Raw genomic sequence first — 115,343 nt, 5'->3', positions numbered from 1 at the left:
ACCTTGCTGACGCAAAACATGCCGGTTTTTCTGCTGCCATGCGATGTCGCTGAGCGCCTGCTGTGCAATAGTTTGCGCAGGACCACTGACGGCCCACGGCCCCAGCCAGGCACTGAGCTGCGCCAGCAAATTTGCAGATGCGCCGGCAAAACCAAGCCGCAATCCCGCCAGTCCGAAAAATTTACCCACCGAGCGCAACACCCATAAACCGGGCAAGTCACTGTGGGAGGAGATACTGAGTTCCGGTACGGTGTCGCCGAATGCTTCGTCCACGATCAGCCAGCCGCCGCGTGCAGCCAGTTGTTCACGCCAGGCTAACAGCGTAGCGGGCGCAATGGTTTCGCCTGTCGGATTATTCGGATTGACCACCACCATTACATCGACGTGCGGCAGATGCTGCTCCAGTTCCGTATAGCTTGCGCGTATCACATCATGTCCCGCCTGCTGCCATTGCCATGCGTGCTCCGCATAGGAAGGGCCGCACACACAAACCCGGCTGTGCGGGCGCAAGCGTGGCAGAGCCTGAATCGCGGCCTGAGTGCCGGCAACCGCTACGCAGGCCGGAAAGCCGTAATACGCGGCTGCAGCCTGTTCCAGTTCTTTCGATATTTCCGGCAAACGATGCCAGGCCATATCCGGCAAAGCCGGTACCGGATAATGCGCAGGATTGATGCCGGTAGATAAATCCACCCACTGTTCACGCGGACGGCCGTAATAAGCCACCGCATCATTCAGATTGCCGCCATGTTCAGGCATTTCCTATTCCCTTCCAGATCAGCGAAATACTCAGTAACACGGCAATCCACAGCCATGTCGTGCGCCAGACCAGTTGCCAGGCGCGCTGAATATCTGACGGTATCGCAGCCCGCCCCTCACCCAGCGGCGGACGGACTTCATCCACACCGTCGTAGCGTGCGCTGCGGCCAAGCGCAATTGCCAGCGCACCGGCACCGCTGGACATGACCGGCCCGGCATTCGGGCTCGGCCAGCCCGGCGCCTGCGTGCGCCAGCACTGCCATGCGAGTTTGCTGTTACCCAGCAAGGCATAACTGATTGCCGTTAAACGAGCGGGAACAAAATTCAGGACATCATCGATCCGCGCGGCAGCCCAGCCAAACTGCAGAAACCGGGTATTTTTATAACCCCACATCGCATCAAGGGTATTGGACAAGCGATACAGCACCGCACCGGGGCCACCGGCGAGTGCAAACCAGAACAGCGTGCCGAACACCGCATCACAACCATTTTCCAGCACCGATTCCACACTGGCTTTGGCCAGATACGACGCATCGCCGTGTTCCGTATCGCGGCTGACGATGTATGAGGTTAAGCGTCTCGCCTGCGGCAAATCACCCTGTTCTAACGCAGTCTGGATCGGCAAATTGTGTTCGCGCAGACTGCGCAAACCGATGCAGGCGTACAACAACACACAATGCAGTGCTGCTGCCAGCCAGACGCTGAAATATGCCGCCAGCACAATCAGTGCCTGACTCAGCATCACCAGCGGCAATACCGCCAGCATCCATGCCAGTACGCCTTCAGCTTTACCGGCAACTGCATGATTACTTTTCTGCTCTATCCATCCGGCAAGACGCCCAAAGCCAACCAGCGGATGCCAGCGCCGTGGTTCGCCCAGCGCCAGATCCAGCAGAACGCCTCCCAGCACCAAAGTACCGGTACTGATCAGCCAGATCATTGGCTCACTCCCGGTTTCAGTGACAAGGGCAAACCGGCAACCACCAGTGTGACTTGTTGCGCGACTTTTGCGACGGCCTGATTCAGACGTCCGGCTTCATCCGCATACCAGCGCGTCACCGCACCCATAGGAATAATGCCCAGCCCGACTTCATTCGACACCAGTGTGACATCGGCGCTGCTGACAGCAAGTTGCTGCAGTAAGGCAGCACGCTGTTCGGCCACCATTGCCGGCGGCGTGATCAGTCCGGTTTCCGGAAAATCCTGATCACCGGAAAACAGTAAGTTCGACAACCATACCGTCAGGCAATCGACCAGTATCCAGTACTGCGCCTGATCCCATTGCTGCAATGCTGCAGCAAGTTGCAAAGGACTTTCCACTGTCACCCAGTGCGCAGGACGCTGTTGCCGGTGTAATGCCACACGGCGCTGCATTTCTGCATCATTACCGGCACTGGTGGCGATATAAATAATCTGCTGACCGGCTGCCTCGGCCTGCGCAGCCAGTTGCTCGGCATACGCACTTTTTCCGGAACGAGCACCACCTGTGATCAGATGGACTGTCACAGTGCTTCCCCGAGAAACAAAGCTGCAGCAGCGCGCGGACAGGACGGAAAGTACGCATGGAAATAACTGGCGCGCAGAGAAGCTTGCTGATATACCGCCTCGCCGGTTTTCTGGTCGCGGTGACGCACGGTATGCAACACAGCATCCATTGCCGTTTCTAAACGGGAATAATGAAAACTGTGCCCGCGTAATTCACCAAACGCCGTCGTCAGAAAATGCGGCCCCAGCGCGGCAAGCTTTTCCTGCATCACGGCAGTGCCTTGCAATACAGCAGCCATGTGATGCGTCACGCCAGCCTGATCCTGCAAGGCATCCGTCAGGGCCATCATGCCGCCACATTCCGCCCACACAGGTTTTCCGGCTGCCACGGCATCACTTACCGAAGCCAGCCAGACTGCATTTTCGGCAAGCACCGCAGCATGCAGTTCCGGATATCCGCCGGGCAAATACACCGCATCCGCACTGGCTGGCACCGCCTCATTTGCCAGCGGCGAAAAATAGCTCAATTGCGCCCCGAGTTGCTGCAGGCAATTCAGATTGGCCGGATACAGGAATGCAAACGCATCATCACGCGCCACTGCAATCGTCTTACCCTGCAGCAATGGCGGAACAGGTTCGGTTGCGACATCTGCAAATTCTGCTTCCGGCATGGCATCCATCACCGCCAGATCAAGCGCTAATGCATCCGCCATCTGATCTAACAGCGCATCCAGATGTTCGACTTCATCCGGCAACACCAGGCCCAGATGGCGTTCCGGCAGACTGAGTTTCTGGCGAATCAGGTAGCCAGCCAGCGGAATATCACGCATGGCTTCTTTTGCCATCGCAGCATGTCCTTCCGATGCAACCCGGTTCGCGATGACGCCAGCCAGACGTACGGGACCAAAATCGCGTAAGCCCATCGCGACTGCACCGACTGTTTGCGCCATCGCCGATGCATCCAGCACGGCCAGTACCGGTACGTCAAAAAAACGTGCCAGATCAGCAGAGGAAGGATTGCCGTCGTACAAGCCCATCACGCCTTCAATCAGAATAAAATCTGCTTCCTGCGCGGCCTGAGCCAGTTGCTGACGGCAAGCCTGCTCACCGGTCATCCACAAATCCAGCGAATACACAGCATGTCCGCTGGCGGCCTGCAGAATACGCGGATCAATAAAATCAGGACCTGTTTTAAAGACCCGCACAGTGCGTCCGCTCTGACGCAGTTTACGCGCCAGTGCCGCAGTCACGGTGGTTTTACCCTGACCGGATGCGACTGCAGACACCATCAGCACACGGGCGCGGCTTACCATTCCACACCTGCCTGCGCTGCAATGCCTTCTTTAAATGCATGTTTAATGACCTGCATTTCCGTCACCGTGTCTGCAATCTCGATCAGTTCCGGTGGTGCTCCACGCCCAGTCACCGCCACATGCTGCATTTCCGGACGGCCATCCAGATCCGCAATCACTTGCTGCAAATCCAGATACTGGTACTTCAGAGCGATATTCAGTTCATCCAGCACGACCAGACCGATCTCAGGATCCGTCAGAAAACGCTTTGCCTGCTCCCATGCCAGTGCCGCTTTCTCCATGTCGCGCTCGCGATTCTGGGTTTCCCAGGTATAGCCTTCTCCCATCGCATGGAACTGCACTTCATCCGGAAAGCGGCGCAGGAATTTTTCTTCGCCGGTCGACATTGCACCTTTAATGAATTGCACCACACCGACTTTCATACCATGCCCCAGCGCACGCATGACCATGCCAAACGCGCTGGAGCTTTTGCCTTTACCGTTTCCGGTATGCACTAACAACACGCCGGTCAGTCGTTGCGCCTGCTGAATTTTTTCATCGACGATTGCTTTTTTGCGTGCCATACGGCGCTGATGACGGGTCTGAATATCGTCTGCTGCCACTTCCGGTGTCGCTGCCGCGTTTTGTTCTTGCATCATTATTCTCTTCAGAAAATCAGGCAGGCAAAGCCTGCGGGATGAAAACGGTTAATCCTTCATGCGGAATCGCGCTGACAGGATGTCCGAGACAAGTGCTGAGCAAATCAGCGCGTAATACTTCATCAGCCGGGCCGGCAATCCAGCTGCCATCGCCCATCAGCAGCAATGCGTGAGTTGCCACACGGGCAGCCAGATTCAGATCATGGCTGACCATCAGCACACCCTTCTGCTGCTCTTTACATAAACGGGCCAGCAAAGACATCGCGCTGACCTGATGCGCCAGATCCAGTGCATTGGCCGGTTCATCCAGCAGCAACCAGCGCGCATCCTGCGCCAGCAAGGCCGCAATCGCCACACGCTGTCGCTCGCCGCCGGACAAACTGCGCACATCACGTTCCGCCAGCGCAGCGACATCCATTGCGGCCAGCGCCTGCATGGCCTGTTGAACATCGCTGTCCTGATCCCAGTAATGCGCATCGTGATACGGATGACGTGCACTGAGTACTGTATCCAGCGTGGTGTAACCGAATGCATCGGTGCGGCTCTGTGCCAGATACGCACGACGCGATGCCAGCTCGCGTAAAGACCAGTCCTGTAAGCGCTTGCCTTCCAGCAAAACATCACCGGTTTTAATGTCACGGATGCCGGCAAGCGTTTTCAGCAGCGTCGATTTACCTGCACCATTGCGTCCGATCAGGCACCAGCATTCGCCGGGATGCATTTCGAGATTTAAATTGCGTATTAATTCACGCTTCGGCGTGTGTACGCTTAAATGGCGGATCTGCATCAGCGTTTCCTTAACTGGTGTAACTGGATCAGGAATACCGGCACACCAATCAGCGCGGTAATCACACCAACCGGCAACTGCTGAGGCGCGACGACGGTACGCGCAATGGTATCCGCCATCACAATGAAACTGCCGCCAGCCAGCATAGATGCAGGAATCAATAAACGGTGATCCGGCCCCAGGGCAAAACGGCAGGCATGCGGCATGATCAGACCGACAAAGCCCACGCTGCCAGCATTCGATACAGCACTGGCAGTCAGCAGGGCTGCGCCTAAAAACAATAATTGACGCAGACGCCCGATATTCACGCCCAGCGTTGCCGCATGGTCAGCATGCATGGCGGCCAGATTAATAGCGCGCGCATTTTTCATGACCAGCACCGCAATGCTGATCAGAATCAGCCAGCTGCTGATGCCGGGTTTGACGTTGGATAAATCGCCTATCATCCAGAACACCATGCTGCGCAGGCGGCTGTCAGGTGCAATCGATAAGATCAGGGTAATGATGGCGCCGCAACCGGAGGCAATAATCACGCCGGTCAGCAACAGTAATTGCGCACTGCCATCGCTGCTGCCGTGACCTTTGAAATCACGGTAAGCGAGGCCAAACAAAATCAGGGCAACGGCGACTGCACCACCAAACGCGGCAACATCCACCATCCACATACTGCCGTATAACAAAATCATGCTCAGTGCGCCTACCGAGGCACCGCCGGAAATCCCCAGTACATAAGGATCGGCGAGCGGGTTACGCAATAAGGCTTGCATTAAGACGCCCGACAGAGCGAGCGTAGCACCGGTCAGAAAACCACCTGCGGCGCGCTGTATACGCAATTCCAGCAGTGTTCCGGCCAGTGTAGAAGGCTGCCCTTGCCATAATTCCGGCAAGGCATGCCATAAATCCTGCACCGGCAAGGGAACCGAGCCGGTGACGCAGGCGAACAGCAGACTCAGTATCGTCAGCAAAGCCAGCGCAGGTAAAGCAATACCTCCGCGCCAGCTGCGCATGGTGGCGGGTTGCGCCAGTCGTTGTTTGATGAATCCGGACATCTGCTCTTCCTGCGATTTTTATGACGTTCAGGCCCCGCAACGCAGAGCCTGAAATTAACGATTAATACCCGTACTGCACGCCAATAAACAGGCTGGAACCGGTTACGTTGTAGTTCTTCGCTGTTTCATAATCCTTGTTCAGGGCATTGTTCCAGCGCGCCAGAACACGGGTGTCCTTGTTAAGCTGAACGCTGGTGTACAGATTCAGCAAACTGTAACCACCGAGGGCATTTTTATTCGCCACGTCATCGTAACGACGACCGGAGAATACAGTTTCAACACCGGCTTTCCAGTTACCTTCGGTCCAGTCTGCAGACAGCGTACCGTGACGTTTTGCACGACGTGCCAGTTGCAGGCCGGTGGTATCGTCTTTCGGATCCTGGAAATCTGCGCTGGCTTTAATACCCAGTTGACCAAATTTCGTTGCGCCGGACAAAGTCAGACCCGAAATCGTGGCCTGATTAACGTTATATGCACAACCATATTTATTGGTTACAGGATCAACCGGACAGACTTTTGCCGTTACCAGCAAATCAGTCGCGCGGTTACGGAAATACACTGCGCTCAGTTCCAGATCGCCTCGCTGATACACAGCGCCAATCTCGGCATTTTTTGATTTTTCCGGACGGTTAGTCGCGATGCCATAACCCGGGTAATACAGTTCGTTAAAGGTCGGTGCGCGGAAGCTGGTGCCGTAACTGGCGTTCAGACGCAGCCCCTCGGCGAAACGGTAACCGTAAGCCAGATTACCGGTCGTGTTATTGCCATATACCGAGCTGCGGTCGTAACGGACTGCTGCGCTGGCCAGATGTGCATCCTGTTTCCACAGATAAGAACCAGCCAGCGAGTCGGTACGGCGTTTGCCGTTAATCGCTTTTGTCGTAGTCAGTACATTTTCTTCGCGACGCTCTGCGATCAGTTGCGCACTGTCTTTACCAAGCTGGAACTGGTTTTGCAAAGTGATGAAGTCCTGACGAGTATCGATCTGGCTCTTGCCATACGATGCGTCGGTATAGGTCTGATCACGCGATTGCGACAGCTGCAAATGCGTATTCCAGATGTCATTGACACGCATTTTTCCGAACACAGAAATCATTTCCTGATTCTGCACATTGCGGTCATCGTAAGACGGGCCGGAATCAAACTGCGCATTCAGGCGGCTGGTCATAAACTGCGCGCCGACTTCTGCCTGCTTGCCAAATTCGTAATTGGCACTGGCGCTGAAGCTATCCAGTTTGTAGCCATCTTTATCTGCGTTGTAGCTGTACGGACCTGCGCCCGGACGGGTAACAGAAAAACCTTCAGCTTCCTGATGCCCGGCTTTGATCGAAAAGCTCAGTTCTTTGTTGACTGAACCTGATACGCCGCCGTTCAGTTCGCGCGTGCCGTAACTGCCGATACCTGCAGACACCACAGAGCGTACCGCGCCTTTTTGTTTTTTCGTGAAAATCTGAATCACGCCGCCCACTGCATCGGCACCATACATACTGGACAACGGGCCATAGACAATTTCAATATGATCGATCTGATCCAGCGGCAGCGTTGCCCAGCTGGCACCACCGGTTGTTGACGACCCGACGCGTACACCATCCACCAGCACGACGTTTTGTACACTGTTGCTGCCACGGATAAAGACCGAAGTATTCGAGCCGGCACCGCCGTTACGGGCGATTTCGATACCGTGTTGTTGTTGCAGTAAATCGGCAACCGATACCGCGCCGGAGTTAGCAATATCTTCCGCGCTGATCACATTGATATCTGCCAGCACATCAGCAGGTGCCTGTGCCTGACGGGCAGCAGTCACAACAACAGCAGCGGCTTCCGGAACAGGATTAGCGGCAGCAAAGGCGGAAGAAACAGGAAATGCAGCAGCGAGCGCCGCGGCCAGAGCGATAGGTGTGAATTGAAATGTCATGATAACTGGAAAGTAAACCTCGGCCTGCAGCATCCCCGCTGCGTGCCTGAAACACTGATACGCTGGACGGGAAGACTGACTGAACCGGGTTCAGGGCGTGACCGCACCGGAGACGATGCGCACCGCAGTCTACGAAATCCCCCGTTCGTATCACTTCTGGGTTGTCTGGCCGGTATCCGGGCTGACAGATATCACCGGTGAGCCTTCCCATGTTGAAACAACACAGTGGCATGTGACCGGCTGGCAGCAATTGCTGCAATCTGTACACCGTTGCGGGGGCAGCACAGTTTTGCCTTAGCGGCATCCTGTTTCCCGTTTAACCGCGTTGACGAAAGTCTCCGCGAGCACCAAAACCCCGCCATTGTATAGACAGTGACGGTGTGCAGCAACCGATTATAAGTTTGATAAATAAGCTTACCCGGGTTTTCTTGCCGGGCGACAAGAATCAGGCAATTTGCTTATCAGCTTTGGCCATCCAGGCCCGCACCAGTTCAGCGTGTAATTCAGACATAGCACTGAGCTGAATACCGGCACGGTAAGCACCTTCACTGAGAATCACGTGACGAATTTCCCCGGTGCAGCTGACGCGGTGAATGGAGCGGGGATCGTTAATGCCGGGGATCTCTATCATCATCGGATAGCTGCGTCCCTTATGCAGCATTTCATCACTGACCAGCGCCAGCCCTTCAATCGAAATATTCTGAGCACGGCACAAAAGCAAACGTCCGTCAGGCAGGCGGATGCCACAACGCCAGCTGACCCAGATACGCGGGTTGCGCCTTTGTTCGACCATGAATACCTCCGGAACGAGGATTATTGTTGTTGACCCGGGAACGCTCAGGACAGGCTGATGCAAAACGATGAGACTGAACCGTAGGCCGGTGCAACGCTGGTTTGCGCGGCAATTGCGGTGGCTTCCGGCGCATCATGCTGCCATACCGACAACAAGCGTATCACACCTGCATGCGTGATCAGCAAAACCGGTTCGCCGGACGGCGGTAATTCAGTTAAAAATGTTTTCAGGCGTTGCACAATCATCATCAGGCTTTCTTTCCCACCCGGACGATAGTGCACAGGATCGGCGGCCCAGGCATCCAGCCCCGCGCGCGGAACCGTATCCCAGGCGCACATTTCCCAGTCACCGAAATCCCATTCTCTGAGGCGCGGATCAGTCTGAAAACCGGGGTTGATCTGCACCGCCAGCGAAGCGCAGCGCCGTAAAGGGCTGCTGAACACCGGCCAGTTTTCTTCCCTCGCCTGCGCCAGCAAAGCAGCGTGCTGCGTCAGTACTGCATCGTTAGCACCGGGCACCAGCGCCAGATCGGTATTGCCGTAACACAAGCCGGCAGCTACATCCGGCACACCGTGGCGGATTGCAAATACATGCCGTTGCTGTTGTGATGCAGCTACTGTCATGCGCCCGCGACAACCGGACTGGCCAGCAGGCCGAGGTAAAACGCGACTTCAGTGACTTGCTGTACCGCACCAAGGCAATCACCGGTGAAACCGCCAATCTTACGCATAAACATTCTGGCCATGATGAAGGTGGCAAACACCATCAGCAACACTGCAGGCAACAGACGATCCAGCAATAAGGGTTGCCACAGTATCAGCAATCCGGCAGGAGCAATCACGGTTAAGCAGGCAATGCCGAATTCATTCGAACTCATACGTTCTGCCAGCGGCTTGGCCTTGCCTTCCTCCCGCGCATAGCGCATCAGAAAAATCAGACTGCAGGACATCAGTCGCGACAAAGGATGAGCCAGCAGTAAAGCAGGAACCGCCAGCACCAGCGGCGTGCTGAACAACAGTGCAAACTTCGTGGTCAGCATCAGGAAAATACCGATCGCACCGTAAGCACCGATGCGGGAATCTTTCATGATTTCCAGCACCCGCTGTGGCGTATAGCCACCACCGAAGCCATCGCAGACATCGGCAAAACCATCTTCATGGAAAGCGCCGGTCAGCAGAATGGTGGCAATCATGGACAGCAGAATCGCAATCACATTCACCCACCATTGCGCGGCAAAGCTGTACACGCCGGCAGCCACTGCGCCGACCAGCCAGCCAACCGCCGGAAAATAACGTGAACTTTGCTGCAGCCAGGCCGGTTGAAATCCTACCCATGCCGGTACCGGCACACGGGTAAAAAATTGCATCGCAATCAGAAACAAACGCAGCTGATGCAGCAGGTAACCGGCCATCTGACTCATACAGAACTCTTTTCGCTGACTTGTGCAGAACTGAATGTCGCCATCTCATTCAGGAAAGCGACAGCAGACTGCACCAGTGGCAATACCAGCGCTGCGCCCGTACCTTCGCCCAGACGCAACCCAAGCGACAACACAGGCTTCACGCCCAGCGCCTGCAACATGCGGGCATGTCCGCTTTCATCGGAGCAATGCGCAAATACGCAGTAATCCAGAATTGCCGGTGCCATACGCGCAGCCACCAGCAGTGCCGATGTCACGATGAAACCATCGATCAGTAATATGCGGCGCTGTGCCGCTGCTTCCAGCATCGCACCGACCATGGTGGCAATTTCAAAACCACCGTAGGTTGCCAGCACCGCAGCCGGATCATGCTGCGGGCCGTGTAAAGCCACGGCGCGGCGAATCACTTCTGCTTTATGTGCAATACCATCCGGCAGCAAGCCAGTACCGGCACCGACACATTGCTCCACCGGAATACCGGTCAGTACATGCATCAGCGCTGCCGCAGCGGTCGTATTGCCGATACCCATTTCGCCGAAACCGACAATATTGCCCGCGGTGGCACGCAAGGCTGCGCGGCCATTGTCAATTGCCTGCGCACAGGTCTCCGCAGTCATTGCCGCTTGCTGCGCAAAATTCGCAGTACCGTTTCCGGCTTTCATCGACAACAAACCTTCACGCGGGCCGAAATCATGGTTCACACCGGCGTCGATAATGTGCAATCCAATCTGATGCAGACGTGCAAACACATTAATGGCTGCACCACCGGCCAGAAAATTTTCCACCATTTGCCAGGTCACATCCTGCGGATAGGCAGAAACACCTTCAGCCACTACGCCGTGATCACCGGCAAAAATCAGAATCGCCGGTTGCGTCAGGCGTGGCGTGACACTTTCCTGTATCAGACCAATCTGCAGCGCCAGCGCCTCCAGTTGACCAAGACTACCGATAGGCTTGGTTTTGTCATTGATAGCGGCCTGCAGTTTGCCTGCCAGTGATTTGTTTTGCGTGGAAGCGATCATTGCATTCTCTTTACGATGTCGTTTAACCGGAAAAACCGGTCATGGATTCTGTATGTTGCTCAGTAATCTCAGTAATAAAACCGGTTAACCAGAATCACAGCCCAGGTTCCGATGGCGATCAGCAGGGTCAGCAGCACTGCTGCACTGCCATAATCTTTGGCGTTTTTGGATAAAGGATTGCGCTCCAGCGATACGCGGTCGACCACGGCTTCAATCGCGGAATTCAGCAATTCGACCACCAGCACTTGCAGCAATACCGCAATCATCAGCAATTTCTGATATGAAGACAACGGCAGCGCCAGCGCGATGATGATACCGACGACGACCAGCACCAGTTCCTGCCGGAATGCGTGTTCGGTGCGGCAAGCGGTGCGAATGCCGTCTATCGAGTAAAAAAAAGCTGAAAATATACGGCGTAAGCCGCTTTTACTCTTAAATTCGCTGACAGGTTGTTGCTGTTCACTCATAAAATTTCCTATCGTTATCCGGATCACGGTGTTGCTTCAAAGGCAGCACACAGCGTGCGCATTCTAAACCACATCTGCAGCACAGTTTGCAGTTTGCTGCAAAACAGGCGACCGAATCTGAAGCCGTGCTCGGGCAGATTTTGCAACAAAACGCGGAGAAACCCGCACGAACTTTTCACATTGTGATATAAAACAATTATTGCACTGCATCAGAGTTCCCATGAATAACGACGCTACACCCCAGGAAAAAACCTCGATTCAGGTGATCGAGCGTATGGTCTCGCTGCTGGATGTTCTGGCACGCCACCACGATCCGGTCAGTCTGAAACAACTGGCACAGGAAACCAGCCTGCATCCGTCCACCGCCCACCGCATTCTGAATGATCTGGTCGCCACCCGTTTTGTTGACCGCGCCGAAGCCGGTTATTACCAGTTGGGTATGCGTTTGCTGGAACTGGGCAATATCGTCAAAAGCCGTCTGGATGTGCGTGAAGTGGCACTGGAATTCATGCGTACCCTGCACCGCCAGACCAATCAGACTGTGAATTTGTCGGTACGTCAGGGCGATGAAATTGTGTATATCGACCGCGCTTACTCTGAGCGTTCCGGCATGCAGGTGGTACGCGCCATCGGTGGCCGCGCCCCCTTGCATCTGACTTCCACCGGCAAACTGTTTTTATCGGTCGATGAGCCACGTGCGATTCGCGCATATGCAACCCGCACCGGACTGGCTGGTCACAACAAAAATTCGATCACCGATCTGAATAAGCTGGAGCGCGAACTGTCCGAAGTGCGCAGCAAAGGCATCGCCCGCGACAATGAAGAGCTGGAACTGGGTGTGCGCTGTATGGCGGCCGGTATTTATGATGATTCCGGCAAGCTGATTGCCGGTTTATCGATTTCCGCACCGGCAGACCGTCTGCAGGAAGACTGGCTGGCCAATCTGACGGAAACCGCACGTCAGATCTCTTTATCGCTCGGTCATCAGCCAAAAGAAGCAAGCTGATTATCCTCAGGCACTGGTACGTCCGGTGCCTCACAAGGCGGCGTGTGAGATGCACTCCGCTCTGATCTCCCCCCTCATTTTCTGATTCAACGCCGGTCTGATCCGGCTGAACGGATGACACATTGTGCAGAAAACCGCATTTGCTTATCTGCAAGCGCCAGACTTTCTGCCGACGACCGTGATGGTGCTGTGCTCAACACCGCATTTCGCCCTTTTTTGGTGCATTTCTCTGTCCCCTAATGCCATTTGCACGAAGTGCAGTGTGTGTATCCGGCCACACCACCTTGCGCAACATCACCCCAGCATCACGGAATTTGTTATTTAATGAAAAACGCAGTTTCCCGGTTCTGATCTTTTGCTATAACGAAAGCACAAAAACGCGATCTTTCCGGATTACAACATTGATGGAGGGCGCACAAAACCATCGGAGACTTTCATCATGCGCCAGAACCTGCCGGTTACCCACCGGGAATACATCCTTGCCGACCACGAAACCATCGTGTCGAAAACCGATCTGCAAGGCAATATCACTTACGTCAACGACGAATTTATCCGCATCAGCGGCTTTGCCGAGGAGGAACTGATCGGTGCACCACAAAATATTGTGCGCCATCCGGACATGCCGCGCGAAGCTTTCGAAGATTTGTGGGCGACCATCAAAGCCGGTAAAGCCTGGACTGGCCTCGTCAAAAACCGCTGTAAAAATGGTGACCATTACTGGGTGGAAGCCACCGCCGCACCATTGATCGAAAACGGCCAGATTACCGGCTATACCTCCATCAGGGTGAAACCGGAACGGCAGGCGGTGGATGCCGCCGAACGTATTTACCGCGAAATCCGTGAGCAGAAATCTGCCTTTCTGATTTGTGAAGGACGCGCAATCCAGCGCTCCGGAAGCCTGCTCCGGCGCTGCCGCGAAGTCCCCTATCAGACCCGGCTGATGGTATTCACGGTGCTTGCGGCGCTGTGCCTGCTGATGCCGCTGCTCAGCAGCAACACCATGCTGACGGCATTCAGCGCACTGAGCGGCTGCCTGCTATTAATGATTGCCGTTGCTGACACTTACCGCTCCGTGATTCGTCCGCTGGACAACATTCGTCATTCGCTGACTCAGATGGCAAGCGGCGATTTATCAGAAAACGTTCACGCACAAGGCGTGCCTGAAATCCGTGATGTCCTGCACTCGCTGAAGGTGTTTCAAACCAATGTCCGCCTGATTATCGGTCAGATTAAGCAAAGCACGCTGACCGTGGCAAGCAATGCCTGCATCATGAAAGCGGGCAATACTGAACTGTCGTCCCGCACCGAATCACAGGCGAGTTTTCTCGAAGAGACCGCCGCTTCCATGGAGGAACTGACATCAACCGTGCGTTCAACTGCAGAAAATTCGACTGAAGCCAATCAGATTGTGCGCATTGCTTCTGATGCGGCGCGTCAGGGCGGCGACACCTTTGAACGCTTTATTGGCGTGATGGGTCAGATTAAGGCCAGTTCCGCCAAAATAGAAGATATTATTTCTGTGATTGACGGCATTGCTTTTCAGACCAATATTCTGGCGCTGAATGCAGCGGTGGAAGCGGCGCGTGCCGGAGAACAAGGCCGCGGCTTTGCCGTCGTCGCCAGTGAAGTCCGTACACTCGCCCAGCGCAGTGCAACGGCAGCAAAAGAGATCAAATCCCTGATCGAGGAATCTGTGCGACAGGTTGACAGCGGCGGCAAAGTGGTCACGGAGGCGACTGCTGCGATGCATAAAATCGGTGACGCAGTCCACCGCGCTGCCGAGATCATGGATGACATTTCCCGTGCCAGCCACGAACAGACATCCGGTATCGCACAGGTTGGTCAGGCAATTACCGAAATGGATAATGTCACGCAGCAAAATGCCGCCATGGTGGAAGAAGCCACTGCCTGCGCTGACAGTCTGCAGCAGCAAGTCGGTGCACTGACCGGTCTGGTGAACGCCTTCCGTCTGGTTCCGGGCAACAGTGTCCACCTCGTATCGCAACCGGCGCCACGCGCACAGCATGTACCGAAAAAACGCCCCGCTCCCCGACTGGTCAGCAACAGGAAGTAATCAGACACTTTTGCGTTAACACCATCAGCGAATGCCATTGAAGGATAGCGAATCAGCACCGGTTCGCTGGCATTCGCTTGATTCACCATGCAGAAATCGTCATTCGTGATAAACGGAAGTCCGGACTTTATGCCGACGACAAGCCGGTCGCTATGCTGAACTGCGCATTTCGCACCAATATTGTGCAATTCAGCGCATCAGTTTTAGTATCAGCCCTTCACCGGCATGTCAGTGGTCGCAAGGAACCCGTGGCATCGGCAGAATCAGCAGGGTCAGAAAATTCAGACAGACACAGCGCCCGTAAAAAAGCGCCCCGGAGAGCGCAAAGAGAGAACCGGCTGAATGCGGCGTCGCGCCGCATCCGGTGTAATCAGGATTTATCTTTCAGGCTGGCACCGAAACGGTCCATGCGCGGCATCCAGTTATTATCGGCGTTCAGCGAGAACATTACCCGTTCGACACGGCCGGTGATGTTTTCACGCGGAACAAAGCCGATAAAGCGCGAATCTTTACTGTTATCGCGGTTATCGCCCAGCATCATGTACTGGCCTTCCGGTACTTTTACCGGCCCGAAGCTGCGCAGCGCTTCGCGTTCCGGCATCACGATCATCAGATGGCTGTGGTCGCCGATTTTTTCGCGGTAAACCTGTTGCTTGCCCGGATATTCGCGCTGCGGTGTCAGCTGATCCGGATTATTCAGGTTCAGCGCTTCATACTGCGCCGGTTTGCCGTTGATCAAGAGTTCTTCACCGCGCATTTCCACGGTATCACCCGGCAAGGCAATCAGGCGCTTGATCAAACGCGTACCATCTTCCGGCGAACTGAAGGTAACGATGTCGCCGCGCTGCGGGTCATTCAGTTGTTTCAGGATGATGTCGGTCAGCGGCACTTTCAGGTCATATGCGGTGCGCTGGCAGATAATGCGGTCGCCTTCACGCAGGGTCGGATACATCGATGCTGACGGCACCAGATAGTAATCCGCGTAGCCCAGACGGAATACCGCCATACCCAGCATCAGTGCGATAAAACCTTTGTTTTCACGTACCAGCTGACGTAAAGAAAAACCTGCCATGTGTATCTCCTGCGATTCGTTTGCATTGAAATCTGCGTGCTGCACCGGACTCACTTCAGGCTGAAAGAATCCGGCCTGTGCAACCCGTGTGCACATCTTAAGACCAGTCAGCTTACCATGAGTTCCGGTATGCGACAGAGGTGCAGACCACGCCACCGGCGGTAGTCTGCGCTGCAACCTTGCATGACTGATCACAGATAACAGGCGAAAAAAATCCCCCGTCGTAACGGGGGATTTTTCTGACTTGCTTCAGCCGATGAAATTACTTCGCGTTCATCAGTGCAACAGTGGTGTCGAGCATACGGTTGGAGAAGCCCCATTCGTTGTCGTACCAGCTGGAAACTTTGACCAGACGACCGGAAACTTTGGTCAGTGTGGAATCGAAAGTCGAAGAAGCCGGGTTGTGGTTGAAGTCAACAGATACCAGTGGTGCGCTGTTGAATTCCAGAACGCCTTTCAGCGGGCCTTCAGCAGCTGCTTTCATGATCTGGTTAACTTCGTCAACTGTCGTGTCACGTGCAGCAACGAAAGACAGGTCAACGATAGAAACGTTGATGGTCGGAACGCGGATTGCGTAGCCGTCCAGTTTACCGTTCAGTTCTGGCAGAACCAGACCAACCGCTGCAGCTGCACCGGTTTTAGTCGGGATCATAGACTGCGTTGCGGAACGTGCGCGGCGCAGGTCTTCGTGCATTACGTCAGTCAGAACCTGATCGTTAGTGTATGCGTGAACAGTCGTCATCAGACCGTTCAGGATACCGATTGCATCGTTCAGTGGCTTAGCGATTGGTGCCAGGCAGTTGGTAGTGCAGGATGCGTTAGAGATCACTGTGTCAGTGGATTTCAGAACGTCATGGTTGACACCGTACACAACAGTTGCGTCCACATCTTTACCGCCAGGTGCGGAGATGATGACTTTTTTCGCGCCGCCAGCGATGTGTGCGGATGCTTTTTCTTTCGTTGTGAAGAAGCCTGTGCATTCCAGAACAACGTCAACATTCAGCTCACCCCAAGGGATGTTGGCCGGGTTGCGTTCTGCGAATACGCGGATTTTGTCGCCGTTGACGATCATGAAATCGCCTTCAACTGCTACTGTGCCAGGGAACTTGCCGTGCGCAGTGTCGTAACGTGTCAGATGCGCGTTAGATTCTGCATTGCCCAGATCATTGATCGCAACGATCTGGATCTGATCTTTGTATTTGCCGCCTTCGTAATGGGCGCGCAGGATGTTGCGACCGATACGGCCATAGCCGTTAATTGCGACGCGAATCGTCATAGTGAATCTCCAAAGGATGATTACAAATAAAAAAACAACAAAAAACCTGCCTGTCTCTGCCGTCTTGTTTTAATGGACTGCGGCAGAGCCAGCAACTGCATTCACGGAAGCCAGTAAGACATTCAGGTCTTTCCAGCCGTATCCCACTTCTTTCAGATCCATGTCGTCCCAGCTGAATTCCTGTTCGAGCACGAATTCACCATTCAGCTCTTCATAGAAATTGCGCGCCAGACGGTTATCCGACAAGACCCAGACCACCAGATCAGCGCAATTCCAGCTTTGCAGCGTACGCGCGACCTTATGCATCATGCGGCGGCCGATGCCGGCACGCTGCCATTGCGGACGGATATACAGAGCACCGAGTTCGGCATGATAACCGTGCTTAGGTTCTGCCAGCAAAGTGGCGGACACAAAACCGATCACATGACCTTCACTTTCGGCGACATACACACAGGCTTTGTCGGCTGCTGCCGGTAAAGCCTGCAGAATGCGCTTCCAGTACAACACATGATCGTCGACCAGCATCTCGTCGAGATACTGATCCGGAATCATGCCACGGTAAGCGGTTTGCCAGCCTTCCACACGGACGGCGGCGATGGCTTCCGCGTCGGCTACAGTAGCACGACGCAGACTGACTTCTTTGATACTGCTCATTCGTAATTACTCAATCTCAGGCCAGTACAGCTTTCACTTTGGCAACGACATTCTCAGTCGTGAAACCAAAATGTTTAAACAGGACGCCAGCCGGTGCAGATTCACCGAAGCTGTCGATACCCACGACTGCGCCTTCCAGACCCACATATTTGTACCAGAAGTCGGTCACACCGGCTTCGATCGCCACACGTGGCAGACCTTTGCCGAGTACGGCAGCTTTGTAAGCAGCGTCCTGACGGTCGAATACATCGGTGGATGGCATGGAAACCACGCGCACTGCGATACCCTGCTGTTCCAGCTCCACCGCTGCTTTGACTGCCAGTTCGATTTCCGAACCGGTTGCGATCAGCACGGCTTTGGCATCGGCTGCATCACGCAGTACATAACCACCGCGTGCGATGTCAGCGATCTGCGCTTCAGTACGTTCCTGATACGGCAGATTCTGACGCGAGAAAATCAGTGTGCTCGGACCATCTTTACGGGTCACAGCTGCACCCCATGCCACGGCGGATTCCACCGTGTCGCAAGGACGCCAGTTGTCCAGATTCGGGATCAGACGCAGGCTGGAAACGTGTTCCACAGACTGATGCGTAGGACCGTCTTCACCCAGACCGATAGAGTCATGGGTAAATACGAACAGGCTGCGTACTTTCATCAGTGCAGCCATACGCAGTGCATTGCGGCTGTAGTCAGAGAAAGTCAGGAAAGTTGCGCCGAATGGCAGGTAGCCACCGTGCAGCGCGATACCGTTCATGATCGCGCTCATACCGAATTCACGCACACCGTAGTTCACATGGTTACCGGCCTGATTAGCGCGTACTGCAACGCATTCTTTCCAGTTGGTCAGGTTAGAACCGGTCAGGTCAGCAGAGCCGCCGAGGAATTCAGGCAGCGCTGGTGCAAAGGCCTGAATCGCGTTCTGGCTGGCTTTACGGGTCGCGATGTTTTCTTTTTTCTCTACGCAGGCAGCAACTGCTTTAGCGATCACAGCATCAAAATCTGCTGGCAGTTCACCTTTCATGCGGCGTGTCAGTTCTGCCGCTTTAGCAGGGAATTTTTCTGCGTAAGCTGCGAACAGGCTGTTCCATGTGCCTTCCACTGTTGCACCGGCTGCTTTCGCATCCCATGCTTCATATACGTCAGCCGGCATTTCGAATGGTGGCAGTGTCCAGCCCAGATATTCACGAACGGCAGCCACTTCTTTATCACCCAGCGCTGCGCCGTGTACATCGTGCGTGCCTTGTTTGTTCGGCGAACCTTTACCGATCACGGTACGGCAGCAGATCAGGGTTGGTTTGTCAGCGGATTTTGCAGCCTGAATTGCTGCATCCACAGCCAGCGCATCATGACCATCCACACCACGGATCACGTTCCAGCCATAAGACTCAAAACGTTTCGGTGTGTCATCGGTAAACCAGCCTTCAACGTGACCGTCGATGGAAATACCGTTATCATCCCAGAAAGCGATCAGTTTGTTCAGCTGCCATGTACCGGCCAGCGAGCAGGCTTCGTGGGAAATACCTTCCATCAGGCAACCGTCACCCATAAATACATAAGTGTGGTGATCGACCACCGGGAAACCGTCTTCATTAAATTCTGCTGCCAGCAGTTTTTCTGCCAGTGCCATACCCACCGCATTGGTAATACCCTGACCCAGCGGACCTGTCGTGGTTTCCACGCCCGGTGTGATATGCACTTCAGGGTGACCTGCCGTTTTGGAATGCAGCTGACGGAAGTTACGGATTTCATTCATATCCAGATCGTAACCGCTCAGGTGCAGCAGGGAATAATGCAGCATGGAGCCATGGCCGTTGGACAGCACAAAGCGGTCACGGTTGATCCAGCCCGGATTCGACGGGTTGTGACGGTAATGACCTTTCCACAATGCCACGGCGATGTCTGCCATGCCCATTGGCGCACCCGGGTGACCGGAATTAGCTTTCTGTACGGCATCCATCGACAAAACGCGGATTGCGTTTGCCATTTTGCTGAGTGTGGCAGGCTGAAGTGTAGAAATCATGATATTTGATGATGAATTGAGGAAACAGATCCGGTACGGCGGCGCACGGCGAAAAGGCTGGCGCAAAATAAACCGGCGTATTTTACCAGACCACTGCACCATCGAATACAATTGCCCGCTTTCTGTGTTTGATAGCAAAAAGTTAGTGAAATGGAAGGTTTACATCTGACAGCGGACTGCTTCGAATGCGAAGGCAGCACTGCTTTATTTCTTGATGCGCAATTGCTGCGCGACCGTGTGACTGCCATCACACAGGCATCCGGCCTGACCATCGTCGGCGAAAAGTTCTTTCCGTTCAGCAATCCGGACGGCAGTCCGGCGGGCGTGACCGGTACTTTATTGCTGGCAGAATCGCATGTCGCGATTCACACCTGGCCGGAACGGCGTGCAGTCACGCTGGATGTGTATGTCTGTAATTTCCAGAACGACAACAGCAGTAAAGCACGCCGTATCGTGGATGATCTGATTCAGGCCTTCGCACCGGCGCGTGTGATCCGACAGGAATTGCAGCGTGGCACGCCGGAAAGCGTTCACTGGCATGAAAGCCTGAGTGCGCACACCGGCTATCAGACCGAAGTCAGTGGTATTCAGAGTTTTCAGAGTCCTTTGCAGCGCATCGAATTTGCGCAGACGCAGGATTTCGGCAAAGTCATGCGCATCGACGGTGCGATGATGACCTCCGAAAAAGATGAATTCTGCTATCACGAAAATCTGGTGCATCCTGCAGCACTGAGCCACCCTGCCCCGCGCCGTGCACTGGTGATCGGCGGCGGCGATGGCGGCTCTTGCGAGGAATTGCTGAAGCATCCGTCCATCGACAGCATCACGCTGTGTGAAATTGATGAAACCGTCATTCGTTTATCCCGGGAACATTTGCCTGCTATTCACCGTGGCGCGCTGGATGATCAACGGGTCAGCATCACATGCACCGATGGCTTTGCCTTTATCCGCGAAACGCAGCAAAGCTGGGATCTGATTCTGCTCGATCTCACCGATCCGGTCGCACCGGATGGCAGCAGTCTGGCCGCCACTTGCATGACGCCGGATTTTTTCCGCGCCTGTAATGAGCGATTGACGGATCAGGGCATGCTGGTCATGCATCTGGGCAGCCCGTATTACCACCCTGAGCGTTTCCGCAGCACGCTGCAAAAGCTGCAACAGGCATTTGCGGTGGTACGGCCTTATACCGTATTTGTACCTTTGTACGGTGCGCAATGGGGCATGGCGATTGCTTCGCGCAACACCGATCCCTGCGCACTCAGTCACACTGAAATTGCACAACGCATGCAACAGCGTGAAATCAGCGGCCTGCAGTATTACCATGCCGGTTTGCATCAGGCTCTGTTTGCACTGCCACAGTTTGCACAGGATCTGATCCCGGATTAACAGCACGTAACGCCGCTGTGCCCCGCACAGGCAGCGGCGTATAATGAATTTTTCTGCATCAACGCCCGACAGGCTGCCTCATGCCACGATTTTATATTTCACCGGAATCCGCCACGCTGGACGTTGGCGTTGCACTGGATTTACCCGCCACCATCGCCCACCATGTTGCTGTGATTCGCCTGAAAGCCGGTGACACTATCCAGTTATTCAATGGTCTCGGCGGCGCCTATATCGCAACGCTGACCGAGATCGGCAAAAAGCATGCTAGTGCCGAAGTGAAATTATTCATACCGGAAGAAACCGAGCTGCCGTATGCATTGAATCTGGTGCAGGGCTTGCCGGAAGGCAGCAAAATGGACTGGATTATCGAGAAAGCGATGGAACTCGGCGTAACCTCGATTCAACCGGTCGCCGCCCAGCGCAGTGTGGTGAAACTGAGCGCAGACCGTGCGGATAAAAAAATGGCGCACTGGCAAGGTATCATTACAGCGGCAGCGGAACAATGCGGACGCAATCGTCTGGCGCAATTGCATGCACCGGTCAGCCTGAATTCCTGGCTGGCGCAACAGGATATGCACAAACGCATCATGCTGTCGCCACGTGCTGAAACTTCGCTGGCCGACTGGGCGCGTCATCACCCGCCACAAGCCATCAGCCTGCTGATCGGCCCCGAAGGCGGCCTGAGTCCGGATGAAGAACAAGCCGCCGTACGCCACGGTGTACTCTGTCTTTCAATCGGCCCGCGCGTACTACGCACCGAAACCGCCGGACTGGCCAGCATTGCCCTGCTGAACGGCATCTGGGGCGGCATGTAAGCCTTGCTTAAGGCAAACCGTTGCGGCCGTGTTTCAGAAAAGCCATGCTGCAGGCGTTGTATCAATTCACATTCTGGCGCGAGATCTTCTGCCCGACTGAATAGCTGCAAAGCGATCCGGCGACTGGCTGGCACATCACAATAACGACCGCACGCATCGGGGAAAAATGTGCTGTGGCCGGACGCCCATGCAAGCACTTATTGACGGGAAAGCGCTCTGACAAGATAACATCACAACGCTGAACATAACTGAACTTGACCTGACAACTGCATACGTCAAACCGGAAGGCTTCAGATCAGATCGCGACTACCACACGTAAAGAAGCATAGAAATCAAAAACGGAGTCACGAAAGCAACGCCAGAGGACCCAATGAATTCCACGAAATATTTCTGATTAACGAGAGCTACGATTAAAAATAAACCAGAAACAATTTAGTTAATTTTAACTTTTCACAAAAAAGAGCCATGGGATATATGGTCTGAAATTTTCATTTTTCCCTCTCAAGAAACCCTGCATTCATAAAAAGTGTCATTGCCACAGCAAAAATATTAATACCAATGGCTGTTGGACCTTCTACCATTAAATCAAATTGAAATTGACTTGCAATACCAAAACCAAGTCCAATATCAAGTTCATCCAATCGTATCCAGAATGCACAAAAGGCTCCCGTTACGGCATGAAACGAAAGATAGCTAGAGTTGAGCACAGGGATCTGACTGGACCAAAACCAAATAAATAACCTTCGGGATTTTTCTATATTAAATATTAGGTTAGCTGCAATGATGGTACCAGAGAGAAAATAAAAAAATGGTATAGATAAAAACACATATCCAAGAATCCCAGCTTCATTATTGTAAATTTTCACGCCTGCGCCAACCAAACCTACTAGACAACCGAGAAATGTAAGAATCTCTGCAACGAAAGCAAGTTTTTTATTTACACTTATCATAATTATTTTTAATTAATACTTAACAACAAATTCAATAATAAATGATGGAAAACTCCATCCCAGAACTTTACTATCAACTTTAGTTTGGACACCGCCTGAACCGTTCCGGTTATTTGAGAGACACTTTTGTGTGAGTCAGGCTGGCATAGATTGAACAGAAAGTTGTTGATAATAATTCATTTCCGCTTCCGCCGGTGGAATGTGACCGATAGTCTCCATCAATCGTCGATGATTGAACCACGACACTCATTCCAGCGTAGCCAGCCAACAGAGCTACTCTTGTCTGCGTGCATCGCCGGAACCAGATTTCTCAAACTGCTTCAGTTTTATTTTTATCAAAAATCGTTTTTAAGAAATTAAAGCCGCATCCGCAGCAGCTGTCGCATGTAACGCCGTCGTATCAAACAAAGGCAAATCCAGATCAGCTTGCTGCACCAGCAGGGAAATTTCGGTACAACCCAGTATCACTGCCTGCGCGCCGCGTGCCTGCAGCTGGCGGATGATGTCCAGATAGGCCGCCTTCGATTCCGGTTTAATCTGTCCCAGACACAATTCTTCATAAATAATGCGGTGTACTGTATCGCGCTCGTTTTGCTCCGGCACAATCACTTGCAATCCATGCTGTTGTTCCAGACGGGCGCGGTAAAAATCCTGTTCCATCGTGAAACGTGTTCCCAGCAAAGCAACGCGCTGATAACCGGCTGCGCGAATCGCGTGCGCGGTCGGGTCTGCAATGTGCAGCAAGGGAATGCTGACCGCCGCCTGCACCTGCTGCGCTACCTTGTGCATGGTATTGGTACAAATCACCACCATGTCTGCACCGGCGGCCTGCAACGATTGTGCAGCCTGCGCCAGCAACACGCCAGCCGCCTGCCAGTCACCCTGACGCTGCAAAACCTCAATATCGTGAAAATCCACGCTGTACAACACTAGTCGTGCGGAATGTAATCCACCCAGTTTTTCTCTGATCGCTTGATTGATCAGACGATAGTAAGTCTGGGTCGATTCCCAGCTCATACCGCCGATTAAACCTATGGTTTTCATGCTGAATGTCCTTGTTCTGTTGTTGCTGGCAAACGCTGCAAAACACTTTCGATAAAGCTGCTTTTCGCGGCGCGGTAAGCCTCCGCTGGTAAATGACTGGCAGCCTGTTTGACCGCATTGTATTGCTGCACCAGCGCAGGATCTGCCAGCAAAGCATCGCGAAAACGCATGAAATCTTCAAATTCCGAACCCGCTGCAACGATCTGCAACGCATGTTCCGGCATCTCTGCACCGGCATTCAACATGCACAGTGCTTCGGTCCGCAAGGTATCTTCCTGCTCGGTATATCCCTGTTCCAGCAGCGTTTGCACCGTCGCTGCGTGTTGTGCCAGCGGCACTACCACTGCCATATCCAGATCCCCTTTAGATATGGCGCCCGGCACCGCGGATGAACCCACATGTTCGATTCTTGCATACGGCAGCAAACGAAGCAGGCTGTCTCGCAGCGTGATAAATCGCTGCTGCAAATCCGGCTGATACTGCTCTGCGCTGAATAACTGCATCATGCTTCCTTTTCAGGTTAGTGAAAAATGACAGATTGCTTGAATCCGTTACAGAACACAATGAAAAACGCCACCGCAAGGGTGGCGTGTTAACACGGGCAGAAAACCGTATCAGTTGGTTGTCAGTGTCACGTCATCGACAAGGAACGATGTCGCGACGGTACTGCCTTCCACACCGACAAAGTAAATACGAATGGTCTGGCCTTTGTAAGCACTCAGATCAAAGGTTTTTTGCAGATAGCTGCTGCCTTTGTTCAGATTCGAGTAGGTTGCCAGCGTCGCCAGCACCGTACCGCTGCTGTTTTGTACTTGTACTTTCAGCGTATCGTAAGCTTGTGTGGTAGTGGTTTCATCCGACACCACTTTCAGCCAGAAACTCAGCGTTGCACTGCTGATACCGGATGGAATGCTGACTTGCTGATACAGCGTATCGGTATGCGCACTACCGTAGCCATTCATCCATGCTTTGTACGTACCTGTACGTGCAGCCTGCGTGCTGTCGTTGCTGATCACACCGGAACTGGCTGTCCAGCTGCTGGCACCGCTTTCAAAACTGCCATTGGTGATCAGCTGCGTCGATACCGTATTGCTGACACTGAAACTGACGCTGGACGATGTGCCGACATTGCCTGCCGCATCGTAAGCTTTGGCAACCAGCGTGTGGCTGCCATTGCTCAGCGTGGTCGAATTCAGACTCAGGCTGTACGGTGCTGCAGTGCTACTGCCTTTCAGCGTGCCGTCAACATAGAACTCCACTTTCGTTACACCTACGTTGTCCGTTGCATTCGCTGACAGCGTGATCGTGCCGCTGCTGCCGGATTCGCTGGCAGTGACGGTTGGCGCTGTGGTATCCGCAGTGACATTGCTGACACTGAAGCTGACACTGGACGAAGTACCGACATTGCCCGCTGCATCGTAAGCTTTCGCTACCAGCGTATGGCTGCCGTTGCTCAGCGTGGTCGAATTCAGACTCAGGCTGTACGGTGCTGCTGTGCTGCTGCCTTTCAGTGCGCCATCGACATAGAATTCAACTTTAGTCACGCCTACATTATCCGATGCATTCGCGGATAAGGTAATCGTGCCGCTGCTGCCGGATTCTGTCGCAGACACTGTCGGTGCTGTGGTATCCGCGCTGCTATTGGATTGCGTCACCCAGATTGGCGCAGACCACAGCATATTGCCGTCATCCTGCGTGATTTTGGCGTAGTAGAAATGTTCACCGATCGCTGGTGTGACCGATGCTGTCGCGCTGGAAGTCAGCAAACTCACCGTGCCGTTACGGCCCGGCACACCTTCATAAATTTCCACAGTTGCTGCAGTGCGTCCGGCGCTGTTTGCAAACAGAATATTCAGATTCAGTGCACCGCTGTTGGTGAAACGCTCACCCATTACATGACCGTTTGCCGTCAGAACGATTTGCGAGTTTTTATCCATGGTCGCAAACACACGGCGTGCTTTGATCGCATCGATGAAGTTCGCATTATTCAGCGGCAGACCGCTCGGAATCAGCACGCCGGTACGGTTGGTGTAGGACACACCCCAGTTGGCGCAATGGTTATCCTGATTAGTGGAAAACGCGACGTGGTAGCCCGCTTCCAGTGCTTTTTTACATGCGCCTTCATAGCTGGAACGGCTGGACTCTGTTTCCGTGGTATTGGTCGAGAACGCCGATGTATTCATCACTTCACACAGCGCCATCGCCTGATCACCATCTGCAGTGTAGCCAAGCGCAGTGCCATTCACGATGAACTGACCGCTGGTGGATGGATGGTTGAACTGACCGATCCAGCCGCGCTGTTTCATCAGCGTGTACAGCGATGCGTAATCATTTTTTGCGATGAAGGTATCTGCCAGTAACTGGTTGCTGCTGTTATATTCCCAGCCCACCAGTTCATTCGCATTCAGAATATTCAGATGGCCACCGTTGCTGATGACGCCCCACTCCATACCGTAAATACCGAGAAAGTTTGCATGGCCGGCGTTGAAACTGGCTGCAGCACTCAGACCGGACTGGTACAGATTCTTTGCTGTCGCCGGGCTGGCGGATGCATTGGTGGAATCAGAACCATCGTACATATGGTTATGTTCCGATGTCAGCAGAAAATCCAGACCACGGTTCATAGCATACTGATATGCATCGGTCGGGCCATAGGCAGCAGACTGCGGATTTTGTGCACCGGTGCAGCTGGTCAGTGCGCCGCCGCCGTCACTGTGATTGGTCTGGCTGTGCAGGTTACCGTAATACACGGTGTAAGGCAGTGAACCAGTGGCGGCAACGGAAGAACGGGTTACTAAACCTTTAGCATTTGAGCTCGCTGCAGCCAGCTTGCTGGCGCGGGTTGGCAAACCCGCGAATGCAGGCATAGACGGCGCAGCGACTTTACCGATCTGCATTGGCCAGCTTTGCACTTCCGCTTCTTTGCGTAAAGCATTCAGTGTTTTTTCTGCGAACTGATTCAGCGTCACACCGGACATCACCGGCACACCGGCTGCATCCACAGTCACTGCCGTCAGACGTACCTGATAATTACCATCGGCCAGCACTTCACCGGACTGGGTTTTACCATTCCAGAAAATTTTCTGGCTGACTGGTTTGCCACTGATTTTTTCGATACCGTACCAGCGGTCAGCGACGCGCCCTTGCGGTGTCAGCAATTCCACACGCCATGCCACCGCACGGGTGGTTTTCAGATGCTGATAATCGAATTCCAGTGTGAAGTAACGGGCATTCGCACCGGCACGCAGATTCGCATCGCCTTTGAACGGCACATGCAGTGTCGCTTCAAATTCATGGTGATCTTCGATACTGGCTTGTGCCAGTCCGGCTGTACCAAACAGACATGCCAGGCTGACGCCGGCCGCAATGCGGCGCAAACGTGGCAATTCGAATAAGTGATTCATAAGACTCCCTGCAGAGTGTTATCCGGCACCAGCGTTGCTGTGCCTGCACACTCCGGGAGTTCGAATGCAGTCCCGCCAACCTGCGCATCAGCGCAGGGTGTGCAGTATTCCCCCAAGATGTCTGCCTGCCAGCACCGTCCGGTACGGAACGGTTTTTCGTGTATTTTTGATTATGATTTTTGCCTGAACAAAAGATTTCCACGGAGATAACAGACGTTCTCAACAGCAATCGTTTGCGCAAACGTTTCGCAGGTTAGCACCGACAAATGTCAGTTTTGTTACTGAGGATTTGGAAGATGTATTCTTTCGGCATAAAAACCACAGAAAACCGCCAAAGTGTGCGATTTTCGTCACATGCCATGTTGTGAAAACCAGACTTTCTGCCGACGACAAGGCAGGTGCTGTGCAGTACACCGCATTTGAGGCATTTTCTGTGCGGAATTCGCGATTCCGGATTGTCCGCAGGCATGCAGACAGAAACCGCTGGAAGCAGAAGCGCAAAACAAAAGCGTAAAACAGCGAATAAAAAAAAGCGGGCAAACTGCCCGCTCAATCGTCATTCACGCAAACCGGATTAACATCACCGCTGACCGATGTCGTCGATGTGCGTCAGCAGAACTTGCAATACGGAAATGGCGTCACAAGGACCTCCGTTTCCACCGCAAACAATTACTCTGCCGCTGCTTCCGGTTTGTTCTGCGCCTCTTCCATCATTTTGCGTATCATCGCCACCGGCGCACTGCCGTAACTGAGGAATTGTTCGTGGAAAGTTTTCAGACGGAAATCCTTGCCCAGCTTTTGTTTTTGCTGATCACGGAACGCCATGATGTCGGCGTAACCGCTGAAATAACTGGTTAGTTGTACCGAGCTGTACTGCACCCGCGACCACTTACCACGGGCTTCAGCCTGCGTCTGGAATGCATCTTCCATCAGGAAACGCAGCGCTTCCTCCTGCGTCATCCCGAGCACATGCACCGAGTAATCGAGGATGGTATTGCAGATCGTGCGCAGATTCCATTTGTAATACATCAGCCACATTTCCGGCGTATCGCCGCCGTAGCCGGATTCCAGCATCATGCGTTCGCTGTACACCGCCCAGCCTTCTATCATTGCACCGTTACCGTATAAGGCTTTAATTACGGACATCGACTGATTTGCATGCTGCAATTGCGTGTAATGACCGGGAATCGCTTCATGAATATTCAGAATCTGTAATACCCAGTGATTGTACTCGCGCAGCGTGCTTTCGATTTGTTCCGGCGGCTGACCGGTCAGCGGTGTCACGTTGTAGTAAGTGTTGTCACGCGGACGGAAAATCCCCGGCGCTTCTATCGATGCCACCGTCACGCCGCGCTGGTATTCCGGCGTTTCACGTACCACCAGCGGTTTGCTTGCATCCAGATTCAGCAAGTCTTTTTGCCGTATCCATGCTTCCAGCACCGGCAACTGACGACGAATTTCCGGATACAGCTGATCGGCACTGACATGTTTTTCCGACAGCTTATCAATCACCATCTTAATACGCTGATTCACTTTTTCCGGCTTCGCAGTATCCCCCATGACCTTAGGCCATAACTGATCCGCCAGCGCTGCCATGCGGGTCAGTGCATCTTCTTTCGCTGCCAGCGCCTTTTGATACATTTGCTCCGCGCTCAGATCCGACTGAATATCGGCTTTAAACTTCGCTTCATACAATTCTTTACCGATACGGAAAGAGCGCCAGCCGTTGTCCGGTGTCGTGTTCAGCAATTTCTGCAAATGATCGCGGTAACCGGTGACTGCAATGCGTGCATCCTGCAGGCGCGATTTCAGATCGGCTTTTTCTGTACTGCTCAGGGTGGATGTTTTTGCCTGATCCGCGATCAGATCAAACACCGCCAGCGTTCCGGCTACCTGTGCAACAGCCAGCTGCGTATGCTCGCGCGTCGGTTGCTGTAAACCTTGCTGTGCTGCTGCGTAATACGCCGGCACTTTAATCAGACGTTCGCTGATTAAACGCAGACGTTTTTCCAGCGGCGCAAACGGCGTGTTGATCAGACTGTCAAAACCACCGGCTACATTGTGTACCGACGGATTCCATGCAAATTCCTTGAAAGTATTGATGTACCAGCGGCTGCTTTCCAGATACTGACGCATCATCGCCAGATCGGTTTTATCCGCCGCTGGCAAATAGGTTTCATTGATATTGCCCAGCGTTTTCAGCCAGCGTTCGCAAAACTGCAGATACTGTTCGCGGGTAGGCTCATCCTGAACCGATAAACGGTTACCCGCATCATAACGACCGGCAGACATCGCGGTTTCAGGATCCTGCTGCCAGAAATCTTTCAGAAAGTAAGCGCGGGTATTTGCAAATTCAGCGCTTTTAATCAGACGGATATCTTCATGCCCGCCGCGCTTTGGTGCCAGTTTGGCTGCTTTGCCACCTTTGCCCGCTTTACCAGCTTTGGCACTGGCTTTTCCGCCTTTTTTTGGCGCCGCTTTCGCAGATTTTCCTTTTGCTGCGGGTGCTGCCTTCTTCGTATTTTTCGCCGCTGCTTTTGCAGGACGATTCACCGCTTCTGCTTCCGGCACCACCAGCACACTGCCAGCCACGCTGAGTGCCAGCGCCGACAGGATTGCTTTGTAACTTTGCATCTTGTTTCCCTTATTCATTATTCTTTGCAGCGCGCCATGCCTGCCATTTACGGCGGCTACCGTCCACTGCCCCGCCAGCCCGCACAACAACTTTGCAATCAGGCTTTTTTCGGGAACGGTGATTAAACACAAAATACGGCCGGAGTGCCAGCATTCTGTGAATCCGCCCTTCTTTGCTACACTACGCCCTTTGCTGCTGCACTTTGGAATTTCTGACTGTGATGACGACTGATACCCTGCCCGGCCACCTGCACTGGGAGCAGGATGGCGAACAACGCTCCTGCCTGTGGCGCTCCGAAAATGGCAGCGCACCGCCCAAAAAAGTGCTGCTGGCGGATGACCGCATGCCCGCCGATCAGGCTTACAAACTGGCGTGCGAAGGCACCGCTTTATTGTGGCAGGGTGATTATCATCAGGCCCGTCAACTGGTACAGGCACTGGGACGCCGTCTGGAAAAGAAAAGTTCACGCAATGCCAAACCAGTCAGCAGCGATATCACCCAGATTTTCCATCAGCACCGTCAGGCACAGGCGCACCGCGCCCGCATTCTCGGCATGGTACTGATACCAGTCAACGGCGATCTGCGCATTCCGCTGCGCCGCGCACCGGATGTGAAACTGGCACTGACGCAAGCCGGCGTTGCCGAAGGGGAAGCCTTCGCCTTATCGCTGCGCGAATTGCTGGGTATCATCGGTGCCTATGAATGGCGCAAAAACGGTGTGGAGATTCCCGCACTCGGCGGCAAAATTCACCCGTATTACGGCGTGTTTTCACCAATACGCGGCGAATACATCGATCTGGTACAGAAAGCCCGTCTGCCTTCAGACGAACTGGCATTTGATATCGGCACCGGTACAGGCGTACTGGCAGCGGTGCTGGCGCGCAAAGGCGTGCGCCGCATTATCGCCACTGATCAGGATCAGCGTGCGCTGGCTTGTGCAGCGGACAATCTGCAGCGTTTAGGCGTGGCTGCGCAAGTCACGCTGCAAACTGCCGATTTATTTCCAGAAGGCAAAGCACCGCTGATTATCTGTAATCCGCCATGGTTACCGGCACGTCCGAGTTCCGCCATCGAATACGCGGTCTATGATCCGGACAGCCGCATGCTGCGCGGCTTCCTGAACGGCCTGAAAGCACATCTGACTGACGATGGCGAAGCCTGGCTGATTATGTCGGATCTGGCTGAGCATCTGGGTTTGCGCGGTAAAGATGAATTGTTCGCGCTGATCAGCGCCGCCGGTCTGGTGGTGGCAGGCAAAATGGATATCCGTCCGCGTCATGCCAAAGCCACCGATAACACCGATCCGCTGCACCGCGCCCGTTCACAGGAAGTGACGTCACTGTGGCGCTTGCGTCATCATTTGTAAGTAAGTCAGCGCGGTATTTGCCGGCTGGCGATACGGATGACTGCGTTGCGCATTCATACTGATTGCACGTTTTTTGTTTTGCTTCGTTTTGTTTTTGTTGTTTGTGTTGATTTTGTTTTTCTGAAATTCTGAGAGTGTTCTATGTCCAAACCAGCCCGCATCCTGACCTTTAAATGCACTTCCTGCCAGAAGCCAGTCAAAGTGTTTCTGCAAAAAGTGTCAGCCTGCTCACATATTTCCCCGTATCAGGGTATTTGCGATTGCGGACAAGTGATGAAGCATGCCACCGGTGATAAAGAAGCCGTTGCTTCTTATCTGGCTTCCGATTCTGTGACCTGGTCGCACCACCACTGATCCTGATCTGCCACAGATCAGCAGGCAAGGCTCTGCAGAAATCGTCATTCGGGCAAATTTCGACCTGCCCGCTCAGCCAGTGTTTCTGCGGACGTCCTCTAAAAACCGGCTTTTTTCTGTGCAGAACACCGCATTTAGGCTGAAAAATGGCTTTTTGACCGTCCGCAGCTGGCGGCGAGTGCATGAACAGCGCCCCTCTGTGCGACGCAACAAGGCCGGCGTCTGCGCAGAACAAGCCGACCGAGGCGTTCTTCTGGCGCAAACACAGGCAATTTGCGGCTGAAATGGCCGAAAGCATTTATAATCTGACGCTTTGCAGCAGATTTTTCCGGAAACAATGAGGGTATTTCGCGGACTTCCCAATGCCGCCTCGCGCGCACCATGTGCGCTGGCAATCGGTAATTTTGACGGTGTTCATCTCGGACACCAGACGCTGCTCGCCCATTTGCGCGCTGCGGCAGACCGGCTCGGGCTGGAATCTGCGGTCATGACTTTTGAGCCGCACCCGCGTGCTTTCTTTGCACGTCTGGCCGGCGATGTCTCCAAAGCACCGTCCCGTATCGCCAATCTGCGCGACAACTTATCATCCCTGCAAAACGCCGGTGTTGACCGCGTGATTGTGGAACACTTCAATCAGCATTTCGCATCGCTGTCGCCGGAAGAATTTATCCGCCAGATTCTGGTGGAAGGCTTGCATGTGAAATGGCTGATGGTCGGCGAAGATTTTTGCTTTGGCGCACGCCGCGCCGGTAATACCGACACCCTGAAAGAAGCCGGCCAGCGCTATGGCTTTGAAGTCAGTGTGTTACCCGCCGTCAAAAACGGTGATATCCGTATCTCTTCTTCCGCTGTGCGCGCCGCACTGGCCGCCGGTGATTTCAGCCATGCCAGCGATTTACTCGGCCACAGCTACCGCATTTCCGGCCACGTGGTTCACGGGCAAAAACTGGGCCGCACCATCGGCTTCCCGACGCTGAACCTGCGCATTGCGCACCAGCGCCCTGCCGTCAACGGCATTTTCGTAGTGCAGGTACATGGTCTGTCCGACCAGCCTTTGCCGGCCGTCGCCAGTCTCGGCGTGCGTCCTACCGTGGAAGACAATGGCCGCGTGCTGCTGGAAACGCATGTATTCGATTACAGCGGCCACGCCTACGGCAAAGTCGTGCAGATTGAATTCCTGAAAAAGCTGCGCGATGAAGAGAAATACCATGATCTCGAAACCCTGACCGCCGCCATCGAAAATGATGCGAGTCAGGCCAGAGCGTATTTCCGCGATCAGGCACGCATACCGGCCAGTTCCGCAACCGACCGAATTTGACCACCGGAAAACACCCGCTTTCCGCACCGGCGTTCCGGTGAGTCCAACCATTTTTAGCAAATTCTCTTAATTATGTCTGATAAGAAAACGGCGAAACCTGCCAGCAAATATCCGGTCAATATGACCGAAACAGCTTTCCCTATGCGCGGTGATCTGGCCAAGCGCGAACCGAACTGGGTAAAACAATGGCAGGACAAACAAATCTACGAACGTGTGCGCAAAGCCGCTGCCGGTCGTCCGAAATTCATCCTGCACGATGGTCCTCCGTATGCAAACGGTGACATCCATCTGGGTCACGCCGTCAATAAAATTCTGAAAGACATGATTATCAAAGCACGCACACTGGGCGGCTTTGATGCACCGTATGTCCCGGGCTGGGATTGCCACGGCATGCCGATCGAAATCCAGATTGAAAAACTGCACGGCAAAAACCTGCCGGTGGATGAAGTGATCCAGAAAGCCCGCGCTTACGCGAATCAGCAAATTGATAACCAGAAAACCGGTTTCCGCCGTCTGGGTGTGCTGGGCGAATGGGATAATCCTTACAAAACCATGAACTTCAGCAACGAAGCGGACGAAATCCGTGCGCTCGGCACCCTGCTGGAAAAAGGCTATGTGTACCGTGGTCTGAAACCGGTGAACTGGTGTTTCGATTGCGGCTCCGCACTGGCGGAAGCGGAAGTGGAATACGAAAACAAGCGTGATCCGTCGATCGACGTCGGCTTCCCGTTTGCTGAACATGACAAACTGGCGGCGGCATTCGGCCTCAGCGCCCTGCCGGTACAAACCGGTTACTGCGTGATCTGGACTACCACACCGTGGACTATCCCGTCGAATCAGGCGCTGAATATGCATCCGGAAGTGGTGTATGCGCTGGTCAAAACCGAACGTAACGGCGAAACCATTCTGTTGCTGATCGCGCAGGATCTGGTGGAAAGCAGTTTGCAACGCTGGGAATTGCAAGGTGAAGTCATCGCTACCACTACCGGTGAAAAACTGGCCGGCATCAGCTTCAAGCATCCGCTGACCGCTGCTCACGAAGGCTATGCGCGTCTGTCACCGGTATATCTGGGCGACTACGTGACCACCGACAGCGGTACCGGTGTCGTCCACTCCGCACCTGCTTACGGTATCGAAGATTTCCAGTCCTGCAAAGCCCACGGCATGAAAGATGCCGACATCATCGCGCCGGTCATGGGCGATGGCCGCTATGCATCGACACTGCCACTGTTTGCCGGCATGACGATCTGGGAAGCATCCAAGCCGATCTGCGAAGCATTGCGCAATGCCGGCACGCTGTTCTCGCTGAAAATGTTTGACCACAGCTACATGCACTGCTGGCGCCATAAAACCCCGATCATTTACCGCGCCACGTCGCAATGGTTCGCCAGCATGGATAACACACCGAAAGACGGTGGTGATTCCCTGCGTACCACAGCGCTGAATGCTGTTGAGCAAACTGCATTCTTCCCGGCATGGGGTAAAGCCCGCCTGCAAGGCATGATTGCCAACCGTCCGGACTGGACACTGTCGCGTCAGCGTCAGTGGGGTGTGCCGATGGCTTTCTTTATCCACAAAGAAACCGGTGCCCTGCATCCGCGCACGCCGGAATTGCTGGAACAAATCGCACAACGTGTTGAGCAGCAAGGTATTGAAGCATGGCATGCGCTGACCGCAGAAGAATTGCTGGGCGCAGAAGATGCGGCGATGTACGAGAAAAACCGTGACACGCTGGACGTCTGGTTTGATTCCGGCATCACCCATAAAACTGTATTGCGCGGTTCCCATGCGGAACAACTGAGCTTCCCTGCCGATCTGTATCTGGAAGGTTCGGATCAGCATCGTGGCTGGTTCCACTCTTCCCTGCTGACCGGTTCTATGCTGGATGGCCGCGCGCCTTACAAAGCCCTGCTGACACACGGCTTTACCGTGGACGGCGAAGGCCGCAAGATGTCCAAATCGCTGGGCAACACAATTGCACCGCGTGAAATCACTGATACGCTGGGCGCTGACATTCTGCGTCTGTGGGTGGCATCGACCGATTACTCCGGTGAATTGTCGATTTCAGATGAAATCCTGAAACGTGTGACCGAAGCCTATCGCCGTATCCGTAACACCCTGCGCTTCCTGCTGGCAAATACTTCGGACTTCAATCCGGCAACCGATTCCGTCGCGATCAGCGATATGCTGGAAATCGACCGTTTTGCTATCGCCAGTGTGAATGCACTGCAAACCGAAGTGCTGGCGCATTTCGACAAATACGAATTCCATCCTGTCGTCGCCAAGCTGCAGACTTACTGCTCGGAAGACCTCGGCGGTTTCTATCTGGACGTGCTGAAAGACCGTCTGTACACCAGCGGTGTGAATTCTCCGGCACGCCGTTCTGCTCAGACTGCGATCTGGCATCTGACCCATACCATGCTGCGCTTGCTGGCTCCGGTATTGTCATTCACAGCCGAAGAAGCATGGGCATTCTTTGCCGGTGAGCAAAGCTTCAAAGACAGTGACGAAACCATCTTCACACAGACTTTCTACCAGTTACCTGCGATTGCGGATGCAGAAGCACTGCTGGCGCGTTACGCGATTCTGCGCGACGTACGGAATCAGGTGACCAAGCAACTGGAAGAAGTCCGCATGGAAGGTAAAATCGGTTCCTCCCTGCAGGCAGAACTGGAAATTTTCGCCAGCGGCGAAAAGTTTGCGGTACTCAGCAGCTTTGCCGATGACCTGAAATTCCCTCTGATCGTGTCGGCAGCAGTCGTGCGTGAAGTAGCAACTGCCGAAGAAGAGCAGGTACTGGTCACACCATCCTCGCATCAGAAATGCGAACGCTGCTGGCACTACCGTGCCGACGTTGGCAGCCACGCGGATCATGCTGGTCTGTGCGGCCGTTGCCACAGCAATCTGTTCGGCGAAGGTGAAGCGCGTCAGTTTGCCTGATGCGTCGCGACAAGCGGGGATCTTCCCCGCTTTTTTCTGTGCAGCAGCAGTCCGCTGCTGCGCTTATCCTGACATTGGTTGATACACGTTATGGCAACAAAAAAGAAAGTGCTGCCGGTTGGCAATTCCCGTTCTAACAGCGCGTTTATCCTGTGGCTTGGCATCGCGGCTATTGTCGTCTTGCTGGATCAGGTCACCAAAATCACGATCACGCGTTTGTTTTCTTTTGCAGAAACCCTGAGCGTGACCTCGTTTTTTAATCTGACGCTGGTCTATAACAGAGGGGCAGCATTCGGTATGCTGGCCACCGAATCTGGCTGGCAACGCTATTTCTTTACCGTACTGGGTCTGGGTGCTGCGGCATACATCAGCTGGCTGTTATTTAAAAACAGTAGTCAGAAAATGTTTTGCGCGGCTTTGTCACTGATCATGGGAGGTGCCATCGGCAATGTGATTGATCGCGTACTCTATAGTCATGTCATCGATTTTCTGGATTTTCACTATCAGGAAATTTACCATTTCCCGGCCTTCAATCTGGCGGACAGCGCAATCTGCCTTGGTGCAGCATTGTTCATTCTGGATGAATTGCGCCGCGTGAATAAGTAAGGAGTTGCCATGGTATTGCAGGGTAAAAAAATTGTGCTCGGCATGACCGGCGGCGTCGCCTGCTACAAGGTGGCAGAACTGACGCGCGCGCTGGTCAAAGCCGGAGCCAGTGTGCAAGTGGTTATGACCGCATCTGCGACTCAGTTCATCACGCCGGTCACCATGCAAGCCTTGTCCGGCCAAACGGTGTACACCGATGCCTGGGACAGCCGCATCCCTAACAATATGCCGCATATCGATCTGACCCGCGATGCAGATGCGATTCTGATTGCGCCTTGCAGCACCAATTTCATGGCGAAGCTGGCCAATGGCCTGTGTGACGATTTATTGTCCACACTGTGTATTGCCCGCCCTGCCCATTTACCATTGCTGATTGCACCGGCGATGAATGTGGAAATGTGGCAAAACGCGGCAACGCAACGTAATGTCGCCACCCTGCGTCTGGATGGCCTGCAGCTACTCGGCCCTGCTGCCGGCGCGCAAGCCTGCGGCGAAACTGGTTATGGGCGCATGCTGGAACCCGAAGAATTGCTGGAAGAAATGATCGCCGCTTTCACCCCAAAAGTGCTGGCTGGCAAGCATTTACTGATTACTGCGGGCCCGACGTTTGAACCGATTGATCCGGTACGCGGCATCACCAATTTATCATCCGGCAAAATGGGTTATGCCATCGCCGAAGCGGCATACCGTGCCGGTGCACAGGTAACGCTGGTATCCGGCCCTGTTGCAATGCCTGCTCCGTATGGCGTGCAACGTATTAGCATACAAACCGCACAGCAAATGCATGATGCCGTCATGGCAAACCTGCTGACGCAACGTCAGGATGCATTTATTGCCGTTGCCGCTGTCGCTGACTGGCGGGTTGCTAATGCCAGCGATCAGAAACTGAAGAAAAACAGTGCCGGAGATTTACCGCAACTGGAATTCGCACAAAATCCGGATATTCTGGCCAGCGTTGCTGCGATGGATGATGCACCGTATTGCGTCGGCTTTGCTGCTGAGTCCGAACAACTGCTCGAATACGGTGCCGCCAAGCGTCTGAAAAAAAATGTACCTTTACTGGTGGGTAATATCGGCCATCAGACATTTGGCAAAGACGATAATGAACTGATCCTGTTCGACGAACATGGTCACCATGCCCTGCCACGTGCGAGCAAAACTGCACTCGCCGCTATGCTGATCAGTGAGCTGGCCAACCGTCTGCCACACTGATCTTTGTTTTTCTCTGAAGAGTTCTTATGAAAAAAGTCGCTTTAAAAGTTCTTGATCAACGCATGAAAGATCAGTTACCTGCTTACGGTACGCCGGGCAGCGCTGGCCTCGATTTACGTGCCTGCATTGATACTGCTATTACCATTGAGCCTGGTCAGACCGTTCTGATACCAACCGGTATCGCAATTCACATCGCTGACCCTGGTTATGCCGCAATGATTCTGCCACGCAGTGGTCTGGGTCATAAAAACGGTATCGTTTTGGGCAATCTGGTCGGTCTGATTGATTCCGATTATCAGGGGCAATTGATGGTTTCTACCTGGAACCGTAGTCAGACCGCATTCACACTGAATCCTATGGACAGACTGGCTCAACTGGTCATCGTGCCTGTGATGCAGGTCGAATTTGATGTGGTCGATGAATTCGGTGACAGCAGCCGTGGCGAAGGTGGATTCGGCAGCACAGGTAAGCAATAAAGCAATCTGAAGGCCACATCGCTTTAAGCATTGCTCAGTATCAATAAAAAAAGCCGGTTCAAAACCGGCTTTTTTTATTGCATCTAGAACATTAACATTCAGCGTTTGGTTTTACGTGCTCGGCTGGCGGATTCCCGGACAATGTTATAGCTCCAGTAATCTTCGTTAATGCCATTGTTTACACTGACGCAAACAAGAAACTGATCATCCTCGTCTTTCAGCCTGCGGCCGGTACCTGTTGTCCGCTCATTCACATCACTGCGGTTATAAACATCTACTTCAACTTCCTGGCCGTTAATTGCGGCGGCAGATAAAATTGATTCAATCGTTTTGGCTGTATATTCCAGCATATATGCCGGTGGTTTCGGAATCGCCATATGTCCCCCAAAAAATGAAACAGGGCAGCGAACGCCGCCCTTGTTATTTATTATTATTCCAACTCTGCCACTTCCTGCGAGGCGCCGGATGGTGGATCATTTTCACCCTCAGAAAATTCCAGTCGGATCTGATCGTTGTCGTCTAAATCCACTACGACCTTACCGCCGGATACCAGACGCCCGAACAATAATTCATCAGCAAGCGCTTTACGAATCATATCCTGAATCAGGCGAGCCATTGGGCGTGCGCCCATCAGAGGATCAAAGCCTTTTTTGCCGAGGAATTTACGCAGCGTATCGGTAAATGCGGCCTCCACTTTTTTCTCATGCAACTGTTCTTCGAGCTGCATCAGGAATTTGTCCACCACACGAAGAATAATTTCTTCGTTCAGTGAACGGAAGCTGATAATTGCATCCAGACGGTTACGGAATTCCGGTGTGAACATGCGTTTGATATCGGCCATTTCATCGCCAGCCTCACGCGTATTCTGGAATCCGATACTGCGCTTCTGCAGGCTTTCCGCACCGGCATTCGTGGTCATAATAATGATCACATTCCGGAAATCTGCTTTACGACCATTATTGTCCGTCAGCGTACCGTGATCCATGACCTGTAGCAGAATATTGAACACGTCCGGATGGGCTTTTTCAATCTCGTCCATCAGCAATACTGCATGCGGCTTCTTCGTGATTGCTTCCGTCAGCAAGCCACCCTGATCAAAACCAACGTAGCCCGGTGGTGCGCCGATCAGACGACTGACGGCATGGCGCTCCATATATTCGGACATATCGAAGCGAATCAGCTCAATACCAAGCGTAAATGCCAGTTGCTTTGCCACTTCGGTTTTACCGACGCCGGTAGGACCGGAGAACAGGAAAGCGCCGATTGGCTTATCGGTTTTACCAAGACCAGCACGCGCCATTTTGATCGCTGACGATAATGCTTCAATTGCCGGATCCTGACCGAAAACCACGTTTTTCAGGTCACGCTCAATAGTCTGCAACTTAGCACGATCATCCTGATTCACTGTTTGTGGTGGAATACGGGCGATCTTGGCGATGATATCTTCAATATCAGCCTTACCAATCGTTTTCTTTTGCTTGGATTTCGGGAGTACACGTTGTGCAGCACCAGCCTCATCAATCACGTCAATTGCTTTGTCAGGTAAATGCCGGTCATTGATGTAACGCGCAGCCAGCTCTGCTGCTGTTGTCAGCGCAGACGCAGAATACTTCACATTATGATGCTCTTCAAACTTGGCTTTTAAGCCGCGCAGAATCTGCACTGTTTGTTCAACTGTAGGCTCGGCCACGTCGATCTTCTGGAAGCGACGGGAAAGCGCATGATCTTTTTCAAATACACCACGGTATTCTGTATAGGTTGTCGCGCCAATGCATTTCAGCTGACCACCAGACAAAGCTGGCTTCAGCAAATTGGAAGCATCCAGCGTTCCGCCTGAAGCGGAACCAGCACCGATAATGGTATGAATTTCATCAATGAACAAAATCCCGTGCGCAGTTTCACGCAACTGACGCAGCACGCTTTTCAGGCGTTGTTCGAAATCACCGCGGTACTTGGTACCTGCCAGCAGCGCGCCCATATCAAGCGAATACACAACTGCATTCTGCAAAATATCCGGTACTTCACCCTGCACGATACGCAATGCCAGCCCTTCGGCGATCGCGGTTTTACCTACGCCCGCTTCACCAACCAACAAAGGATTATTTTTACGGCGGCGACATAAAATTTGAATCACCCGCTCAACTTCAGAATCACGACCAATCAGAGGATCGATTTTCCCCTCAGCTGCGTGACGATTCAGATTCTGCGTAAACTGATCCAGCGCATTTTCGCGCGATGCAGCTTCCGCCTGCCCTTCTTCAGCACCTTCATGCGATTTGTGAGTATCCTGCGGCTGATCTTTGCGAACGCCGTGGGAAATGAAATTCACAACATCCAGTCGGGTAACGCCTTGCTGATGCAGGTAATAAACAGCGTGAGAATCCTTCTCACCAAAAATAGCTACCAGTACGTTTGCGCCAGTTACTTCTTTTTTACCGTTAGAAGAAGATTGCACGTGCATAATCGCACGCTGGATCACACGCTGAAAACCAAGCGTAGGCTGCGTATCAACTTCGTTGGTACCAGGTACTGTTGGCGTATTATCAGCAATGAATACAGACAGCGTCTTGCGCAGATCTTCAATATTCACGGCACATGCGCGGAGTACTTCCGCAGCCGAAGGATTATCCAGCAATGCCAGCAGTAAATGCTCGACCGTGATGAATTCATAACGCGCCTGCCTGGCTTCCACAAAAGCCATGTGCAGACTAACTTCCAGTTCCTGAGCAATCATACTTCCTCCATCACACATTGCAGCGGATGACCGGCGCGCCTGGCATGCGTCAACACCAGTTCCACTTTTGTCTGCGCAATATCTTTAGGATACACGCCACAAATTCCTTTTCCATCGCGGTGAACCTTGAGCATGATCTGCATCGCTGCCTCACGGTCTTTGTTGAAATATTCCTGTACGATCGCAACGACGAATTCCATCGGCGTATAGTCGTCATTAAGTAATATCACTTTGTACATTGGAGGCGGTTTCAGCTTCTGCGTTTCGCGCTCCAGTACGGTACTGTTTTCTTGCTTTGTTCCCATACGCTTATTTTAGTACTTTGGCCGTCTTTGAATGCCAATAATAAGCGAATAAATAGCCCACTTATTCCGCATTGCCTCAAATGTTACCCTGTTTCTCAGTATTTAGCAGATAGTGCCGAATTTACGGTTCGCAAGAAGCAAAATCAGCATAATTTTTAACGGTTCATGACGGAATTGTGACTTAAATCACAAGAGTTCTCTTAAAAATACAACAATACAACAAGGCGCCCAAAAGTTTCTTGACTAAACTTTTTTTTCCGCAAAGAATGACATTGTTGTCTAAAAAATAGTTTTTAAGCAACACGAAGGGGGCAGGTTTGGGAGGGGCTGTTTCAGTTTCCTTGCTTTTACGGCTCGTGTGATTAGTTATTCTTTGAAAGACGCATTATGGCAACAGGTACCGTCAAGTGGTTCAATGATTCCAAAGGCTTTGGCTTTATCACTCCGGACGACGGTGGTGAGGATTTGTTCGCCCACTTTTCCGCAATCCAGATGAATGGCTTCAAAACCCTGAAAGAGGGTCAGAAAGTCTCGTTCGAAGTCACGCAAGGCCCTAAAGGCAAGCAAGCATCTAATATCCAAAACGGATAAGCTGGATCCGTACTTCCTTGTAAAAGCCCTGATTATTCAGGGCTTTTTTTATTGCCCCTCCTGCACCCACTCCGAACAGGAAACAGCCTGACTGAAGCCGAATTGCCGGCAATATTTGTTCCATAAGCGATGCTAACAAGCATACCGGCAACTAAACGAAAAAAGCCGGGTTTCCCCGGCTTTTTCTTTGCAAATCAGAATGAACTGAATTACATGTTTTCGATCATCACGTCGCCGAAGCCGGAGCAGGAAACCTGCGTCGCGCCTTCCATCAGACGTGCAAAGTCGTATGTTACCTTCTTGGAAGTGATCGCTTTTTCTGTCGATGTGATCAACAGATCAGCCGCTTCTACCCAGCCCATATGACGCAGCATCATTTCTGCAGACAGGATCAGAGAACCTGGGTTCACATAATCTTTACCAGCATATTTAGGTGCTGTACCGTGCGTTGCTTCAAACATTGCTACGGAATCAGACAGGTTTGCACCCGGAGCGATACCGATACCACCAACTTGTGCTGCCAGTGCGTCGGAGATATAGTCGCCGTTCAGGTTCAGTGTAGCGATAACGCTGTACTCTGCAGGGCGCAACAGAATTTGCTGCAGGAACGCATCAGCGATGGAATCCTTAACAACGATATCTTTACCTGTTTTCGGATTCTTGAATTTGCACCATGGGCCGCCATCGATCAGTTCTGCACCGAATTCTTTTTGTGCCAGTGCATATGCCCAGTCACGGAAACCGCCTTCGGTGTACTTCATGATGTTACCTTTGTGAACGATCGTCACGGAAGGCTTGTCATTGTCGATTGCGTATTGAATTGCTTTACGCACCAGACGCTCAGTACCTTCGACGGAAACTGGTTTAACACCAATACCGGAAGTTTCCGGGAAGCGGATTTTCTTCACGCCCATTTCGTCTTGCAGGAACTTGATCAGTTTTTTCACTTGATCAGAGCCTTGTGCAAATTCGATACCTGCGTAGATATCTTCAGAGTTTTCACGGAAGATCACCATGTCAGTTTTTTCCGGCTCACGTACAGGAGATGGAACGCCTTTGAAGTAACGTACTGGACGCAGACAAACGTACAGATCCAGTTCCTGGCGCAGAGCAACGTTCAGGGAGCGGATACCGCCGCCAACTGGTGTTGTCAGAGGACCCTTGATAGACACAACATAGTCTTTCAGAACTTGCAGTGTTTCTTCCGGCAGCCATACGTCAGGGCCGTAAACTTTGGTGGATTTTTCACCAGCATAGATTTCCATCCAGCTGATTTTGCGTGAGCCGCCGTAAGCTTTAGCAACAGCTGCGTCAACGACTTTGATCATAACCGGGCTGATATCAACACCGGTACCATCGCCTTCGATATAAGGGATGATCGGATTATCCGGAACATTCAGGGAAAAATCGGCATTGACCGTAATCTTTTGACCTTCTGCTGGCACTTTAATATGTTGATACATCGTTTTCTCCGTAGTTGGACGATCTAGCGGGTTGCGCTTTACTGACTTTGTCTTGTGTCTGCTTACAGAATTGCCGGAAACACACCACATGCACCATTAACTCTTATATAAGACAGAAGACCTTATTTCGTATTATGCACTACTATTTTACTGGATGCCATCAATTTGCAAAATTAAGGTTACACTTAGCTGATGAAACTCATATTACTGAACAAACCTTTTGATGTGATGTGCCAGTTCTCTGCGCATCCAGACAGGCCCACTTTAGCAGCATATCTGCCAATTCCCAATATTTACCCCGCCGGACGCCTGGACGCTGACAGCGAGGGACTGGTTTTGCTGACTGACAATGGCAAGCTGCAAAATCTGATCAGCCATCCCGACCATAAGTTACCCAAAACCTACCTGGTTCAAGTGGAAGGAATTCCCGAAAATACAGATCTGGATAAACTGAGTCAGCCATTAAATCTGGGGGATTTCATCACCAAACCGTGCAAAGTCGTGCGTATACAAGAGCCGGAATGGTTATGGGAGCGCAATCCGCCTATCCGTCAGCGCGCAAACATCCCGACCAGTTGGTTGTGCATGGTGTTATCCGAGGGTAAAAACAGGCAAGTCCGCCGCATGACCGCTGCAGTCGGCTTCCCCACCCTGCGCCTCGTACGGACTTCTATTGCCGGATATGCGCTGGAAGATTTTCCTCTGATGCCGGGTGACTGGATGGAAGTGGATCCTGCACACCTGCTGAAATAAGAAACTGACTCTGAGAGGTGACGATTTGATACAAAAAATCATCCCCGCTCGTCTGCCTTACCGGATTTTTCCGGTACGATACTTACATCAATATCATTATCGACACAGTCTTATGCTGAAAAATCCGTTATTACGATCACTGACAAATGCAGGCTTTGGCATTGCGCTGTTATTGTCAGCCACCACAGCAATCGCACAATCCCGTTTACCTGTAACTACACTGAATGCAGGCATTCATCTGATTCGCGCTGAAGTTGCAGCAACTGAAGCTGACAGGCAGGTTGGCCTGATGAACCGCACACAGCTGGGCTTAAATGAAGGCATGATTTTTGATTTTCAGGCACAGGCGATGGTGTGCATGTGGATGAAAAACACACTGGTTCCGTTGTCGGTCGCATTTATGGATGCGGATGGCACAATTGTGAATATCGAAGATATGCAGCCGCAGTCACTGGAATCGCATTGCGCGAAGAAAAATGTCCGTTATGCACTGGAAATGCGTCAGGGCTGGTTCAAGGCGAAAGGCATTAAAGCCGGCAGCAAAATTGAAGGCGTTCCGCTTGGCAGCAAATCCTGATTGATAGTCAGTGCGACGTGAATCAAAAATAAAAAGCCCCGACGTAAACCGGGGCTTTTTATTTACCATTCAGACATCCGAATCTGCAAACCAGAAACAATAGCTGAAAAGCAAAAACCGCAGACTGGCTGCGGTTTTTCCACTTACTACTGAACAGAAACAGCGAATTACGCCATTGCTTTCAGAGCAGCTGCCAGACGGCTTTTATGACGTGCAGCTTTGTTTTTGTGGATGATTTTCTTGTCAGCGATACTGTCGATAGTCGAAACAGAAGACTGGAAAATGCTAGCAGCAGCAGCTTTATCACCTGCGTCGATTGCTTTACGAACAGCTTTGATTGCTGTGCGCAGCTCAGAACGCTGGCTGGAGTTGTGTGCGTTTTGTTTAACTGCTTGACGAGCACGTTTGCGTGCTTGTGCGGTATTTGCCATGAGATTTCCTAAACGTGGTCAGAGCGACGGGTCAAAGCAAATTTGAATCAAATGCCACGCCGCGAAAAATTTCTATACAGCTTTGCAGTATAACGCCTTTGCGTGGCGTTAGCAAGCATTGCCGGGGTTTTCAGGGAACTAAGGATTATAAAACGTTTTTACAGTTGCTGCAGCATATTTTTCTAATCTGCTGCGCACTGCCGCACATCACAGGTTTACACTGTATTGCAGCAATATTTGCTCTTTGAACATTGACCGGAGTGACGATGAATCAGAAAACCCTGACACTGGAAAGCAGTTTAGTGCGGCTTGAACCTCTCGATGAAACCCATCTGCCCGCCTTGTCGGTGGCGGCCGCCGATGGTCGTTTATGGGAACTGTTTTTCACCTCAGTTCCGTCTCCTGAGCGCTTGCAAACATGGTTTAACACTGCAATGGACATGCAGCAACAAGGCCGCGCCGTTGCATTTGCAATCCGACATTTACCTTCCGGCAACATCATCGGCTCCACCCGCTTTTGTAATATGGATACCGCAAACAAACGGGTCGAAATCGGCTACACGTGGTACGCGGAAAGCATGCAGCGCTCGGGCGTAAATACCCATTGCAAACTGCTGTTGCTGCAACATGCATTTGAAGCATGGCAATGCAATGCGGTTGAATTCCGTACCGACTGGCTGAACCAGCGTTCGCAGGCAGCGATTGAGCGGCTGGGTGCGAAACGTGACGGCATACTGCGCCGCCATATGATCATGCCGGACGGGCGAGTCAGAGACACCGTGGTGTATAGTATTCTTCTCGATGAATGGCCGGGCGTGAAGCAGCATTTGCACTTCCGCCTGCATCGTAACGGAGATAGTTTGCAGTGCTGATTGATTTTTTTTATACCCTGCGGGATGCACGCGTCCCGGTCACAATTCGTGAATTTCTGGATTTGCTGGCAGCACTGGAAAGTGATGCCGGCATTCACAGCATTGATGATTTTTATTTTCTGGCGCGTACTATTCTGGTCAAGGATGAGGCGCATTACGATAAATTCGATCAGGCCTTCGGCAAATACTTTCGCGGCATTGATACTTTATTTGAAAAGCGACCGGATATTCCGCTCGACTGGCTGGAACAGCGCCTGAAGCGTGAGCTGACGCCCGAACAAAAAGCTGCGCTGGAAAAATTCGGCTATGACAAGCTGATGGACAGGCTGCAGGAATTGCTGAAAGAGCAGAAAGAACGTCACGAAGGCGGTAGCAAATGGATAGGCACGGGTGGCAAATCGCCTTTTGGCAATGGCGGTTATAACCCTGAAGGCATCCGCATCGGTGGCGAAAGCACACACAGGCGTGCAGTGAAAGTCTGGGAGCAGCGCTCGTTTCAGGATTACGATGATCAGAAAGCCATCGGCACCCGCAATATCAAAATTGCGTTACGCCGTTTAAGGAAATTTGCCCGCACCGGCCTGCATGAAGAACTGGCACTGGATGACACCATTCGCGCTACCGCGAACAATGCAGGATATCTGGATTTGCGCATGCAGCCAGAGCGCAAAAATAATATCAAAGTTCTTATGCTGCTCGATGTGGGTGGCAGCATGGATGATCATATTGCGCTGACCGAAGAATTGTTTTCCGCTGCACGCAGTGAATTCAAGCATCTGGATTTTTATTATTTCCACAATTGCGTGTACGACTATCTGTGGAAAAACAATCACCGCCGCCATGCGGAACGTTTTCCGACGATGGACGTGCTGCGTCGCTATCCGCCCGATACCAAGCTGATTTTTGTCGGTGATGCGACCATGAGTCCTTATGAGATTCTGCAACCGGGCGGATCAGTGGAATATAACAATCCCGAAGCCGGTGCAGCCTGGATGCAACGCTTCACAAATACTTTTCCGAAAGCAGCGTGGCTGAATCCGGAGCCGGAAGGATTGTGGCAATACCGCCAGTCGATTGCGATCATGCAGCAACTGATGGCGGGCCGGATGTTTCCGGTCACGCTGGACGGGCTGGATCGCGCAATGCGTTTGCTCAGCAAATAAAGAATCGGTTCAGCAATAAAAACGGGCAGCGTGGCTGCCCGTTTTTGCTTTTTTATTACACCGCAGTATCCCACTGAAATGGCGCTGAAATCTGGCTGAAATTTCGCTGAGCATCGCCCGCGCAGATTGCGCTTTAATGATCCAGATACAGATATTTCTTCATCGTTTTCAGAATGACCTTGCGCGAAATCGGCTTGGTCAGAAAACCTTCACAACGCACTTTCTGCCCCAGCTCAGGCTTGTATTCAAAGTGTCTGTCGACCAGCAACACCACCGCACTTTTCAAACCCTGATTCTGACGTTTCAGCCCGTCGCATAAACGGTAAGGGTCAACACCCTGCGTCGACGTATTAATAAATGTCAGCGCATGCTGGTTATTACCGTCGAGCAGCAAAGCGCTGCGTTCATCGTTCGCCAGCGTTACCGGAATGCCGTACGGATCCATGATGGATGCGACGTATTCACGGAATTGCGTGTCTTTATCGACGATCAGAATGCCGCCGCGTGCCAGCGGTTGCTTACGCATACGCTGATACACTTCCGGATCGGTCAGATCCAGATCCAGACGCGGATGCTTGCGACGCTCATGTACCGACAACACGGTTTGCGCACTGAGCGTGGTCAGCAGCAATTGACGTTTATCGATAATATCGTCCAGCACATCGAAAATTTTGCGCCAGCGGATCGGACGTGGCATGACCGGGAAGTCAAATTCCAGCTCAGTTTTTCCGATCAGCAATACCGGCTGTGCTTCCCCCGGATGCAGGTCAGACAGCAAGGCCATTGCCGGCAGATTGCCCGCATTGACGATGTACATGTCAGGGTCCTGAATACTGCCGGGAAGCAGGCAGGTATAGCGATAGCCCTTTTCACGCGCTACTGCGAGCACGTTGCGAAAGGTTTCTTCTTCTTTCGGGGGAAAACCGAGGAGTCTAATCGCGATGGCAGATGTTTTTGTTGTCATCGTTTATCCAGCTACGCATTGCAGCTACAATAGCTGCCGAAAACTCAGAGAGCATACATCGAAACGTATCCTTCTGACAAAAAAATGCAAGCCTGCACGCAGTTTTGCTCAAATTTTGCTTAATCCAACGATTTCAACCTGCATGGCAACGAAGAAAAATACAACATCTGATTACAGTGAATCGTCGATCCGCGTCCTGAAAGGACTGGAGCCGGTGAAACAGCGTCCGGGCATGTACACCCGTACCGAAAATCCGCTGCATATCATTCAGGAAGTGATCGACAATGCTTCCGACGAAGCGCTCGGTGGCTATTGCAAACACATTCAGGTCACGCTGAACACCGATGGCAGCGTCAGCATCGAAGACGATGGCCGCGGTATTCCGGTCGGGCTGCATCCGGAAGAAGGTGTGCCGACGGTGGAAATCGTGTTCACCCGTCTGCATGCCGGCGGTAAATTCGATAAAGGTTCCGGCGGCGCTTACGCTTTCTCCGGCGGTTTGCACGGTGTCGGCGTGTCGGTAACGAATGCGCTGTCTAAGCGTTTAGAAATCATGGTCTGGCGCGATGCAGGCCTGCATTTGCTGACCTTTGCGGGCGGTGATGTGATTGAACCGCTGCGCACCCAGCCGATTCCGCGCGGCGATAAGAAAAACGGTACCCGCGTCACGGTCTGGCCGGATGCGCAGTATTTTGATTCAGCGAATATTCCGCTCGGCGAACTGCAACGTTTGCTGCGTTCCAAAGCGGTATTGCTGCCGGGCGTCAAAGTCAGCCTGACTCACGCGAAAACCGGCGAAACCCAGGTCTGGCAATATGATCAGGGCTTGCGCGGTTATCTGACCGAAGCACTGGCGCAGCAGAATCAGACCGAAACTGTAATCCCGCTGTTTGAAGGCGAACAGTTCGCCAGCTCGGACAGCGAAGGTTTTGCCGAAGGCGAAGGTGCATCGTGGGTGGTGGCGTGGACCGAAGAAGGCGGTGTATTCCGCGAATCGTATGTGAACCTGATTCCGACACCGAGCGGCGGTACGCATGAATCCGGTCTGCGCGATGGTTTGTACGGCGCGGTGAAAAGTTTTGCTGAAATGCATTCCATGCTGCCTAAGGGCGTGAAGCTGTTGCCGGAAGACGTGTTTGCCCGTGTCTCGTTTGTATTGTCCGCCAAAGTGCTGGACCCGCAATTTCAGGGACAAACCAAAGAACGCCTGAATTCGCGCGATGCGGTGCGTCTGGTATCCGCATTCGTCAAACCTGCGCTGGAACTGTGGCTGAATGCGCATGTGGATCTGGGTAAAAAGCTGACTGAATTAGTCATCAAGCAAGCGCAGTCGCGTCTGCGTTCTGCGCAAAAAGTTGAGAAGAAAAAATCCTCCGGCGTTGCCGTGTTACCGGGCAAGCTGACCGATTGCGAATCTGACGACATCACCCGCAATGAATTATTTCTGGTCGAGGGTGATTCCGCCGGTGGTTCCGCCAAAATGGGCCGCGATAAAGAGTTTCAGGCGATTCTGCCTTTGCGCGGCAAGGTGCTGAATTCCTGGGAAACCGAGCGCGACCGCTTGTTTGCGAATAATGAGATTCACGATATCGCCGTGGCGATCGGCGTGGATCCGCATGGCACACAGGACAATCCGGATTTATCGAATCTGCGTTACGGCAAAATTTGTATCCTGTCTGATGCGGACGTCGATGGCTCGCATATTCAGGTCTTGCTGCTGACGCTGTTCTTCCGCCATTTCCCGCAACTGATTGCACGCGGCCATATCTGCGTCGCGCGTCCGCCGCTGTTCCGTGTCGACGCACCGGCGCGTGGCAAAAAACCGGCACAAAAACTGTATGCGCTGGATGAAGGCGAACTGACTGCGATCGAAGACAAACTGCGCAAAGATGGCGTGAAAGACGGTGCGTGGAGTATTTCGCGCTTCAAAGGTCTGGGTGAAATGAATGCGGAACAACTGTGGGAAACCACGATGAATCCGGATACCCGCCGCCTGCTGCCGGTGGCACTGGGTGAATTTGATCAGAGTTTTTCCGAAAACCGCTTCAATATGCTGATGGGTAAAACCGAAGCAGCAGCGCGCCGTGCGTGGCTGGAAGAGTTCGGTAACGCGGTCGAAGCAGACATTTAACGCCGCCGGAATGCCTGCAAAGGTGCTCCGGAGGCCAAAATATACCCCCGGGGGTATTTTTAAACGCCCAGTATTCTTGCCGACAATCAGGCGAAAATCGCGGATACCCCCCCTGTTTTAGGTTTTTTCAGCCGTTTTTTGCGGCTGTATAAAGATAGCTACCATGAGCGAACAAGCGAATTTATTTGAACAGACAGAACCACCGTCAGACGGCGAAGCCCTGACGCTGGCCAGCTTTGCCGAACGCGCTTATCTGGATTACGCCATTTCCGTGGTCAAAGGCCGCGCCCTGCCCGACGTTTGCGACGGCCAGAAACCGGTACAGCGCCGCATTTTGTATGCAATGCATGAACTCGGCCTTGCCTCCACCGCCAAACCGCGCAAATCGGCGGCGGTGGTCGGTGACGTACTCGGTAAGCTGCATCCGCACGGCGATCAGTCAGTCTACGATGCACTGGTGCGGATGGCGCAGGATTTCTCGCTGCGTTATCCGCTGATTGATGGTCAGGGTAACTTCGGCTCACGCGACGGCGACGGCGCAGCGGCGATGCGTTACACCGAAGCCCGTCTGACACCGATTTCCCGTTTATTGCTGGATGAAATTGATCAGGGCACCGTCGATTTTCAGGCCAACTACGACGGCACCACGCAGGAACCGCGTTTGCTGCCTTCGCGCCTGCCTTTCGTGCTGCTGAACGGCGCATCCGGTATTGCAGTTGGTCTGGCGACGGAAATCCCGTCGCACAATCTGCTCGAAGTCGCCAAGGCGACCGTGGCCATGATCAAAAATCCGGCCATTACCCATGAAGAATTAATGCAGCTGGTACCGGGGCCGGATTTCCCGGGCGGCGGCCAGATCATCACACCGGCGGCTACGCTGGCAGAGATGTATGCGACCGGTCGCGGCAGCATGAAAGTGCGCGCCCGCTGGAAGATAGAAGAACTGGCGCGTGGTCAGTGGCAAGCGGTCGTGACTGAACTGCCACCGGGTACTTCGTCGCAAAAAGTGCTGGAAGAGATTGAGGAAATCACCAATCCGAAAATCAAAACCGGCAAGAAAACGCTGTCGCCGGATCAGGTATCACTGAAGCAAATGATTTTGTCGGTGCTGGATACCGTGCGCGATGAATCCGGCAAAGATGCACCGGTACGCCTGGTATTTGAGCCGAAATCCAAAAATCTGGATCAGACTGAATTCATGCAAATCCTGCTGGCGCATACCTCGCTGGAAAGCTCTGCATCGATCAATCTGGTGATGATTGGTCAGGATGGTCGTCCGCGTCAGAAGGCACTGAGCCATATCCTGCAAGAGTGGATACAGTTCCGCTTCGCTACCGTGACCCGCCGCACCGGATTCCGTCTGCGCAAAGTGGATGACCGCATCCATATTCTCGAAGGCCGCGAAGCGGTGCTGCTGAATATCGATGAAGTGATCCGCATTATCCGCGAATCGGATGAACCGAAACCGGCGCTGATCGCGGCTTTCCGTTTATCGGATCGTCAGGCAGAAGATATTCTGGAAATCCGTCTGCGTCAGCTGGCGCGTCTGGAAGCGATCAAGATTCAGCAGGAACTGGCTGAACTGCGTAAAGAAAAAGCCACGCTGCATGATTTACTGGACAATCCGGCCTCGATGAAAAAAATGATCATCAAGGAAATCGAAACGGATGCCAAACAATTCGGCGATGCGCGCCGCACACTGATCGAAGAAGCAGCGAAAGCATCGGTAGAACAGAAAGTGGTGGATGAACCGGTCACGGTCGTCATTTCCGAAAAGGGCTGGGTACGCGCACGTACCGGACACGGCCATGATCCGGCTCAGTTCAGCTTCAAAGCCGGTGACAGCCTGTACGGCACTTTTGAATGCCGTACTGTCGATCAGTTGCTGGTATTCGGTTCGAATGGCCGTGTGTATTCTGTTGCAGTATCCGCCCTGCCCGGCGCACGCGGCGACGGCGTACCGGTCACTACGCTGATTGATCTGGCAAGCGGCACCCGCATCCTGCATTACTTTGCGGGCGCTGCGGACACCGGCTTGCTGATCGCCTCCAGTACCGGTGTCGGCTTCACAGCCAAAGCCGGTGACATGATCAGCCGTAATAAATCCGGTAAAGCCTTTATCACGCTGGATGACGATGCAACGCTGTTCGCGCCGGTCGTGATTGCCGCCGAAGACAGCGCAGTTGCCTGCCTGTCCGGCAACGGGCGTTTGCTGGTATTCCCGCTGGCGGAAGTTAAAGCGCTGTCCAGTGGCGGCCGTGGTGTGATACTGATGGATCTGGAAGATAAAGAAGCCCTGTTGCTGGTGCAAACCGTAACTGACAAAGGTGTGCGTATCACCGGTATCGGCCGTGGTGCCAAGCCGCAGGAAGTGCTTATCGCCAACAGCGCACTGCAAATCCATCTGGGCAAGCGGGCGAAAAAAGGGAAGCCGCTGGATTCCAAAATCAAGGCGCAGTTTTTACTCCGCATCTGATTGAAGATTAAATGCCGGATATCCGTTCTGAAATTAAAAATGCCGCTGAACATCAGCGGCATTTTTGTTTGCAGGATGACGTGGTGTCAGGACTTCATGCCAGCGTAATCCGGTTGCGTCCGGTTTGCTTGGACACATACATCGCGGCATCAGCAACTTCAAACAAGGCATCCGCATCACTGGCCTGACCGAGGTCAGCAATACCCGCAGAAAACGTGACGTGGAAGCTGCCATTTTCGGCATGCTGACTGATACGACCAAACGCCTGACGCACTTCATCCAGCACGGCACGGGCTTTGACTGCAGATGTATCCGGAAAAATCACGGCGAACTCTTCACCACCGTAACGACCAACGATATCGGTACGACGCAAACGCTGCTGCAGCAAGCGCGCCAGCGTGCGCAAGACCTGATCACCGGTGCCATGACCGTAGCTGTCATTGATTTTCTTAAAGCTGTCCAGATCAATCATCGCCAGCGCCAGCGGACTACGGTGACGCTTCGCCTGCAACATTTCCGACTGCAGGCGTTCTTTAATCGCCGAGTGATTCAGTAAGCCGGTCAGGCCATCACGCATAATCAGCGCACGCAGAGTACGGTAGCGTTCCGCACGGCTGACAACCGACGATACCAGATATTCCGCCCTGACTGGCTTTGCGATGAAGTCATCTGCACCGGCACGTACAGCATCCAGCTGACGCTCAGGGTCGACTTCGCTGGACAAAAACACAATCGGGATATCGACATAAGAATTATCCTGGCGGATCAGCTTGGATAATTCGATGCCACTGCAAACTGGCATATAAATATCCATTAAGATCAGTTCAGGCCGGAAATCGCTGATTGCCGCCAGCACCTGCGCCGGATCATGCAGCAAATGCACTTCCATACCCGCATTGCGCAGCACCGTGCTGTAGTAACGTGCTGTGACCACATCATCATCAATAATCATGACGCGGTAACCGGTATGGCTTTCGCGACGCAGCAGCGCTTCTATCCTGTCAGTCAGTCCAACCACATCCACCGGCTTGGTAAAATAGCCGTCACCATGTGCCCGCACTGCCAGCATACGGGATGCGAATGTCGGCGAGGCTGAAATAAAAATGGTCGGAATACGGAAGCGCTGTAATTGTTCCAGCCTGCGGATTTCTTCCGCACCGGCATGCTGATCATCAGGGAAACTGAGTTCGATCACAATCGCATCCGGACGGCGCGTCCCGACAGCGCGGGCCAGCTCACGCGGATGCGCAATCCAGACGACTTCAAAACCGAAATGCTCGAGCTGAGAAGAAATCGCCTGCTGCTGTTCAGCATCCTGATCGACCAGATAAATCAAGCGGTTTTCACGTACCGGCTCTTGTGGCTGCAGCATATCGGAGGCATCTTCCGGCTGCGGTACGGCATCCGGTGTATCACCCGCAATGACTGCTCGCATGTATTGCCGTAATTGCTGACGGAATTGTTCAAATTCCTGCGCAGGCATAACACCGTCTTTCAACCAGGGTTTCAGACGGCTTTCGTACACCCGTGCCTGACGGCCAAGCGCCTCGAATCCGAATGTACCGGCCGACCCCGCCATCGTATGCAGATAGCGGTGTAAATCATGCTGCAAACCGGTATCGTCCGGACAGCTCGCCAGATTTTCCAGTGCGGAGACAATCTCTTCGCACTTGCCGGGTAGTTTTTGCAGAAAAATGGCTTCCAGTGCGCGCAACTTTTCATGCAAAGCATCATTCGGGGTATTCATTACTGACGACGTGCCCACATTTCATTGATCTGAGCCGACAATTCCATCGGATCAAATGGTTTAGCGATAACGCCCAGTGCACCGAGATTACGGTAGTACTCAAGCTCCACAGACTGCACTTTGGCAGTCATAAAGACGATGGGGGTATTGGCAGTCGGTGCCAGCTTACGCAACTCAGACAGAGTGGTAGGGCCATCCATGACCGGCATCATGACATCGAGTAATAACAGGTCAGGCACATAGCCATTGCGTATTTGCTGGAGTGCCTCCATGCCGGAAGCACAGCAGTTAAGTTCAAATCCACCGACGATTTCGAAGGAAATTTTCGCGACTGTCCGGATATCCGCGTCGTCTTCTACGTACAAAATATGTTTCAGTCCATTGTCGGCCATGCTTATTCCTCTCATTGTCATGCAGATTGGTTATCCCAGCATAATTCAGGATAGGTTCCAAAACAATGAAGATTGCCTGTTTTCAACCATAGCATTGCAGCCTTGGCGCTGTGCAGACAATCTTCCTGTCATTTGTGTTGCCACAAACCCTGCGGCATACGCACCACAGGGCTCATGATGTTAATTACTTCAACGAAAAATCCACGCGGTGCCAGTTATCACTGTCTTTGGATTCACGGTTGATACGCGGTGCAATCAGGAACAGACGTTCACGCGGCACACCGGCAACATCTTCCAGATAATCCCGTACCAGATCAGCCCGTTTTTGCGCCAGTTGTCGCAGGGATTCATCATCGACCGGAATCGCCGCTTTCAGCATTGCGCTCATTTCCTCATCCGGCAGTGACTTGGTCAGTCCCAGTACATTCCGTGGTTTAACGATGCTTGCTTCACTGTACAAAGCAGCCAGATAACGATGACGCTCTTCTTTACTCAGCGTGATGTCATCAATCCGTATGGTCTTATCTTTTTTCAGCGCATCGCGCCACTTGGCTTCCTGCAACCGGCGCTCCAGCACAGCAGCTCTGACGCCATCAGCATCGGTCGATGCATCCGCCTTACCGGTAATTTCCAGATGCAGGCTCTGACGTGCCAGCAAGGCTTTACCAAGCTGATCAAGACGCTGACGTGCGGGATCGGCGATCAGCGCCTGCCCCGGTTCAAAACCAACGAACGACAACTCTTCACCGCCGCCGAATAAAGAACCCAGTAAAGCAAACGGTGAGGTCACTGCCTTTGTAATCACATTCATGAATACTTTAAAAATCAGGCTGCTGACCGAAAATTGCGGATCAGATAAAGAACCGGATACCGGCAGATTGATTGCGATTTTCCCCTGATTATCACGCAGCAGCGCCACTGCCAGCATGACAGGTAAGCGCGTTGCATCAGGGCTTTCCACTTTCTCACCAAACGTCAGCTGATCCAGCACGATTTCATTCTCAGCCTTCAGTTGCTGTTGTTCGATACGATAAGCCACCTGCATGGACAGCTTGCCCTTTTCAATCGCGTAACCGGCATATTTCGCGGAATACGGCGTCAGACGCGTCAGCTCCAGTCCATTGGTACTGCCTTTGATATCCAGAAAAATCGGATTCGCCAGCGGATTCAGCGCACCGGATACCAGCAACGGCGCATCATCGTCCACTTTACCGGTAAGCTCTATGGTCGCCGGTTGCGTACTGTCGGATGCCAGCAAGCCTATCGTCCCGCTGACGCCGGTCAGATTCGCTTTGTAGTTCGGACGAATGAAGTGATCCGTGAAATTGATATTGCCACCACTGATCCGGGTCTGACGAATACGAATCACCGGTGTCACGTGTGGCGTCGTTTTAGTGACCACTGCCTGCGCCGCAGATACTGCGGCAGTTGCCGATGTTGCAGAGGCTGCGGTCGTATTCACCTGCGCTGGTGCAGATACGTCTGCAACTGCCGCCTCCGGCGTTTTACGCACCAGAATACTGGATAAATTCAGCTTACCTTTTTCTGACAGCACAGCACGTGCGAAGAAATCCTGTAATGTCAGGGTCGCCAGTTCAATTTGCCTGTTGCGTGCGCCAAACTGCACTTTCAGACCGTCGGCAGTAATATTTTTCCATTCGAGAAAATCCTGCTCCGAGCCATTTTCAAAAATCTGGAAGTTTTGCAATTTCACCTGTCCATCGAATGCAAGCTCAGGTTGTGCTGCTCGCAGACTACCGGCACGACCACTACCTTTCAGGCTCAGATTACCCTGGGTAATTTCTACATTCAGTAAATCCGAAACATATGGGTACAGCGAAGCAACAGGCAAACTACGTGCATCAACGTTAAAACGCGCATCGGCAAGCTTTGCCCCCAGATCAACGTCCAGTTTCAGGTTGCCTTTCTGATTCCAGCGGCCTGCAACACCTACCTTCAATGGCTTATTCAGGTCAGACTGCCATTGTGAAACCTGCAAGCTGAGCTGGTCGAGCTGCGCTTTGAACGACGGTCTGACACTCTGATCAGTGAAAGATACAGCAGCCTGCGCCAGGCTTATCTGCCCCAGCTGTAACTGCCATGGTTTTGCAGAAGAAGTGTTCTGTACAGCAGTCGCGCCGGAAGATTGAGAAGTACCGGCACCTGCAGTAAGCCACCTGCTTGCCAGCCAGGTACCGTCTGTTCCACGACGAATATCTGTACGCAAGCCATCCAGCGCCAGCGCTTCCGCCTTGAGCTGTCGCTGTTCGCTGTCCGCAGAAATCCCGTTCAGATCCAGACTAGTCAGTGCAAAACTGCCATCACCGACAGAACCCTGCACCTGAATGTCATGCAAATGCAGCTCGCTTTGCTGAACCGACCATTTTTGTGGTTGCCATTCCGCCTGCACACTGGCATCCACTGCACCGCTAAGCTTTGCTCGCAGTACCTGGTCAAGCCAGGGCTGATACGGGCTGATCTGCCAGTCGCTGAGTTGCAAATGAGCATTCAGTTGCTGTGCCACCGGTTGAATCTGCGCATCCAGCTTCAGGCTGCCCTGATCAGTATCGTTCAGCGATAACTGCAGTACTGCCGGTACGGCATCCTTTGCCGTACTCAAAGCATTCAGAGACAAGTCCCACTGAAAATCTCTGGTCACTTTACGAGTCGCCATCAGACTATCCGTCAGATGCAGACTGCCTTTATGCACACTGGCTTTGTCCAGTTTCCACAGTGGCAGCACTTTTTCCGGCTGGACGCCGCTTTTCCCACGGGGATCAGCAACAGATTCCGGTGCAGATATTTTTTTGCCTGATGACAATAACGACAACCAATTCCAGCCATGCTCTTTATCCGCAGTCAGCCAGATTTCCGGCTGATCTATCTGCAGATTCTTTACATGCCCTTGCAAACCATGCAAATCCACTGACGCGAGTTCTGCTTTCAGTCCGCCAAAACGCAGCAGCTCATCGCCCTGAAGACTTTGTAAATGTACCTGCTGCAAGGCCACACTGCCTTCCAGCACCGCTTGCGCAGGCTGCTTACGAAATACGAGACTCAGCGACGAATCCAGTTTTGCTGATTGCAAACGAACGGGCAAAGCCAGTGGCAGATAGGTTTGTAATTTGGCCAGATCCAGCGTTTGTATGCCGAGATCCAGACGACTTTCCATACTGCTGGAAAAAGGTTTGCTGTTTGCATGAAATCTGACCGGAGCACCGTTGAGCATAAAAGACAAGGCAGGCTCAACATGCGTTTCTGCATCATGCGGAAAACTGGAAATAAACGGCAAGCCCAGTTCTATGGTATCAATCACTGCCGTCTGCGCCGCAGAGCGATCTTCGTAACGGACAGTGCCGTTGTGAATCAGAATATCATGCAGGGCGAAACGTGCCGGTTCCGGACTTGCAGGTGTCGCTGCAAGTTTATCGAGAATATCGCTGAAGTTATAAAGACTGTGATTTCCCTGCTGTACACGCGTGATGCGGACTTGTGGCTGAACAAGCTCCAGTCCGTCAACCACCAATGCACGATGCCATACCGATGCCAGAGAAATATTCAGTTTCAGCTGACTCAGCGTCATTGCATCGTTTTTCTGATCTGCCTCTTTCAAATGAAGATCTGAAATAGTCAGCGTCAGGCTGAACGGAGAGAAACGTATATCACCTGCTTCGAGCACACGTCCGGTGTGCTGCAGTACCTGTGCTGGCAGTACAGCACGCACTATCGATGGTACAGCCAGCCAGCCCAGCATACTCCAGAGCAACAGCAAGCCTGTACATATCTGCACCCAGCGCCGGCGGAAAATACGGTTGATGACGGGCTTCACAAAGGAAATGGAGGAAAAAATCATAGGTGTGCATTACAAAGAATTTGGCCACAACGTTGCTGCAACGAGGGCTTACGGCGGTGCCGATGTCTGTCTGACATTATACGCGGTGAAATCCGAAGGCAAAAAAGGAAAAGCCCCGCTTATCGGGGCTTGCCGTAAAAGATTGTCAAAAAGATTTCAATATTCACCACAAGCCGGCACTTGTGCGAAAGACGATTTCGTTCCGGCTCAGAAGCGCTGAGATGGCACGCCCTGAAAAATCCGCTCGGTCATGAAATTACCGCCAATGTGATATGACAAGTCCGCCGGACGGGTAATATCCCAGCGCACCATATCCGCATCCATACCGGTACGCAGCATACCAGTCCGCTGCTGCATCCCCAGCGCGCGTGCCGCATTTACGGTGACTGCCTTCAGACATTCGTGCGGCGTCATTCTGAACAAAGTGCAGCCCATATTCATGGTCAGTAATAAGGATGTCATCGGCGATGTGCCGGGATTGCAGTCCGTCGCCAGTGCAATCGGAACACCGGCATCGCGTAAAGCCTGTACTGGCGGCAATTTGGTTTCACGCAAATAATAAAACGCACCCGGGAGTAACACAGCGACTGTGCCAGCCGCCGCCATGGCTGCAATGCCTTCCTGCGATAAATATTCAAGATGATCCGCAGACAACCCCTGATATCTGGCGGTCAGTGCTGCGCCATTCTGATCAGACAATTGTTCTGCATGCAGCTTTACCGGCAAACCAAGTCGCTGTGCTGCGATAAATACCTGCTCAGTCTGCGCACTGGTAAATCCGATATTTTCACAAAAAGCGTCCACAGCATCGACCAACCCTTCTGCCGCAAGCGCTGGCAGCATCTCATCACAGACATGGCGGATATAGTCATCTGCGCGTCCGTGAAACTCAGGAGGCAAAGCATGCGCGCCTAAAAAAGTAGTAACAACTCTGACCGGAAACATGGTTCCGAGCCGCCGTGCGACGCGCAGAATTTTGCGCTCGGTTTCCGTATTCAGGCCGTATCCGGATTTAATTTCAATCGTTGTGACACCTTCATTCAACAGGCTGCGCAAACGCGGAATCGCTTCCTGCAACAAAGCATCTTCGTCAGAGGCGCGCGTTGCATTCACAGTAAAACGAATGCCGCCACCCTGCTTCGCAATCGTTTCATAGCTGACGCCGTTCAGCCTTGCCTCAAACTCATGACTGCGGTTTCCGCCGTAGACCAGATGGGTATGGCAATCGGTCAATCCCGGAGTTATCCATTGCCCCTGACCATCGGTAACTTGTTTTGCCTGCCAGCCGGAAGCTAAATCTGCCTCTTTTCCCAGCCATACAATTTTTCCGTCAGCGACTGCAATTGCCGCATCGTGTACATCACCGCTCTCCGCATCCATGGTCGCCAGATGCACATTCCGCCAGAGATGATCCCAGACTTGCATCAGCTTGCTCCTGTCGCACTGAAGCGAATAATAATGAGACAGATATCGCTTTCTGCCGTCGCTGTGAATTGCAAACTGATGCCTTCATGCGCGTGGTTTTCTTCCTGCAGCAATAACTGTTGTGAGCGAACCAGCGTTCCGTCAGTAAGCGAAACCTGACCACGGTGACAGTACAGCAATATTTGCTGAGCCTCACCTGCCTGCACAAAATGGTCGCCTTCGCCGAAGCGGAGCATCGTATGCGAACAAACTTCGCGCCGGCTCATCATGTTCAGATCAGTAACGGTAATGCCATTAAGTAGCTTTGCCACCACCGGCGTCTCACCGCTAAACCGGAAAGGCGCACTATCGACACGGAGCTCTGCGACCTCGCCCTCATCACCGGTATCGTGCAGATATAAATCCATGCCGTCACCACTCAGAACAGCGAGGCTGCGTTCAATACCTGCAAAGTGTGAAAACGGCCCGTCAGTTGCGACCGTCGCAGTGCTGAGACGCCAGATAAACTGATCGAGCCCTGCATCTGGTGGGTAAATGGCTAATTCCGTTGTGCTTCCACCACCATTCTTCCAGGGCATGGTGCGGAAATCCTGTTCAGACCAGATTTGCATCATTATTTCCTTTATCACAATACGCTGAATGTACCGCAAAAAAATAAAACCTGCCGCTGCGAGCTGCAGTACGGCAGGTTTTAATCAATCAACGGCTCAGGCCAGATACAAGTGCTGATACAGGGATTGGCAATGTGCGCTCAGAGCGCCATCGATGACCAGCTGTTTTGCTGCCTCGATATCCGGGGCGAACAAACGGTCTTTATCATAAAAACTGACATCCTGACGCAGACGCTGCACCACCGGTTGCAACAAGCCGGAAGTCTGCAGCGGTGCATGGAAATCCACGCCTTGCGCCGCAGCCAGCAACTCGATACCAACAATGGTCGCGGTATTGTGCGCCATCTCGTGCAAACGACGCGCACCGTAAGTTGCCATACTGACGTGATCTTCCTGATTCGCCGATGTCGGAATAGTGTCAACACTGGACGGATGTGCATGAGATTTGTTTTCCGATGCCAGTGCTGCTGCAGTCACATGAGCAATCATGAAGCCGGAATTCAAACCGGAAGACGGCACCAGGAAAGGTGGTAGGCCGGAAATCGATGCATCAATCAGTAATGCAATGCGGCGCTCAGAAATCGAGCCGATTTCTGCAATCGCCAGCGCCAGCGTGTCGGCAGCGAATGCAACCGGTTCCGCGTGGAAGTTACCACCCGAAATCACTTCTCCGGTATCAGCAAACACCAGCGGATTATCCGTTACCGCATTGGCTTCTGTCAGCAAAGTCCGCGCAGCATTATTGATAATATCCAGACAGGCACCCATGACCTGAGGCTGGCAGCGCAGACAGTAAGGATCCTGCACACGTTCGTCATTGACCAGATGCGACTGACGAATCGCGCTACCACCCAGCAGTTCACGGTAAATCGCGGCTGTTTTAATCTGACCGGGCTGACCACGGCTGCTGTGGATACGCGCATCAAATGGCGCATCACTGCCTTTTGCTGCATCGACCGATAAAGCGCCGGTGATGGTTGCTGCTTCCAGCAGACGCTCTGCCAGGAACAAGCCATTCAGGGCCAGCGCAGTGGATGCTTGTGTACCGTTAATCAGTGCCAGACCTTCTTTCGCCGCCAGCACCACAGGCGTAATACCGGCTGCGGCCAGCGCCTCCATTGCCGGACGCATAACACCATGCACACGTACCTGACCTTCTCCCATCAGCGCCAGTGTCATATGTGACAGCGGCGCCAGATCGCCGGAAGCACCAACGGAGCCCTTGACCGGCACAGCAGGCATAATGCCGGCATTGAACATCGCTATCATCGCGTCGATAACCGATGCGCGGATACCGGATACGCCACGGGACAAGCTGGCGATTTTTGTTGCCAGCAGCAGGCGCACCACTTCATCACTCATCAGCTCACCGGTGCCTACCGAGTGCGACAAAATCAGATTGCGCTGTAACAACTCCAACTGATCATCCGGGATACGGGTTTTTGCCAGTTTGCCAAAGCCGGTGTTAATGCCATACGCTGCATCCCCTTTTTCAACAATTTTACGAACGGCTGCAGCCGATGCGTCGATCGCTGCGCGCGAATCCGGATGCAATTGCAGTTGTACCGGTTGTTTCCAGATCAGGCGCAAATCGCTGAGGCTGAACTGGCCAGGGTGAATAGTTAAGCTAGTCATACTGTTTCCTGTCTCCGGGCCGGCTTCATACCGGCCACTGTGATTACGAATTTCTTAAGTGGTTTTTATGATACTGAAACATCAGCCTGTATCAGCCTGTATCAGCCGATCATTGGCAATTTCAAACCCTGACGCTTCGCGCAGGCAATCGCCTGCTCATAGCCAGCATCAGCATGACGCATGACGCCGGAACCGCAGTCATTGATCAGCACACGGGCAAGGCGTTGTGCAGCGGCATCGCTGCCATCTGCCACGATCACCATACCGGAATGCTGCGAGTACCCCATACCAACGCCGCCACCATGGTGTAAAGAAACCCAGCTCGCGCCACCTGCCGTATTCAGCAAGGCATTCAGCAGAGGCCAGTCAGACACGGCATCTGTACCGTCACGCATACTTTCAGTTTCACGATTCGGGCTGGAAACCGATCCGGTATCCAGATGATCTCGGCCAATTACCACCGGTGCTTTCAGTTCGCCGTTACGTACCATCTCGTTGAATGCAAGGCCTGCAAGGTGGCGTTCACCCAGTCCCAGCCAGCAGATACGCGCTGGTAAGCCCTGGAAGGAAATGCGTTCCGCAGCCATATCCAGCCATTGATGTACATGGCGGTTTTCAGGGAACAGTTCTTTAATCTTGGCATCGGTTTTACGGATATCTTCCGGATCTCCCGACAAAGCTACCCAGCGGAACGGACCTTTACCTTCGCAGAACAGCGGACGGATATATGCCGGTACAAAACCCGGGAAATCAAATGCATTTTTCAGACCCTGATCAAATGCAACCTGACGAATATTATTGCCGTAATCCACAGTAGGAATACCCATTGCATGGAAGTCCAGCATTGCCTGTACATGAACTTCGCAGGATTTCGCTGCTGCTGCGGTCAGTTCTGCATGGCGGCTGACATCCTGCTGCGCTGATTTCCACTCCGCAACAGTCCAGCCAGCTGGCAAATAACCGTTAATCAGATCATGTGCTGATGTCTGATCCGTCACCAGATCCGGCTTCATACCACCAGCCTGTGCGCGCTTGACCAGTTCCGGCAGAATTTCAGCGGCATTGCCCAACAGAGCGATCGATACCGCTTCTTTACGTTCGCAGTGATAACGCACCAGCGCCAGTGCATCATCCAGATCCTTCGCCTGTTTGTCGACGTAACGGGTGCGCAGACGGAAGTCGATACTGGATTGCTGACACTCGATATTCAGCGATACTGCGCCGGCGAATGTTGCTGCCAGTGGCTGTGCACCACCCATACCACCCAGACCTGCTGTCAGAATCCAGCGGCCACCCCACTCGCCACCAAAATGCTGGCGACCGGCTTCGGCAAACGTTTCATAAGTACCCTGCACAATCCCTTGCGTGCCGATGTAAATCCAGCTGCCTGCTGTCATCTGGCCGTACATGAACAAACCTTTACGGTCCAGTTCATTGAAATGTTCCCAGTTCGCCCATTTTGGTACCAGGTTGGAGTTCGCGATCAGAACGCGCGGCGCATCAGCATGGGTTTTAAATACACCGACTGGCTTACCGGACTGAATCAGCAGGGTTTCATCTTCCTCCAGCTCTTTCAGCGATGCCAGAATCTGATCAAAACATTCCCAGTTACGTGCTGCGCGGCCAATACCGCCATACACCACCAGGTGTTTAGGATTTTCAGCGACTGCCGGATCCAGATTATTCTGAATCATGCGGTAAGCAGCTTCCGCCACCCAGGTTTTACAAACTTTTTCAGCACCGCGCGGTGCGCGGATTTCACGGCTGGCATCCCAGCGCGGATCATTCATCAGTGCGTCAGACATACAGGTCTCCTTGATGTGAAACAGATGTTTTTCGGGTGGCGATGTCGCCTTTGCAGAATAGAGACTGCAATTGCTGAGCAGTTTAAGTTGTATATACAACTTTAGCAAGCGGATTTTTAATGCGACAATGCCGGTTTAGCGCAATCCGGTACATTTTTGTAACCAGAACCTACAGGCTGCATCCGTGAACAAAATTCCTGCTTCAACCCCTGCCTTTCAGGTCATTAAAGATTATCTGCTCAATGCCGTGCAGACCGGCATCTGGAAAGAAGGTGACGCCATCCCTTCAGAAGCTGCACTGGCGACACAATTTTCGGTTTCGCGCATGACGGTGAACCGCGCCGTCAGAGAACTGACTGCAGAACAAATCCTGACCCGCATTCAGGGTTCAGGCACGTATGTCGCGCAACAGAAATATCAGGCGACGCTGGTTGAAATTAAAAGTATTGCTGATGAAGTCAGAGCACGAGGCCATGTCCACCGTAGCGAACTTCATGCGTTACAGGCATTGCCGGCAAGTGAATTACTCGCACAGGAGTTTGGCGTCGATACGGGGACATCGCTGTTCCATTCGCTGATCGTACACTTTGAAAACCATGTCGCGATTCAGGTCGAAGACCGCTGGGTCAATCCGGTCATTGCACCGGATTATCTGGAACAGGATTTCAGTCTGCGAACGCCGAATGAATATCTGGTTGCAGTAGCGCCGCTGCAAGGTGTGGATTACCGGATTGAGGCGATGCTGCCGACCAAATCCGTGGCTGACATGTTGCAGATCAGTACCCGCGATGCTTGTCTGGTGTTGCACAGAAAGACCCGCTCGCAGTCCAGAGTCGCCACCGTCGTCACGATGTGGCATCCGGGTCAGCGTTATCAGTTTGCAGGCAGTTTCTGAGCCCGGAACCGTTCGTACACCGTCACAATCCGTCACAAGGCTGTCATTCGGAAAAACGGTATCCGGTTTACAATACGGCACATGTTCTGTTAGTGCTCCGCCCACGGTCACTGACAAGAGGTCCAAGAAGTGAGAATTATGCGTCTACAAGTTGTTTACCGATCCCTGACTATCCTGTTGCTGGCAGGTTTATCCGCCTGCAGCGTAACCGGTCAGAAATCCGCCAGCGCTCAGCATGAAGATTTCGGCGCGACCGATGTCTTTACCCGCAGTTTTCCGGGCAGCGAGCAAAATGCCTGTGAAGCTGCACGCCGTGCTTTATTAAGTCAGGGTTATGTGATCAGTGACTGGAAGCCGACGATCATTCGTGGTCGCCGTAAGTACCAGCATGAAGTCGATGTTCATGCAGAAATTGAGTTCAATGTCACCTGCGTTCCTGACAGCAAAGGCAGTAACAGTTCCACCATTTTTGCGAATGCGGTACGCGACCGTTATTCTCTGAAAAAGAGCAATACCTCCGCCAGTATTGGTGTCAGCGCAATTGGCTCTGTGTCTCTGCCATTCGGCAGTACGGATGATTCCATGGTGAAAGTCGCCAGTGAAACCATCGCCAGCGGTAATTTTTACTCACAGTTCTTTGATCTGATCGAGCGCTATCTGGATGGCACTGTGTTTCCGAATGAGCCGGAAGCGGAAAAACGTGCAGAACCTGTACCGCAAAAAAATACAGCACCGGCCAGTCAGCCAACACAATCTGTTACCGGTACACAAAGCGAATGACGGAAAATCCTGCTCAGCAGCGCGAACATGATTTGCTGCGTCTGGTCAGCATGCGTATGCCCTACGGAAAGTTCAAAGGCCGTGTACTGGCAGACTTACCGGGGCATTATCTTGGATGGTTCGCCCGGGAAGGCTTTCCTACCGGGGAGCTGGGCAGATTGCTGGCACTCATGTATGAAATTGATCACAATGACTTGCGTGCTTTACTGCTTCCGGTACGCCAGTCCGGTGATACTCGATAAAAGCAATGCTGCAGCTCCGTTTGGGAGTGTCGGCGCTATGCAAATCGCGATTTCCGAACAGATCCGGAATTCCGGAGTAAAAACAAAAACGCCGCTTACTGAAGCGGCGTTTTTTTATTTGCACTGATCCGATTATTTCGATTCAGCGGCTTTTTTCTTACCTGCTGCAGTTGCTGGCAGGAAGCGAACCGGATCGTTCGCACCGGATTGATACGCTGCAACAACAGAACTAGGGCGCAGGCAGGAAGCACCGAGGCTGTTATCACCACTGGATGTTGATTTGCATACCTGCAATTCTTTTACTGCATCCAGAGAAATACCTGCTGCCGCTGCAACAGAAATAATCGATTGTGGATTTGCACCGCCAGATACCAGCGAATCAACTGTTGCCTGCAGATTGGTTGAGCTGGTCAGCGCGTTAAAAATACCATCCACCGAGGTATCCACGCCTTCCGCCATGACGGATGCACCAGAACACAGTACCAGACCTGCGACTGCCAGTTTCAGCATTTTTTTCATTATGTCCCCTTCAACAAAACCGCAAAAAATTAAGGTGTTACGAAAGTATTACAGCGCCTTATTGTAATGAAGTGCAGCACAGATGCAAAACGAGAATATCAATGGAATTCTGCCTCTTTATAGCATTTCGCCCGGGCAACATTTTATGCGCGAGCGAAACGAATGCAGCATCAGAACAGGCGATACACCGGGTAACGACGCCATTCCGGCTCACGGTATTTACGGCAATGCGCAAAGATAAAATCCAGTACCGATTCCTGACTATCCAGAATTTCCGGATTCACCGCTTTCCATGCTTCAAAAGCGGCACGGGTTTCCGGCTCAGTCCGCAGAATTTCCGCTGCACTGTCTTCAAACACATAATCAGAATACGCCTCTTTTTTCTCCAGCACGCTGTTGAAAAATCCCCAGCGGAAGAAACTGTCGTGTGCTGAAGGTTCCAGCGTTTCGATAGCATATCGCGCCTGATCCTGATCGAGGCTGACGATGTAATCACCTGCTTCAATACGCACTGTTTCCGTCACAGCAGTCAGGCTCACCTGATCATGGAACATATGTCCTTCATAAGCATTCGGACGGGATGCAACCGATGGAATCCGGTACACCTGCACTTCGCGCTCATGTGTTTCTTCGACACGGGTCATTTGCACGCCATTCCATTGCAAACGCTCGATCACGTGACGCCAGGCCTGCGGGATCAGGTAGGCTTTAGGCTGCTCCACCAGAATGTCAGGAACAAAGCGATTGAAATAAGGAATTGCCTTTTCCCAGGGCTTTTGCCTGTCATAGGAAAGACGCATATAGGTGCCGAGCACACTGGGAGAGTACACCGCCTCGTAACCACGGAACATAAAGCTGGACGGCTGACTGCGATCGGCTTCCCAGTGCACCGCAGCTTGCTGCTGAGTACGTACTTTTGCACGAGCCTGCTGGCGCAGAGTACGAATTTCCTGACCATGCTGAATGGTGTAATCCAGTACGGTTTCAACCAGCGCACGCATCGACAGATAACGGTCTTTAAACGGCTTCAGCATATGCGTTTCAGGCATAAACCCGATCGTGTGATGCAGGGCTGCATACCCGGTGGAGAAACGCGGGGTTTCCAGAAAATCTTCAATACCGTGATCCGGAATATCTTTGACCGGATTCACGTAAGGACAAGTTGGCCAGCCTCTGACATCCATGCCCTGAAAAATGGCTGGCAACATTTGCCGCTTCAGGTAATCGCCCAGACCATATCCGAGCTTGTCTGTTTGCGTCTGAATCAGCGTCATCGTATAGGCGTAATCCGCACCGTTAGACGTATGCGTATCCACCATCACATCCGGATCCCAGGCTGTGAAAAAGCGGTTGAATACGCCGGCATTCAGACTGTCGCATTTAATAAAGTCACGGTTCAGATCCAGATGCAGACTGTTGCCACGGAACCCGAAACTTTCCGGGCCATCCTGATTCACACGCGAGGTATTCTGACGATTCATGCTGCCGTCAACGTTATAAATCGCTGTGAATAAAAAGACCGTTTTCCCCAGCGCAGCGCGGCGCTCTGCATCTAAACAAAAATCACGTACCAGAGCCATGCAGGCATCCACGCCTTCCGGCTCGCCGGGGTGAATACCATTGTTGTTGAAGAACACAGGACGACCGGCAGCCTTCAGTTGCTCACGGTCAAATACGCCATCTGCGGTAACAACACCGGCATGAATTGGCCGACCGGAATCCGATTGTCCGATTTCAAAAAATTGCAGTACTTGCGGAAAATCTGCTGCCAGCTTTTGATAGTAGGCAATGCATTCCGGCCAGGTTGTCGTCTGGTTACCGTTCCCGAGTTCAAACGGGGTAGGATAAGCGCTCGTTGTGGTCATGATGATGACTTAAGAGAAATGTAACAAAGCGCTGATTTTAACGCAGTTCCGCCGGAGCCGATTCCGCACTGCACACATGCAAATGCCCGTCGGTCGCATGTGCTACCGACGGAATTTAATTCAGATGAAGGCAAAGCCGCCACAGGAAATTCTGTCGCCGATCAGACTGTACCGACCACCGGTGCTGCTTGCTGATCACCTTGCGCAGCTGCCTGCAACCGGCTGCGTACCAGCTGGATATGGCTGCGCAATCCGTACAATTCCTCAGCATACGCCAGCGGCACCACAATCTGATTCACGCTGTTTTCCAGCAAATCCAGCCTTTGCATTCCTTGCTGCCAGTCCTGCGCTTCCTGCTCGAGACTCAGCTCGATTTCTCGTAATTGCCCGTACCAGCGGTAAATCCGTGAACGGATACGCCAGACATAAACCGGCGGAATAATTTTCGATAACGGCAGAATCATCGCTCCGGCTGCCACCAGCACGAACCACATACGTTCGATGAAATTTGCCACCCAGAATGGCAAATAGCGCTGTAGTACCGGAATACCGTGTTCATAGAACTTCACCGCATGTTCAGACACCGGAATCTCGGTAAATCGTTCCGAGGGAAATTCATTCCGTTTGCTGAACCAGTCAGCCTTGCTGTGAATTGTACGGGCCGCCTGCAGCATCAGTGAGACCAGTGCCGGATGCAGACTTTCATGTGCCACCAGCGTGACTGTGGTTGCGAGCAAATGGTAATCACGCGCTGGCAAATCCGCGCCGATGTCGATGATGCCGCGCGGCAATGTCACGGCGGACAAATACGCTAAGCGTCTTGTATAGGCTTCTGCCTGCTCAAAATCGAACAGACGTACATCGCGGTTTTGCAGCAATTGCTGAACAATTTCTGAATCACTGCCGGTACAGAACACCAGCACATCGGTCTCACCGCGCAAAAAACTGTCCAGCGCCTGCTGATCCGGCAAACGCTGAATGCTGACATCGCTGTCCTGTACATGATTCAGTTGCAGCAACTCGGTAAAAATACGCTGTATGCCGGAACCACGTGCGCCCAGGTTAATGCGCTTACCTTTCAACTGCGTCAGCGAGCGCCAGTCCGATTTACTGCGATAAAAAATCCAGATCGGCTCGTAAAACAAAGCGCCCAGTGAAATCAAACCCTGCTCCGCAGCCTGTTCCGGATCTGTTGAACCGCTGCGTACGAAACCGACTTCATACACAGAATCCGGATCACGGATACGCTCGAAATTTTGTTGAGAGCCTTCCGAGTTTGCATTTCTCAGTGTGACGCCGCTCTTTGCAAGTTCGGAAGAATAAGCCCGTGCAAAGCGCTCGTAGGTCGATCCCGGTACCCCGCTGGTCATATCCACCAGTTTCGACGGCGCAGGATCAGCAAGCCGGTAACCCAGATAAACCAGTCCGCAAAACAGCGCCAGCACCGGCCCGAATGCGACCAGAAAATCACGCAGCGAGAACAGCGTAAATTTAATTTTTTGCATACCGGTATGAATTATTGCTGCGCCGCCGGGGCTGCTTCAAACTCAGCGCCCGCTTGTTCCAGCCCCGCCTGCAAACGGGCAAAGGCTGCAGGCAAAAGCGCAGCTTCTCCCTTCACGCCGAGTTCGATATGGCGGCGTTGCGTCGCAGTGGCGACACTGGGCAGGCTGAATACTTTTACGCCCGGAAAATCTGCTTCGATTGCTTCCATCAATGGCGTGAGCGCAGCTTCCATCGCTTCATACACAATGTAAGAACGCTCCGCTTCCGTATGCTGATGAAACAGATGCGCATAATGGGTGTCCAGTACCCATTCGATCATCGGCCACGCCATGACAGGAAAACCGGGGACGAAGTAATGACGCTGTATCATGAAGCCCGGAATATTGTTGTACGGATTCGGAATACATTCCGCCCCCTGCGGGAACTCACCCATTTTCAGACGCTGCAGATTATCGGGGCTGTCTAAGTCAGCGACAGTCCCTGCTTCGGCTGCGGTCTGACGGATTCTGTCCTGAATACAGGTCTTTGCCAGCGGATGCAGCACCAGCGGTACGCCAAGCGCGGCGGCAGCGCACTGACGTGTATGATCATCCGGCGTTGCGCCGATACCGCCAGTGGAAAACACGATGTCATCACCGGCAAAACTGCGTTTCAGGGTGGAAGTAATGCGTTCGCGCTTATCACCGACGTATTCCGCCCAGTCCAGTTGCAAACCGCGTTGCTTCAGAATCGCGATGACTTTTTCCAGATGTTTATCCTGACGTTTGCCCGATAAAATTTCGTCGCCGATGATGATCAGTCCGAATCCCATTGCATTTCCCTTCGCTTACCTGAATAAGCTGTCATTTTGCCACAGGGCACAACAAGAGGCGTGATCGTGCGGATCAGTAGCAGCCGGATGCAGCGGGAATGATGAACAGGCGCGGCAGATGCAGCCTTAAAACTCTGCGACCACCTGATTATCGGCAATGCGGATGCCCTGCTCTGCGCGTAACTGTTCCAGCGCAGACAGGCTGAAATGCACAAACCACAGTCCGGTGAACACAAAGACCACGATGTACAGCCAGATCGCGAATCCGGCGGTAAATGGCAGGGTCAGGAAATTCATCACACCACCGAGCCACAGCATGCCCGGTGCTGCGCCGAACAAACCGGACACCGTACCAATCGCAATCAGTGCCGGACGATAGCGCGTGATAATCAGCTCGCGCTCATCGGCATCTGCATGTTCAGCCAGCGCGTCGTAAATCATCACACGGTAAGTCAGCCAGCCCCACAGCAAGGGTTGCAATATCATGGCCAGCGGCGGAATCAGTGTCAGCGGCAAGGTCAGCAGCCATATCACGATAAAGATAACAAACGAACTCAGTGAATGCCAGAGGCTGCCAAACAGGCTGCCGCCGTGGCGTCGTTCGAGTACAGGATAATAGCGGCTGCCGACAAAGCGCGTGATGGATGGCATCGCAAATGCCGTGATGCAAATCATGGAAGTCAGTACCATCAGCGGCAGTAACAGCCACATTGCCACCAGCGGCACAACGAAAGCTTTCAGCGCCAGCAAACCGACAAAACTGAAAATACGGCCGGTTTGCTCAAAACCCTGATACTGCGAGAACCAGGCCTGAATCAAATCCACAAGCGCCTGCAAGCCAAACCACAAAATACCCGCCCATAAAATCGCAGCGGCCAGAAAGGGCAAAAAGGTCAGGCTCAGCATGCGCCAGTGGAATTGTGATCCCAGTGCACGTCCCCAGGACAAACCCAGTGCCGTCATGTTCATGCTTTTGTTTCCTTATCGATACCCAGCATTCGCAAAATTCCCAGCTTTTGCTGTGCCCAGAATCCGCTGCCGTAATCGCGCCCCTGCCCTGCCGGCGGCGGCAACTGATCGCGGATACCGGTTTCTACGAATTCGCTGGTAAAACGCGCCGTCCCGAATAGCAAATCCCACACCGGAAACAGCACCGCAAAATTATGACCGCCGAGTGTACCTTCTCCATCGCTTTCATGCCCTATGCCTATCGCATGGTGCAAACGGTGATACCGGGGCGACACTAACAGGTACTCACCCCAGCGACCGAAATGGATGCGGACATTCGCATGCTGCAGGCTTTGCAGCATTTGTGATGCCATCACCAGCAGCACATACTGGCCCGGCTCGACGCCAATGACAATGGCGATAATGCCCATGTAAATGTCGCGCAGTAAATCATCCAGCAAGTGATTCCGGTTATCCGACCACAGATTCATATCCTGCTGGCTGTGATGCAGGCTGTGTAGGCCCCACCACCAGTTGAACTGATGCTCTGAACGGTGATACCAGTAATCGAAAAAGTCGAGCACCACCAGATACGCAAAAAACAGCAGCGCCGGATATTGCAGAAAACCGGACCACAAATTTTCCAGATTAAACGGATTCATTCCCTGCAAATGCAGCGTGGCCGTCAGCTGATCCATCAGTGGCGTCAGCAGGAAAAAAGTCAGTACTGAGAATGCCCCCAGCCGGTGCAAGGCAGTGTAGATAAAATCGTTCCAGCGCGCCCAGCGGTTACGTATAGTCTGCACTGGCAGCCATGCTTCCAGCGGACGCAGAATCAGAAACAGCAGCACCAGCTGTATCAGCCCCCAGACAAACCATTCAACGCCGTTAAAAGCATCTTCAACAAATTCACCCAGCCCCAGCGAAAACATGGCGGGCTGCACCAGGGTTTCAAATAACCAGGCCTGCAGGTTAGCAATCCATTCAGTCATGATGTGTTTCTTCAGCGGTAAAGAGGATGTTCGCGCAGTGTCGCAAAACAAAACGATTTTTGCTGCAAGCCTTCGATCAGCGGCACCAGATTCGCCGGCATCCAAGGATCTTTGCGGGACCAGATGCCCATGTGCGCCATCACGATATCGCCGTCCTTCAGGCCATTCAGCATCTTGTTCAGCAAGCGGGCATTACTGACTTGTTCGCTTGGCAGTTCGTCACCGGAAAAACCAGCGGGCGCCCAGCCTGCATGGCGCATGCCGCAACGCTGACCAGCCTGTTCCAGCCCCGGGGTTAAGCGTCCACCCGGCGCACGCCAGAACGGGTCCATTTTCTGACCGGTCAGTTGCTGGAAACGTTCCGTCACACGACGCAGTTCCATACAGTATTCTGCCTGTGTCCATTGCAGCGTTTTGCCAGCCTGTGGCCCGAACTGTGGTTTGACCGCGATGCGGCCATCCGGCAAATCACGCACCACATACACATGGTCAAAGGTATGGCTGCCGAAAGCATGGCCATCGCGCGCCAGTTGTTGCCAGAAAGGCTGCCAGCTCTGATCGAGGGAATAATCACCGCGCACGGTTTTTTCATTTGCCAGAAAAAACGTGGCGCGGATCTGATATTTACGCAGCGTACCGGCAATCAGTTGTGCCTGCGATTGCGAGCCGGTATCGAAGGTCAGGTAGACCGTGGCACGACAGGAAGGCGCTGCCATGGTGGCAGCGCTGAGAGACTGGCTGGACAGTGCGGCAGCCAGCAGCGCGGCTTTACTTATCGCCTGCGCGGTTTGCGAAGTACACACCATGCGGCGAGCGTCCGACCGGAATCAGTTTGATGACTTTGCGGGATGGAATATCCACCACCGCGACTTTTTTAATCCAGCGCAGGGTTGCCCACAGGGTTTTGCCGTCTTCGCTGACTTCCATACAGTCAGGGCCGCCCGGTACCGGAATCGAACCGACCATTTCCAGTTTTTGCTGATCGAAAATATTGATTTCGTTGGAAGTACGGTTAGAGACGAACACATGGCGCTTGTCACCCAGGGCGCGGAAGTTATGCGTACCGACACCAGCCTTCACACGCTTGATGGTTTTTTGTGCGCGCCAGTCAATGACTTCCACATAATCAGCACCCATGATGCCGACCAGCAGATATTTATCATCCGGTGTCATCACAATACCGGCTGGCAGTTTGCCGACCGGCAGCGTCCATTTCACTTTGTGGGTTGCCAGATCAATCGCGGATACCTGATCACTGCCCTGCTGAGTAATGAACACCGTCGTGCTGGCAGCATCGAATGCCATATGGCTAGGCAGTTTCGGCAGCGGCACACGGCTGTCCAGTTTCAGATTCGTACCGTCATAGCGGTAGATATCAACACGGTCCAAACGCAGGGAATTCGATACAAACCATTTCTGATCCGGTGAAAAACCGATCTGGTAAGGATCGGCCACGTCTTTAATACGACGCTGAATCTGACCGGTTTTCGGGTCCAGAAACACCAGCTCATCACCGACTGCATTGGCGACGATCAGGGACTTATTGTCCGGCGTTGCCATCAGATGGTGCGGCTCTTTGCCGACCGGGAAAGTACTGATTTCTTTGTAGGATTGCTGATCGAGCAGCGTGACAGTCGCATCACGCGAATTCAGTACGACCACCACATTGCTGTCGGCAGACTGTGCCGTCAGCGGGAGAACCAGAGCGGCCAGCAGACTTGCCAGCAGGAAACGACTACGCATGTATCTCAGACCAGAGTTGATAAACAGAAGCTGCATTTTAACCCGCGTTGTGCACCGCAGTGCTGCCACTGACACAGGTTTTTCAGGATTTCATGCAAAATTGCGCGGTATCAAGCCATTTTTCCGGTCAGCAAGCCTGCATACTACGCAGACGGAATTGGTCTACAATACCGCCACTTTTTTGAATTGGAGAAATCATGAGTGTGATCACTACAGTAAGCGGCCTGCAATACGAAGACAAAGTCGTTGGCGAAGGCGCAGAAGCGCAAGCCGGTAACCACGTTGTCGTACATTACACTGGCTGGCTGCAAAACGCTGACGGTTCTGCCGGCGCAAAATTTGATTCCAGCAAAGACCGCAATCAGCCTTTCTCTTTCCCGCTGGGCGCTGGTCATGTGATCAAAGGCTGGGATGAAGGCGTGCAAGGCATGAAAATCGGCGGCACACGTGTACTGACTATCCCTTCTGCTCTGGGCTACGGTCCGCGCGGCGCAGGCGGCGTGATTCCTCCGAACGCAACCCTGATTTTTGAAGTAGAACTGCTGGGTGTGTAATTCCCGCACTGACTGAATTTATTCAGTCGTTTGCACTGAAAAAGCCGCGCAAAGTCGCGGCTTTTTTGTTGCCTGCGGCCATACTCCGGCAGGTCGGCTGTGCAGCTATCCGCATCAGGCATTTACGGAGAGCCGGACTTTCTGCCGACGACCGCCGGATCGCTATGCAGAACACCGCATTTGGGTCGTTTTCGGGCAGTTTTGAGCCGTACTGAGCACTTCCGGCAAGTTCCAGTGCGCTTCAGGATGGGTTCCGTGCGCTCTGACACTTTCCCGCCAGTTCCGCTGGCGAGATGTCGTCTGAGCATAAAAAAACGGACTGCAGTCGCAGTCCGTTTTTTGCAAGTTGTTTGCTACCTGTGGGCCACGTTTGCCGCGTTTGCCACATCACCGGCACAGCGGCATTCAGCGCCGCTTATTCCTTGATGAAATGCGTACGGTAGTACTTCAGTTCTTCAATCGATTCACGGATATCCGCCAGCGCCGTGTGTTTCTGCGCTTTTTTGAAGCCGGACGCCAGTTCCGGTTTCCAGCGGCGGCACAACTCTTTCAGTGTCGACACATCCAGATTGCGGTAATGGAAGAAAGCTTCCAGTTTCGGCATACCGCGCACCATGAAGCGGCGATCCTGACAAATGGTGTTGCCGCACATCGGCGATTTATTGGCCGGCACGTAGTCTTTCAGGAAAGCAATCAGGGTTTCTTCGGCAATTGCTTCCGTCACTTCAGATGCTTTGACGCGGTCAATCAGACCGGATTTGCCATGCGTGCCTTTGTTCCACGCATCCATTTTATCGAGCGTGGCATCGCTCTGATGAATCGCCAGTACCGGGCCTTCGGCCAGTACATTTAATTGCGAATCGGTCACGATGACCGCGACTTCCAGAATTTTATCGGTGTCCGGATCGAGACCGGTCATTTCCATATCGACCCAGATCAGGTTCATGTCGTCCGGTTTGATGGCTGTCGCAGATGCTTGGTTATCGTGAGCTTGTGACATAATTCTTCCTTAGCTTTTTTACGAATGTCACATTTTCCCATGAATTCTGTCAGCTTTACCGTTTTATTCACCGGCTTCCTCGCCCTGTCGGTTGCCTTACAGTTCTGGCTGGCACACCGTCAGATCCGTCATATTGCACGTCATCGCGGACAAGTACCGGCCGATTTTGCTGAAAAAATCAGCCTCGCATCGCACCAGAAAGCCGCCGATTACAGCATCACCAAAACCCAGTTCGGGCAGGTGTTGCTGGTCGTCGAAGTCGCTGTGCTGCTGGCGCTGACGCTGTTCGGCGGCCTGCAATGGCTGTCCGATCTGGTGCTGTCGTACACCGGCCCCGGCATGCTGTATCAGATTGGCCTGATTGCAGCGTATTCCGTGGTGGCCGGCGTTATCGGCATTCCGCTCAGCCTGTACAGCCAGTTTGTGATCGAGGAACGCTTCGGCTTTAACAAAATGTCTATCGGCCTGTTTATCACCGATCTGGTCAAAAGCACGCTGCTGATGAGCGCACTGATGCTGCCTTTGCTGTGGGTGATACTGACGCTGATGGAAAAGGCCGGACAACTGTGGTGGCTGTATGCATGGGCCGTGTTCTGCAGTTTTCGGTTGCTGGTCTTTGCTCTGCACCCGAATCTGATTGCGCCGCTGTTCAATAAATTCACACCGCTGACTGACGAAGCTGTGAAATCCCGTATAGAACAACTGCTGCGTCGTATCGACTTTGCTTCCGGTGGTTTGTTTGTGATGGATGGTTCGCGCCGCAGCACGCACGGCAATGCTTACTTTTCCGGCTTCGGCAAAGTCAAACGCATCGTGTTTTACGATACCCTGCTGGAGCGCCTTGAGCCTGCGGAAATCGAAGCGGTGCTGGCGCATGAGCTCGGCCACTTCAAACTGAATCACATCAAAAAAGACATCGCGCTGATGTTTGTGATGACGCTGCCGTTTCTGGCGCTGCTCGGTTATCTGAAAAATCAGGTCTGGTTTTACACCGGCCTCGGTGTGGATCCGATGGCGCTCGGCGGTACCGATGCGATGGCACTGTTGCTGTTTATGCTGATCATGCCGGTATTCACCTTTGTGTTTTCGCCACTGATGTCAATCGGCTCACGCAAACACGAATTCGAAGCCGATGCCTTTGCTGCAAAACATGCCAGCGCAGACGACCTGCGCAATGCGCTGGTCAAAATGTATGACGACAATGCATCGACCTTAACGCCGGATCCTTTGCATTCCACGTTTTACGATTCGCATCCGCCTGCCAGCATCCGCATTCAGCATCTGATGGCAAACTGAATTACTACTGAACGATTTCATACAAACTTTAACGAGACAACAATGGACAACAAACAATTACTGAGCCTGCGCTGCCAGCACACCGAAACCGGCATGACAGCGGACGAAATCGCGACAGCACTGCAAGCCACACCGGGCTGGGCGCAGGATGGCGCGCGCATTGCGAAAACGTATCAGTTCAAAAATTATTATGAAGCACTAGCGTTTGTGAATGCGATTGCCTACGTGATTCATGCTGAAGATCATCATCCTGAACTGGTGCTGACCTACAACCGCGTACTGCTGCGCTTTGACACCCATACCGTGAATGACGGCAAAGGTGGGATCTCGCTGAATGACTTTATTCTGGCGGCCAAAGTGGATGCCATTTTCGAACAGAGCTTCGCATAATGGCGACGCAACAGGCAGAAATCATCGCTGCACATGGTCGCCATTATCTGGCGACCGCTGAAGTCGATGGCCAGAAGCTGCGCCTGCACTGCGTGACCCGTGGCAAGAAAAGTGATATCGCCGTCGGTGATCTGGTTGAAATCGCGCTGACCTCGAAAGATCAGGCCGTCATCGAAAAAATCGTCACCCGCAAAACCCTGCTGTACCGCTCGGATCAGTACAAATCCAAAATGCTGGCAGCGAATCTGACCCGCTTGCTGATCGTGGTGGCGACGGAACCCGGCTTCACTGACGATCTGGTATCGCGCGCGCTGGTCGCAGCAGAATCGGCCGGGATTACGCCGTGGCTGGTGCTGAACAAGGTCGATCTTACCGATGCGCTGCCGCGTGCGCGTGAACGCATGCAAATGTACCGCGACATCGGTTATCCGGTGCTGGAAGTGTCGGCGCAGGGCAATCCGGAAGCCACCCGCGCTGCCTTGCTGGAGATTATTCAGGGCGAAAGTACGATACTGATCGGCCAGTCCGGCATGGGTAAATCCTCGCTGATCAATCTGCTGGTGCCGGATGCCGATATTGCGACCCGCGAAATTTCTGCCGCGCTGGATACCGGCAAACACACCACCACCTTTACCCGTTTGTACGATTTGCCGGAAGGCGGCAAAGTCATCGATTCACCGGGATTTCAGGAATTCGGTCTGCATCATCTGAGTGAAGGCATGCTGGAGCGTGCATTTCCGGAATTTGTACCGCACCTAGGTCACTGCAAATTCTATAACTGCCACCACCATGCCGAACCCGGCTGCGCCGTGCTGGCAGCGGTGGAAAGCGGCGAGATTGCCACGCTGCGCCATGACTTGTTTGAACAACTGGTACACGAATCCAAGCAAAAGGTAGGTTACTGATCTATCGCTGATCAGCCGCAAAAACAAAAAACGGTGCTTTGACGGCACCGTTTTTTTCTTCTTACATCCGACCAGACCTCTGCCCCCTCAGCCCCGGAATGTGCAGAACTCCGCATTTGCACTTTTTACCCCCTGCCCTGCGAGCCAGCGTTTCTGCCGACGTCCGCGAAAACTTCCCTTTTTTCTGTGCTGAATGCCGCATTTGGGGTGTTTGGGGCATTCTGCACGGTTGATTGACTTGCCCGCAGCGAATACAACGCGCTAAGGCACCGAATCAATGCACCAGAGCTATCCCCTGAAAAACAAAAGCTGCCCGCAGGCAGCTTTTGTTGATGTTGCTTAGTTTGCAGAAGGGCGGGCTTTACAGCTTGCCCTGCTTCAGCGTCTGATACCAGACCCGTTCTTTGGCATCGAACGAGCGTTGCAGCATGCGTTCAGGAATTTCCCAGACGATCAGCTTCGGTGGTTCCTGCTCGAACACTTTGCTGTGGAAAAACGCTTGTGCCGCGCCGTCAAATGCGCCGCCGTCTTTGGCCAGATTTGCGACCGGTGCGCCGACATGGCGGCTCAGGAAAGGCACGAAATTGCCGCGCAGGCTGAACGAGGTGCCGATCAGCGATATGGCCGGTAAGCCGCTGTCGCCGAACAAATCATCGCTCTGCACTGCCACCGGTGTCACGTCGCTGAGCGTGGCGACTTCGGTTGCTGGTCGCGCCCACAGCGGCACATCGTTGAGGCTGGATAATTTATACAAGTCGCCCAATCGTTCCGCCTGACGGCTTTTCACTGTTTCTGCGTTCATTGGCGCAGCTTCTGTGGCGATCAGTTGCTGCTGACGTAACTGCTGCGCAATGTAGGCCGAAACCGCATTGGCACCGGCTTCATTCCAGTGTGAATCGGTACGGTAATAGCGTTCGCCCTGTACTTGTTGCAAAGGCTCGCGCAAATCCAGTACGGGCACACCGGCAGCACGTACTTCATTCATCCACAGATCATAACGGGCTGCAAACGCTGCCGGGCGATGCAGGCCGCAGGTATGCGCGGTTTCGATACGCGCTTTGTCCGGCACCATGGCAATCACCAGCGGTATGCCGCGCTGCTTTAGCTGACGTGCAACTTCGGTCACCATCCATGCGCGGGCACGGGCATTCTGCGCGCCGCCGTCGAAAGTCGTCAGTTCTTCGGTCAGAAAAAACCAGCCGCTGCAACCAGGGCGCACCTGCGCACCGGTATCGCGTGCCAGATTCCAGCTGACGGCACGTTCGGTGGCAGCAAAGTCTTTGCTGAAAATAAAATGATCGTTCAGCTGACTGGTCAGAATGCGGGTGGATTCGCCCTGAGCGACCTTGTGCCAGTCTGCCATCTCCTTCCATTTTTCAGCAGGAATCTGCTGCAGGCTGCGCACACCGGCAATCAAACCACCGAAGGTGATCAGGCCGAATGCCAGCGCAGGCAGGTATTTCCAGACACCGGCTTTTTCAGGACGATATTGAAATGATTCGCTCATACCGGCCTCTTAAAACTGAAAATACAAAAACGGAATGGCTTTTTGCCCCGCCAGTACCACGACGCCATAGGCAAAGGTCAGTACCGGCCACAGCATGCTCCACTGCATCACGCCCAGACCACCGCGTTTTGCAATCGCAGTTGCCGGATACACGACACAGCACAAGCCAATGGCGAAGGTCAGCAAAATCATCGGACGCAATGCGAGTATCACTTCATCCTGAATACCGAAACCGTTGAGGCCGAATTGTCCGGCCCACATGCCGAGTGCACTGTCGAAACCACTGGCGCGGAACACAGTCCACGCCAGCATCACGGTCAGCATGGTCAGCGCACGTGAAGCGTAGTCCGGCATGGATAATCCGCGCTGGGTGAATGCACGGTCACAGCACAGTGCGGTGCCCTGAATGATGCCCCAGATCAGATAATTCCAGTTATCGCCGCCATGCCATAAACCACCGATCGCCATGGTCAGCATCAGGTTGATATAGGTGCGGGTAATGCCGTAACGGTTGCCGCCGAGACTGATGTACAGATAATCGCGCAGCCATGATGACAGCGTCTGATGCCAGCGCCGCCAGAAATCCTGAATCGAAACCGCCAGATACGGGTTATTAAAGTTTTCTTCAAAGTGGAAGCCGAGCATCAGGCCCAGACCAATCGCCATCGCGCTGTAACCGGCGAAATCAAAATACAGCTGAAAGGTGTATGCGATACAACCTATCCATGCATCCCAGAAACCGGGATTTTTCAGACCGAAACACAGGCTGACCACCGGCGCCAGCGTGTCCGCAATCAGCACTTTCATCGAAAAGCCGATCATGAAGCGGCGCACACCGAGTGAGAATTTCTCCATCGAAAAGACGCGCTCACGCAATTCTTTGTCGATGACTTTATAACGCACAATCGGACCCGCAATCAGATGCGGGAACATTGCCATGTAGGCCGAAAATGCCAGCACATCGTATTGCGCAGGCACGACTTTGCGACGCACATCCACCAGATACGAAATCGCATGCAGCACAGTGAATGACAGCGCAATCGGCAGCATCACGTGTTCCCACGGGACAGGCTGCATCTGATGACCTGTCAGGAATTCATTGAGCGTGCCGACCAGCATATTGGTGTATTTGTACCAGACCAGTGAGGCCAGATTCAGAATAATCGCCCACGCCATCCAGCGCGTTTTCCATTTTTCATCACTGGTTTTATCGATCAGTATCGCCGCGCCCCAGGCCAGCAGCGTCAGCGCGATAATCAGAATCAGAAATTTCGGTGTCCACCAGGCGTAAAAAATCCAGCTTCCGACCAGCAGCGTATGGTTACGGAAACGCTGCGGTGTCAGCAGATAAAACGCAAAAAACAGCGGCAGGAACAGCGTCAGAAATTCAAGTGAGGCGAATACCATAATCCGGGCCCGGCGTCTGATCAGGAAGTGCTGTCACGCACAAAAAATACTTGCTGGGCTTTTTTGGCAGGAATCACTATCACGCTGTAACGTTCACCCGCCTGCAACTGCCCCATATCGACAGCAGCACCGGCATTCGATTTACCGCACTGCGCCTGCACACTGAGTTTGACGGCATTCACCAGACGGCGCTGCGTTGTACCCGGCGCGACATTCTCAAACACCGATGCGCCTTTCGCACCACCGCTCAGACCAGCCTGAGCACAGGCCGGATCAGCGTTTAATAACGAGATCGAAGCACGGTTAGCATTGAAGTCCGTTGGCGATTCGCGCACGATCAGTTTATCGAGCGCACTGCCTTGCGGCACCAGCACTACGGTAACAAATTCGCCCGGTTTTGCGACAACTTCCACCGAAGTTTTCAGGCTGCCCGCCTGTGCACTTGCAGTCAGCTTGTCACCAGCCTTGACCGGGAAAAAGCGCGATACGCGGTTATCGGTTTGCGCACCCAGCGCCAGTTTATTCGCACCGTTGGTAATCGTGACTTTATCGCCTGCAGCATTCAGAAAACGGACGAAAGACGAATCCTGGCTAGGGCCGGTTTCATACAGAGAATTATCAGCAAGTGCGGTCAGCGAAGTGCACAGCGCGAAGCAGGTCAGAATCAGCTTTTTCATGGTGGTTTTTACATCAGCAGGCTATAAAAAATGCTGCGGTACACGGTACTTCTGTCTGTACAAAAGCGCGCGCCCGCAGCATCCGGCGTTCAGTGATGATCAGCGTTTGATCGTTTTCAGGATTTCCGGTGTCACAATCGCATTACCGATGGCTTCACCCCAGGATTTATAACCGGCGATATCCAGATGCTGTCCATCGGTAGAACCCCATTCACCCGGTTTCGACATTTTCAGCGAATCCACATAGGTGCATGGTGCAGTGATTTCCGACAGATAATTCGACATTTCCTGTGCGCGGGCGAAGGTTTTGTTGAACTTGCCGCCTTCGCTGCCCCACGCCGGGCCAACCCAGACGCAAGCGACGTTATTATTTTTCACGCCTTTGGTCAGACGCGACACCTGCTGCCAGATCCAGGTCTTTTGCAATTCAGGCTGGTTATAACCGGCCATGGTGTCACCGTTGACGATGACGACCAGATTCGGCTTATAGGTTTTGACCATTTCATTGAAAGGACGGGTCATGGCTTCCTGACCTTCTTTCACGACGACCGGGCCGTCTTTAATACGCTCTGCACCACCGCAAGACGACTGGGTTTTCACCATCCACTCGCCGGCAGCCACACCGCAAGCACCGAAGGAATACACGACCGCCCCTTTTTTCATCAGGTCGTTGTGCAGAGTGGTAATCAGGTAGTCTGGCGTAGACATGTGGCTGTCGCCAATGACGAGGACGGTCAGTCCGGCTAAGAGTGCGCTCATATTCAGTTCCCGGCTAATCAGTAAAGTGCAGCACAACCGGTGCGGCTGTGCGCAATCATTCAGTCGGACAAGGTTTTTTCGTCACCTGGCCCCCTGACCGGAATTATAATGAGGATGTTACCAATTGTTACTGTCACATTGGCAACATTTCCCGTAACCCATCAGTTTTTTTACGAATTGACGAAAATTAACAAAATAGAGTAATTTGCTCTTGCTGAGATTTTCGGTAAGATAAGGCCGGTTTCCGCACTGCAAAAACAGCAATATCACGCCAGATTGCAGGTTTTCCTGAATTTAATACGGAGTTCAGGCAATCTTCCCTTATAATGAATTCGTTTTGATTGTGGCAGCAGGCACTGAAGCTGCCGGTTTCTATTTATGGCTATTAAACACTTTCTGCAGTTCTCTGATTTTTCCCGTACAGAATTCGAATATGTGATGCAGCGTGCCCGCATCATCAAACAACGCTTTAAAGCGTATCAAACCTATCATCCGCTGGTAGACCGCACGCTGGTCATGGTGTTCGAGAAAAACTCCACCCGTACCCGCCTGTCGTTTGAAGCCGGTATGCATCAGCTCGGCGGCGCAGCAATCTATCTGAATACCCGTGACAGCCAGCTTGGCCGCGGCGAACCGGTCGAAGATGCAGGTCAGGTAATTTCCCGCATGTGCGACATCATCATGATCCGTACATTTGAGCAATCGATGATTGAACGCTTTGCTGAGTACTCGCGCGTACCGGTCATTAATGGCTTAACCAACCAGCACCATCCTTGTCAGGTACTGGCAGACGTGTTTACCTACATTGAGCACCGTGGCGATATCAGCGGTAAAAAAGTAGCGTGGATTGGTGATGCGAACAACATGCTGTATTCCTGGCTGCAGGCGGCCAAAGTTTTCGGTTTCCATCTGCATGTCTCCACGCCGAAAGGCTATGAAATGGATATGTCATTGGTGGATGCAGACAATCAGCACTTCACCCTGTTTGATGACCCTTCCGAAGCCTGCGCCGGTGTGGATCTGGTCAATACTGACGTGTGGACCAGTATGGGGTACGAAGCAGAGAATCAGGCACGTCTGAAAGCCTTTGACGGCTGGATCGTGGATGAAGCGAAAATGGCGCGCGCCAACACAGATGCGTTGTTCATGCATTGCCTGCCTGCACATCGCGGTGAAGAAGTGTCTGCCGCCGTCATCGATGGTCCGCAGTCCGTTGTCTGGGACGAAGCAGAAAACCGTCTGCACGTACAGAAAGCGCTGCTCGAATACCTGGTCATCGGCAAGGTCAGTAATTAATCCGACGCGGCCCTGCCGGCCGCTGTCTGACGTGCAAATCGCCGCCAGACTTTTCCGGCAGCCTGCTTCCGGTGGCAGTTCAGTACCGGAACATGCAGAACAGCAAAGAACTTTTCCAAGACGTTACGAAAGCACATCATGAGCGATATCAAAAAAGTCGTCCTCGCCTACTCCGGCGGCCTCGATACCTCAGTCATTCTGAAATGGCTGCAGGATAACTACCAGTGTGAAGTGGTAACCTTTACCGCTGACCTCGGTCAGGGTGAAGAGCTGGAACCGGCACGTGCCAAGGCACTGAAATTCGGCATCAAGCCGGAAAATATTTTTATTGATGATGTGCGCGAAGAATTCGTCCGCGATTTCGTATTCCCGATGTTCCGTGCCAATACGGTGTACGAAGGTGAATACCTGCTGGGTACATCAATCGCTCGTCCGCTGATCGCAAAACGTCTGATTGATATCGCAAAACAAACCGGCGCGGATGCCATTTCCCACGGCGCAACCGGTAAAGGTAATGATCAGGTGCGTTTCGAGCTGGGTGCGTATGCACTGATGCCGGGTGTCAAAATCATCGCCCCATGGCGTGAATGGGATCTGCTGTCCCGTGAAAAACTGCTGAAGTACGCAGAAGATGCCGGTATCGATATCGATATGAAACACCGTAACGGCGGTGCGCCTTACTCTATGGATGCCAACCTGCTGCATATCAGCTTCGAAGGCCGCCATCTGGAAAACCCGAGCGCTGAAGCAGAAGAATCCATGTGGCGCTGGACAGTCAGTCCGGAACAGGCACCGGATGCACCGGAATATCTGGATATCGAATTCGAACGCGGCGATATCGTGGCACTCAATGGCGTGCGCATGTCTCCTGCCACCGTACTGGCTGAGCTGAACAAGTTGGGCGGCAAACACGGTATCGGCCGTCTGGATCTGGTGGAAAACCGCTACGTCGGCATGAAGTCCCGTGGTTGCTACGAAACCCCTGGCGGTACGATTATGCTGCGCGCTCACCGTGCGATCGAATCGATCACACTGGATCGCGAAGTAGCACATCTGAAAGATGATCTGATGCCACGTTACGCCAGCCTGATTTATAACGGTTACTGGTGGTCTCCTGAGCGTCTGGCATTGCAGACACTGATCGATCACACACAACAAAGCGTGAACGGCTGGGTACGCGTGAAGCTGTACAAAGGCAACGTCATCACTGTTGCACGTGATTCCAAAACTGATTCTCTGTTTGATCAGACCATCGCTACTTTCGATGAAGACGGTGGCGCATACAATCAGGCAGATGCCGGCGGCTTTATCAAACTGAACGCACTGCGTATGCGTATTGCTGCCAATGCGCGCGCCAAACGCGGTCAGTAATCAACGGATGGATTAACCTATCCCGGCCCGCTCCTGTGAGCGGGCTTTTTTTCGACAGGAGCAGCAATGACAACGCAGTTCGATCAGGTCAGTGTCATCACGAAAGCCAATGTGTACTTTGATGGCAAATGTATTTCCCACACCGTGTTATTTGCCGACGGCAGCCGTAAAACGCTGGGGGTGATTTTCCCGTCCAGTCTGACTTTCAGCACAGGCGCTGCCGAGCGCATGGAGCTGAATGCAGGTACATGCCGTGTACGTCTGGAAGGTGAAACGGAATGGAAAACCTATACCGGCGGTCAGTCTTTCGACGTACCGGCAAATGCGAAGTTTGATATCGAAACTCTGGAGTTACTGGATTACGTCTGTCATTTCCTGTAATCAGAATCGCAGTGTCCGGCAAACAAAAAAGGCTTTCCATGATCAGGAAAGCCTTTTTTACTGTTCCGGCAAAACCGTTTATGCGCGTGTCGTCTTACGGAAATCTTTAGGACGGAATCCCATCAGTCCCAGCGCTGCGAAGTAAATCCCTGCGGATGCCACCATCAGCATTACCATCAGACCGAGTCGTAAGACCGGCATGGATTTCAGCTCCAGCCACGGAATCTGATCCGAAATATACGATGCAGTCGCAGCCAGTAACATCAGCGCAGCAATCAGTTTCAGCAAAAACAGGAACCAGCCCGGACGTGGCTTGTAAATGCCGCGCTTACGCAAACCTGTGTACAGCAGAGTGGCATTCATACACGCGCCTAAACCCACGGACAATGCGAGCCCTGCATGGGCAAACATCGGCACAAAAATCAGGTTCAGTAACTGCGTGGTGATCAGCACCGAGACAGCAATTTTGACCGGTGTACGCACATTCTGTTGCGCATAAAAACCCGGAGCGAGAATTTTCACCACAATCAACCCCAGCAAACCAATGCCATACGAAACCAGCGCGTTCGATGTCATATGCACAGCATGCGCATCAAATTTTCCGTGATGAAACAAGGTTGCTGTCAGCGCTTCAGGAATGATTGCCAGCGCCACTGCCGCCGGCATTGCCAGCAAAAAGGTCAGGCGCAGTCCCCAGTCCAGCAGATCAGAATATTCTTTCGTGTCGCCGGCCGAATTCGCTTTCGACAAGCCCGGCAGCAAGATCGTACCGAGTGCAACACCAAGCATCGCGGTCGGAAATTCCATCAGACGATCTGCACTGGCCAGCCAGCTGGTGCTGCCCGCAACCATTTCTGAAGCCAGACGGGTGTTAATCAGAATACTGATTTGCGATGCAGAGACCGCCAGAATGGCCGGTGCCATGTTACGCAGAATACGGCGCACGCCTTCGTCCTGCCATGCAGCGCGCATACCAAAACCGATGCGCGGCAGCATGCCGATTTTCGCCAGCGCCGGAATCTGTATCGATAATTGCAGCAAGCCGCCGACAAACACAGCGATTGCCAGCGCATAGATAGGCTGCTCCATACGCGGTGCCAGCCACAATGATGCGGCAATCGAACACAGGTTATACAGTACCGGCGTAAACGCAGGCACTTTAAATTCGCGCCATGTATTCAGAATGCCGCCCGCCAGTGCCACCATCGACATAAAGCCGATATACGGGAACATGATACGGGTCATTACTATCGTGGCGTGGTAATCGTCCGGCCTCGACATAAAACCCTTGGCTGCAAAATAGGTAATCACCGGAGCGCCCAGTACGCCGAGCAGGCAGGTGACCACCAGTGCCCAGGTCAGCAAAGTAGCGACGTGATCCACCAGCTCGCGGGTACGCTCTTCACCGCTCCGGGTTTTATATTCCGCCAGAATTGGTACAAACGCCTGTGAAAACGCTCCCTCAGCAAACAGACGGCGCAACAGGTTAGGAATACGGAACGCAGTGTTAAACGCATCGGTCATGCCATTCGCACCGAACTGCGTGGAAATCAGAACATCCCGCGCCAGCCCGGTAATGCGGGACAGCATGGTCATGCCACTGATAGAAACAAGGGTTTTAAGTAAGTTCATGGGGCGGCATTATACCTGTGCAGTGCACAAACTTCCCTTTTCAGGCTGTTTTGGTACACTGCCGGACAACCCGACCGACTTCTATTTGCTGCCCGGAGCTTTTTTATGCTGAAGGTTTTCCGTTCACGCCGCCTGTTGTGCGGCATCCTGCTGAGCCTGACTGCCCATCTGAGTGCAGGTGCTGCTGACACGAGTGCCCTCGAAAAAGCACGCGATGCACTTGCCCAGAGTGGTTTTCAGGGTGCGGTTGTTGCCGCGCGCGGAGATCAGATATTTCTGCAGAAAAGTATCGGGAACTTCGGACCACTGAATAAAACCTTCCGCTTCGCCTCTGTCACGAAAATGATGACAGCCATTCTGATCATGCAGGAAGTCGAATCAGGCAAATTAAAACTGGATGAGCCGCTGGGCAAATACTGGCCGGACTATCCGAATGCAGATGCGCGCAAAGCAACGATACGCCAGCTACTGATGCATTACTCCGGTTTGTACAATGAAAACGCCATTCCCGACTTTCACATGAAAGCAGCAAACCGTGGCGACAATATGCAGGAATTTGCGACCGGTGTTTGCGCACAGCCTGTGCAGGCTGCCCCCGGCGCACGTTTTGATTACAACAATTGTGATTACATGGTGTTGGGTGCATTGCTGGAAAAACTGAACCGCCAGAGTTTTCAGCAACTGCTGCAAAAACGCGTGTTTCAACCCGCCGGTATGAAGCAGGCTGGTCTCTACACCGCTGCGATGCCGGACAATCCTTCTCATGTACACGGGATACTGAACGGTCAGCCTGAGCCTGAAGTGAATTTCGCCAGCTACGGCGCGGCAGGCTCCTCATTCGGCACACTGTCTGATTTACTGGCGATTAACCGTGCACTGATTCAGGGCAAACTGATCTCGGCAACTGCCCGTTCTGAAATGACAAAACCGAATGCGACCGGTGGCGCACTCGGTGTCTGGGTCTATCCGTTCAGCGGTGCAGATGCAGCAAAACCCGTTGTCATTACCGAGCGTCAGGGCTGGATCGCGGGATTACGTATTCTGAATCTGGTGGATATCAACAGTGGCAACATCCTGATACTGGTCAGTACTAACGGCGATCTGGATATGACGCAAACCTGGGCCAATCAGGGTCCGGCAGCACCTCTGCTGGCAGCATTACTGAAAACCCGTTAATTCCCCTGCACACCCTGAAACAGGCTGACATCAATCTGATGGGTGTCTTTCAGGGTTTGCAGCACGATATTGGAACGGATATCCAGCACGCCTTCCGTTTTATATAAACGTTCCAGCACAAAGTGTGAATAATGCTTCAGGTTGCGGGCTCTTACCCGCAACAAATAATTTGCATCACCGGTAATGATGTAAGAGCCAACCACCTCCGTCCATGCCTGCAAAGCACGGGAAAAATTTTCGTGCCACTTCTCCACATCGCGCCGCATGGTGACCTGCACAAACGCATCCACTTCCAGACCCAGTTGTTCCGGATTCAGTACCGCACAATACTGCTGAATCACACCGGCATCTTCCAGCATTCGCACTCTGCGCAGGCAACTGGATGGCGATAAATGCACTTTATCCGCCAGCTCCTGATTACTGATACGCCCTTCGGTTTGCAGTGCCTGCAGAATTTTAAAATCAGTTTGATCAAGTTGCATAAGCAGTTCTGAGAAGATAGTCTTAAAAAATAGAATTTTCTGCGATTATTTTACAACCTGATCAAATAAGCCACCAAAAATAAGCACTTCTCCTGTGCAATTTGCAAGCACCTGCCAGCCATCCGCGCATACAATTTCCGGCAACAAGACTTTAAACGGAGACAGCATATGCAGTTATGGGATATCACACCGCCGGTCGCCCCCGGTATTCCGGTCTGGCCGGGTGACAGTGCCTATTCCGCCGAGACAACATGGCAAATTGCCGATGGCTGCCCGGTCAAGGTCAGCAAGATCACCATGTCCACCCATACCGGTGCACACTGCGATGCGCCGTCACACTATGACAAAGACGGCCTTGCCATCGATCAGGTCGATTTGCAGACCTATCTCGGCCCTTGCCGCGTGATTCATGCGATTGGCTGCGACCAGGTCAGGCCAGAGCATGTGCAAGCTTTTCTGCAGGATTTGCCGCAGCGTGTTTTATTCCGAACGTATCAGACTGCCCCACAGATGCAATGGGATTCCGGATTTGCCAGCGTGGCACCGGAAACAATTGATTTACTGGCGGCACACGGGGTCAGACTGATCGGTATCGACACGCCGTCGTTTGATCCTGAAACATCAAAAACGCTGGATGCGCATCACCGTATGCGCCATCACGGTCTTGCAATTCTGGAAGGCATCGTACTGGATGCCGTGAGCGCGGGGGATTACGAACTGATTTGCCTGCCTCTGCGCCTGCAGGGGCTCGATGCCAGCCCGGTACGTGCGGTGCTGCGCTGCGAATAACTTTCATTCATAACGGAGACAGTCATGACCATACAAAGCCGAGAACAGTGCGAACAGCTCGATCGCGAGGATGCACTTGCCCATCTGAAGCAGGAATTCGCTCTGCCTGAAGGCGTTATTTATCTCGATGGCAACTCGCTCGGTGCACGCCCGAAAGCCGCTGCCAGCCGCGCAGCAGAAGTAATACAGCAGGAATGGGGGACAGACCTGATCACCAGCTGGAACAAAGCCGGCTGGTTCGATCTGCCATCCCGCCTGGGTAATTTACTGTCACCGCTGATCGGCGCTGAAGCGAACGAAGTGGTAGTAACCGATACCACCTCAGGCAACCTGTTCAAAGCACTGGCCGCCGCGCTGCATATGCAAGCCGGCGATGATCAGCGTAAGGTGATCATTACGGAACGCAGCAACTTCCCGACAGATATTTACATGGCCGAAGGCCTGACTGGCTGGCTGCAGCGCGGCTACCGTATCCATCTGATCGACAGCCCTGAAGAGTTGAGCACTGCCATCAATGCGGAAACAGCAGTAGTCATGCTGACTCATGTGAATTACCGCACCGGTTACCTGCATGACATGCAGACAGTGACGGCGCTGGCGCATCAGCACGGTGCACTGATGCTGTGGGATCTGGCGCACTCGGCCGGTGCAGTTCCGGTGAATCTGAATGCAGCCAATGCAGACTTTGCGGTTGGCTGCACTTACAAATATCTGAACGGCGGCCCCGGCTCACCAGCGTTTATCTGGGTTCCTGCACGCCATCAGGCTAAATTCCGTCATCCGCTGTCCGGCTGGTGGGGTCATGCCAGCCCGTTTGCGATGAGCCCGCATTTCGAGCATCAGCCAACCATCCGTGCAGCCTTGTGCGGCACACAACCTATCGTTTCGCTGGCGCTGGTGGAATGCGGTCTGGAAATCTTCGCAAAAACCGACATGCAGGCACTGCGCAAAAAATCGCTGGCACTGACCGATTTATTCATTGCACTGGTTGAACAGCGCTGCGCCGGCTTTGGTCTTGAACTGGTAACACCGCGCGACCACGTACAGCGTGGCAGCCAGGTCAGCCTGCATCATCCGCATGCATATGCACTGATTCAGGCGCTGATTGCGCGTGGTGTGGTCGGTGACTATCGTGAGCCCGGCATACTGCGCTTCGGCTTCACACCTTTGTACGTCGGTTTTGCTGATGTATGGGATGCGGCGGAGCATTTACGCGACTTGCTCGCCAGTCAGTCATACGACCTGAATCTGAAGCGCAATGCCGTGACCTGAGCGCCATGACCGGATCTCTCAAACTAACTGGATAACTGGATAAAACACCATGAGTAATCAACACAATCAAACCGGTGAAGGCCGCTGCCCGATGTCGTGGCATGGCGCAAAAATGGATTTTTCTGAAGCCATGAGTTACGGCGATTATCTGGGACTGGATCAGGTACTCAGCGCCCAGCACCCGCTGTCACCGGATCACAATGAGATGCTGTTCATCGTTCAGCATCAGACCAGCGAGCTGTGGATCAAACTGATGCTGCACGAATTGCACGCTGTACGTCATCAGATGCAGGCCAATGATTTACCTCCGGCCTTCAAAATGCTGTCCCGCGTAGCCCGCATCATGGATCAGCTGGTACATGCCTGGGATGTACTGGCGACCATGACACCAAGCGAGTACAGCGCGATTCGTCCTTATCTGGGTGCTTCTTCCGGCTTTCAGTCACACCAGTACCGTGAACTCGAATACTTACTGGGAAACAAAAATGCGAGTCTGCTGGCAGTGCATGAATGCAAACCGGAAGTTCATACACGCCTGAAAGCTGCGATGGATACGCCTTCCATTTACGATGAAGCCATCCGCCAGTTGGCTGCAGCGGGCTTTCAGATTGATGCGGAATGTCTGCAGCGTGACTGGTCACAAACCCGCAGCATGAATGAATCGGTCAAAGCAGCATGGCTGGAAGTGTACCGTGCACCGGAAAAATACTGGTCTTTGTATGATCTGGCTGAAAAGCTGGTGGATATGGAAACCTCTTTCCGTATGTGGCGTTTCCGTCATGTCAGTACCGTTGAACGGATTATCGGTTTCAAAACCGGTACCGGCGGCACGGCGGGTGTTTCATACCTGAAAAAAATGCTGGATGTAGTGTTGTTCCCTGAGTTATACGCTTTACGTACAGAACTCTGACCAGCGCCCGCACCGGATATACAAAGAGATTGAGGCAGATCGATATCTGCCTCTTTTGCATTGCAACATCCTGACCATGAACGGCGTATGATGACGGTGGGTGCAAATGCGCCCGCATTGTTCAGGAGTCTACGTATGAAACCCGCTGTTCCTGCCATTAACGCCGCTTCCGCCCCACTCTCCTCTACCCCCGCCAATACCAGACCAGTCAGTATAAAACCGGTACTGGCAATGGCCACAGCAATTCGTGCCGAATACGGCAGTTGCGTCGCGATTGAATATCTTCAGGCCCACGGTATGTCGCAGGCTGAGATCCAGACATTCTTTGCCGCTACGGACGTCGCACACTAATATGTCTGCGCGCTGAGCAAGACCAGGTTTGTATCATTCCCTGCAGCGCAAACGATTGCGCGCTAGAATACGGCCTCTGGTGTTTTTGCTTGAAAATTTCCGCACAGACACTAAACTTCGCAACTTTCCCGGACAGATGCCACAAGCCTCTCTGTCTTTTTTACTTTCAGGAGTGTCCAGATGTCTACCCACACTGTCACCCGTACCCCGGTTCCCGCTGATACTCTTCTGTCTGACATGGCAGCAGCGAACAATACCAGTCGTGACAAATACCCGCTAACGCAACCGGTATTCAGTACCAGTTGTGCGATTGAATATCTGCCCGGCAAAGAAGGCGGATTTGCAATCACCGAACGTGTCGTGCTGCACTCCAGCAAAAGACGTTCACGCAAGTAATCTCACATTCTTCAGGCATAATCATTCTTTTTATTCTGAGCGGAGGAATGATGCTGCCTGTTGATGTCGCTGCCAGCTTTCTTGGCATAGCCATTTTGCTGGGCTTCAGCCCCGGCCCGGATAATGTTTTTGTACTGATGCAGTCGGCCATGCAGGGTCGTCGCGCCGGTATGCTGGTTGTGCTTGGTCTATGTACCGGACTGATCGTCCACACCACAGCGATTGCCTTCGGGCTGGCTGCCGTATTTGCCGCATCCGCCACCGCGTTTACGGTGCTGAAATTCACCGGCGCTGCTTACCTGCTGTACATGGCTTACGGTGCATTTAACGCACCTGCCGACACAGCGGATAAACCGGAAGGTGAACGTCTTGCTGCCCGCAGCCTGTATTTGCGCGGCTTTGTGATGAATCTGACCAATCCAAAAGTCGTGCTGTTCTTCCTCGCATTCTTACCGCAATTTGTTTCCGCAGAGCGTGGTCCGCTGGCACCGCAATTCATCCAGCTGGGCGCACTGTTTATCATCGCAACCCTGATTGCATTCGGCAGCATTGCATGGTTCGCAGCAACTGCGGGTCAGTTTCTGCGTAAATCAGCACGCGCACAGATTGCGCTGAACCGTGTTGCGGCAACCGTATTTGCAGGCCTCGCCGTAAAGCTGGCGATGGCGCAACGCTGACCGTTTTTTCACTGGCTGCACAAAACAAAAAGGATGCATATGCATCCTTTTTTATTGCGCGGAACATGAATCTGCACTTGCTACAAAGTGTTCGGTGCCCTCAGCATACTGAAAATACGTCGGCGGAAAAAGACCAGCACGCCTGCTACCACAGCCATCGCGACATTAAACCAGAGTATCGTGTCGCCACCATGATCGACAAACGGGCGTGTTGCTGACGGCATGGCAGCTGCCTCCAGTCCGCGGTCATAGACGGCACCGACTACCTGACCCGCATTATTAATGGCATTCGTCAGATACAGACTTTTGCCGCTCGGATGTACCAGCATTTTGTTATCGCGCCAGACAAACGCCAGCCGGATGTGTTCAAGATCAACGATGCCAACAACATGACCATCGTCATTGATACCGGTCGCCACGCTGTCGCCGTAACCAATCAGTGCGCCTAAGTCTTTCATGGTTTTGCCGTCATACACAAATGCATGCTTACTGCGATCCGGCATTTCCGACATTCCTGCCACCACGCCGTGTTTGTTGATGGCATTTGCTGAACTGTAACGTCCGCCCAGCGTACCCAGATCCTGCATTCCTTTTTGCGGATCGTACAAAAATGCGTGCCGGTAACCACCGGAAGTCACTGAAGTACCCGCCACCTGCCCGGTATCATTCATCGCCACTGCATAACTGATATTGCCGCCCAGCGTACCGAGATCACGCATCCCCTGCCCCGGACGATAAAAAAATGCATGCCAGTTGCCGTCTGCCAGATCCGAAAAACCGACTGCTTCACCGGCATTATTCAGTGCCAGGCCATGACTGCTGCGCCCTCCGAGCGTGCCAAGCATGGTCGGATTTTGCGACTGATGAAAAATGACTGCCTGCCAGCCGTTATCGCGCTGCACAGAACCGATCACTTCGCCGAAGCGATTAATCCGGTTTGCTTCACTGGCGATTTCACCACCGGTTTCCAGCAAACTGACCTTGCCGCGCTCAAAGAATGCGGCATGCGGCGTACCGTCTTTGTCACGCACGACCAGCGCCACCTGACCGGCATTATTCATATCGTTGGCAACGGACTCGCCATATTTATCCCGGCTGACGCCAAGGCTGAAGCGACTGGCCAGCACATCCTGCGACAGACTCAGGGTAGTTAATGCAACAACGGCTGCAAAGCGACGCATGTGGCTCCCTCCGGTTGAATATCAGGAGCCGACTATAACTGGTTTTTATAATCAAAAACCTAAGCTAGTAAAAATACAACGATATTCAAATGACAAGCCAAAGCTCACCAGACCACGGCAACAGACAGGAAGGGGAGAAACGGAAGAAAAAGAGAACTGCATCAGAAAAACACTGGTCCCGCCGACAGGAATCGAACCTGTATCTTACGCTTAGGAGGCATACGTTCTATCCATTGAACTACGGCGAGACGCGGTGTCTGTGCGCGGCGGCACAGCAAGCGCGGTATCTTACCTGACATGCTGCTAACAATCAATTCGGCGGGGACGGGTTTTACCCTTCGCACTGCGGGCTTGACGTACAATAGCGCGTTTTGTGTGCAGCGCCGCTGCACTGCTCTGTTTCTGACTCGGAATCCCTTATGGCAGTTATTTCTCTGACCAATGCCCAACTGGCATTCGGCCACGTTGCATTGCTGGATCATGCTGAATTTTCGCTGGAGGCCGGTGAGCGTGTCGGCTTAATCGGCCGCAACGGCACCGGCAAATCGTCCTTACTGAAAATCATCGCGAAAACCTCGCGTATGGATGATGGCCTGCTGGTCATGCAGCAAGGTATACGCATTGCTTATGTTGAGCAGGAGCCGCAATTTGCGCCCGAAATCTCGGTGTTTGACGCAGTTGCCAGCGGACTTGGTGAGTGGCAGCAATTACTGCAGGAATACGAAAGCCTGACGGGGCAATTTGGTGGTGATGATGATGCGGCGGTGATGGATAAGATGCATGACATTCAGCTGAAACTGGATGCGGCCGATGCCTGGAATCTGCCGAACAAAGTGGAAACCGTGCTGGCGAAACTGAATCTGGATAAGTCAGTAACGGTAGGCAGCTTATCCGGTGGTACCCGTAAGCGGGTGGCGCTGGCAGCGGCACTGGTCAGCGGACCGGATGTGTTGCTGCTCGACGAACCGACTAACCATCTGGATTTCTCTTCGATTCAGTGGCTGGAAGGCTTGCTGCGTGAATTCCGCGGATCGATTCTGTTTATCACGCATGACCGTAGTTTTCTGGACAATGTCGCCACCCGCATCGTGGAGCTGGACCGTGGTCGCCTGTTGTCTTTCCCCGGTAACTTTGCCGCCTATCAGACACGTAAAGCAGAATTGCTGGATATCGAAGAAACTGAGAATGCGAAGTTCGATAAGTTACTGGCGCAGGAAGAAGTCTGGATACGTAAAGGTGTCAAAGCACGCCGTTGCCGTGATGAAGGCCGTGTGCGCCGTCTGGAGCAAATGCGTCTGGAACGCAGTGCACGCCGCGATCAGCAGGGTCAGGTCAAACTGGATATCACCACCGGCGAACGTTCCGGCAAGATCGTTGCAGAGCTGGAAGCTGTCAGCAAAATCTACGGCGATAAGCGCGTGGTGCAGCAATTCACCGGCACGCTGATGCGTGGCGATAAAGTCGGTCTGATCGGGCCGAACGGTGCGGGTAAAACCACCCTGCTGAAACTGATTCTGGGCGAACTGGCACCGGATAGCGGTACGGTGAAACAAGGTGCGCGTCTGCAAGTCGCGTATTTTGACCAGATGCGGGCGCAACTGAATGAAGAAATCAGTCTGGCTGAAACCATTTCTCCGGGCAGTGACTGGGTCGAAGTCAATGGTCAGCGCAAGCACGTGATGTCGTATCTGGGTGACTTCCTGTTTGCACCGGAACGCGCACGTTCTCCGGTCAAATCTTTGTCCGGTGGCGAGCGTAACCGTTTGCTGCTGGCGCGTTTGTTTGCGAAACCGGCCAATGTGCTGGTGCTGGACGAACCGACTAATGATCTGGACATCGATACGCTGGAATTGCTGGAAGAATTGCTGACCGATTACGACGGCACGGTATTTCTGGTCAGCCATGACCGTACCTTCCTCGACAATGTGGTCACACAGGTCATTGCATCGGAAGGCGACGGTCTGTGGCGTGAATATGTCGGCGGCTATACGGACTGGGAGCGCTATCAGCGCACACTGTCCCAGCAACAGGCTGACAAAGCGGCAGCACCGAAACAGGAAAAGGCAGCGGCCAAACCTGCGGAAGATAACAAAGCAGCTGGCGCACGCAAGAAACTGAGCTACAAAGAACAGCGCGAGCTGGATGAATTACCGGCGCTGATTGCAAAACTGGAAGCGGAACAGGCAGACATTACAGCGCAGTTAAATGATGCTGATCTGTATAAAAACGGCCCTGACCGTGCTAACCAGTTGCACAGCCGCTATGCTGAACTGGATGAACAATTGCTGAATGCGCTGGAGCGCTGGGAAGCGATTGAAAGCAAACAAAACTAAGAGGAAAGCCATGCGCAAAAGCACGCTGATACCGGGTTGTTTACTGATGATGGCATTACCGGCCATGGCACAGACCATGTACAAATGCGGCAACAGCTATCAGGATCATGCGTGTGCGCCGGGCCAGAAGGGTCAGATCATCAGTCAGGCAGAAGCGCCGCCGGCGCAGCCCAAAGCAGCGGTTGATCCGGTGTGTGTGCGTCAGGGTGACGAAGCCAAGCGCATTGCATGGATGCGGGAAGCCGGTGCGACGCTGGCCCGCGCGATGGAAGGTTCCGATTCTGAAGACCGTCGCCGTCTGGTCAGCGATGTGTACAGCCTGAAAGGCAATTCGCTGGAAATCAAACAGCAGATTGAAAAGCTGTGTATGGACAGAGTCGCTGAACGCAATGGTGCGCGTCAGGCAGCTCCGGTTGCGGAAGCGAAACCGGCAGCAGCATCTGCGCCACAAGCGGCAGCCCCTGCCGCCAAACCCGCCAGCGGCCCGCAACAAAAAGAATTGTGCGACAAACTGCGCACCGCCTTGTCAGGACTTGGGCAGCAGCAACAGGGACTGACAGGAGAAGCGAAACAGAATGCACCGTACAAGCCGGAAGATGTGAATAAGCAGCTGGCTGAATTTGGTTGTACGCGCTGAAGAATCAGCAAGGCAGGTAGCGAACCGTGCTACCTGTTTCAGACTGCCTGAAAACGCTGAAAATCGCCTGAAATGCGGACTCCTGCACAATTTTTTGTCGTCGTCCGCGAATTCCCTGGGCTAGCGGGCATGCTTCAAATGAAAATCTGCACACCACTTGAGTAACTGACTGGCTGGCATCGGTTTCGCAAAGTAATACCCTTGCACCTGATCACAACCCATCTTTCTGAGCATCTCCACGGTTTCAACCCGCTCTGCACCTTCAGCCACCACTGGCAAACCAAAGTTGTGCGCCAGATCGACGATACTTTTGACGATTTGTTCATCCTGTACCGAATCGGTCATGGAATCGACGAATACGCGGTCGATTTTCAACTCATCAATCGGGAAGCGGCGCAGATACGCCAGCGATGAATAACCAGTACCGAAATCATCAATCGCCAGCTCAAAGCCCAGACGCTTGAGTTCAGTCAGCACTTCCACGGTTTGCTCCAGATCGCGGATCAGCGCACTTTCCGTGATTTCCAGACCGATGCTGCCGGACGCGGCAAACCAGACTTCCAGCTTATGCGCCAGTGTGCGCGGCAATTCAGGCTGGTTCAGCAAACGGGCTGACAGATTGATCCAGATTTTCACATCCAGCCCCTGCGCCTGCCAGCCGGAGGACTCGCGCAATACCGTGGTCAGCACCTGCAGGGTCAGCGCTTCCACCATACCGCAGCGTTCCACCGTTTCAATCAGCTCATTGACCGGTACAAACTGCGGATGATCCGACGGCCAGCGCACCAGTGCCTCGACTGCCACCACGCGATTGGTGTGAATATCGACTTTCGGCTGATAGACCACATTCAGCGCATTCGCTTCGATCACTTCCGCCACCAGCTTGGGCAGATTTTCCGGCAGCAGGCTGGTTTTAATATCCTGCTCGGCAAATGCATAGCGTAAATGTTCTGCCGCGGCCCGCTTCTGCGCCTGATCCGCCATGCGTATCATGGTGGTGGATGTCAGACCCGTCACCGGCGTGACTGCCACACCGATGCTGGGGCTGAAATGTACGCTGTGGCTGTCCAGCATCAGTGGGACATCCAGCGTGGTCAGGATACGGTGTATCGCCAGCAGTACCAGTTCCGGTGCGGCCAGCCCCGGCAGCATCAGCCAGCATTCGTTATCGCTGGCAAACACGGCCACATCCTGATCGCGCAGCCCGGGACGCAGACGCTCCCACAAGCGCTGCCGGATCACATCGGCGTAGCTTGGAGAAATCAGGGAAATAATCCGGTCGCTGCGCTGTAAATGCAGCACCAGCAGCGCCAGCGTACGTTCCGGTCTGGCATTATCAATTTCCTGCTGCAAACGCACGGCAAATTCAGCGCAGTGATGCAGGCAGCTTGCGCGATGTTGTTCTGTATCCATTAAGCTCTCGCCTGATAAAAACGACGACTGTCGATGCCGTAAGCACCATCGGGCAAACCACGCAGAATGCGAACCGCTTCTTTCCCTGACAACACTTCCTGACGCATCAGATTCATCACGGCAGGTTGCTCACGCTCTTTTTTATTCGCATCGGTCAGCACCAGAATTTTGGGTTCCAGACGGCGGACTTTGTTGTGCTCCAGCACAATCGCCGCTTCGCCAGTGGATAACTCGATCAGGCTACCGACCGGGAAAATACCGATCGCCTGCACAAAATCTTCCACCAGTGGCTCATGCAACTGCGGCCCTGCTTCTTTGAACAATTCCTTCATGGCATCGAAGGCTGAACGGGTTGAGTCATAGGAGCGCTCGGAAGTCATCGCTGCAAAGCTGTCGGCAATCGCCGCCATACGTCCGAAAATACTGATTTCAGCGCCTTTCAGTCCGGCCGGATAACCACTGCCATCCATGCGCTCGTGATGCTGACTGATGCCCAGATACACGTTATGGGACAAGGGCCCGTTACTCTGCAGTTTATTCAGGCTGGCTTCGACATGGGTGCGCATCATGTCCATTTCGTCCGGTTCCAGCTTTCCCGGTTTTTTCAGTACATCGTCCGGCAGATTCAGCTTACCAACATCCAGTAACAAACCGATCAGCCCCAGTTCATTCAGTTGCGGACGGGCGAAGCCCAGATAACGTCCCAGCACCATCAGATACACAGCAACCTTGATGCCGTGGTTATAGGTTTCCACATCCTCGCTTTGCATGCGAACCAGCCACATCAGTGCAGACGGGTTGGCAATCACCGATTCCGACAGCAACTGCACCGCTGGCTGCACCTGCTCCACCGTCAGCTCGCGCCCTTCGCGCAAGTCTTCGTACATCGTGTGCAGAAACTCTGTGGTCCGTTCAATTGCATGGCTGGCCCGCACCAGCTCTTCCTGCATCGGTGCACGGTCTTTATAAATGACCAGATGCAAATTGTCAGGGATGTAATCCGGATGGCGCTGGCGGCGCGGGAAATGGCGGCGCTGACGGGTATCGCCGACCGGCTTCGCACGGTTCCATGACACCACCCAGTCTTGTACCTTTTCATACAAACTAAGTGGTGCATAGACCACATCACGCGGATACAGCGTGGCGATAAACTGTGAGAAGGAAGCGTTCGATGGTGGCAGCAGACTGCTGCTGCTTTCTGCTTTGGTTTCATCCCGCTGTTCAGCAGCGTGTACCTCGTAACGCAGAAAATACGGCGCCGGCTGTCGCACCTGACCATTGCCAGCCATACGGCGTGCATCACGAATCGCAGAGCCCGGTACGCGCGGCGGCTCCGGTTTCAGGACTTGCTTCACTTTGTCCATCACCGAATTATGTCCGGGTGGTGCGGTATACACGACACGGACGCCGGGAACCGTTTTTTCAAAATCCGGCGTGATATCTGCCACTTCTTCGTGAAAACTGTCCCACGGCAGATGCAGTAAAGAAGACTGATCACTGCGGCTGGGATCGATCGTGACATGGCTGACCATGTTCTTCAGGGTTTGCAGATCCAGCAACTCTGTCAGCAGAAAACCCTGAATCAGAAAACTCGTCTCTTCCCACGGACGATCGAGTTCACTGACAAACATGCCAGTGCGCAAGTCATGAACGCTGATTACCAGACTCTGACGTAATTTTCTTTTTTCGCGCATTCCTAAACCAATCCGACATCGACACCGCGTTACCGCAGTCCATTCTGAATATCTGTTGCCGTGCGACACATTTCACGATGGCACGCACAGTACGTTTTACTTCGTATCAATGTAGCGCACGAAGCTTGCAATATGCATTCAATATATTAATCTGATGCATTGTGTTTTGTCTCTGCGGCTGAACAAATCAGCCTGTCAGTTCAGGAATATCTGAAGGCTGAAACGGCACAGCGCATCCATGACTTATGGATACACATATTGAAATTTTTTTGCAAAATTTTCAGCAAAGGCAATGAGCGCCGTCAACGTATAACGACGATACCATCAACAGGCCTCAAGGATAGGTCTTAATTTACAAATTGAGAAGCAGTTTCACAAGCTTTGACAATCAGACAAAAACAGGCTCCGGTTCCAGCAGTACGCCGAACCGGTTCTGCACATCCTGTTGTATCTTTTGTGCCAGTGCACGAATGTCGGCACCGGTAGCGCCGCCCAGATTTACCAGCACCAGCGCTTGTTTGTGATAAACACCGGCAGCGCCGAGCGCCTGCCCTTTCCAGCCGCACTGATCAATCAGCCAGCCGGCGGCGAGTTTGAACTGCTCCCCTGCCGGATAGCTGACCAGCGCCGGAAATGCCTGTTGCAATTCAGCATGCTGCGCTGCACTGACGACCGGATTTTTAAAGAAACTGCCTGCATTGCCAATGACTGCAGGATCAGGCAGTTTTTGCTGACGAATCTGCACGACGCCATCGCTGATTTCCGTTGCGCTGAGTGTAGCCATATCACGGTCGGCAAAGTATTTCTGCAAATCAGCGTAAGCCAGTTTCGGTGTCCAGCGGCGTGGCAGGCGTAAAGTAATACTCAGAATGGCAGCACGGTCTTTCCATGCCTGTTTGAAAATACTGTCGCGGTAAGCAAAGCAGCATTCTTCCAGCGTAAAACGCCGCACCGTACGGGATTCAAAATCCCATGCCTCCAGATGACTGAACACATCTTTTAATTCGAGGCCGTACGCACCGATGTTCTGTACCGGCGCAGCACCTGCTGTACCCGGAATCAGCGACAGGTTTTCCAGCCCGCCGAGTCCCTGCGCCAGCGTCCAGCGCACCAGATCATGCCAGCGCTCGCCTGCCTGCGCCGTCACATACACATAGTCCGCATCTTCAGCACTGATCGCAATGCCCTTACCTGTCATTTTCAGTACCAGACGCGGAATCTGATCGGACAAGACCAGATTACTGCCGCCGCCCAGTATCAGGCGCGGCATCGCTGACCATTGCGGATCGGCTGCCAGCGCAGCCAGTTGCGCGGCATCACTGATTTCCATCAAGGCATCGGCAACCGCAGCAATCCCGAAAGTATTGTCGGCACTTAAAGAAATATGACGTAAAACAGGTAAATTCGGCTTCATAAGGCGGGCATTATAGCGGCATCGCCCCGTGAGGGTTGCATGCTTTTGATAAAATGGCGGATATCAAATCAATGAACATGAAAAGGAAAAACTATGCCATCTTTTGATACCGTTTCCGAAGCGAACATGGAAGAAGTCAAAAACGCGGTCAATCAGGCGAATAAAGTCATCACCAACCGCTTCGATCTGAAAGGCACCAGCGCCAAACTGGAACTGAAAGACAAAGAACGCGAAATCATTATTTATGCTGACTCTGACTTCCATCTGGATCAGATCATGATCGAAATGACGCAAACCATGGGTAAACGCAATGTGGACGTGCGTTTCCTCGATAAAGGCAAAATCGAAAAAATCAGCGGTGACAAAGTCAAACAAACCATCACCGTAAAAAAAGGCATCGAGCAGGAAAATGCCAAGAAAATCGTGAAAATCATCAAAGACAGCAAAATGAAAGTACAGGCCAGCATTCAGGGCGACGCTGTACGTATTCAGGGTGCGAAACGTGATGATTTGCAGGCAGCGATGGCTTTGCTGCGCAAAGATATGAAAGATCTGCCGCTGGAATTTAATAACTTCCGCGACTGATTCTGCTCAGAAGCTGTCGCCTGTGGCCTGCGGCACGGGCGAAAAAAAAGCGCTGTTTTCCGGAAAAGGAAACAGCGCTTTTTCATATGCTTTTATGCTGAACAGCAGCAAACCAGCCAGTTTGCCCGCCGGAAGCTGAAAACCGGCGTTTTATGCCTCAAATGCGGTGTTCAGCACAGCGATCCGGCGGTCGTCGGCAGAAAGTCCGGGCCTTGCAAATCATCAGATGACGATATTTGCACAGGCAATGACCCGTCACCGGCTTACTCAGACTGCGCCAGACGGCGCTGACGTACTGCTGCTGCCAGCCCCTCCAGCACTTGCAGGCTGGATTCCCAGTCGATACAGCCATCAGTAACAGACTGGCCGTACACCAGTTCTTTGCCCGGTACCAGATCCTGACGTCCGGCCACCAGATGCGATTCCACCATCACACCCACGATACGGGTATCGCCGCCGGCGATCTGATTGCCAATGTCAGCGCAAACCGGTACCTGATTCGCCGGTACTTTGGAACTGTTAGCGTGCGAGGCATCGATCATCAGACGCGCTGCGAGACCGGATTTGGCGATATCCTGGCACGCTGCTTCGACGCTGGCCGCATCGTAATTCGGCGTTTTACCGCCGCGCAGAATGATGTGGCAATCTTCATTGCCGTTCGTGGACACAATCGCCGAGTGACCACCTTTGGTCACCGATAAGAAATGGTGCGGCTGCGATGAGGCTTTGATCGCGTCGACAGCAATTTTGACATTACCGTCAGTGCCGTTTTTAAAGCCGACCGGACAAGACAAACCGGAAGCCAGCTCGCGGTGTACCTGCGATTCGGTGGTACGCGCGCCGATTGCTCCCCAGCTGACCAGATCCGCGATGTATTGCGGGCTGATCACGTCCAGATATTCGGTACCGGCCGGTAAACCCAGTTCATTGATATTGACCAGCAATTCACGAGCAATACGCAAACCATCGTTGATGCGGAAGCTGTTATCCATGTAAGGATCATTGATCAGACCTTTCCAGCCCACCGTGGTACGCGGTTTTTCGAAGTACACCCGCATCACGATTTCCAGCTCGCCGATGAAACGCTGACGCTCCGCCGCCAGACGGTGTGCATATTCCATCGCTGCCTTGGTATCGTGGATTGAGCACGGGCCAATCACCACCATCAGACGGTCATCCTGACCGTGCAGAATGCGGTGCAGTGCCTGACGTGCCGAGGCGACGGTTTCCGACGCGGTATTCGAGCAGGCAAATTCACGAATCAGATGGGATGGCGGAACCAGCTCTTTCATTTCCCGGATGCGCAAGTCATCGGTGCGTTGCATAGTGTTCTCCTAATGGAATCTGATAATTAAAAAAGATACTGAAACAATTTGAAGGCTAAAAAAAAACCGCCATCGCTGGCGGTTTTTCTGAATCTGGTTCGCTTTCTTTTCTGCAAGCACTTACCGTATTCCGACCGCCACTGGCTGGGAATAGCTAAAGTAAAAGAAGAAATAGAAGCGGGAAAAAGTCATTTTTCATTCAATAAAGTTGAGGCCAGCATTTCTGCGGCAGTCGATTCAAACGATAGTGCATCAAATTTCAGCAAGATGCAAGGGTCTGTATCAGGCTTTCTGCGTTATTTTTTCCAGAGCGGTGGCGGTTCCGGCGGGATATCCGCATCCGGATACGTATTGACCACAGGTTTTACCTTGCTTTCCTTCAACTGAATCTGCGGCGCATTCCTTGCCACCCAGGTGCGCATGGATTGCAGGTTGGCCTGAATATCGCCGCGCGTCGGTGCGAGGCGATAAGCACGTTCCAGCGTTTCCAGTGCTTTCTCATAATTACCCTGTGCAGCCAGCGCCACTGCCAGATTATTCAGCGCAGCCGGATCAAACGGATTGACTTTGGCAGCTTCGGTGAATTTGATGATCGCTGATGCAGCATCACCTTCCGATAATGCCGTTTTACCTTCGATCTGCAAATCACCCGCCAGCACAGCGCCGGAAAGACCCATACATACAGCCATCAACATGGTTTTCATCTTAGTTCCCCTGTTGTGTGTAAGTACGCGGTACAACCGGCGGGAAAACCGGTGCGCTGCGGCGTGGTTCAAAGGTGTAGCGCAGATAAATCATCCCGGCAGCATCAGTGAAATCACCGGAGTTATCGACCGAGAAACGTCCACCCAGCGCAAAGTAAGGATTAAACAGATATTCCAGCGAACCCATCAACTTATACTGTAAGCCGGTGTGGGTCTGACCTTTGTATGACGTAGCGATATTCAGCGTAGGATTGGCCGCTGCAAATTGCGCCAGCTCCGCCTGATCAGCCGGCGAGAACGGATAGATCAGCGTCGCATCTTCTTTAAAATGCTGCACACCAACCGCACCGCCCAACAGATACGAGAATTTGCCGCTGCGGCCACTCCACTCGACCGGCACATTCAGCGCCAGATAGGATTGCGGACTGAAATAACCACCGTGACCGTAGGTAAAGTAACGCAGATTCTGACGGTAGAACATTGCCGTCATACCGACACCGGCTGTCAGCATACTGTCTTTGGTTTTCAGTGCTTTCCAGTACACACCGCCACCGGCATCCACGCTGCTGTTACGAACCACGTTTTTACCGGTCAGCGCATAAGCGCCGACGCCGCCGTACACGCCGCCGTCATCCGTATCGTAAGAAAGATCAAAACGGCCACCGTTTTTCGTGACGCCACCCCATTGCAGCTGATAAAGGCTGTCCGATGCACCGGCGAACGACAAAATACTGTCAGTCACAGAACGGCGCGACAATTCCGCGCTGACACCGATACCATCAAACTGACCGGACCATTTAATACCCCCAACCACATTGCGCACCGGGAATCCGGACGGGCTGCTGCCAATATCCAGTTTAAAACCGCTCAGTTCATAACTGATCTGCAACGCCGTGCCGCGCGCTTCCTGCTGAATCGCTGCGACAGAATTCAAGCCCTGCGCTTTCGCTACGGTCGTGAACGGCGTACCGGCAAATTTTGCTCTTTCGTTCAGAATCAGATTCTTCCCGTACTGACCGGCGACATTGGTATCGTTCAGATCCAGCGTTCCGGAGTCCAGCACGACAGGAATAATCTTCAGGCCGAAATTACCCATGCCCAGCGTAGTCAGATGTCCCTCAACCGGCACTTCGGTTGTCTTCATCTGCGACAAACCGGACTGTCCGCTGCGCGCGCGCAAAGCAACTCCGGCTGTGATTTCTGAGCGGTTCAGTTCGCTCAGTGAATCGATTTCTTTCTGTAGCGCCAGTTCCTCAGGTGAAACATCCGGCTGCTGACGTGATTTTGCGGACGACGTGGCTGTGCGTCGCGTGGCCGTCTGCGGCGCCACTGCAGACTGCTGCGTGGTCTGTGCGCGTGTCACAGGCAATGTGGATACCGGCACTGTTGTACTTGCCTGAGCCAGCACGACTGGTGCTTCAACGGAGCGGTTCAGCGTCGGTGTCGGCGCTTGTGCAAGTACCGGTGCTGGTGCCGGTACTGACGCCGCGCTTTGCGGCAACGATACCTGCACTGTTTTCAGCACTGGCTGTGCGGCCGTTGCGACGGCAGTTGCCGGTGCGACAGAACTGTTTGGCTGCACCGGTTTCGGTGCCTGCGGAATCTGATGTTGTGGCCCCAGTTGCGGCACTTCACGTAACACTGGCCCCGGCACAACCGGTTTGACAACGGCTGCTTTTACCTCAGCCTGTTTTTCTGCAAACGGATTGACTTTGAAATCCGTGACCGCAGGTCCGGCTGAATCCACCAGACGAATCTGGTCGGATTTTCCAGCCAGTGGTCGCTGCGCCTGTTCCATCGCCAGCGCTTTTTTGAAATAGCCCAGTGCTTTGCTGTTTTGTCCTTTGGCTCTGGCAACATTTCCGGCCAGCGCAACAAAACGCGGATTTTCCGGCTGCAGTGTCATCAGCGTATCGAGATAACGCTGGGCACCATCCAGATCTTTCACCTGAATCGCAGCAAACACCAGCCCCTGCAGCACTTCCGGATTTTCCGGCTCCGTTTCCATCACTTTCTGATACAACTCACGGGCAGGATCGGTATCACCGGCAGAAGAATAAATGCGTGCCAGCGTCAGCAACAGCAGATTATCTTCCGGCGACTCAATCAGCATGGGCTGAATATAGGTGTAAGCGGCTGCATAATCACCCGCCTCACGCGCACGTTCGGAATAGCGCATCGCAAGCGCACGTTGCAATTGCCGGAAGGACAGAATTTCATCTTCACTCAGTTTCGGCATCGCCGCAACTTTACGCATCACTGCTTCCAGCTCCGCTTCCTGATTCATTTGCATCAGCACGCTGGCATATTGCAGCATCAGACCGGCCTTCGGTTCTTTGGTATTCTGCACCAGTTGTTTAATCATGCCGAAACCACGCTCTTTATCGCCAAGCCGGATGTACAGAGATGCAATTGTTCCGACGAATTCAGGATCATTAGCCGCCGCCGCATCAACCCTTGCCAGCAATTCACGGACCTGATCGGTGTACCCGCGTTTATTCATCGCATCGAGACGGTCCAGCTGCACTTTCAGCCAAAGGCGCTTTTGCAGGGATGTCATGGCAGCATTGCGGGATTTTTCCGGAATACGCTCCAGTGTCACCATCCCTTCCCACCACAAAGACTGCATTTCGCTGAGCATTGCACTGACATACAGTGCTTCAGGATCGGGTTTTTCCACATTGGTCAGCGCATCCAGCAAAGCGCGCGCCTGTGCCGGCATATTTTGCTTCTGATACAGCTTTGCCAGTCCCATCCGCAACCATGCATCTTCCGGCTTGACCAGAATTGCATCTTCCAGTGCTGACTGCGCTGTGACCAGATCTCCTGCTGCTTCCGCTTTTTTTGCTTTCTCCAGCAATTCCTCTGCTTTACTGTTCGCCAGTACCGCCAGTTGACGCGGAATCATGAAAGGACTCAGCGCATCAAGATCCTGTACCCGTTTTTGTAAAGAATAGATGCCAACCAGTCCGTCAATTGCGCGGGTATTGGTTTTATCGTCTGTAAAGACGCGCTTATAATTTTCCTCTGCGCCGGCGAGATCATTTTCTGCCTTCAGCGCATCTGACAGTTGCAAAATGCCGGATGGTTCCTTGGGATTCATGGAAACAGCTTTTTTCAGTAAGCCGATACCTTTCAGACTTTCCCCATCCTCAAATGCATTCCGCGCTTCCTCCGTCAGTGCCCAGTAATTTGCGCTGTCGTAAGCCTGTTTCCAGTTCGAGGCACCTTTACCGGACGACATTGCAACCGCTTTGCTCAGCAATTTACGGGATTCAATGAACTCTTCCTGACGCATCTTGACCAGCCCCATACCGCCATAACCGGAAGGGTCTTTCGGATGCGATTTCATCAGCGCATCAAATTCTTTTTCTGCTGTCGCCAGATCATTGTCGTCCAGTGCTTTAAAACCAGCCGCTTGTTGTTTAGCAACCAGATTTTCCACTGGTGGACGCACCGCTTTTTCCCGGTGGCTGGATTCACGATTTTTCTCGTTCTTCGCTTCCTGCTGATGATTTTTCAGCGCTGTCAGCTTTTCCTGTATGGTTTTATCGTCAGGAAATTTATCCAGATAACTCTGGAAATACCGCATATTCGATGTTTGCAATCCCATCCAGCTCAATGCCTGACGCCAGGAATCTCTGGCTGCACGAGCAACATCCGGTTTAGCTGTCAATTGCTCCAGCTGATGCAAACCTTCGGGCCTGGACTGGTCACGGTACGTCAGTGCCTGCGCATACGCCAGTGCATAGCGGGTATTACCGGGATTTTCTTTGGACAGTTTCTCCAGTCCTTTGCGGGCTTCGGGATAGCCTGACAATGTTCCTGCCAGCGTTTGAAAGTACTCCAGTGCGGCATCACCACGCAGGCGCGAAGGGTCACCAAGTGCGCGGTAACTGTCGACTGCAGCATCAGCATCGCCTTGTTTTGCCAGCTTACGGGCATCTTCCAGCTGACTCTTTGTGCCGCTGGCACCGCGACGGATTGCTTCCTCCAGCTGGCGCACCTGTGCAGCCGATGCTTTTGCCTCTTTCAGTTTTGCAAGATAGCTCTTTGCCTGCTCAGCATTACCCAGCCGGGCTTCGCGGGAACCGAGCGCTACCATCGCATCCGCATTCGCCGGATCAATTTTCAGCAGCTTTTGCCATGCATCCGCCGCGTTATCGTCACGTCCGCGCTGCTCCCAGAAATGTGCCTGATCAAGCAATTTCTGTTGCAACGCCGAATCACTGACGGCAAAAACCTGTGTTGTGTATATGGATAACAGTGCAAACAACAAAGATTTGCGGTGCTGACTCATAGTTGTCCCCCCGGGTGGGCGATGTGTTTCATGTTTAGCTATGATACTTGGTTTGCTTAGTGACAGGAATCTGCCTAACGCCGGTAATTCCTGTTTGTTGAATTGCCGCAATGAGCAGATTTCTCAGAATCTGACTGCCATTCGGCAATCACCGATCGGGCACTTCAGGAGCTTCGGGCCCGATAAAAAAACAGCCCCTGTTCAGGGGCTGTTTCCGGTCACTCAGTGTTGATCTGAAGAACCGTCTCCGGTCAGCCTGCTTTTTGCTTTTCCACGCAGATAACGGAACAGCATCGTTGCAGCGATCATCGAAGCCAGCATCAGGAAAATAATCAGTGTTAATGGCTGTGAAGACAATTTCCACTTAATCCATGTCCACAGCGGCAAATTACCGGAATAATAGGTATCACCGATCAGGGCACTGACCACATTATCACCTTTGACCAGCACAAGATCTCCCTGGTATTTACTTCGGATATCCGACTTATTCAAGCCATCCGTTAAACTCAGCAATCCTTTGCCGTCACCACCTGTTAATACCACTACGCTGCGACTGCCGGATAATGGTGACTCAAACTGCATCATTGCGCCAAAACCATTACCGGTAGCTGCGAGCAGCTCACCCGAGCGGCGCTCTACGTCATCAATATCTTTGCCACCCCAGCGTGCCAGTATGCGTAAAAATCCCTTCGGCAATTGCAAACGGTTACCCGTTTCGTCAATCGACATCGGCATGTACTTCGCCCATTGCTTCAGCAAAGGCTGATTTCCGGCTGTGGCAATAATCAGAAAATCTTTGTCCGAAAACTTCTCAGCATCCGAGCCGCGAATCAGATGACTATTCAGTACAGGATAACCAGTGGATTCGCCCATACGTCCCATCATATTCAGATAAACCTCTGTTTCCTGCGGGCCGGCGCGATCGGGCATCACAATCGCAGTTTCCTGCAAATCAGCAAATTTAGTAAATGGGAATCCGGCATTCGCTACGAAAGCAAGATTCGGGAAAGATGCGTAATGCGGGATATTTGAAAAATCAATTGTTGAATCAGGGTCAATCGCAGACCGGACGTTATCAAGATAAACGTCTTTACATGCTCCCTGCTTCGGATAGTCATAAAAGAAATGGAATTGCAGCTGGTTTTCAGCACCAATTCTGAAGGTCGGCACCTGCACTTCTTCCTGCGCATACCGGTGTCCTTCTTTAAAGAACAACAATACAGACTCTTTAATCTTACCTTTTTCAATATCGGCACCGGACAGCGACAATGCCCGCACAAATCCGTCGTTAATACCGATATTCAGCGTTGATTTATCCACAGTTGGACGAGGTGTGAAGCGGTAGCGCAAGTCGATCGGCACGCCATCCCGCTGCCACGTGAACAAATCAGGCGCGACTCGCATATTGATACGGATCAGATCAGGCGTCAGACCACTGACCTGCAAACTGTCCATTGTCGCCAGCTCACCAAACTTTACCGCGCGATGCGTTGGCAGCCATTTCGGCGCATCATAGGCTTTTCGCAGTTCGGGCTCTTTGAGGTTTTTGATCACTGCAGAAGGGCCGGACAAAGCGAGTTGTCCCAGCGTCAATGCTTCTGTTGCAGTACGTAATTCCGCCGTATCCCGCCCCATTACCAGCAAGAGCTTATGACGCGGAGACACAGGATTAGGAACCACCATTAACGTCGGTCCACTGATCTGCGGTAACTGAACGCCCGCCGGCGCTTCTTTTCCTGTAGCAAACACAATGGCATTCGCTTTAGGCAATCCTTGCGCAGCAACCGGAAATTTTGCACCACGGTACGAAGCGAGATGACCAAACCACGACGCAACCGCACCGGCATTTTTCAGCAAATCCATCGAAGGTGACGGCGGCAATACGAAAGGCAAATCCAGTATCCCCGAATCGCGACGATCAAAGAATGGTGCAGGCAACAGCCCCAGATCATTCGCCAGTTCAATCGGCGCAACCGTCAGTTCGAGATAGGTTGTATTGCTCAGTCTGGCCCACAAACTGGAATGAAAAGGATCTTCACAGTCCCGGGTATAGTGACCAATCAGTTTGAATGTCAGCTGGTTAAAGTCGGCGAAAAAACGCGGATCAATTTTATCTTCACGCACAATACCTTTTGTCGCATCTTCCCGTGGCAGCGGAACCACCCCCACCAGCTCATTGTTAACTAACACCTTTACATGGGAAAGGTCAGGTAACAATGCAGGCGAATAAGTCAGGCCGTAACGTACCTTTGCGGAAGTAATCACTTCATCGCTACGAACGGTGAACGGAAATGAACGCTCGCCTTCAGTCCCGCGCAGTTCAACACTGCTGCCTTGTCCGAGTTGCTTAAGGCTGATGTTGTACACTTTGACAGGATTCTGAGATTTCGGTGCAGGATCTTCAAGCTTTTCCGTTTCCTGACTTTGCGCTGTTTCTTCCTGCTTATTTTTTTTCGATTTCGCCTCAGCTTGTTCGCTCAGAGGGACCGACATCAATAAAGCGACTGCAAATGCAATGGTCGTTTTCATGGTCATGTTCTTCGGCAGACTAAAGATATTTTTTTTCACGATGATCAGCAATTAATGTTGTCGATTCCACAGACCACGGTTCTCCTGAACGCGTTGCCATAAACCAGCTCCGAAGCGTGCAAATCCGCGCACGCTGTGCATAGCGATTTCCCTGAATCCATTGAGCGGATGATCAACATCCCGCTCATCAGACCAACTGAGCCAGACGTCTGCACGCCCTATCGTACAGGCTACAAGTTCACGCTGTTGTGCAAGATCCAGTGGTAAAAATTGCACACTGACCAGACCGGGTTTAATAAACACAACCCTTGCAGGAAAGTAACTCTCTCCGGTTGAGCTGAACAGCGAAACCAGAATTTCTGCTTCCTGTGCAATCGCAAAATCCGCCGGAACATGGAAAGACATCCCGCCCATAGAAAAATCCTCTGTTTTACACACAAGAGAATGTCCGGTAGGGAGCCGGAGAATTGCATCCAGCGTCGCGCGAACCCGGTGTGAGCGGCGAACCTGCTTGGTTTCTGTCGCAACTGCCAGCGTTGCCCCCAGAATCACAAGGTTATAAATAGTCCATAAAATATTCAGCAATACGGTGTCGAGCTCATAGGTATTCCACCACAACGCTCTGCCAACGCCGACAAATAATCCGAGAATATTTAAACCCAGCATTACCAGATAGGGTTTCGAAATAACCCAGTCAAAGTGTTCTTTTTCGACAAGACCACCTTTTGCGGTAACGTTAAATTTACCCAGCTTCGGGTTAAACAACGCAACCAGCGTAGGGCGGAAAATGTACCAGGCAAGCGTTGCTTCATACACTTCAGCCCAGAATGAGTGACGATGAGCGCCCTGTATCCTTGAGTTCGTAATGTTAGCGTGCAACAGATGGGGCAAAGAATAAGCGGCAATTGATAATGCCGTCGCGTTGATGATATGCACCTCAAAGAACAAATATGACAACGGCGCCAGCAAAAACACCATGCGCGGAAAGCCATAAAAGAAGTGCAGCATCGCATTGCTGTAACAAAGACGCTGACCAAATGAAAGTCCCTTACCCAGCAAAGGGTTATCCAGCCGGAAAATTTGCGCCATACCCCGCGCCCAGCGAATACGCTGCCCCACGTGCGCAGATAAACTCTCTGTCGCCAGACCTGCTGCCTGAGGAATCGAAAGGTATGCAGTGTTATAACCACGACGCTGCATTTTCAAAGCCGTATGCGCATCTTCCGTCACTGTCTCAACCGCAATGCCACCAATTTCCTCAAGAGGTTTGCGCCGCAAAACTGCGCATGATCCACAGAAAAAAGTCGCATTCCACAAATCATTGCCATCCTGAATCAGCCCGTAAAACAATTCACCTTCATTCGGGACGTTACGGAAAGTATTCAGGTTTCGCTCAAACGGATCCGGTGACAGAAAATGGTGGGGTGTCTGAATCATTGCCAGCTTCGGATCCACAAGAAACCATCCCATGGTGTACTGCAGGAATGAACGTGTTGGCATATGGTCGCAATCGAAAATTGCGACATATTCACCGGTTGTCCTTTTGAGCGCAGCGTTAATATTGCCCGCTTTAGCGTGATTGTTATCCGAACGTGTAAAACACTGTACTCCAACCTCTTCTGCAAACGCTGCAAATTCAGGCCTGCGTCCGTCATCAAGAATAACGATATTCAGTTTATCTCTTGGCCAGTCAATACCAAGTGCTGCCAATACCGTAGGCTTCACAACCGCCAGATCTTCGTTATAAGAGGGAATAAAAAGATCGACCGTCGGCCAGGTGGATGTATCTTCCGGCAAAATCACCGGTTTTCGTTTCAGTGGCCAGGCTGTCTGCAGATAACCGAGCAACAACACAATCCATGCATAGATCTCAGCACCGACAAGCATCAGCGCAAAAATCAGATCAGTCGTACTTTCGGTGTTGATCGTGTATGCAATACGCCAGAAAACATACCGGCTTGTCGCACTGATCGAAAACATCACCATGATCAGAGAAATCAGCGTCCCAGTGTAACGTCGCAAATACATTGCACAGGAAAATATTGCTGCAGAAAACAAAGTCTGCAACATCAGATCCATTGGAATGCTGATCGACAACCAGTAAAACGCAGCAGCGAGGATCAATGCAACGATGCGAACGCCCTTATGCTCCCACCCGCTCCAGTTAACCAGCGACTGGATCATTTCATTCAATCGACCATACAGGTAACGGGAGTTGAGTATTGAGCGCATTAATCTATCAATCCATAGGTCTTTTGCAGCCACGCTGCGAGCTGACTAACGTCATGCGCTGCACTTGAATGTCGCGCATATTCTGTCACCGGCTGTTGATAAGCGAGCGCTTCACAGACTGCCTCATCCCGGTGGATACCGGTAGGAATAAATTTATCCTTCAGTCTGGAGCGTAAAATACTGAAGATATCTCTTGCTAACTGCTTGGTTGCATCCATCTGGTTCAGTACTACACAGTAACCGAGAAAATCTTTCCTTCGCTCAGTGTAATAATGAATCAGCGATTCCATCTGCGGCACTGTTGAATACGATGCAGCATCCGGCTTCAAAACAACAAGTACGATATGCGCAACACTCAGTACTTGCTGCATATACAAACCGGGGCCAGGCGGCGTGTCCAGCATGACAATTGCCGTATCGTCGAGCTCAAGTGTGTCAAGCCCCCTTGCCAGCCATTCTGCATCTGAACGGATTTGCTCTTCCATGACCTCGCGGTGCGTCTCATCGACAGTACCATACGGGAGATAATCCATTCCGAACTGACTTTTTTGCAGCGCATTCTTCCAGGACTGGCCTTTTTGCAGCCTTGCAATTCCTGCAGGATCAGCATGTGGCATTCCCAGATGCAAGCGCAACGCGTTTTGCGGATCCAGATCAAGTGCAAGCACATGTTCGCCTGACTTAGTCAGCTCCGAAGCCAGATTGGCTGTCACCGTTGTTTTACCTACGCCTCCCTTCGGAGAGATAACTGCAACGATTCTCATGAACCGAATATCTTACGAAAGAAGGACGGTGCCGGAGTCTGAGCAGGCGGCTTCGCAGAACCCTGTGCCAATCTGCGGAACAGATCGCTGACAGGTACTTCTTTGTTTAATTCGCTGTCACTCTGCGTTTGGGTACGATGCCCTTGCTCTGCAGCCTGAACCGGCTTGCCGAGAATGGCACTGAATAAACGATCTGCGTCGCCCGTATCGTTTCGGGCACTGGCCTGATTTGTCTGTTTTGTGAAAAATAACTCTGTGCTGGCTGTTCCGCGTTCAGTAGTTTGGCCAGAGAAGACAGATTTTTGCTGTTCATTTGTTTTGACGGGAATGTCAGCGAGTGCCGATACATTTCCCTGTGGACTGACCACATCAGGACGCAGGCTTATTTCAGGCATCGCCATGCCACCAAACAATGGTAATTTATTCGTTTCTACTGGTTCGTCAGGCGGTAACTGATCCGGAGTCAGTTCAAGGCGAATATCTCTGAGCAACGGCCAGCGCTGTCTTGCTTCTTCATTTTCC

General features: G+C 52.8%; 100 protein-coding genes, 1 tRNA gene, 2 pseudogenes and 1 riboswitch (2 of these 104 cut by a window edge). Of the genes and pseudogenes, 41 read left to right on the top strand and 62 right to left on the bottom strand.

Annotated elements, in window-relative coordinates; genetic code table 11:
* The 13 genes from cobD to KDM89_RS12180 all read right to left on the bottom strand — a co-directional run.
* Positions 1-756 carry the 5' portion of a threonine-phosphate decarboxylase CobD gene (gene cobD / locus KDM89_RS12240; RefSeq protein ID WP_212688213.1) on the bottom strand. The gene continues 258 nt to the left of window position 1, outside the view, so the window shows 756 of its 1,014 coding nt (coding positions 1-756); it begins with the start codon at positions 754-756; its stop codon lies off the left edge, out of view.
* Positions 749-1,696, bottom strand: a complete 948-nt coding sequence (gene cbiB, locus KDM89_RS12235) for an adenosylcobinamide-phosphate synthase CbiB (RefSeq protein WP_212688212.1) — start codon at positions 1,694-1,696, stop codon at positions 749-751. Before cbiB ends, cobD begins: the two co-directional genes overlap by 8 nt.
* Positions 1,693-2,262: a bifunctional adenosylcobinamide kinase/adenosylcobinamide-phosphate guanylyltransferase gene (cobU, locus tag KDM89_RS12230; RefSeq protein ID WP_212688211.1), complete on the bottom strand. Its 570-nt coding sequence runs from the start codon at positions 2,260-2,262 to the stop codon at positions 1,693-1,695. Before cobU ends, cbiB begins: the two co-directional genes overlap by 4 nt.
* A complete protein-coding gene (locus KDM89_RS12225; RefSeq protein ID WP_212688210.1) occupies positions 2,259-3,554 on the bottom strand; it encodes a cobyrinate a,c-diamide synthase in 1,296 nt (431 codons plus the stop codon). The genes cobU and KDM89_RS12225 overlap by 4 nt, the downstream gene beginning before the upstream one ends.
* Complete coding sequence (cobO, locus tag KDM89_RS12220; protein ID WP_212688209.1) at positions 3,548-4,192, bottom strand: cob(I)yrinic acid a,c-diamide adenosyltransferase; 645 nt, start codon at positions 4,190-4,192, stop codon at positions 3,548-3,550. Before cobO ends, KDM89_RS12225 begins: the two co-directional genes overlap by 7 nt.
* Positions 4,193-4,208: 16 nt before the next feature.
* Complete coding sequence (locus KDM89_RS12215; protein ID WP_212688208.1) at positions 4,209-4,979, bottom strand: ABC transporter ATP-binding protein; 771 nt, start codon at positions 4,977-4,979, stop codon at positions 4,209-4,211.
* The gene (locus KDM89_RS12210) at positions 4,979-6,028 is read right to left on the bottom strand and encodes a FecCD family ABC transporter permease (RefSeq protein WP_438947517.1); all 1,050 of its coding nucleotides are present in this window, start codon (positions 6,026-6,028) and stop codon (positions 4,979-4,981) included. The genes KDM89_RS12215 and KDM89_RS12210 overlap by 1 nt, the downstream gene beginning before the upstream one ends.
* Before the next feature lie 61 nt (positions 6,029-6,089).
* Entirely contained in the window at positions 6,090-7,943 is a 1,854-nt protein-coding gene (locus tag KDM89_RS12205; RefSeq protein WP_212688207.1) for a TonB-dependent receptor domain-containing protein, read from the bottom strand.
* Between the two features lie 150 nt (positions 7,944-8,093).
* Positions 8,094-8,310, bottom strand: a riboswitch (cobalamin riboswitch).
* A gap of 78 nt (positions 8,311-8,388) precedes the next feature.
* A complete protein-coding gene (locus KDM89_RS12200) occupies positions 8,389-8,736 on the bottom strand; it encodes a PilZ domain-containing protein (protein ID WP_212688206.1) in 348 nt (115 codons plus the stop codon).
* Positions 8,737-8,780: 44 nt separating this feature from the next.
* Complete coding sequence (locus KDM89_RS12195) at positions 8,781-9,359, bottom strand: histidine phosphatase family protein (protein ID WP_212688205.1); 579 nt, start codon at positions 9,357-9,359, stop codon at positions 8,781-8,783.
* Positions 9,356-10,156, bottom strand: a complete 801-nt coding sequence (locus KDM89_RS12190; RefSeq protein ID WP_212688204.1) for an adenosylcobinamide-GDP ribazoletransferase — start codon at positions 10,154-10,156, stop codon at positions 9,356-9,358. The genes KDM89_RS12195 and KDM89_RS12190 overlap by 4 nt, the downstream gene beginning before the upstream one ends.
* Positions 10,153-11,178: a nicotinate-nucleotide--dimethylbenzimidazole phosphoribosyltransferase gene (cobT, locus tag KDM89_RS12185; RefSeq protein WP_212688203.1), complete on the bottom strand. Its 1,026-nt coding sequence runs from the start codon at positions 11,176-11,178 to the stop codon at positions 10,153-10,155. Before cobT ends, KDM89_RS12190 begins: the two co-directional genes overlap by 4 nt.
* A gap of 68 nt (positions 11,179-11,246) precedes the next feature.
* A complete protein-coding gene (locus KDM89_RS12180) occupies positions 11,247-11,645 on the bottom strand; it encodes a diacylglycerol kinase (RefSeq protein WP_189357449.1) in 399 nt (132 codons plus the stop codon).
* A 220-nt stretch (positions 11,646-11,865) separates the two neighbouring features.
* Here KDM89_RS12180 and KDM89_RS12175 point away from each other — a divergent pair, with 220 nt between their 5' ends.
* Positions 11,866-12,651, top strand: a complete 786-nt coding sequence (locus KDM89_RS12175) for an IclR family transcriptional regulator (RefSeq protein ID WP_212688202.1) — start codon at positions 11,866-11,868, stop codon at positions 12,649-12,651.
* A gap of 439 nt (positions 12,652-13,090) precedes the next feature.
* Positions 13,091-14,725, top strand: a complete 1,635-nt coding sequence (locus KDM89_RS12170) for a methyl-accepting chemotaxis protein (protein WP_212688201.1) — start codon at positions 13,091-13,093, stop codon at positions 14,723-14,725.
* A gap of 370 nt (positions 14,726-15,095) precedes the next feature.
* On the opposite strand, the gene lepB is transcribed toward KDM89_RS12170, so the two are convergent.
* The 4 genes from lepB to tkt all read right to left on the bottom strand — a co-directional run bounded on the left by lepB (position 15,096) and on the right by tkt (position 19,747).
* The gene (gene lepB, locus KDM89_RS12165; protein ID WP_212688200.1) at positions 15,096-15,797 is read right to left on the bottom strand and encodes a signal peptidase I; all 702 of its coding nucleotides are present in this window, start codon (positions 15,795-15,797) and stop codon (positions 15,096-15,098) included.
* Positions 15,798-16,059: 262 nt separating this feature from the next.
* Positions 16,060-17,073, bottom strand: coding sequence for a type I glyceraldehyde-3-phosphate dehydrogenase (gene gap, locus KDM89_RS12160; protein WP_189357446.1), 1,014 nt, complete (start codon positions 17,071-17,073; stop codon positions 16,060-16,062).
* A gap of 69 nt (positions 17,074-17,142) precedes the next feature.
* Positions 17,143-17,727: a GNAT family N-acetyltransferase gene (locus tag KDM89_RS12155; protein ID WP_212688199.1), complete on the bottom strand. Its 585-nt coding sequence runs from the start codon at positions 17,725-17,727 to the stop codon at positions 17,143-17,145.
* A 16-nt stretch (positions 17,728-17,743) separates the two neighbouring features.
* Positions 17,744-19,747 carry a transketolase gene (tkt, locus tag KDM89_RS12150; RefSeq protein ID WP_212688198.1) on the bottom strand — a complete coding sequence of 668 codons (2,004 nt, stop codon included), beginning with the start codon at positions 19,745-19,747 and terminating at the stop codon, positions 17,744-17,746.
* A gap of 150 nt (positions 19,748-19,897) precedes the next feature.
* Here tkt and speE point away from each other — a divergent pair, with 150 nt between their 5' ends.
* Both speE and KDM89_RS12140 read left to right on the top strand, forming a co-directional pair.
* On the top strand, positions 19,898-21,133 hold the full coding sequence (gene speE / locus KDM89_RS12145; protein ID WP_212688197.1) for a polyamine aminopropyltransferase: 1,236 nt from the start codon (positions 19,898-19,900) through the stop codon (positions 21,131-21,133).
* Positions 21,134-21,213: 80 nt separating this feature from the next.
* Positions 21,214-21,948, top strand: a complete 735-nt coding sequence (locus tag KDM89_RS12140) for a 16S rRNA (uracil(1498)-N(3))-methyltransferase (protein WP_212688196.1) — start codon at positions 21,214-21,216, stop codon at positions 21,946-21,948.
* Between the two features lie 488 nt (positions 21,949-22,436).
* On the opposite strand, the gene KDM89_RS12135 is transcribed toward KDM89_RS12140, so the two are convergent.
* The 5 genes from KDM89_RS12135 to KDM89_RS12110 all read right to left on the bottom strand — a co-directional run bounded on the left by KDM89_RS12135 (position 22,437) and on the right by KDM89_RS12110 (position 29,980).
* A complete protein-coding gene (locus KDM89_RS12135) occupies positions 22,437-22,898 on the bottom strand; it encodes a hypothetical protein (protein ID WP_212688195.1) in 462 nt (153 codons plus the stop codon).
* A gap of 348 nt (positions 22,899-23,246) precedes the next feature.
* Complete coding sequence (locus tag KDM89_RS12125) at positions 23,247-23,942, bottom strand: aspartate/glutamate racemase family protein (protein ID WP_212688194.1); 696 nt, start codon at positions 23,940-23,942, stop codon at positions 23,247-23,249.
* A complete protein-coding gene (locus KDM89_RS12120; RefSeq protein WP_212688193.1) occupies positions 23,939-24,448 on the bottom strand; it encodes a GrpB family protein in 510 nt (169 codons plus the stop codon). Before KDM89_RS12120 ends, KDM89_RS12125 begins: the two co-directional genes overlap by 4 nt.
* Positions 24,449-24,556: 108 nt before the next feature.
* Complete coding sequence (locus tag KDM89_RS12115) at positions 24,557-27,346, bottom strand: Ig-like domain-containing protein (protein ID WP_212688192.1); 2,790 nt, start codon at positions 27,344-27,346, stop codon at positions 24,557-24,559.
* A 669-nt stretch (positions 27,347-28,015) separates the two neighbouring features.
* A complete protein-coding gene (locus tag KDM89_RS12110; RefSeq protein ID WP_212688191.1) occupies positions 28,016-29,980 on the bottom strand; it encodes a DUF885 domain-containing protein in 1,965 nt (654 codons plus the stop codon).
* A 221-nt stretch (positions 29,981-30,201) separates the two neighbouring features.
* On the opposite strand from KDM89_RS12110, the gene KDM89_RS12105 reads away from it, so the two are divergent.
* The 7 genes from KDM89_RS12105 to dut all read left to right on the top strand — a co-directional run bounded on the left by KDM89_RS12105 (position 30,202) and on the right by dut (position 38,253).
* Positions 30,202-31,347 carry a methyltransferase gene (locus KDM89_RS12105; RefSeq protein WP_212688239.1) on the top strand — a complete coding sequence of 382 codons (1,146 nt, stop codon included), beginning with the start codon at positions 30,202-30,204 and terminating at the stop codon, positions 31,345-31,347.
* Between the two features lie 141 nt (positions 31,348-31,488).
* Complete coding sequence (locus KDM89_RS12100) at positions 31,489-31,701, top strand: hypothetical protein (RefSeq protein WP_189357436.1); 213 nt, start codon at positions 31,489-31,491, stop codon at positions 31,699-31,701.
* A gap of 337 nt (positions 31,702-32,038) precedes the next feature.
* Positions 32,039-33,019 (top strand): bifunctional riboflavin kinase/FAD synthetase, encoded by a 981-nt coding sequence (locus KDM89_RS12095; RefSeq protein WP_212688190.1) that lies wholly within the window; start codon positions 32,039-32,041, stop codon positions 33,017-33,019.
* 72 nt (positions 33,020-33,091) lie between these two features.
* Entirely contained in the window at positions 33,092-35,959 is a 2,868-nt protein-coding gene (gene ileS, locus KDM89_RS12090) for an isoleucine--tRNA ligase (protein WP_212688189.1), read from the top strand.
* Between the two features lie 90 nt (positions 35,960-36,049).
* Positions 36,050-36,565 carry a signal peptidase II gene (lspA, locus tag KDM89_RS12085; protein WP_212688188.1) on the top strand — a complete coding sequence of 172 codons (516 nt, stop codon included), beginning with the start codon at positions 36,050-36,052 and terminating at the stop codon, positions 36,563-36,565.
* A 9-nt stretch (positions 36,566-36,574) separates the two neighbouring features.
* The gene (coaBC, locus tag KDM89_RS12080; protein ID WP_212688187.1) at positions 36,575-37,777 is read left to right on the top strand and encodes a bifunctional phosphopantothenoylcysteine decarboxylase/phosphopantothenate--cysteine ligase CoaBC; all 1,203 of its coding nucleotides are present in this window, start codon (positions 36,575-36,577) and stop codon (positions 37,775-37,777) included.
* 26 nt (positions 37,778-37,803) lie between these two features.
* Complete coding sequence (gene dut, locus KDM89_RS12075) at positions 37,804-38,253, top strand: dUTP diphosphatase (protein ID WP_212688186.1); 450 nt, start codon at positions 37,804-37,806, stop codon at positions 38,251-38,253.
* A gap of 98 nt (positions 38,254-38,351) precedes the next feature.
* Here the strand turns inward: dut and KDM89_RS12070 are convergent, their stop codons facing one another.
* From KDM89_RS12070 to clpS, 3 genes are read right to left on the bottom strand one after another with little or no spacing between them, the layout of a single operon-like run.
* Positions 38,352-38,630 (bottom strand): hypothetical protein, encoded by a 279-nt coding sequence (locus KDM89_RS12070; protein WP_212688185.1) that lies wholly within the window; start codon positions 38,628-38,630, stop codon positions 38,352-38,354.
* Positions 38,631-38,683: 53 nt separating this feature from the next.
* On the bottom strand, positions 38,684-40,987 hold the full coding sequence (gene clpA / locus KDM89_RS12065) for an ATP-dependent Clp protease ATP-binding subunit ClpA (protein ID WP_212688184.1): 2,304 nt from the start codon (positions 40,985-40,987) through the stop codon (positions 38,684-38,686).
* Positions 40,984-41,292: an ATP-dependent Clp protease adapter ClpS gene (clpS, locus tag KDM89_RS12060; protein WP_212688183.1), complete on the bottom strand. Its 309-nt coding sequence runs from the start codon at positions 41,290-41,292 to the stop codon at positions 40,984-40,986. Before clpS ends, clpA begins: the two co-directional genes overlap by 4 nt.
* 387 nt (positions 41,293-41,679) lie before the next feature.
* Between clpS and KDM89_RS12055 the strand changes: the two genes are divergently transcribed.
* Positions 41,680-41,883: a cold-shock protein gene (locus KDM89_RS12055; protein ID WP_040040153.1), complete on the top strand. Its 204-nt coding sequence runs from the start codon at positions 41,680-41,682 to the stop codon at positions 41,881-41,883.
* A 209-nt stretch (positions 41,884-42,092) separates the two neighbouring features.
* Here the strand turns inward: KDM89_RS12055 and icd are convergent, their stop codons facing one another.
* Positions 42,093-43,346, bottom strand: a complete 1,254-nt coding sequence (gene icd, locus KDM89_RS12050) for an NADP-dependent isocitrate dehydrogenase (protein ID WP_212688182.1) — start codon at positions 43,344-43,346, stop codon at positions 42,093-42,095.
* A gap of 192 nt (positions 43,347-43,538) precedes the next feature.
* On the opposite strand from icd, the gene KDM89_RS12045 reads away from it, so the two are divergent.
* Positions 43,539-44,099 (top strand): pseudouridine synthase, encoded by a 561-nt coding sequence (locus KDM89_RS12045; RefSeq protein WP_212688181.1) that lies wholly within the window; start codon positions 43,539-43,541, stop codon positions 44,097-44,099.
* A 112-nt stretch (positions 44,100-44,211) separates the two neighbouring features.
* On the top strand, positions 44,212-44,676 hold the full coding sequence (locus KDM89_RS12040) for a DUF192 domain-containing protein (RefSeq protein WP_212688180.1): 465 nt from the start codon (positions 44,212-44,214) through the stop codon (positions 44,674-44,676).
* 167 nt (positions 44,677-44,843) lie between these two features.
* Here KDM89_RS12040 and rpsT read toward each other — a convergent pair whose 3' ends face one another.
* Entirely contained in the window at positions 44,844-45,107 is a 264-nt protein-coding gene (rpsT, locus tag KDM89_RS12035; protein ID WP_212688179.1) for a 30S ribosomal protein S20, read from the bottom strand.
* 266 nt (positions 45,108-45,373) lie between these two features.
* On the opposite strand from rpsT, the gene KDM89_RS12030 reads away from it, so the two are divergent.
* Both KDM89_RS12030 and KDM89_RS12025 read left to right on the top strand, forming a co-directional pair.
* On the top strand, positions 45,374-45,979 hold the full coding sequence (locus KDM89_RS12030; RefSeq protein ID WP_212688178.1) for a GNAT family N-acetyltransferase: 606 nt from the start codon (positions 45,374-45,376) through the stop codon (positions 45,977-45,979).
* On the top strand, positions 45,973-47,142 hold the full coding sequence (locus KDM89_RS12025) for a vWA domain-containing protein (protein WP_212688177.1): 1,170 nt from the start codon (positions 45,973-45,975) through the stop codon (positions 47,140-47,142). Before KDM89_RS12030 ends, KDM89_RS12025 begins: the two co-directional genes overlap by 7 nt.
* 133 nt (positions 47,143-47,275) lie before the next feature.
* On the opposite strand, the gene KDM89_RS12020 is transcribed toward KDM89_RS12025, so the two are convergent.
* Positions 47,276-48,106, bottom strand: a complete 831-nt coding sequence (locus tag KDM89_RS12020; RefSeq protein WP_212688176.1) for a PleD family two-component system response regulator — start codon at positions 48,104-48,106, stop codon at positions 47,276-47,278.
* Between the two features lie 142 nt (positions 48,107-48,248).
* On the opposite strand from KDM89_RS12020, the gene KDM89_RS12015 reads away from it, so the two are divergent.
* Entirely contained in the window at positions 48,249-50,237 is a 1,989-nt protein-coding gene (locus KDM89_RS12015; protein ID WP_212688175.1) for a DNA topoisomerase IV subunit B, read from the top strand.
* Positions 50,238-50,400: 163 nt separating this feature from the next.
* Complete coding sequence (parC, locus tag KDM89_RS12010) at positions 50,401-52,713, top strand: DNA topoisomerase IV subunit A (protein WP_212688174.1); 2,313 nt, start codon at positions 50,401-50,403, stop codon at positions 52,711-52,713.
* A gap of 94 nt (positions 52,714-52,807) precedes the next feature.
* Here the strand turns inward: parC and KDM89_RS12005 are convergent, their stop codons facing one another.
* The 3 genes from KDM89_RS12005 to KDM89_RS11995 all read right to left on the bottom strand — a co-directional run bounded on the left by KDM89_RS12005 (position 52,808) and on the right by KDM89_RS11995 (position 58,705).
* On the bottom strand, positions 52,808-54,460 hold the full coding sequence (locus KDM89_RS12005; RefSeq protein ID WP_212688173.1) for a diguanylate cyclase: 1,653 nt from the start codon (positions 54,458-54,460) through the stop codon (positions 52,808-52,810).
* Positions 54,460-54,852: a response regulator gene (locus tag KDM89_RS12000; protein ID WP_212688172.1), complete on the bottom strand. Its 393-nt coding sequence runs from the start codon at positions 54,850-54,852 to the stop codon at positions 54,460-54,462. Before KDM89_RS12000 ends, KDM89_RS12005 begins: the two co-directional genes overlap by 1 nt.
* Before the next feature lie 184 nt (positions 54,853-55,036).
* On the bottom strand, positions 55,037-58,705 hold the full coding sequence (locus KDM89_RS11995; RefSeq protein ID WP_212688171.1) for a DUF748 domain-containing protein: 3,669 nt from the start codon (positions 58,703-58,705) through the stop codon (positions 55,037-55,039).
* Here KDM89_RS11995 and KDM89_RS11990 point away from each other — a divergent pair.
* Positions 58,689-58,925, top strand: coding sequence for a hypothetical protein (locus KDM89_RS11990; protein WP_212688170.1), 237 nt, complete (start codon positions 58,689-58,691; stop codon positions 58,923-58,925). The two genes, KDM89_RS11995 and KDM89_RS11990, sit on opposite strands and share 17 nt — an antisense overlap.
* Here KDM89_RS11990 and hutI read toward each other — a convergent pair.
* The 4 genes from hutI to hutU form a co-directional block, all read right to left on the bottom strand.
* Positions 58,913-60,130: an imidazolonepropionase gene (gene hutI, locus KDM89_RS11985; RefSeq protein WP_438947516.1), complete on the bottom strand. Its 1,218-nt coding sequence runs from the start codon at positions 60,128-60,130 to the stop codon at positions 58,913-58,915. The two genes, KDM89_RS11990 and hutI, sit on opposite strands and share 13 nt — an antisense overlap.
* Positions 60,130-60,744 (bottom strand): HutD/Ves family protein, encoded by a 615-nt coding sequence (locus tag KDM89_RS11980; protein ID WP_212688169.1) that lies wholly within the window; start codon positions 60,742-60,744, stop codon positions 60,130-60,132. The genes hutI and KDM89_RS11980 overlap by 1 nt, the downstream gene beginning before the upstream one ends.
* Before the next feature lie 93 nt (positions 60,745-60,837).
* The gene (gene hutH / locus KDM89_RS11975) at positions 60,838-62,376 is read right to left on the bottom strand and encodes a histidine ammonia-lyase (protein WP_212688168.1); all 1,539 of its coding nucleotides are present in this window, start codon (positions 62,374-62,376) and stop codon (positions 60,838-60,840) included.
* Positions 62,377-62,477: 101 nt separating this feature from the next.
* Positions 62,478-64,181 (bottom strand): urocanate hydratase, encoded by a 1,704-nt coding sequence (gene hutU / locus KDM89_RS11970; protein ID WP_212688167.1) that lies wholly within the window; start codon positions 64,179-64,181, stop codon positions 62,478-62,480.
* 184 nt (positions 64,182-64,365) lie between these two features.
* Between hutU and hutC the strand changes: the two genes are divergently transcribed.
* The 3 genes from hutC (at position 64,366) to KDM89_RS11955 (ending at position 66,098) form a co-directional block, all read left to right on the top strand.
* Positions 64,366-65,076: a histidine utilization repressor gene (gene hutC / locus KDM89_RS11965; RefSeq protein WP_212688166.1), complete on the top strand. Its 711-nt coding sequence runs from the start codon at positions 64,366-64,368 to the stop codon at positions 65,074-65,076.
* 138 nt (positions 65,077-65,214) lie between these two features.
* Entirely contained in the window at positions 65,215-65,856 is a 642-nt protein-coding gene (locus KDM89_RS11960) for a DUF2242 domain-containing protein (RefSeq protein ID WP_212688165.1), read from the top strand.
* Positions 65,853-66,098, top strand: a complete 246-nt coding sequence (locus tag KDM89_RS11955) for a DUF3820 family protein (protein ID WP_212688164.1) — start codon at positions 65,853-65,855, stop codon at positions 66,096-66,098. Before KDM89_RS11960 ends, KDM89_RS11955 begins: the two co-directional genes overlap by 4 nt.
* Before the next feature lie 132 nt (positions 66,099-66,230).
* On the opposite strand, the gene KDM89_RS11950 is transcribed toward KDM89_RS11955, so the two are convergent.
* The 8 genes from KDM89_RS11950 to KDM89_RS11915 form a co-directional block, all read right to left on the bottom strand.
* Complete coding sequence (locus KDM89_RS11950; RefSeq protein WP_212688163.1) at positions 66,231-66,617, bottom strand: hypothetical protein; 387 nt, start codon at positions 66,615-66,617, stop codon at positions 66,231-66,233.
* A gap of 170 nt (positions 66,618-66,787) precedes the next feature.
* The gene (locus KDM89_RS11945) at positions 66,788-68,482 is read right to left on the bottom strand and encodes a M14 family zinc carboxypeptidase (protein WP_212688162.1); all 1,695 of its coding nucleotides are present in this window, start codon (positions 68,480-68,482) and stop codon (positions 66,788-66,790) included.
* Positions 68,483-68,643: 161 nt separating this feature from the next.
* Entirely contained in the window at positions 68,644-69,987 is a 1,344-nt protein-coding gene (locus tag KDM89_RS11940) for a TAXI family TRAP transporter solute-binding subunit (RefSeq protein ID WP_212688161.1), read from the bottom strand.
* 11 nt (positions 69,988-69,998) lie between these two features.
* Positions 69,999-70,799, bottom strand: a complete 801-nt coding sequence (locus tag KDM89_RS11935; RefSeq protein WP_212688160.1) for a competence/damage-inducible protein A — start codon at positions 70,797-70,799, stop codon at positions 69,999-70,001.
* Between the two features lie 126 nt (positions 70,800-70,925).
* Complete coding sequence (locus tag KDM89_RS11930) at positions 70,926-71,768, bottom strand: EI24 domain-containing protein (protein WP_329604659.1); 843 nt, start codon at positions 71,766-71,768, stop codon at positions 70,926-70,928.
* A complete protein-coding gene (locus KDM89_RS11925; RefSeq protein WP_212688159.1) occupies positions 71,765-72,739 on the bottom strand; it encodes a sterol desaturase family protein in 975 nt (324 codons plus the stop codon). Before KDM89_RS11925 ends, KDM89_RS11930 begins: the two co-directional genes overlap by 4 nt.
* Before the next feature lie 11 nt (positions 72,740-72,750).
* A complete protein-coding gene (locus KDM89_RS11920; protein ID WP_212688158.1) occupies positions 72,751-73,545 on the bottom strand; it encodes a polysaccharide deacetylase family protein in 795 nt (264 codons plus the stop codon).
* On the bottom strand, positions 73,508-74,482 hold the full coding sequence (locus KDM89_RS11915; RefSeq protein ID WP_212688157.1) for a YVTN family beta-propeller repeat protein: 975 nt from the start codon (positions 74,480-74,482) through the stop codon (positions 73,508-73,510). The genes KDM89_RS11920 and KDM89_RS11915 overlap by 38 nt, the downstream gene beginning before the upstream one ends.
* Before the next feature lie 197 nt (positions 74,483-74,679).
* Here KDM89_RS11915 and KDM89_RS11910 point away from each other — a divergent pair, with 197 nt between their 5' ends.
* Positions 74,680-75,036 (top strand): FKBP-type peptidyl-prolyl cis-trans isomerase, encoded by a 357-nt coding sequence (locus KDM89_RS11910; RefSeq protein WP_212688156.1) that lies wholly within the window; start codon positions 74,680-74,682, stop codon positions 75,034-75,036.
* Positions 75,037-75,451: 415 nt separating this feature from the next.
* Here the strand turns inward: KDM89_RS11910 and orn are convergent, their stop codons facing one another.
* Positions 75,452-76,036: an oligoribonuclease gene (orn, locus tag KDM89_RS11905; protein ID WP_212688155.1), complete on the bottom strand. Its 585-nt coding sequence runs from the start codon at positions 76,034-76,036 to the stop codon at positions 75,452-75,454.
* Positions 76,037-76,075: 39 nt separating this feature from the next.
* On the opposite strand from orn, the gene KDM89_RS11900 reads away from it, so the two are divergent.
* Genes KDM89_RS11900 through rsgA form a run of 3 tightly spaced genes read left to right on the top strand, consistent with a single transcriptional unit; the run spans position 76,076 to position 78,627 of the window.
* Positions 76,076-77,332, top strand: coding sequence for a M48 family metallopeptidase (locus KDM89_RS11900; RefSeq protein WP_212688154.1), 1,257 nt, complete (start codon positions 76,076-76,078; stop codon positions 77,330-77,332).
* Positions 77,333-77,374: 42 nt separating this feature from the next.
* Positions 77,375-77,722, top strand: coding sequence for a 4a-hydroxytetrahydrobiopterin dehydratase (locus tag KDM89_RS11895; protein WP_212688153.1), 348 nt, complete (start codon positions 77,375-77,377; stop codon positions 77,720-77,722).
* Entirely contained in the window at positions 77,722-78,627 is a 906-nt protein-coding gene (gene rsgA, locus KDM89_RS11890; RefSeq protein WP_212688152.1) for a ribosome small subunit-dependent GTPase A, read from the top strand. Before KDM89_RS11895 ends, rsgA begins: the two co-directional genes overlap by 1 nt.
* A 361-nt stretch (positions 78,628-78,988) precedes the next feature.
* Here the strand turns inward: rsgA and KDM89_RS11885 are convergent, their stop codons facing one another.
* The 4 genes from KDM89_RS11885 to KDM89_RS11870 all read right to left on the bottom strand — a co-directional run bounded on the left by KDM89_RS11885 (position 78,989) and on the right by KDM89_RS11870 (position 82,977).
* Positions 78,989-80,134 carry an alginate O-acetyltransferase AlgX-related protein gene (locus KDM89_RS11885; RefSeq protein WP_212688151.1) on the bottom strand — a complete coding sequence of 382 codons (1,146 nt, stop codon included), beginning with the start codon at positions 80,132-80,134 and terminating at the stop codon, positions 78,989-78,991.
* Between the two features lie 9 nt (positions 80,135-80,143).
* Positions 80,144-81,541, bottom strand: a complete 1,398-nt coding sequence (locus KDM89_RS11880; RefSeq protein ID WP_212688150.1) for an MBOAT family O-acyltransferase — start codon at positions 81,539-81,541, stop codon at positions 80,144-80,146.
* 20 nt (positions 81,542-81,561) lie between these two features.
* A complete protein-coding gene (locus tag KDM89_RS11875; protein ID WP_212688149.1) occupies positions 81,562-82,218 on the bottom strand; it encodes an alginate O-acetyltransferase AlgF in 657 nt (218 codons plus the stop codon).
* A gap of 99 nt (positions 82,219-82,317) precedes the next feature.
* Entirely contained in the window at positions 82,318-82,977 is a 660-nt protein-coding gene (locus KDM89_RS11870; protein ID WP_230427828.1) for an SGNH/GDSL hydrolase family protein, read from the bottom strand.
* A 378-nt stretch (positions 82,978-83,355) separates the two neighbouring features.
* Between KDM89_RS11870 and argF the strand changes: the two genes are divergently transcribed.
* The 3 genes from argF to ppnP all read left to right on the top strand — a co-directional run bounded on the left by argF (position 83,356) and on the right by ppnP (position 86,025).
* The gene (argF, locus tag KDM89_RS11865; protein ID WP_212688148.1) at positions 83,356-84,273 is read left to right on the top strand and encodes an ornithine carbamoyltransferase; all 918 of its coding nucleotides are present in this window, start codon (positions 83,356-83,358) and stop codon (positions 84,271-84,273) included.
* Between the two features lie 138 nt (positions 84,274-84,411).
* Positions 84,412-85,644 carry an argininosuccinate synthase gene (locus KDM89_RS11860; RefSeq protein ID WP_212688147.1) on the top strand — a complete coding sequence of 411 codons (1,233 nt, stop codon included), beginning with the start codon at positions 84,412-84,414 and terminating at the stop codon, positions 85,642-85,644.
* Between the two features lie 66 nt (positions 85,645-85,710).
* On the top strand, positions 85,711-86,025 hold the full coding sequence (ppnP, locus tag KDM89_RS11855) for a pyrimidine/purine nucleoside phosphorylase (protein ID WP_189357391.1): 315 nt from the start codon (positions 85,711-85,713) through the stop codon (positions 86,023-86,025).
* 78 nt (positions 86,026-86,103) lie between these two features.
* On the opposite strand, the gene murJ is transcribed toward ppnP, so the two are convergent.
* Positions 86,104-87,657, bottom strand: coding sequence for a murein biosynthesis integral membrane protein MurJ (murJ, locus tag KDM89_RS11850; RefSeq protein ID WP_212688146.1), 1,554 nt, complete (start codon positions 87,655-87,657; stop codon positions 86,104-86,106).
* A gap of 105 nt (positions 87,658-87,762) precedes the next feature.
* On the opposite strand from murJ, the gene KDM89_RS11845 reads away from it, so the two are divergent.
* A complete protein-coding gene (locus tag KDM89_RS11845) occupies positions 87,763-88,833 on the top strand; it encodes a serine hydrolase domain-containing protein (protein WP_212688145.1) in 1,071 nt (356 codons plus the stop codon).
* Here the strand turns inward: KDM89_RS11845 and KDM89_RS11840 are convergent.
* A complete protein-coding gene (locus KDM89_RS11840; RefSeq protein ID WP_212688144.1) occupies positions 88,830-89,315 on the bottom strand; it encodes an Lrp/AsnC family transcriptional regulator in 486 nt (161 codons plus the stop codon). The two genes, KDM89_RS11845 and KDM89_RS11840, sit on opposite strands and share 4 nt — an antisense overlap.
* A 168-nt stretch (positions 89,316-89,483) precedes the next feature.
* Between KDM89_RS11840 and kynB the strand changes: the two genes are divergently transcribed.
* From kynB to KDM89_RS11810, 6 genes are all read left to right on the top strand, one after another.
* A complete protein-coding gene (gene kynB / locus KDM89_RS11835; RefSeq protein WP_212688143.1) occupies positions 89,484-90,104 on the top strand; it encodes an arylformamidase in 621 nt (206 codons plus the stop codon).
* Positions 90,105-90,128: 24 nt separating this feature from the next.
* Positions 90,129-91,376 carry a kynureninase gene (gene kynU / locus KDM89_RS11830; protein WP_212688142.1) on the top strand — a complete coding sequence of 416 codons (1,248 nt, stop codon included), beginning with the start codon at positions 90,129-90,131 and terminating at the stop codon, positions 91,374-91,376.
* 49 nt (positions 91,377-91,425) lie between these two features.
* Entirely contained in the window at positions 91,426-92,286 is an 861-nt protein-coding gene (gene kynA, locus KDM89_RS11825; RefSeq protein WP_212688141.1) for a tryptophan 2,3-dioxygenase, read from the top strand.
* A gap of 135 nt (positions 92,287-92,421) precedes the next feature.
* A complete protein-coding gene (locus tag KDM89_RS11820) occupies positions 92,422-92,637 on the top strand; it encodes a hypothetical protein (RefSeq protein ID WP_212688140.1) in 216 nt (71 codons plus the stop codon).
* 180 nt (positions 92,638-92,817) lie between these two features.
* Positions 92,818-93,033 (top strand): hypothetical protein, encoded by a 216-nt coding sequence (locus KDM89_RS11815; RefSeq protein WP_212688139.1) that lies wholly within the window; start codon positions 92,818-92,820, stop codon positions 93,031-93,033.
* 50 nt (positions 93,034-93,083) lie between these two features.
* Entirely contained in the window at positions 93,084-93,710 is a 627-nt protein-coding gene (locus tag KDM89_RS11810) for a LysE family translocator (RefSeq protein ID WP_212688235.1), read from the top strand.
* A gap of 80 nt (positions 93,711-93,790) precedes the next feature.
* Here KDM89_RS11810 and KDM89_RS11805 read toward each other — a convergent pair whose 3' ends face one another.
* Together KDM89_RS11805 and KDM89_RS11800 are read right to left on the bottom strand one after the other, a co-directional pair.
* Complete coding sequence (locus KDM89_RS11805; protein WP_212688138.1) at positions 93,791-94,891, bottom strand: HAF repeat-containing protein; 1,101 nt, start codon at positions 94,889-94,891, stop codon at positions 93,791-93,793.
* A 173-nt stretch (positions 94,892-95,064) separates the two neighbouring features.
* Positions 95,065-95,139, bottom strand: a tRNA-Arg gene (locus KDM89_RS11800).
* 171 nt (positions 95,140-95,310) lie between these two features.
* Here KDM89_RS11800 and KDM89_RS23060 point away from each other — a divergent pair.
* From KDM89_RS23060 to KDM89_RS11790, 4 genes and pseudogenes are all read left to right on the top strand, one after another.
* Positions 95,311-96,198 (top strand): annotated as a pseudogene (locus KDM89_RS23060) (ATP-binding cassette domain-containing protein); the annotation flags it as partial.
* Positions 96,181-96,705 (top strand): annotated as a pseudogene (locus KDM89_RS23055) (ATP-binding cassette domain-containing protein); the annotation flags it as partial. The pseudogenes KDM89_RS23060 and KDM89_RS23055, both read left to right, overlap by 18 nt.
* Positions 96,691-97,224, top strand: a complete 534-nt coding sequence (locus KDM89_RS23050) for an ATP-binding cassette domain-containing protein (RefSeq protein ID WP_438947518.1) — start codon at positions 96,691-96,693, stop codon at positions 97,222-97,224. The pseudogene KDM89_RS23055 and the gene KDM89_RS23050, both read left to right, overlap by 15 nt.
* Before the next feature lie 10 nt (positions 97,225-97,234).
* Entirely contained in the window at positions 97,235-97,861 is a 627-nt protein-coding gene (locus tag KDM89_RS11790) for a DUF4124 domain-containing protein (protein WP_212688136.1), read from the top strand.
* 120 nt (positions 97,862-97,981) lie between these two features.
* Here the strand turns inward: KDM89_RS11790 and KDM89_RS11785 are convergent, their stop codons facing one another.
* The 3 genes from KDM89_RS11785 to murB all read right to left on the bottom strand — a co-directional run bounded on the left by KDM89_RS11785 (position 97,982) and on the right by murB (position 102,382).
* Positions 97,982-99,274: a putative bifunctional diguanylate cyclase/phosphodiesterase gene (locus KDM89_RS11785; protein WP_212688135.1), complete on the bottom strand. Its 1,293-nt coding sequence runs from the start codon at positions 99,272-99,274 to the stop codon at positions 97,982-97,984.
* Positions 99,274-100,968 carry an HD-GYP domain-containing protein gene (locus KDM89_RS11780; protein WP_212688134.1) on the bottom strand — a complete coding sequence of 565 codons (1,695 nt, stop codon included), beginning with the start codon at positions 100,966-100,968 and terminating at the stop codon, positions 99,274-99,276. Before KDM89_RS11780 ends, KDM89_RS11785 begins: the two co-directional genes overlap by 1 nt.
* 388 nt (positions 100,969-101,356) lie before the next feature.
* Positions 101,357-102,382 carry a UDP-N-acetylmuramate dehydrogenase gene (gene murB / locus KDM89_RS11775; RefSeq protein WP_212688133.1) on the bottom strand — a complete coding sequence of 342 codons (1,026 nt, stop codon included), beginning with the start codon at positions 102,380-102,382 and terminating at the stop codon, positions 101,357-101,359.
* 93 nt (positions 102,383-102,475) lie between these two features.
* Between murB and KDM89_RS11770 the strand changes: the two genes are divergently transcribed.
* Positions 102,476-102,967 carry a YajQ family cyclic di-GMP-binding protein gene (locus KDM89_RS11770; protein WP_189357376.1) on the top strand — a complete coding sequence of 164 codons (492 nt, stop codon included), beginning with the start codon at positions 102,476-102,478 and terminating at the stop codon, positions 102,965-102,967.
* A 263-nt stretch (positions 102,968-103,230) separates the two neighbouring features.
* Here KDM89_RS11770 and aroG read toward each other — a convergent pair whose 3' ends face one another.
* From aroG to bcsP, 7 genes are all read right to left on the bottom strand, one after another.
* Entirely contained in the window at positions 103,231-104,292 is a 1,062-nt protein-coding gene (aroG, locus tag KDM89_RS11765) for a 3-deoxy-7-phosphoheptulonate synthase AroG (protein ID WP_212688132.1), read from the bottom strand.
* Between the two features lie 296 nt (positions 104,293-104,588).
* Positions 104,589-104,996 carry a tetratricopeptide repeat protein gene (locus KDM89_RS11760; RefSeq protein ID WP_212688131.1) on the bottom strand — a complete coding sequence of 136 codons (408 nt, stop codon included), beginning with the start codon at positions 104,994-104,996 and terminating at the stop codon, positions 104,589-104,591.
* Position 104,997: 1 nt separating this feature from the next.
* Positions 104,998-109,296, bottom strand: coding sequence for a cellulose biosynthesis protein BcsC (locus tag KDM89_RS11755; protein ID WP_212688130.1), 4,299 nt, complete (start codon positions 109,294-109,296; stop codon positions 104,998-105,000).
* A gap of 222 nt (positions 109,297-109,518) precedes the next feature.
* A complete protein-coding gene (gene bcsB / locus KDM89_RS11750) occupies positions 109,519-111,825 on the bottom strand; it encodes a cellulose biosynthesis cyclic di-GMP-binding regulatory protein BcsB (RefSeq protein ID WP_212688129.1) in 2,307 nt (768 codons plus the stop codon).
* 51 nt (positions 111,826-111,876) lie between these two features.
* Positions 111,877-114,057, bottom strand: a complete 2,181-nt coding sequence (bcsA, locus tag KDM89_RS11745; RefSeq protein ID WP_212688128.1) for a UDP-forming cellulose synthase catalytic subunit — start codon at positions 114,055-114,057, stop codon at positions 111,877-111,879.
* Positions 114,057-114,821 carry a cellulose biosynthesis protein BcsQ gene (gene bcsQ / locus KDM89_RS11740; protein WP_212688127.1) on the bottom strand — a complete coding sequence of 255 codons (765 nt, stop codon included), beginning with the start codon at positions 114,819-114,821 and terminating at the stop codon, positions 114,057-114,059. The genes bcsA and bcsQ overlap by 1 nt, the downstream gene beginning before the upstream one ends.
* On the bottom strand, positions 114,818-115,343 hold the 3' portion of the coding sequence (bcsP, locus tag KDM89_RS11735; protein ID WP_212688126.1) for a cellulose biosynthesis protein BcsP. The gene runs 86 nt beyond the window's last position; the window shows 526 of its 612 coding nt (coding positions 87-612); its start codon lies off the right edge, out of view — the gene reads right to left on this strand; the stop codon is at positions 114,818-114,820. The genes bcsQ and bcsP overlap by 4 nt, the downstream gene beginning before the upstream one ends.

It is taken from the genome of Cognatundibacterium luofuense, assembly GCF_018139685.1.
GTDB lineage: Bacteria > Pseudomonadota > Gammaproteobacteria > Burkholderiales > Burkholderiaceae_D > Undibacterium > Undibacterium luofuense.
The sequence above is the reverse complement of the archived record's forward strand: the minus strand, read 5'-3'. Positions and strand labels throughout refer to the sequence as shown.

Bases quoted from the DNA above. Each gene is read 5' to 3' on its own strand.
- cbiB (WP_212688212.1), bottom strand. From the start codon at position 1,696: ATGATCTGGCTGATCAGTACCGGTACTTTGGTGCTGGGAGGCGTTCTG.
- KDM89_RS12225 (WP_212688210.1), bottom strand. From the start codon at position 3,554: ATGGTAAGCCGCGCCCGTGTGCTGATGGTGTCTGCAGTCGCATCCGGT.
- cobO (WP_212688209.1), bottom strand. From the start codon at position 4,192: ATGATGCAAGAACAAAACGCGGCAGCGACACCGGAAGTGGCAGCAGAC.
- KDM89_RS12215 (WP_212688208.1), bottom strand. From the start codon at position 4,979: ATGCAGATCCGCCATTTAAGCGTACACACGCCGAAGCGTGAATTAATA.
- KDM89_RS12210 (WP_438947517.1), bottom strand. From the start codon at position 6,028: ATGTCCGGATTCATCAAACAACGACTGGCGCAACCCGCCACCATGCGC.
- KDM89_RS12205 (WP_212688207.1), bottom strand. From the start codon at position 7,943: ATGACATTTCAATTCACACCTATCGCTCTGGCCGCGGCGCTCGCTGCT.
- KDM89_RS12200 (WP_212688206.1), bottom strand. From the start codon at position 8,736: ATGGTCGAACAAAGGCGCAACCCGCGTATCTGGGTCAGCTGGCGTTGT.
- KDM89_RS12195 (WP_212688205.1), bottom strand. From the start codon at position 9,359: ATGACAGTAGCTGCATCACAACAGCAACGGCATGTATTTGCAATCCGC.
- KDM89_RS12190 (WP_212688204.1), bottom strand. From the start codon at position 10,156: ATGAGTCAGATGGCCGGTTACCTGCTGCATCAGCTGCGTTTGTTTCTG.
- cobT (WP_212688203.1), bottom strand. From the start codon at position 11,178: ATGATCGCTTCCACGCAAAACAAATCACTGGCAGGCAAACTGCAGGCC.
- KDM89_RS12180 (WP_189357449.1), bottom strand. From the start codon at position 11,645: ATGAGTGAACAGCAACAACCTGTCAGCGAATTTAAGAGTAAAAGCGGC.
- KDM89_RS12175 (WP_212688202.1), top strand. From the start codon at position 11,866: ATGAATAACGACGCTACACCCCAGGAAAAAACCTCGATTCAGGTGATC.
- KDM89_RS12170 (WP_212688201.1), top strand. From the start codon at position 13,091: ATGCGCCAGAACCTGCCGGTTACCCACCGGGAATACATCCTTGCCGAC.
- lepB (WP_212688200.1), bottom strand. From the start codon at position 15,797: ATGGCAGGTTTTTCTTTACGTCAGCTGGTACGTGAAAACAAAGGTTTT.
- gap (WP_189357446.1), bottom strand. From the start codon at position 17,073: ATGACGATTCGCGTCGCAATTAACGGCTATGGCCGTATCGGTCGCAAC.
- KDM89_RS12155 (WP_212688199.1), bottom strand. From the start codon at position 17,727: ATGAGCAGTATCAAAGAAGTCAGTCTGCGTCGTGCTACTGTAGCCGAC.
- tkt (WP_212688198.1), bottom strand. From the start codon at position 19,747: ATGATTTCTACACTTCAGCCTGCCACACTCAGCAAAATGGCAAACGCA.
- speE (WP_212688197.1), top strand. From the start codon at position 19,898: ATGGAAGGTTTACATCTGACAGCGGACTGCTTCGAATGCGAAGGCAGC.
- KDM89_RS12140 (WP_212688196.1), top strand. From the start codon at position 21,214: ATGCCACGATTTTATATTTCACCGGAATCCGCCACGCTGGACGTTGGC.
- KDM89_RS12135 (WP_212688195.1), bottom strand. From the start codon at position 22,898: ATGATAAGTGTAAATAAAAAACTTGCTTTCGTTGCAGAGATTCTTACA.
- KDM89_RS12125 (WP_212688194.1), bottom strand. From the start codon at position 23,942: ATGAAAACCATAGGTTTAATCGGCGGTATGAGCTGGGAATCGACCCAG.
- KDM89_RS12120 (WP_212688193.1), bottom strand. From the start codon at position 24,448: ATGATGCAGTTATTCAGCGCAGAGCAGTATCAGCCGGATTTGCAGCAG.
- KDM89_RS12115 (WP_212688192.1), bottom strand. From the start codon at position 27,346: ATGAATCACTTATTCGAATTGCCACGTTTGCGCCGCATTGCGGCCGGC.
- KDM89_RS12110 (WP_212688191.1), bottom strand. From the start codon at position 29,980: ATGCAAAGTTACAAAGCAATCCTGTCGGCGCTGGCACTCAGCGTGGCT.
- KDM89_RS12105 (WP_212688239.1), top strand. From the start codon at position 30,202: ATGACGACTGATACCCTGCCCGGCCACCTGCACTGGGAGCAGGATGGC.
- KDM89_RS12100 (WP_189357436.1), top strand. From the start codon at position 31,489: ATGTCCAAACCAGCCCGCATCCTGACCTTTAAATGCACTTCCTGCCAG.
- KDM89_RS12095 (WP_212688190.1), top strand. From the start codon at position 32,039: ATGAGGGTATTTCGCGGACTTCCCAATGCCGCCTCGCGCGCACCATGT.
- ileS (WP_212688189.1), top strand. From the start codon at position 33,092: ATGTCTGATAAGAAAACGGCGAAACCTGCCAGCAAATATCCGGTCAAT.
- lspA (WP_212688188.1), top strand. From the start codon at position 36,050: ATGGCAACAAAAAAGAAAGTGCTGCCGGTTGGCAATTCCCGTTCTAAC.
- coaBC (WP_212688187.1), top strand. From the start codon at position 36,575: ATGGTATTGCAGGGTAAAAAAATTGTGCTCGGCATGACCGGCGGCGTC.
- dut (WP_212688186.1), top strand. From the start codon at position 37,804: ATGAAAAAAGTCGCTTTAAAAGTTCTTGATCAACGCATGAAAGATCAG.
- KDM89_RS12070 (WP_212688185.1), bottom strand. From the start codon at position 38,630: ATGGCGATTCCGAAACCACCGGCATATATGCTGGAATATACAGCCAAA.
- clpA (WP_212688184.1), bottom strand. From the start codon at position 40,987: ATGATTGCTCAGGAACTGGAAGTTAGTCTGCACATGGCTTTTGTGGAA.
- clpS (WP_212688183.1), bottom strand. From the start codon at position 41,292: ATGGGAACAAAGCAAGAAAACAGTACCGTACTGGAGCGCGAAACGCAG.
- KDM89_RS12055 (WP_040040153.1), top strand. From the start codon at position 41,680: ATGGCAACAGGTACCGTCAAGTGGTTCAATGATTCCAAAGGCTTTGGC.
- icd (WP_212688182.1), bottom strand. From the start codon at position 43,346: ATGTATCAACATATTAAAGTGCCAGCAGAAGGTCAAAAGATTACGGTC.
- KDM89_RS12045 (WP_212688181.1), top strand. From the start codon at position 43,539: ATGAAACTCATATTACTGAACAAACCTTTTGATGTGATGTGCCAGTTC.
- KDM89_RS12040 (WP_212688180.1), top strand. From the start codon at position 44,212: ATGCTGAAAAATCCGTTATTACGATCACTGACAAATGCAGGCTTTGGC.
- rpsT (WP_212688179.1), bottom strand. From the start codon at position 45,107: ATGGCAAATACCGCACAAGCACGCAAACGTGCTCGTCAAGCAGTTAAA.
- KDM89_RS12030 (WP_212688178.1), top strand. From the start codon at position 45,374: ATGAATCAGAAAACCCTGACACTGGAAAGCAGTTTAGTGCGGCTTGAA.
- KDM89_RS12020 (WP_212688176.1), bottom strand. From the start codon at position 48,106: ATGACAACAAAAACATCTGCCATCGCGATTAGACTCCTCGGTTTTCCC.
- KDM89_RS12015 (WP_212688175.1), top strand. From the start codon at position 48,249: ATGGCAACGAAGAAAAATACAACATCTGATTACAGTGAATCGTCGATC.
- parC (WP_212688174.1), top strand. From the start codon at position 50,401: ATGAGCGAACAAGCGAATTTATTTGAACAGACAGAACCACCGTCAGAC.
- KDM89_RS12005 (WP_212688173.1), bottom strand. From the start codon at position 54,460: ATGAATACCCCGAATGATGCTTTGCATGAAAAGTTGCGCGCACTGGAA.
- KDM89_RS12000 (WP_212688172.1), bottom strand. From the start codon at position 54,852: ATGGCCGACAATGGACTGAAACATATTTTGTACGTAGAAGACGACGCG.
- KDM89_RS11990 (WP_212688170.1), top strand. From the start codon at position 58,689: ATGGAGGAAAAAATCATAGGTGTGCATTACAAAGAATTTGGCCACAAC.
- KDM89_RS11995 (WP_212688171.1), bottom strand. From the start codon at position 58,705: ATGATTTTTTCCTCCATTTCCTTTGTGAAGCCCGTCATCAACCGTATT.
- hutI (WP_438947516.1), bottom strand. From the start codon at position 60,130: ATGCAAGTCTGGGATCATCTCTGGCGGAATGTGCATCTGGCGACCATG.
- KDM89_RS11980 (WP_212688169.1), bottom strand. From the start codon at position 60,744: ATGATGCAAATCTGGTCTGAACAGGATTTCCGCACCATGCCCTGGAAG.
- hutH (WP_212688168.1), bottom strand. From the start codon at position 62,376: ATGACTAGCTTAACTATTCACCCTGGCCAGTTCAGCCTCAGCGATTTG.
- hutU (WP_212688167.1), bottom strand. From the start codon at position 64,181: ATGTCTGACGCACTGATGAATGATCCGCGCTGGGATGCCAGCCGTGAA.
- KDM89_RS11960 (WP_212688165.1), top strand. From the start codon at position 65,215: ATGCGTCTACAAGTTGTTTACCGATCCCTGACTATCCTGTTGCTGGCA.
- KDM89_RS11955 (WP_212688164.1), top strand. From the start codon at position 65,853: ATGACGGAAAATCCTGCTCAGCAGCGCGAACATGATTTGCTGCGTCTG.
- KDM89_RS11950 (WP_212688163.1), bottom strand. From the start codon at position 66,617: ATGAAAAAAATGCTGAAACTGGCAGTCGCAGGTCTGGTACTGTGTTCT.
- KDM89_RS11945 (WP_212688162.1), bottom strand. From the start codon at position 68,482: ATGACCACAACGAGCGCTTATCCTACCCCGTTTGAACTCGGGAACGGT.
- KDM89_RS11940 (WP_212688161.1), bottom strand. From the start codon at position 69,987: ATGCAAAAAATTAAATTTACGCTGTTCTCGCTGCGTGATTTTCTGGTC.
- KDM89_RS11935 (WP_212688160.1), bottom strand. From the start codon at position 70,799: ATGGGATTCGGACTGATCATCATCGGCGACGAAATTTTATCGGGCAAA.
- KDM89_RS11930 (WP_329604659.1), bottom strand. From the start codon at position 71,768: ATGAACATGACGGCACTGGGTTTGTCCTGGGGACGTGCACTGGGATCA.
- KDM89_RS11925 (WP_212688159.1), bottom strand. From the start codon at position 72,739: ATGACTGAATGGATTGCTAACCTGCAGGCCTGGTTATTTGAAACCCTG.
- KDM89_RS11920 (WP_212688158.1), bottom strand. From the start codon at position 73,545: ATGGTGTGTACTTCGCAAACCGCGCAGGCGATAAGTAAAGCCGCGCTG.
- KDM89_RS11915 (WP_212688157.1), bottom strand. From the start codon at position 74,482: ATGCGTAGTCGTTTCCTGCTGGCAAGTCTGCTGGCCGCTCTGGTTCTC.
- KDM89_RS11910 (WP_212688156.1), top strand. From the start codon at position 74,680: ATGAGTGTGATCACTACAGTAAGCGGCCTGCAATACGAAGACAAAGTC.
- orn (WP_212688155.1), bottom strand. From the start codon at position 76,036: ATGTCACAAGCTCACGATAACCAAGCATCTGCGACAGCCATCAAACCG.
- KDM89_RS11900 (WP_212688154.1), top strand. From the start codon at position 76,076: ATGAATTCTGTCAGCTTTACCGTTTTATTCACCGGCTTCCTCGCCCTG.
- KDM89_RS11895 (WP_212688153.1), top strand. From the start codon at position 77,375: ATGGACAACAAACAATTACTGAGCCTGCGCTGCCAGCACACCGAAACC.
- rsgA (WP_212688152.1), top strand. From the start codon at position 77,722: ATGGCGACGCAACAGGCAGAAATCATCGCTGCACATGGTCGCCATTAT.
- KDM89_RS11885 (WP_212688151.1), bottom strand. From the start codon at position 80,134: ATGAGCGAATCATTTCAATATCGTCCTGAAAAAGCCGGTGTCTGGAAA.
- KDM89_RS11880 (WP_212688150.1), bottom strand. From the start codon at position 81,541: ATGGTATTCGCCTCACTTGAATTTCTGACGCTGTTCCTGCCGCTGTTT.
- KDM89_RS11875 (WP_212688149.1), bottom strand. From the start codon at position 82,218: ATGAAAAAGCTGATTCTGACCTGCTTCGCGCTGTGCACTTCGCTGACC.
- KDM89_RS11870 (WP_230427828.1), bottom strand. From the start codon at position 82,977: ATGAGCGCACTCTTAGCCGGACTGACCGTCCTCGTCATTGGCGACAGC.
- argF (WP_212688148.1), top strand. From the start codon at position 83,356: ATGGCTATTAAACACTTTCTGCAGTTCTCTGATTTTTCCCGTACAGAA.
- KDM89_RS11860 (WP_212688147.1), top strand. From the start codon at position 84,412: ATGAGCGATATCAAAAAAGTCGTCCTCGCCTACTCCGGCGGCCTCGAT.
- ppnP (WP_189357391.1), top strand. From the start codon at position 85,711: ATGACAACGCAGTTCGATCAGGTCAGTGTCATCACGAAAGCCAATGTG.
- murJ (WP_212688146.1), bottom strand. From the start codon at position 87,657: ATGAACTTACTTAAAACCCTTGTTTCTATCAGTGGCATGACCATGCTG.
- KDM89_RS11845 (WP_212688145.1), top strand. From the start codon at position 87,763: ATGCTGAAGGTTTTCCGTTCACGCCGCCTGTTGTGCGGCATCCTGCTG.
- KDM89_RS11840 (WP_212688144.1), bottom strand. From the start codon at position 89,315: ATGCAACTTGATCAAACTGATTTTAAAATTCTGCAGGCACTGCAAACC.
- kynB (WP_212688143.1), top strand. From the start codon at position 89,484: ATGCAGTTATGGGATATCACACCGCCGGTCGCCCCCGGTATTCCGGTC.
- kynU (WP_212688142.1), top strand. From the start codon at position 90,129: ATGACCATACAAAGCCGAGAACAGTGCGAACAGCTCGATCGCGAGGAT.
- kynA (WP_212688141.1), top strand. From the start codon at position 91,426: ATGAGTAATCAACACAATCAAACCGGTGAAGGCCGCTGCCCGATGTCG.
- KDM89_RS11820 (WP_212688140.1), top strand. From the start codon at position 92,422: ATGAAACCCGCTGTTCCTGCCATTAACGCCGCTTCCGCCCCACTCTCC.
- KDM89_RS11815 (WP_212688139.1), top strand. From the start codon at position 92,818: ATGTCTACCCACACTGTCACCCGTACCCCGGTTCCCGCTGATACTCTT.
- KDM89_RS11810 (WP_212688235.1), top strand. From the start codon at position 93,084: ATGCTGCCTGTTGATGTCGCTGCCAGCTTTCTTGGCATAGCCATTTTG.
- KDM89_RS11805 (WP_212688138.1), bottom strand. From the start codon at position 94,891: ATGCGTCGCTTTGCAGCCGTTGTTGCATTAACTACCCTGAGTCTGTCG.
- KDM89_RS11790 (WP_212688136.1), top strand. From the start codon at position 97,235: ATGCGCAAAAGCACGCTGATACCGGGTTGTTTACTGATGATGGCATTA.
- KDM89_RS11785 (WP_212688135.1), bottom strand. From the start codon at position 99,274: ATGGATACAGAACAACATCGCGCAAGCTGCCTGCATCACTGCGCTGAA.
- KDM89_RS11780 (WP_212688134.1), bottom strand. From the start codon at position 100,968: ATGCGCGAAAAAAGAAAATTACGTCAGAGTCTGGTAATCAGCGTTCAT.
- murB (WP_212688133.1), bottom strand. From the start codon at position 102,382: ATGAAGCCGAATTTACCTGTTTTACGTCATATTTCTTTAAGTGCCGAC.
- KDM89_RS11770 (WP_189357376.1), top strand. From the start codon at position 102,476: ATGCCATCTTTTGATACCGTTTCCGAAGCGAACATGGAAGAAGTCAAA.
- aroG (WP_212688132.1), bottom strand. From the start codon at position 104,292: ATGCAACGCACCGATGACTTGCGCATCCGGGAAATGAAAGAGCTGGTT.
- KDM89_RS11760 (WP_212688131.1), bottom strand. From the start codon at position 104,996: ATGAAAACCATGTTGATGGCTGTATGTATGGGTCTTTCCGGCGCTGTG.
- KDM89_RS11755 (WP_212688130.1), bottom strand. From the start codon at position 109,296: ATGAGTCAGCACCGCAAATCTTTGTTGTTTGCACTGTTATCCATATAC.
- bcsB (WP_212688129.1), bottom strand. From the start codon at position 111,825: ATGAAAACGACCATTGCATTTGCAGTCGCTTTATTGATGTCGGTCCCT.
- bcsA (WP_212688128.1), bottom strand. From the start codon at position 114,057: ATGCGCTCAATACTCAACTCCCGTTACCTGTATGGTCGATTGAATGAA.
- bcsQ (WP_212688127.1), bottom strand. From the start codon at position 114,821: ATGAGAATCGTTGCAGTTATCTCTCCGAAGGGAGGCGTAGGTAAAACA.